Annotated in this window: 69 protein-coding genes (1 of these 69 running past the window's edge); 41 read left to right on the top strand and 28 right to left on the bottom strand. The window is 43.9% G+C overall.

The window, feature by feature from the left end:
• The first annotated feature begins 61 nt into the window (after positions 1–61).
• From R7E47_RS18025 to R7E47_RS17980, 10 genes are all read left to right on the top strand, one after another.
• Positions 62–7966: an Ig-like domain-containing protein gene (locus tag R7E47_RS18025; RefSeq protein ID WP_318084846.1), complete on the top strand. Its 7905-nt coding sequence runs from the start codon at positions 62–64 to the stop codon at positions 7964–7966.
• Positions 7963–10134, top strand: coding sequence for a type I secretion system permease/ATPase (locus tag R7E47_RS18020; RefSeq protein ID WP_318084844.1), 2172 nt, complete (start codon positions 7963–7965; stop codon positions 10132–10134). Before R7E47_RS18025 ends, R7E47_RS18020 begins: the two co-directional genes overlap by 4 nt.
• Positions 10131–11444, top strand: a complete 1314-nt coding sequence (locus R7E47_RS18015) for an HlyD family type I secretion periplasmic adaptor subunit (RefSeq protein ID WP_021033865.1) — start codon at positions 10131–10133, stop codon at positions 11442–11444. The genes R7E47_RS18020 and R7E47_RS18015 overlap by 4 nt, the downstream gene beginning before the upstream one ends.
• Before the next feature lie 15 nt (positions 11445–11459).
• Positions 11460–12773: a TolC family outer membrane protein gene (locus R7E47_RS18010; RefSeq protein WP_213899330.1), complete on the top strand. Its 1314-nt coding sequence runs from the start codon at positions 11460–11462 to the stop codon at positions 12771–12773.
• A complete protein-coding gene (locus R7E47_RS18005; protein ID WP_053306488.1) occupies positions 12766–13386 on the top strand; it encodes an OmpA family protein in 621 nt (206 codons plus the stop codon). The genes R7E47_RS18010 and R7E47_RS18005 overlap by 8 nt, the downstream gene beginning before the upstream one ends.
• Positions 13376–14218 (top strand): phosphate ABC transporter substrate-binding protein, encoded by an 843-nt coding sequence (locus tag R7E47_RS18000; RefSeq protein WP_258660539.1) that lies wholly within the window; start codon positions 13376–13378, stop codon positions 14216–14218. Before R7E47_RS18005 ends, R7E47_RS18000 begins: the two co-directional genes overlap by 11 nt.
• A 178-nt stretch (positions 14219–14396) precedes the next feature.
• Positions 14397–15170: a DeoR/GlpR family DNA-binding transcription regulator gene (locus R7E47_RS17995; protein WP_025766712.1), complete on the top strand. Its 774-nt coding sequence runs from the start codon at positions 14397–14399 to the stop codon at positions 15168–15170.
• 11 nt (positions 15171–15181) lie between these two features.
• Positions 15182–16222, top strand: coding sequence for an oxidoreductase (locus R7E47_RS17990; protein ID WP_258660543.1), 1041 nt, complete (start codon positions 15182–15184; stop codon positions 16220–16222).
• Complete coding sequence (locus R7E47_RS17985; protein WP_318084839.1) at positions 16219–16689, top strand: heme-degrading domain-containing protein; 471 nt, start codon at positions 16219–16221, stop codon at positions 16687–16689. Before R7E47_RS17990 ends, R7E47_RS17985 begins: the two co-directional genes overlap by 4 nt.
• A gap of 185 nt (positions 16690–16874) precedes the next feature.
• Entirely contained in the window at positions 16875–18452 is a 1578-nt protein-coding gene (locus R7E47_RS17980) for a sensor domain-containing diguanylate cyclase (protein ID WP_053306492.1), read from the top strand.
• Positions 18453–18503: 51 nt separating this feature from the next.
• Here R7E47_RS17980 and R7E47_RS17975 read toward each other — a convergent pair whose 3' ends face one another.
• On the bottom strand, positions 18504–19061 hold the full coding sequence (locus R7E47_RS17975; protein WP_042522865.1) for a DUF3750 domain-containing protein: 558 nt from the start codon (positions 19059–19061) through the stop codon (positions 18504–18506).
• Between the two features lie 479 nt (positions 19062–19540).
• Here R7E47_RS17975 and R7E47_RS17970 point away from each other — a divergent pair, with 479 nt between their 5' ends.
• The 5 genes from R7E47_RS17970 (at position 19541) to R7E47_RS17950 (ending at position 23871) form a co-directional block, all read left to right on the top strand.
• Positions 19541–19903: a hypothetical protein gene (locus R7E47_RS17970; RefSeq protein ID WP_005377748.1), complete on the top strand. Its 363-nt coding sequence runs from the start codon at positions 19541–19543 to the stop codon at positions 19901–19903.
• A gap of 35 nt (positions 19904–19938) precedes the next feature.
• On the top strand, positions 19939–20403 hold the full coding sequence (locus R7E47_RS17965) for a GNAT family N-acetyltransferase (RefSeq protein WP_053306493.1): 465 nt from the start codon (positions 19939–19941) through the stop codon (positions 20401–20403).
• A gap of 248 nt (positions 20404–20651) precedes the next feature.
• Positions 20652–22070 carry an SLC13 family permease gene (locus R7E47_RS17960; RefSeq protein ID WP_318084837.1) on the top strand — a complete coding sequence of 473 codons (1419 nt, stop codon included), beginning with the start codon at positions 20652–20654 and terminating at the stop codon, positions 22068–22070.
• Between the two features lie 3 nt (positions 22071–22073).
• Positions 22074–23411 carry an ATP-binding protein gene (locus tag R7E47_RS17955; protein ID WP_005389108.1) on the top strand — a complete coding sequence of 446 codons (1338 nt, stop codon included), beginning with the start codon at positions 22074–22076 and terminating at the stop codon, positions 23409–23411.
• Positions 23398–23871 carry a response regulator gene (locus R7E47_RS17950; protein WP_053303110.1) on the top strand — a complete coding sequence of 158 codons (474 nt, stop codon included), beginning with the start codon at positions 23398–23400 and terminating at the stop codon, positions 23869–23871. The genes R7E47_RS17955 and R7E47_RS17950 overlap by 14 nt, the downstream gene beginning before the upstream one ends.
• 107 nt (positions 23872–23978) lie before the next feature.
• Here the strand turns inward: R7E47_RS17950 and R7E47_RS17945 are convergent, their stop codons facing one another.
• Entirely contained in the window at positions 23979–25682 is a 1704-nt protein-coding gene (locus tag R7E47_RS17945) for a putative bifunctional diguanylate cyclase/phosphodiesterase (RefSeq protein WP_213901119.1), read from the bottom strand.
• A gap of 487 nt (positions 25683–26169) precedes the next feature.
• Between R7E47_RS17945 and R7E47_RS17940 the strand changes: the two genes are divergently transcribed.
• The 4 genes from R7E47_RS17940 to R7E47_RS17925 all read left to right on the top strand — a co-directional run bounded on the left by R7E47_RS17940 (position 26170) and on the right by R7E47_RS17925 (position 30871).
• Positions 26170–27387, top strand: a complete 1218-nt coding sequence (locus R7E47_RS17940) for an HD-GYP domain-containing protein (protein ID WP_025766705.1) — start codon at positions 26170–26172, stop codon at positions 27385–27387.
• 202 nt (positions 27388–27589) lie between these two features.
• Positions 27590–28213, top strand: a complete 624-nt coding sequence (locus tag R7E47_RS17935; RefSeq protein ID WP_318084835.1) for a LysE family translocator — start codon at positions 27590–27592, stop codon at positions 28211–28213.
• A gap of 212 nt (positions 28214–28425) precedes the next feature.
• Complete coding sequence (locus R7E47_RS17930) at positions 28426–29967, top strand: YjjI family glycine radical enzyme (RefSeq protein ID WP_151514746.1); 1542 nt, start codon at positions 28426–28428, stop codon at positions 29965–29967.
• 22 nt (positions 29968–29989) lie between these two features.
• The gene (locus R7E47_RS17925; protein WP_225472886.1) at positions 29990–30871 is read left to right on the top strand and encodes a YjjW family glycine radical enzyme activase; all 882 of its coding nucleotides are present in this window, start codon (positions 29990–29992) and stop codon (positions 30869–30871) included.
• Between the two features lie 19 nt (positions 30872–30890).
• Here the strand turns inward: R7E47_RS17925 and R7E47_RS17920 are convergent, their stop codons facing one another.
• On the bottom strand, positions 30891–31829 hold the full coding sequence (locus R7E47_RS17920) for a LysR family transcriptional regulator (RefSeq protein ID WP_005377737.1): 939 nt from the start codon (positions 31827–31829) through the stop codon (positions 30891–30893).
• A gap of 411 nt (positions 31830–32240) precedes the next feature.
• Between R7E47_RS17920 and R7E47_RS17915 the strand changes: the two genes are divergently transcribed.
• Together R7E47_RS17915 and R7E47_RS17910 are read left to right on the top strand one after the other, a co-directional pair.
• Positions 32241–33011: a TerC family protein gene (locus R7E47_RS17915; RefSeq protein WP_104979134.1), complete on the top strand. Its 771-nt coding sequence runs from the start codon at positions 32241–32243 to the stop codon at positions 33009–33011.
• A 160-nt stretch (positions 33012–33171) separates the two neighbouring features.
• A complete protein-coding gene (locus tag R7E47_RS17910) occupies positions 33172–33774 on the top strand; it encodes a 2OG-Fe(II) oxygenase (protein WP_005377733.1) in 603 nt (200 codons plus the stop codon).
• 54 nt (positions 33775–33828) lie between these two features.
• Here the strand turns inward: R7E47_RS17910 and R7E47_RS17905 are convergent, their stop codons facing one another.
• The gene (locus R7E47_RS17905; RefSeq protein WP_025766702.1) at positions 33829–35094 is read right to left on the bottom strand and encodes an HD domain-containing phosphohydrolase; all 1266 of its coding nucleotides are present in this window, start codon (positions 35092–35094) and stop codon (positions 33829–33831) included.
• Between the two features lie 629 nt (positions 35095–35723).
• Between R7E47_RS17905 and R7E47_RS17900 the strand changes: the two genes are divergently transcribed.
• The 8 genes from R7E47_RS17900 (at position 35724) to R7E47_RS17865 (ending at position 46370) form a co-directional block, all read left to right on the top strand.
• Positions 35724–36917, top strand: coding sequence for an iron-containing alcohol dehydrogenase (locus R7E47_RS17900; RefSeq protein ID WP_258658989.1), 1194 nt, complete (start codon positions 35724–35726; stop codon positions 36915–36917).
• Positions 36918–37078: 161 nt separating this feature from the next.
• The gene (locus tag R7E47_RS17895; RefSeq protein ID WP_158156337.1) at positions 37079–38284 is read left to right on the top strand and encodes an aromatic amino acid transport family protein; all 1206 of its coding nucleotides are present in this window, start codon (positions 37079–37081) and stop codon (positions 38282–38284) included.
• 274 nt (positions 38285–38558) lie between these two features.
• Positions 38559–39683, top strand: coding sequence for an HD-GYP domain-containing protein (locus R7E47_RS17890; protein WP_115385952.1), 1125 nt, complete (start codon positions 38559–38561; stop codon positions 39681–39683).
• Positions 39684–39770: 87 nt separating this feature from the next.
• Positions 39771–39989: a hypothetical protein gene (locus R7E47_RS17885; RefSeq protein WP_005377723.1), complete on the top strand. Its 219-nt coding sequence runs from the start codon at positions 39771–39773 to the stop codon at positions 39987–39989.
• A 324-nt stretch (positions 39990–40313) separates the two neighbouring features.
• Entirely contained in the window at positions 40314–41078 is a 765-nt protein-coding gene (locus R7E47_RS17880; RefSeq protein WP_005389081.1) for an ABC transporter ATP-binding protein, read from the top strand.
• Positions 41079–41089: 11 nt separating this feature from the next.
• Complete coding sequence (locus tag R7E47_RS17875; RefSeq protein WP_005377718.1) at positions 41090–41974, top strand: iron-siderophore ABC transporter substrate-binding protein; 885 nt, start codon at positions 41090–41092, stop codon at positions 41972–41974.
• Positions 41971–43947, top strand: a complete 1977-nt coding sequence (fhuB, locus tag R7E47_RS17870) for a Fe(3+)-hydroxamate ABC transporter permease FhuB (protein ID WP_213877527.1) — start codon at positions 41971–41973, stop codon at positions 43945–43947. The genes R7E47_RS17875 and fhuB overlap by 4 nt, the downstream gene beginning before the upstream one ends.
• A gap of 200 nt (positions 43948–44147) precedes the next feature.
• A complete protein-coding gene (locus R7E47_RS17865; RefSeq protein WP_258639178.1) occupies positions 44148–46370 on the top strand; it encodes a TonB-dependent siderophore receptor in 2223 nt (740 codons plus the stop codon).
• A gap of 42 nt (positions 46371–46412) precedes the next feature.
• On the opposite strand, the gene R7E47_RS17860 is transcribed toward R7E47_RS17865, so the two are convergent.
• From R7E47_RS17860 to R7E47_RS17835, 6 genes are all read right to left on the bottom strand, one after another.
• The gene (locus R7E47_RS17860) at positions 46413–46961 is read right to left on the bottom strand and encodes a hypothetical protein (RefSeq protein ID WP_005377712.1); all 549 of its coding nucleotides are present in this window, start codon (positions 46959–46961) and stop codon (positions 46413–46415) included.
• 251 nt (positions 46962–47212) lie between these two features.
• Positions 47213–48988, bottom strand: a complete 1776-nt coding sequence (locus R7E47_RS17855) for an ABC transporter transmembrane domain-containing protein (protein WP_042522895.1) — start codon at positions 48986–48988, stop codon at positions 47213–47215.
• A 3-nt stretch (positions 48989–48991) separates the two neighbouring features.
• Complete coding sequence (locus tag R7E47_RS17850) at positions 48992–50731, bottom strand: ABC transporter transmembrane domain-containing protein (RefSeq protein WP_318084828.1); 1740 nt, start codon at positions 50729–50731, stop codon at positions 48992–48994.
• Positions 50732–51002: 271 nt separating this feature from the next.
• Positions 51003–51494: a type II secretion system protein gene (locus R7E47_RS17845; protein WP_258483785.1), complete on the bottom strand. Its 492-nt coding sequence runs from the start codon at positions 51492–51494 to the stop codon at positions 51003–51005.
• 204 nt (positions 51495–51698) lie between these two features.
• The gene (locus R7E47_RS17840) at positions 51699–53042 is read right to left on the bottom strand and encodes a sodium/glutamate symporter (protein WP_258483784.1); all 1344 of its coding nucleotides are present in this window, start codon (positions 53040–53042) and stop codon (positions 51699–51701) included.
• A 427-nt stretch (positions 53043–53469) separates the two neighbouring features.
• Positions 53470–54348, bottom strand: coding sequence for a LysR family transcriptional regulator (locus R7E47_RS17835; protein ID WP_318084825.1), 879 nt, complete (start codon positions 54346–54348; stop codon positions 53470–53472).
• A gap of 103 nt (positions 54349–54451) precedes the next feature.
• Here R7E47_RS17835 and R7E47_RS17830 point away from each other — a divergent pair, with 103 nt between their 5' ends.
• Positions 54452–54739, top strand: coding sequence for a putative quinol monooxygenase (locus R7E47_RS17830; protein WP_025766691.1), 288 nt, complete (start codon positions 54452–54454; stop codon positions 54737–54739).
• An 11-nt stretch (positions 54740–54750) separates the two neighbouring features.
• Positions 54751–55728: a Gfo/Idh/MocA family oxidoreductase gene (locus R7E47_RS17825; protein ID WP_318084823.1), complete on the top strand. Its 978-nt coding sequence runs from the start codon at positions 54751–54753 to the stop codon at positions 55726–55728.
• Between the two features lie 84 nt (positions 55729–55812).
• On the opposite strand, the gene R7E47_RS17820 is transcribed toward R7E47_RS17825, so the two are convergent.
• Entirely contained in the window at positions 55813–56499 is a 687-nt protein-coding gene (locus R7E47_RS17820; protein WP_005377694.1) for a DNA-3-methyladenine glycosylase I, read from the bottom strand.
• Between the two features lie 86 nt (positions 56500–56585).
• On the opposite strand from R7E47_RS17820, the gene R7E47_RS17815 reads away from it, so the two are divergent.
• Positions 56586–56780: a hypothetical protein gene (locus R7E47_RS17815; RefSeq protein WP_005377692.1), complete on the top strand. Its 195-nt coding sequence runs from the start codon at positions 56586–56588 to the stop codon at positions 56778–56780.
• Between the two features lie 85 nt (positions 56781–56865).
• Here R7E47_RS17815 and R7E47_RS17810 read toward each other — a convergent pair whose 3' ends face one another.
• From R7E47_RS17810 to R7E47_RS17800, 3 genes are read right to left on the bottom strand one after another with little or no spacing between them, the layout of a single operon-like run.
• Positions 56866–59691 carry an Hsp70 family protein gene (locus R7E47_RS17810; RefSeq protein WP_318084821.1) on the bottom strand — a complete coding sequence of 942 codons (2826 nt, stop codon included), beginning with the start codon at positions 59689–59691 and terminating at the stop codon, positions 56866–56868.
• Between the two features lie 55 nt (positions 59692–59746).
• Positions 59747–61711: an Hsp70 family protein gene (locus tag R7E47_RS17805; RefSeq protein WP_258483780.1), complete on the bottom strand. Its 1965-nt coding sequence runs from the start codon at positions 61709–61711 to the stop codon at positions 59747–59749.
• Positions 61711–62343, bottom strand: coding sequence for a DUF2760 domain-containing protein (locus R7E47_RS17800; RefSeq protein ID WP_017634945.1), 633 nt, complete (start codon positions 62341–62343; stop codon positions 61711–61713). The genes R7E47_RS17805 and R7E47_RS17800 overlap by 1 nt, the downstream gene beginning before the upstream one ends.
• Positions 62344–62634: 291 nt before the next feature.
• Here R7E47_RS17800 and R7E47_RS17795 point away from each other — a divergent pair, with 291 nt between their 5' ends.
• Together R7E47_RS17795 and R7E47_RS17790 are read left to right on the top strand one after the other, a co-directional pair.
• Positions 62635–64176, top strand: a complete 1542-nt coding sequence (locus R7E47_RS17795) for a sensor domain-containing diguanylate cyclase (RefSeq protein WP_005377686.1) — start codon at positions 62635–62637, stop codon at positions 64174–64176.
• An 83-nt stretch (positions 64177–64259) separates the two neighbouring features.
• On the top strand, positions 64260–64790 hold the full coding sequence (locus tag R7E47_RS17790; protein WP_213891665.1) for a 3'-5' exonuclease: 531 nt from the start codon (positions 64260–64262) through the stop codon (positions 64788–64790).
• 241 nt (positions 64791–65031) lie between these two features.
• Here the strand turns inward: R7E47_RS17790 and R7E47_RS17785 are convergent, their stop codons facing one another.
• The 3 genes from R7E47_RS17785 to R7E47_RS17775 form a co-directional block, all read right to left on the bottom strand.
• A complete protein-coding gene (locus R7E47_RS17785; RefSeq protein WP_017820644.1) occupies positions 65032–65472 on the bottom strand; it encodes a TerB family tellurite resistance protein in 441 nt (146 codons plus the stop codon).
• A 189-nt stretch (positions 65473–65661) separates the two neighbouring features.
• Positions 65662–67602: an alkaline phosphatase D family protein gene (locus R7E47_RS17780; protein ID WP_171345390.1), complete on the bottom strand. Its 1941-nt coding sequence runs from the start codon at positions 67600–67602 to the stop codon at positions 65662–65664.
• Between the two features lie 9 nt (positions 67603–67611).
• On the bottom strand, positions 67612–67962 hold the full coding sequence (locus R7E47_RS17775) for a hypothetical protein (RefSeq protein WP_005377676.1): 351 nt from the start codon (positions 67960–67962) through the stop codon (positions 67612–67614).
• 235 nt (positions 67963–68197) lie between these two features.
• On the opposite strand from R7E47_RS17775, the gene R7E47_RS17770 reads away from it, so the two are divergent.
• Together R7E47_RS17770 and R7E47_RS17765 are read left to right on the top strand one after the other, a co-directional pair.
• On the top strand, positions 68198–69502 hold the full coding sequence (locus tag R7E47_RS17770) for a MipA/OmpV family protein (RefSeq protein WP_104980013.1): 1305 nt from the start codon (positions 68198–68200) through the stop codon (positions 69500–69502).
• Positions 69503–69564: 62 nt separating this feature from the next.
• Complete coding sequence (locus R7E47_RS17765) at positions 69565–69954, top strand: hypothetical protein (RefSeq protein WP_318084815.1); 390 nt, start codon at positions 69565–69567, stop codon at positions 69952–69954.
• 94 nt (positions 69955–70048) lie between these two features.
• Here R7E47_RS17765 and R7E47_RS17760 read toward each other — a convergent pair whose 3' ends face one another.
• Entirely contained in the window at positions 70049–70633 is a 585-nt protein-coding gene (locus tag R7E47_RS17760; protein ID WP_005377667.1) for an FMN-dependent NADH-azoreductase, read from the bottom strand.
• A 185-nt stretch (positions 70634–70818) separates the two neighbouring features.
• Between R7E47_RS17760 and hrpA the strand changes: the two genes are divergently transcribed.
• The 5 genes from hrpA to R7E47_RS17735 all read left to right on the top strand — a co-directional run bounded on the left by hrpA (position 70819) and on the right by R7E47_RS17735 (position 78641).
• Positions 70819–74805, top strand: coding sequence for an ATP-dependent RNA helicase HrpA (hrpA, locus tag R7E47_RS17755; RefSeq protein WP_258483778.1), 3987 nt, complete (start codon positions 70819–70821; stop codon positions 74803–74805).
• Between the two features lie 182 nt (positions 74806–74987).
• Positions 74988–75467 (top strand): outer membrane beta-barrel protein, encoded by a 480-nt coding sequence (locus R7E47_RS17750; protein ID WP_021033871.1) that lies wholly within the window; start codon positions 74988–74990, stop codon positions 75465–75467.
• A 199-nt stretch (positions 75468–75666) separates the two neighbouring features.
• On the top strand, positions 75667–76182 hold the full coding sequence (locus R7E47_RS17745; RefSeq protein ID WP_005377661.1) for an outer membrane beta-barrel protein: 516 nt from the start codon (positions 75667–75669) through the stop codon (positions 76180–76182).
• A 362-nt stretch (positions 76183–76544) separates the two neighbouring features.
• Positions 76545–78125, top strand: coding sequence for a BCCT family transporter (locus tag R7E47_RS17740; RefSeq protein WP_005377659.1), 1581 nt, complete (start codon positions 76545–76547; stop codon positions 78123–78125).
• A gap of 126 nt (positions 78126–78251) precedes the next feature.
• Entirely contained in the window at positions 78252–78641 is a 390-nt protein-coding gene (locus tag R7E47_RS17735) for an ATP-binding protein (protein ID WP_005377656.1), read from the top strand.
• A 19-nt stretch (positions 78642–78660) separates the two neighbouring features.
• On the opposite strand, the gene R7E47_RS17730 is transcribed toward R7E47_RS17735, so the two are convergent.
• The 10 genes from R7E47_RS17730 to R7E47_RS17685 all read right to left on the bottom strand — a co-directional run.
• Complete coding sequence (locus R7E47_RS17730) at positions 78661–79299, bottom strand: sugar transferase (RefSeq protein WP_054576904.1); 639 nt, start codon at positions 79297–79299, stop codon at positions 78661–78663.
• A gap of 10 nt (positions 79300–79309) precedes the next feature.
• Positions 79310–80500 (bottom strand): glycosyltransferase family 2 protein, encoded by a 1191-nt coding sequence (locus R7E47_RS17725; RefSeq protein WP_064353899.1) that lies wholly within the window; start codon positions 80498–80500, stop codon positions 79310–79312.
• Positions 80493–81611: a glycosyltransferase gene (locus R7E47_RS17720; RefSeq protein ID WP_054730656.1), complete on the bottom strand. Its 1119-nt coding sequence runs from the start codon at positions 81609–81611 to the stop codon at positions 80493–80495. Before R7E47_RS17720 ends, R7E47_RS17725 begins: the two co-directional genes overlap by 8 nt.
• A gap of 221 nt (positions 81612–81832) precedes the next feature.
• Positions 81833–83266: a chain-length determining protein gene (locus R7E47_RS17715; RefSeq protein ID WP_318084812.1), complete on the bottom strand. Its 1434-nt coding sequence runs from the start codon at positions 83264–83266 to the stop codon at positions 81833–81835.
• Positions 83263–84387, bottom strand: a complete 1125-nt coding sequence (locus R7E47_RS17710) for a glycosyltransferase (RefSeq protein WP_054730653.1) — start codon at positions 84385–84387, stop codon at positions 83263–83265. Before R7E47_RS17710 ends, R7E47_RS17715 begins: the two co-directional genes overlap by 4 nt.
• Before the next feature lie 115 nt (positions 84388–84502).
• Positions 84503–85867 carry an O-antigen ligase family protein gene (locus R7E47_RS17705; protein WP_192947917.1) on the bottom strand — a complete coding sequence of 455 codons (1365 nt, stop codon included), beginning with the start codon at positions 85865–85867 and terminating at the stop codon, positions 84503–84505.
• On the bottom strand, positions 85864–87294 hold the full coding sequence (locus R7E47_RS17700) for a lipopolysaccharide biosynthesis protein (RefSeq protein ID WP_017820656.1): 1431 nt from the start codon (positions 87292–87294) through the stop codon (positions 85864–85866). The genes R7E47_RS17705 and R7E47_RS17700 overlap by 4 nt, the downstream gene beginning before the upstream one ends.
• Positions 87287–88459 carry a glycosyltransferase gene (locus tag R7E47_RS17695; RefSeq protein WP_104979163.1) on the bottom strand — a complete coding sequence of 391 codons (1173 nt, stop codon included), beginning with the start codon at positions 88457–88459 and terminating at the stop codon, positions 87287–87289. Before R7E47_RS17695 ends, R7E47_RS17700 begins: the two co-directional genes overlap by 8 nt.
• 11 nt (positions 88460–88470) lie before the next feature.
• Positions 88471–89655, bottom strand: a complete 1185-nt coding sequence (locus R7E47_RS17690; protein WP_086046751.1) for a glycosyltransferase — start codon at positions 89653–89655, stop codon at positions 88471–88473.
• 144 nt (positions 89656–89799) lie between these two features.
• Positions 89800–90463, bottom strand: the 3' portion of a protein-coding gene (locus tag R7E47_RS17685) for a glycosyltransferase family 4 protein (RefSeq protein ID WP_213891671.1). It continues 407 nt past the right edge of the window; only the last 664 of its 1071 coding nucleotides appear in the window; the start codon falls outside the window, past its right edge; its stop codon occupies positions 89800–89802.

Genomic DNA, 90463 nt, shown 5'->3' with positions numbered 1-90463 from the left:
GGATTTTTATATTAGCGGTGGTCTTGCCATTGATGATTTCCGTGAGGGTATAGTCACGGAAATGAGAGGGACAACCAATGGTGTAGAGCAAGGTCTGGCGGTGACGATTCGGGTAAGTGACGGAGACAGCACGCTGAATTTTACTGGCCTTGTTGATGCATCAGGTTCGTGGACAGTAACCGGAATTGACGTAAACACTCTCAATCTAAACAGCACGTGGACCATTGAAGCTGAAGTGTTGGATGCCGCCGGCAACCATGCGGTCGATACCATGCCAACAATAGTGCTACCCGGTTCAACGGTATTTTCTGAAAACATCGTTGGATTTTTTGGTGAGCAAAGCAGCTCGGCAGCCATCAACATAGAAAATGGTGTGCCAGCACTGCATGCAGAGCAGCCAAGTTTGAGCGCGCTTACATCGGTCGGTCAATCTATTAATGTTGTTGTTGCAGAAGATGGGTTGAGCTTACAAGGAACATCGACCGACGACCGATTAGTTTTCTCAGCAGAAGTCAATGATGATGGTACGGTTCAAATTACTTTTTATGAAGCGATTGATCATGGTGTAGGTCAAGATGAGCTGGTGACTAACGTATTGGTTGAAAGCATTCAAAGTGATGCTGACGGTACACAAGAGACGGTTGTGGCACCGTTAACGATTACTATTTATGACTCTGATCCGGTGATTAGAGATGACACATACTCAGTCGTAGAAGATCAAACAATTACGGGCAATGTACTTGAAAATGATATTGATCTTGATGGAACACTTTATGTGAAATTTGTAGAGGCTGGCGGGGAGCAGAAGTCAATTCTAGAGGGGGGATCCGTAAGTTTTAGTTTAGAAAAAGGCGAATTAACCGTATTTTCTGATGGCTCTTGGCAGTTTGATGCAGGTCGAAACCTAGATCATTCGGTCGAGCAAAGTGTTTCTTTCAGCTATTTAGCTGCAGATGACTCCCAAGACTATGGCTTGGCTAACGCGACCATTGACATTACTGATGGACAAGCAGGTTACGTAGGCAATGCGACTATAGACGTAACAGAAGTCCCTTTGGATGGCCCGATATTGAACTTTGAAGGAACTGTCAATATTGTCGCGGGATCTGACAATCCGGATCCGAGTAGTTTGTATTTCGGTGGGTCATCTATTACTAAGTTAGAAGCATTAGGGCTTACAAGCTCAGTCTCTGATAATGAGCTTAGCTACACGTTAAGTTCCAGTGGAAAGCAAATTACAGCATTTGCGAATGGTGTCACTGTATTTACGTTAACATTGAGTGGCGTTGAGTCGGGTAACGATGTATTAGCTTCAATTTCACTTACTCTTGAGCACCCTATCGATCAATTCAATAGCAGTGATACGGTAACCTTCCCGTTGACCATTGGCGGCGTAGATTTAGATGCCACACCGCTTGTAGAGAATGAAATTGATTATGTTCTAAAGGATGGTGCAGACCCAACTTTAAATAATTTGAATGGGGTAGAAGTAAAAGAATCTGATCTCGCAAATGGAAGTGTGTTGAGCTCAGGGAATTTTCAAGTTGAGGTTGGCAGTGATTACCTCGAATCTTTGTCGTTCATCGTCTTTGAACAACCCTTGTTGACGAGTGGTGAACAAGTTGTGCTTTATCAAGTCTCTGCGGATGGCAAAACACTTGATGGTTATATTCTTGACGAAGATGGGCAAACTCAGATTCCCATCTTTCAAGCTACCCTCAATGCTTCATTACCTATTGATGCAAATAGCGACATTACCTACTCCTTTGAGCTTTTTCAGGCTCTCGACCAACAAGAAAATACTGATCCAAACGTACCTCTCGTTGTTACTGCAATCGACTCAGACCAAGATAACACGTCGGTCGTTTTAGACATTAATGTTATAGATAACGACAATGGACAAGCGCTAATCAATAGTGGCAATGTCGAGTTAACCGAAACACCTGTCGATACAAACATTGCTCCTGATGGGGTTTCAGCCATAGCGAATACGGATGTGATAGTTACGTCATCATTCGATCCGATTGTGTATCTGGGTGTTGACATAAATGATGGAGATACTGTCAAAACTACACTTGGTGATGCTGTTACTTATAACGGAGAGGCTGTCACTTGGTACGATAACAATGATGGAAGCTTTGACGCAATTTCAGACACTGGAGACGTTGTATTTAGGGTCACGTTACCTAGTGACTTCTCTTTGCCATCAAATGATACGTCTACCGTTAATGTAACTGTAGAGCTTTATCACTCGCTTGACCATGTTTTAGGTGATGGGACGCAATTGTCGATCTCTATGCCCATCGTGGCGAGAGATTCTGATGGAAGCGAGATCTCTACGGAGTCCAACATACTGGTCTATGATGGCTTGTTTCCGGAACTAGTAATTACAGAGGGAATCACAGTCAATGAAAGTGGGTTGAATGATGATTCGCTTGATTCTGGCATCGAGGGCTCGTCACCATCCATTACGCTATTACAAGGTTCAGACTCTATCGCCAGTGTGAGCGTGAATATCGATATGTTCAATGTGCTCGGCTATAAAACAAGTAGTGGTAGCTTGGTTTCGCTTGATTCACCGGACTCGAATGGTTGGTTATATGCAAGAGATGAAAGCGAGCAAGACGTCTTTAGAATTAGATTTAATACCGATGGGACTGTCGAGTTTGATCTATACCGTGCACTTGAACACGATGAACCTGACGGTGTTCCAGCGGACGAGAACACATTAGAACTCAGTTTTTCAATTTATGCCGTTGATAAGGATGGCGACCAGTCTGAAGCTGAGACATATACCGTTAGTGTAGTAGATGATATCCCTGAAGACACAAGCTCACCAATAGAAATTGAACTTACCGAGGGGGATGAGTTTTCGGGAAACTGGTTTAGCAATAATGCCGACTTAATCAGTTCAGATGGCACGTTGATTTCAAGTTTGACCTATGCAGGTGAAACATACGATACGGCGAGTTCGGTATTTAGCAATGATGCTTGGACCATCGATTTAATCAATAGTAGTGATGGTAACTTAAAATATGGAACGCTGACTATTGCTCAAGATGGGACATTTACGCTAACTACCGAGCTTATTGTTAATACGCCTGTAGGTGGTTTGCTTGATGATCTAACGATAACTGTGACGGATGCAGACGGTGACCAAGCAAGCAGTGAAGCTCAATTAATTCTTGATGATGCCAGGGGCTTTATTCGAACCGTTAATGTAGATACGTTAGAAGATAATGGCGCGAATAATAGTGGAGACCCCACGCCAGTCGCGTTACCGATTAGAGTTTCTCCTGGGGATACGGAGAATAATGAGCGTGTTGAAGCGATAAGGATCTCTGTTGAATCTCTACAAGGAGGGGCTCTGTTTTTAGACGGAGTGCGCCTTGAAGATGATGATAATGACGGATTTATTAGTCTTTCTGGTACAGAGCTAATGGGGGTGGGTATATTCACCGTTCCAAATGGTGATCTCACTTATCAACCAGCGCTAAACCTGTCGGGCAACACTATCAAAGTTTCGTTAGCAGTGTCTGCATTAATCGTATCTGATGTCGAACCAGATGGTTTTGTATTACAAGGCAATAACACGTTAAATGTTAACGTCTTACCGGTTGCAGATTTGCCAGAGTGGTCTAATGATTCGGACTTTTCTTATCAAAGTGTTGAAGATTCCGCTGAATCACTTTCGCTCAATATTGTCGCTGAAAAGTTTGACCAAGACGGTTCTGAAACGCTCCACTACCAAGTTTCGAATATTCCAGATGGACTTATATTAACACTTAACGGAAGTGCTATTGAGGAAGGGAAATCGTATAGCCAATCCGAGTTAGATCAAATTGAAATCACATCTAACGAAAACTTAGCCGGAAGATTTACTTTTGATGTAACGGCAGTAACGACTGAGTCGGGTAGTGTGTTTGCCGATGAGCAAGATAAAACAGCGGAGATCACTGAGCAAGTTGTTATCGATATATCTCCAGATGCCGATGTGCCTGCGCTGACCGTTAAAAACATTCAGGGGCTTGAAGACCAAGCGATTGACTTAAAAGAGTACATCTTAGGGCGGCTCACTGACACAGATGGCTCGGAGTCTCTGTCTTATCGCATAGAAGTTCAAGATGGTTGGACATTGCCTGTCGGAGCTGGGATTACGCTTATCGGTATTAATACCTACCTAGTGACCTCCAATGCTCTAGCCAATTCGGAGGCGTTACTTCAACCAAAATCGGATATCAGCTCATTTACTGAATCTCTATCCCTTCAAGTAACCGCCATTTCAACAGAGTCGACTATTGATGACTTAGCACCTCTTAATGAAACCGCCGAGAGCCAATCTGCAACCATTGACATTAAGCTAAAAGGCGTGGTCGATGAACCAATTGTTCTAGATGGTGGACAGGGGAATTGGCAATATGATCAAGCGACTAAAGTAATTAGTAATCTCTCTACGTTAGACGAAGATAACCTGATACAACTGGATTTTATCATCCAGACATCAGACGACGATCTATCAGAAGAAATTAATATCTTGCTTCAGAACATCCCTGTGGGAACACAACTGACAGATGTAAATGGTGACCCTATTGTTCTTCCAATTGCTTACGTGGACCCAATAACGGGGCCAGTTTATCAGGTCTCAAACGCTGTTCTTGAAAACACTTACCTCAAAACAGAGCAAGATTTTAGTGGAACACTGAGCATGGATGTTATCGTCGTTTCAACAGAGCCGGATGGTGATTCTGCTGAAACCCCTCTTAAAGTGGAAATGGAAATCTCACCTATTGTTGATCAAACTGACGGTCAAGAATTACAAAGCAATGGTATTGAGGACAATTTCATCACACTAAATCTTGAGCCTGTCGTTAATCAAGATATAGATTCTAGTGAGTCCTTGACAGGATACACCATTGTATCCATTCCAGATGGCTTAACACTTTACTTTGATGGTAATGCAGTAGAGGAAAGTAATTTACCGTTAGAACTCAATGAACTACTCGATGGTAGCTCGGCAACATTATCTGAGTTGTTAAACAGTGGACGAATCACTGTAAAAGCTAATGAAGACCTAAGTGGGACGTTTAGCCTGGAAGTTCAGTACGAAGTGACAGACACGTCTCCTACGCTGGAGACTGATGTAAAGGCAATCAACGGTTCTTTGAGCGTCGTGGTTTCTGGAAAAGTGGATATTGGTAATGAAGATATTGACAAAACACGTTTAGAAGGCGCGACTGAAGTATTCACAAGTACGGATGGGTCTGCTGTTGACGTGAGTGGAGGCATTACATTTACAGAAGCGGATATTGATGGTTCAGAGTATCTCGATTACATCGTTTTACAGATACCGCAGGGCCAAGACCTCATTGTTACTCATCCGAATGGTGCTTCTCAAGATGCCGATGGGAACTGGCTGATTCCAATGGAAGGAATCACAAGTGATAGCGTGTTGGAAACCGCTCAAGATTTGCTTGCTGGCGCATCGATTTATAGCCCATCTAATACAGAGATACTTGATGTGAATGTGTTAGCGTATGTTCGAGATGGAACGGATGCTCAATACATCACAGGTCAGTTCCAAATTCAAATTACTGGCCATGAAGGAGATGGAGACCAGTGTGCTGATCCTGGTGAACCAGGAAGCGTTCAAAGTGGGGATATTGTAGGTAAAGAAGGTGAAGATGTCTCAATTGGGGCGTTTTTAAACCCTGATGTAGCGAGTAGTGATGGTAACTTAGTTTCCTTCTTTGTCGCCGCAGATTCTTTACCTGAAGGAGTCGAGCTTACTGGCGAAGGTGTGATACCTGCTTATGATAATGCGGGCAATCTGTTGGGTTATTCAATTTCTAGCGCTGGATTGTCTTCCTTGACGCTTACTGGCGTGGATGAGGACTTTGCTGGTTGCATTACTTTCAATTTAGAAGTGACAGAAACGGCCCCATGCGATGGTGACTCGAAAACAACCTCTCAGACCATTACGGTACAAATCTCTCCTGCTGTCGATGATATCGCGATAGCACCAAGCCAAGTTACGGTTCAAGAAGATACTATAACCAACCTGAATCTTGCTCTTGTATTGGGCGATAGTGAAGGGCCAATGCAGTCCATTACTGGAGAAGGTGACGCAGCGACTGGCCTTGAAAGTGTCAATTGGGTTTCTTTATCTGTGTCTGACGAGAATGCGCGGTTTACTGCCGTGGACCCGAGCCTACTCATTGACAACGGTGATGGAACATGGGTAGTGACAGATGTTACGCGTCTAAACGAAATTCAGCTAATCCCACCTGAAAACTACAGTGGAGAGCTTGTTATTTCCGTTGACGTAAACATTACTGATGAAGTCACGGGAAGTTGTTTAAGTACTGACAGTGCGAAAGATACTCAAACTAAATCAACAGAAGTTACCGTTACCATTGCCCCAGTGGTTGATAAAGCGGTTCTGGAAACAGAAGACGTAGTTGGTAATGAAGATAATTATATTTATTTAGGAAACTTATCTGCATCATTAATCGATCAAGATGGTTCTGAGTCGATGTCTTTGGTCATGACAGGAGTGCCAGACGGAGCCGTGTTGGTTTGGGACAATAATGGGACGTTCGAATTACTCCCTGATAACGGTTCAACGGATGGTGAGAGCAAGGAGTGGCAGCTAACTCAAGCACAACTTGATAAGGTTTACTTTCTACCGCCACTAGATTTTAGTGGGGATATTTCACTAACACTGCAAGCTATTACCCAAGAGTCTGGATCAAACGACTATAACTATACCACTTCTCAGTTCAACGTCGGCGTAAAACCGATTGGCGATGATGTATCGTTGAATACAACCTCTAACACGTTCACTGGAGATGAAGGTGATTCCATTTCGATTGACTTTTTAGCGAGCGGTTTTGAAACAAATAGCAACGAATATATAGAAGTGTCGATGTTGATCAAAGCAAGCTCTGAACCCTCTGCATTGGAAGGCTTAGGTAGGATTCGTATTGGAACTCAATTCTCATCCTTTACTTTCGATGACGCGGGCAATGCCGTGGCGACGGTATTAGTGCGAGCAAATGAAGTGTCAGGTTTGGAGTTCGTTCCGAAGGATGCATTTGGAACGATGGATGTTGCTCTCAATGTTAGAACGTTTGATCAAGCGATAGTGTCAGGGACACTCGAAACCGATTTTGGAGATGTGCAAACCACCGATCTAACCATTGTTGTTACCCCTGAAGCTGATGAGCCAACACTAACGGCCGATTATCAGTCTATTGTGTCTGAAGCGTCTGGGAGTATTCCTTTAGGGTTGAGCATGAATTTAGTCAACCCTGCACCCGAAGAGTTTGGAAGTGTGGAGATTCGCGGATTACCAACAGATCTAGAGTTGAGTCATGGTGAAAGATTGAACGGCATTTATACTGTTGATCAAGAGGATGTCGCTGATCTTTCCATCGTTGGCGGGTTTAGCGGTGCAAGTGATTTTACGTTGTCGATAAAACCGATTGCAACACTGGGCGCCACTGTCGCAGAAGGTGCTGCTCAGGTAGTCAATGTTGCCTTAGTGGAAGAGGGGGGCCAAACATTACTTGCGACAGATGCTAATGATTTGCTTATTGGAGGAAGTGGCAGCGATGTATTCCAGTTTGATAGTTCAGGGCTCGGTAACGAGTTAAAGCCCTCGTACGATGTGATCAACGATTTCCAAATATCCGCTATTGGTGATGATAATGACACAATTGACATTGCCTCTATAATCACCGCTACCTCGATAACAGAAGTCGATAATAAGCTCGATTTAACAGAGAATGATGATGGCGTAACGCTTCACATAAAACCAGAAGAGGCGGGGGCAAAACAACAGATTCTTATGCAGGGCGTCACTCTCGATCAGCTTTACAAAGGTGATTCGACTGGCGTAGCCGAAGAAAATGTCTTACAGAAGATGATTGATGACAACAACTTGCTAGTAGGTGGTATGTCATGAAGCATCACTCATCCTCATCAAGTGAGCTGACTAACGATCCTTGGGGGCAATCGTTAACTTGGTTGATGCGTTATTTTGAGGTTAGACACCATACAAAAAAGGTGCTTTCTGGATTACCTCTTGTTGAGGGTAGATTGGATAGTGACTTATTCATCAGAGCCGCTGAGCGAGCCGATCTTGAACTCACATTAATCGATTTAAAATCCACCGCAATGTTGAGCTTTCCATTGGTGGTAATCAATAGGAAGACGTTACAACCCGCTATTATATCTGAGCGACATAACAGCGATTATCAAATCACGTTATTTAGTGAAGATCAAGGTGAAACGCAATACGTCACGAGCGAGGAACTGCATAATCAATTCCAGCCTCAAGCATGGCAAGTTTCTATGCGTCCAGAGCTGGACAAACGGATAAGTTCTATTCAAGCGGATTATAATGAACATTGGCTTTTCGCCGTAGTGAAAGAAATGTCTCCGTGGTATCGAGATCTTTTGATTGCCTCTTTCCTTATCAATACGCTAGCGCTAGTTATTCCGCTTTTCACTATGAACGTTTACGATCGTGTAGTGCCTAATCAAGCTTTCAGTACATTATGGGTTTTGGTCGCTGGTGTCTCCGTCATCATTATTTTTGATTGGCTATTGCGTAAAGCAAGGGGAGTTGTCACTGATACCGCGGGTAAGTACATCGATAACAAGCTTTCTTCGATACTTTTTTCTAAAGTTATGGGGATGAAACTTGAACACCGTCCTGCATCAGTCGGTGCATTCGCTCGACAACTACAAGATTTTGATAGTGTTCGCGATTTTTTTACTTCTGCATCTCTTGTGACCTTAGTTGATCTCCCATTTACGTTGTTATTTTTAGTCTTAATAGGTTGGCTAGGTGGGGCAATGATGTTCATACCTATTGCCGTCATGTTTACCCTGCTGATCCTTGGCTTTGCGGTAAAAGCAAAAATAGAACAATCACATACGGAAAGTGCTGCACTATCCATGAAGCGACAAGCTCACTTGTTTGATTCATTGTCCTCTTTAAAAGAGATTAAGCAAAATAACGCTACGGGAGAAGCACAAAAGCGTTGGGAGCAAACGGTATCCATGCTTTCTGATTGGCAAAATCAATCGCGAAACTGTTCGAATATCGTTGCTTACTCCATTCAATCTAGCCAGCAGATAATTACCGTAATGTTACTTGTAACAGGCGTGTACAGAATTTCTGAGGGATTGCTAAGCATGGGGGGGCTCATTGCTATTGTCATGCTTAGCGGTCGTGCTGCAGGGGCGATTAACCAGTTAGCTATGCTGTTACTTCGCTATCAACAGACAAAAACAGCGGTTGAAGGCTTAAATTCTATCATGTCTTTACCTCAGGAGGCGCAACGCAGTCAGGTCATTACGTCTGCCGAATTTACAGGGAATATACGTTTAGAAAACGTGAGCTTCCAATACCCAGATGTTGATATGCCATGTTTGAGAGATATTAATCTTACTATCAAGCAAGGCGAACGCGTTGGCGTTATTGGTAGTGCAGGAGCAGGAAAGTCTACACTCCTTTCTATTATTACCAATCAACTCAGTGCCTTACAGGGTAGCGTTTATTTTGATGACATTGACAGTCAGCTTTGGCCCGCCGAATTGATAAGAGAGAAAACGGGTTGGGTTGGCCAAGATTCGCATCTTATATACGGCAGCATTATGGAAAACATAGTATTAGGACATCATGTTATTGATCAAGAACGTTTACGCCGTGCGATAGAATTATCGGGTTTGAACCAGTACATGAGTCGCCTTCCTCATGGTCTAGAAACGCAAGTCGGAGAAGGAGGGCGTTATTTGTCGGGGGGGCAAAGGCAAGCTGTGGCGATTTCAAGAGCTTTTTATCGAAACCCAGCAGCATTAATTTTAGACGAGCCAACCAGTTCCTTAGACCAGCCTGCTGAGAATGCATTGTTTAATGCTCTCAAATCGTTGCCGCACTCGACGACGATGATTATTAGCTCTCATAAACATTCCTTATTATCGCTTTGTGATCGAATTGTTGTGCTTGATAAAGGCACAATTTTGAGGGAAGGAGCGCCCCAAGAAATTTTTGCTAAACAACAGTCTAACGCGAAAACGAACAGAGTACGCGCAGTATCAATTGTACGCGAAGGAGGTCAATGATGAGCACAGTTCGTTGGAGTAATGCTCATTTAGCAAACCGTTCGAGAACGTTGATTTGGTTGTCTGCCGCGTTAGTGCTGAGTGTGATTATTTGGGCCTCGTGGGCGAGGTTAGACGAAGTGGTTGTCGGCGAAGGAAAAGTTGTTCCTACTTTGTCTGTTCAGACGATTCAGAGCTTAGAGGGAGGCATTCTAAAGGAGTTACTTGTCATGCCTGGTGAAAGCGTCACTAAGGGGCAAACCATCGCCATTCTGGATGATACAAGGTTTAAGTCGACCTATTCGGAGACCTCTGAACAAGTTGAATCTTTGCTCGCCAGAAAGCAGAGGCTTCAAATTGAATTAGAAACGGTAAAAGTGAATAGCCTCCAACTGGATTGGAAACAACAAGTGAGTATCGAGCCTCAGCCATTTGATATTTCGATGACCGGCCACTCTGCCTATCTGAATGCCAAAGCAAACTATCTTGAGCGGTTGAGCCAACTGGAGTCTGAGCTGGAGGAGGCTAAATTGCGAATTGAGCAACAATCGCAAGCTTATCTAGATACCTTGAATACCATTCAAACACTAAAAAGCAGTCTGGTTATTGTCTCGAAAGAGCGAGATATGTTGAGAGAGGTGGTTTCTAGTGGCGCGGTGGCTGAAGTGGAATTATTAAAACTGAATAGAGACGTTATAAAGCTCAAAGGAGACATCGCGAGTTCACAAGCTGCTGCCCAAAAGCAAAGGGCTGTGTATTCTGAATCCATCGCAGATTATCGTGGTACTGCGCTTGCTTTTAGGGCAGAGGCACAAGGGCAGCTCAATGAAGTTGTGACGCAACTAGCGCAGCTCAATGAAAGTCGTCAGGCGATTGCGGATCAGTTGAATCGAACGCAGTTACTTTCTCCGGTCGATGGAACCATCAAAGATGTTTTTGTCAGAACCATCGGAGGTGTGGTTAAGCCGGGTGAGCCTATTTTAGAAATAGTCCCTCGTAATAGCACGTTAATCGTTGAAGCGAGAATTTCTCCTCAGAATATCGCCTTCATAAGGCCTGGCCTGCCAGCAACGGTAAAGTTGTCTGCCTATGACTTTGTCATTTACGGAGGCCTAGAAGGAGAAGTGACCTACGTAAGCGCCGATGCACTTCAAAATGAAGAGGGCAATGCCTACTACCGTGCCAACGTTACTTTCAAGGTTGATGATAAGTTTACGATCATCCCGGGAATGCAGGTTGTGGTAGACATTCTTACAGGAGAAAAAACAGTACTGAATTATTGGTTAAAACCTATATTACGTGCGAAAGAGAATTCGCTCAGAGAAAGATAGACATAAGGATATAAGATGCGGCTTAAATCAACGTTATTGGTCTTGTTTGCAGTATCATCGTCGCCAAACGCTTTGACTTTAGAAGAGTCAGTTACGTTATCTCTCGATAGCTCCCCCAGTTTGCTTGCTCGCTATTCTCGCTATGAGTCGATGGTACGAGACCGAAATGCCATAAATGGTTCATTTCTTCCTCAGGTTAATTTGTATGCAGCAGCAGGGTACGAAGGTACTCGATATAACAACGGAAACTACATCGACAGTGAAGATAGAACATTAGAAAGAACGGAGATGGGCGTAAGAATCTCCCAACTGTTATTTGATGGATTTAAAACAAGTGCTGATGTTGATCGCCTATCTTACGAGGCTGAAGCTGAACGCTTGGACTTATTGGCATCTGCGGAAAATGTTGCATTAGATACTGTCAGAGCGTATGTGGACGTTTTACATGCCCGAGAGTTGATGAAACTGACAGAAAGAAACCTAAGTGAACACCAAGAGATCTACCGTTTCATTCTAGATAAAAAAGAAAAAGGTTTAACCAGCAACTCCGATTTAGCACAGGTTTCTTCGCGTGTCGCGACAACACAGTCCTCATTGATTGCCGCCCAAAACAATCTTTCCGATGCTAGAACAAGATTTGTACGTTTAGTTGGTCGAGCGCCGCAAAACTTAGTTGAGCCTGTTTACCCGCAGGAATTGCTTCCGAATAAGCTTGACGAAGCACTTAAACAAGCGGTTAGGTTGCACCCATCCATACAGTCGGCGATGAAAGATTTAGAGGCGGCTCGACATGAAGTAAAAAGAGAAAAGGGGGATTACTACCCAGAGCTCAAGCTTGAGCTGTCAGCCAACAAAACAGACAACGTGGATAATATTGAAGGCATTAACGAAGATGCAAAGGTTATGCTGACGGTCAACTACGATCTTTTTAACGGCTTTTCTACAGACTCCCGAGTGGAGTCATCCGCCTGGAGAGTAGAGGAGGCGAGGGCTATTCGAGCAAATGCAGAACTAGATGCGAATGAAGGTGTAAGGCTGGCATGGGACGCACATACATTGCTTCAACAGCAAATGGAGTTTTTAAAAGTCAACGTTGATGCGGCGAAAGTAACTGAATTAGGGTACATCCAGCAGTTCAATGTAGGGCGACGCAGTTTGTTAGATGTATTAGATGCCAAAGTTGAAACGTTTGTTGCGAGACGGAACTACACCCGAACAAAGTACGATCATTTGGTTGCCACTTACCGTTTATTCAACTCGATGGGGATTCTGACTTATGCGTTGCGAGTTGAGTATCCAGAGAACTGGAAGGAGAACAATAATGGATAAATTCGCAGTGACGAGTCTTCTAGTTTTTATGTTAGCAGGCTGTGCTGAATCACCGAATACGACGTTGACCACTTACCAGTACAACGACCTTAAAGACAATGATAGTGATGGCGTGATAAACCAACGAGATAACTGCGCAGATACGCCAAAAGGTGTCGTTGTTGACAGTGAAGGCTGTGCGAATTGGGTCAACGACTCGCAGACACACCTGATCAGTTTTTTCTTTGCGATGGATGAGCATCAGGTAACGTCATCTCATGATATGCCGCTAAGCGAGTTGAAAGCATTGCTTCAGAGTAACCCAAATGCGCAAGTCATACTGATAGGAGACACAAGCCCTGAAGCGTCACTCGAATACAACAAAGCGTTGGCAAAGAAAAGAACGGCAGCTATACGAAAATTGCTAGTGAGAAACGGCATTCAAGATAATCGAATTGAAGAGCAAGAGTTTTATCAGAATACGGCATTGACGGTACAACTAAAAAAACGGGAAAGGCGCACAATTGCTGTTGTAAACACGAAAGCTGAAAGTACTGAACAAGCGTGGACTATATTTAGTTCGGACAGCGAGTTGACACCTAATTCGAAGTTGGAGTTGAATTATGAAAATTAAAGTCTTGCCTTTCCTTGCTCTAACTTCATGTTTGATTTCACCGCTGGCATTTTCTGACTCTGAGGCTCGAACATCGATTTTTGTCGAGCCAGAGATACTAGAAACGATAGAAACATTGATAGATGAGCCAAATGTAAATGTAGCGCTTGCATCTCAGTCTGGTGGTTTTAACGACATGCTAAATGACGGAACCTCTATTGCGATCACATCTAAGAAATGGTCAGATGAAAACATCTCCCGATTTCAACGAGAAAGAGGCCACAGGCCTACACGTTTGTTTTTAATGGCAAACGCTATTGTCGTAATCAATAGTCAAAAGAGTACGGTAGATAGTGTTTCCGTTAGTGAATTGAAACGCTGTGATGCAAATACGTATGCTTTCGGGGAGATGCGTTTAAGTAACCCAGATGTGAGCTCTAATGGTTGTCAATCATCGATTCAAATGCTTGATGAAGACCGATTGAAACGGGCTTTAAGTGACGACTTGTCAGCCAAAGCTTATATGCGATACTCCGATTTTAAATACTCAGAACAGTGGTCGAGCTACAAGGCTCTCTCTGTTCATCATAATGATGACTCATGCTCTTTGAGCACAGATTGCATCTATTCTCTTCGCTATCCATTTTCCGTGGTCTATTACGTTTATATAAATAAACAATTCGACACTAATCAGAAGATCAAAAAATCAAAGCTATTTGAACTCCTTACAACCGACCACAATACACAACAGGTACGAAATGCTGGGTTTATTCCACTACCAAAAGCGCTTATTAAAAGAAATAGAGTGAAGTTAGGGCTAGATGAGCCAGTTGTTTTAAATGGGTATAAATAAACTTCATACGCCTAACTATGTGGGCTTGAGTGAACGTACCGTCCTAGGAAGTTTTGCCTTGCTGCTCATTTATCTTTGGTTAACCTTTGGTCAATTGAGTTGGTTGTAAGTGGTTTTGTTGGTAATTTTTCTATTATTGTGGCAAGTTTACTTAAAACCACTTAAGTGAATTTAAGTTATGACACAAGAAGAAAGACTCGTAGCACTCAGAGCGAAGCTGGAGCAGCAAAACAAAGTAACGTTGTCTGAAGTTTGTGAGTACTTTGGTATCTCGCGAGATTCAGCTCGTCGAGACTTAGTTAAGTTGAGTCAGCAACCTGGGTTACAAAGAATACGAGGTGGTGTCATGCTTGCGCCGATCTCTTCCCATACCGAGGCATACGCGAGTCGACCCGTGAGTGACGTTAAACATCGACTAGCTCAAGCTGCCGCAGCGTTGTTGGATGAGCGCGACCATCTTGTTATTGATACCAGCACCATTTTGTCTCTGCTCCCACTCTATGCAGGAAAAGCACATTGTGGAGAAAACAAGCTCAACGTCGTCACTAACAGCATTGATGTACTGACCGCTGCTGAAACAAACGACACAATGGACGTTTATTTCTTAGGCGGACACTTTGACCCTTATGCCAGAGCAGTTTTAGGGGCGCAAGCAGAGCAGCAAATGCAGCAGTATCACGTGAACAAAGCGTTCATTGGCGTGTGTGCATTGACATCCCGAGGGCTGACAACAAATAGTTTGTTAGAAGCAACAATGAAACAAGCGATGATTGCTCAAGCTCAGCAGGTCATCGTCGTTTGTGAATCCCGAAAAATTGGTAGCGACAATTTCCACCACGTATGTGATTTGTCAAAGATCGACATCATTATTACCGATCATCCCCCTCAATCAGATTTTCAACAACTCCTCGATCACAATGATATTGAATGTATTGTTGTGTCACCGAAATAAGGAATCTTAGAATGGCTTACGATCCCGTAAAAACCGCTGTGATTGGTTACGGATATTCAGCAAAAACGTTTCATTTCCCCTTCATTAAAGCGCTACCAAATTTAACGCTGAGCGCGATAAGCTCTCGTCAACAGGAGGCGGTTCAAAATGATTGGCCAGATGCTAAGTGGTTTTCTGATGCGAATACTTTACTCGATGATAGTGATGCAGAGCTCGTAATCATTACTGCGCCAAATGACGTACATTACGAACTTGCAAAGCGTGCGTTGAACAATGGGAAACACGTCATCGTCGAGAAACCGTTTGTTACTCGTATAGAAGACGGTAATGAACTTATCGCCTTGGCGGAAGAGAAAGGTCTAGTGCTGAGCGTTTTTCACAATAGACGTTGGGATGGAGATTTTCTCACGGTTAAATCTCTTATCGAACAAGGTAAGTTAGGTGATATAAAGCTGTTTGAGTCACACTTTGACCGTTACCGCCCTGAAGTTCGTCAACGATGGCGAGAGCAGGCTCAAGATGGCGGTGGTATTCTATTCGACCTTGCTCCTCATCTTCTCGATCAAGCATTGGTGTTGTTTGGCTTGCCAGATGCGATAGACGCACAATGTCGAATGATGCGCCCGGGTGCGACAACGATTGATTATTACAACTTGATACTTCATTACCCTGAGCATATTGTGCACTTGCATTCAAACTTGTATAGCCCAGAGCCGAATCTCCGCTACAAAGTATTGGGTACGGAAGCTAAATATGAAAAGTTCGGATTAGATCCTCAAGAGGGCTACTTAAAAGAAGGCCGTTTGCCGGAAAACGATGCTTGGTCGGAAGAAGATGAGGCGTTATACGGCGTCCGTTACGACGAAGACGGTGCGCAAACTATCAAAACGGAGAGAGGCGCGTACCAAGCTTACTTTGTTGGTGTGGCAGACGCCATTCGTTTGGGCACTGATAACCCGGTTCCTGCCGCTCAAGCAGTACAGAATATCGCTCTGATTGAGATGGCATTGGAAAGCAGTAAAACGGGTAAAACGATTCAGGTGAAACCATGAGTTTGACGCTTGAACTCGTGGCCCTGCAAGAGCATGAACTTCAGTTGGCGGAATTTAATCACCATATTGCGTGGTCTATCGGCCTCGCTCTAAAAGAAGAGGCTGAAGCTCGCGGCGCGGCTGTTGCTATTGAGGTTTACGGCTTTGGACAAACGCTATTTCAATACGCGATGGCAGGAACCTGCGCTGATCATGTAGATTGGGTCCGTAGGAAGCGAAACTCAGTATTAAGGTATGACCACAGCTCTTACTATCTTTCTCTGTACAACAAGCAAAAGCAACGTGATTTCGAAAATCAGCCTCATCTCGATGCTCGTGAGTACTGTGCTCATGGTGGCGCGTTCCCAATTCGGCTTTCTGGGTCTGGTTTGGTTGGGGTTGTGACGGTATCGGGTTTACCGCAGTTAGATGATCATCAGCTAGTTGTGGATATATTAAAAACGATGACAGAGACAAAACCCTCTTAAACGCCAAATATGAAAGTAGCACGGTTTCTTTATCGTGCTACTGAATTCTCTTTTTAGCTCATAAAGTGTTCTTTAATGTGAGCAAATATTAACATTGATCCCAACTTACTACCTGAAAATCAAATCAATTTCATATAACCTATACGCTCATTCATATAGAAAGCCTTCAAAGTTGGCCATTGGCAATGTCTTTTAGAAGAAAAGAAAAACTCAATCTTAGAAATCTTATTGTCACCCTATGTGTGTTCAGTGTGCTTGTCACTTTGATCAACGCATTCTACTCGATTTATCGTGTTCAAAGGGATCTCATCATCAATAACACGTTAGAATCAAACCGTGTTTACGCCCAAAAAATGTCTGAAATGACAGACTCTTTCATAGAAAGCTCAATGTCGCAGCTAAAATACAGTGCGAACGTGCTAAAAGACAAGATGCATGACGCTCAGCTTCTTGATAAAGAGGCTGAGAGATTAAGAACGCAAACCAAATCATTTAACTCTGTGGTTGTCGTTAATGCAAAAGGGGTTATTATTTCTGTATCCCCTGAAACACTTCAGGTGAAAGGTGTAAGGTTAGTGGGTGAAAGAAAACGCCAGTCTTTAAACGCTCAAGCACCGGTTGTTACTGAACCATTTATATCGCCAGCTGGAAATTACTTGTTAACCATCTCATACCCTATATTTTCTCACTCTAATGAATATTTAGGTTATATCGGCGGCACTATTTATCTAGAAAAAGAAAATATTCTTGCAGAGTTACTCAGCCAGCACGCATACAAAGATGGTTCTTTCCTTTACGTTGTCGATGAGAGTAACACTCTGATTTATCACCCAGATCAATCGAGAGTTGGTGAAGTAATCGACGATAATGAGGCAATCAAAGCGGTGACGATGGGGCAGAGCGGTAACAAAGAAATTGTTAACTCTCGCGGCGTCGAAATGCTTGCTGGTTATGCACCAGTAAAGTCATCAGGATGGGGAATTGTTGCTCAGCGCCCGAAATCGATGACGTTATCTGTGCTAGATGAACAGATGTGGAATGTTTTCCTTAAGTCGATTCCAATTGGTTTATTAACTTTGTTGCTAATTTGGTTCTTGTCCCTTCTTATTTCTAGACCACTTTGGCAGTTAGCGGGTGCTGTGCGAGGTGTCGAAGAACATTCATCCTCTATCGATGATCTCAAACTGGTTAAGTCTTGGTATTTTGAGGTCTCACATTTGAAGCTTAGCTTTCTTAAAGCATTTGGTATCGTGTCAAAAACCATTGATAAGCTGCAACTGGATACATTAACAGATTCGATGACTGGATTATTGAATCGACGTGGATTAGATAAAGTTCTTGGTTTGTTTAAGCAGGAAAATACCGCGTTCTCTGTTTTGGCGCTAGATATTGACCACTTTAAGAGCGTAAACGATAACTATGGCCATGACGTGGGTGACAACTTACTTAGAGAGTTTGCGCAGTTAATGAAAGACCAAGCTCGCTCTAATGATCACCTGTGTCGTTCTGGCGGTGAAGAGTTTATGATGTTTTTGGAAAAAACAGACGTAAACCACGCTATGGATGTTGCAGAGCGTATTAGACACAACGTGGAACAACATGACTTTCAGGTGGTTGGTAAGGTCACGGTTTCGTTGGGCGTTTCTCACTGGAAAGGCAATGACACACCAATTGAAGCGGTAATGAAAGACGCCGATAATGCACTGTATAAAGCGAAACATAATGGAAGAAATAGAACGGAGTTGGGTGACGACGCACAATAGATATTGCGCTTTAGGCTGAACATAAAACGAGCCAGTGACTAACCTTTGCTGTTAATCGCTGGCGTAACCGCTACCAATTGCGCGAAACGGCAAGTTCAGCTCTAATTCTGGAATTTGTTTACCCACCCAAGCCGGAAATGTATTGCTATTTGGCCCTGGAAACAGCGTATATTCTTCAGCCCAAGGGTATTGGTTAATCACACTTTGTATTTTAGGGATAAGCTGGCGGGCCTTTTCACCTTGTATGGAGAGGATCTTTTCTGGTTTTGCACCATACCAATATCGATCTGGCGTCCCAGTTTGGTACTGATATAGAGCGGGTTGTCCGCGATTCACTCTCCAGCCGACTACTTCATACACTGTATATTCGTTCGCATTTTCAGGCTTTATTGCAAACCATGTATGAACGGCAAACCAGCCTCGCCAACCAAACGCATCTGCGGCATAAAACTCAATCACAGCATGCTTAACATTAGAAGGATCGGGTGCGATACCCGCAGGTTCTCTGCTTGCGGTACGCCAATCTCCTTGAGTGCATCCACCCAGCATAACCGCGATTGACATGAACCCAATTTTTACAAGGTGAGTAAAGTTGAGAGGGTCTTTCATTTATTGCTCCTAGACCAACCGATGCTGGTAACGCTCTATTGATTTTAGCTATAAAAACGTGGCAAGTCTGATTGTTGAAATCCTCTCCTTATTAAAAGAGAGAGGGAAGTTAGTGCCATAATTCCAGTTCATACGTAATAATAAGGTAAGCCGATTTGTAACATGTGGCATAGACGATGCCGTATTTCTCGAACGATTCGTCTAGTTGCGTATGAAAAAGTAAGAGGTTGTATGTGTTCCTTACACGGTCACATGAATTAAAAGCATTAAAAAACAGAGGTTTACAGTGGATTTTGACTGGTTGAGTGAGTTTGGGACCCTCACATTGTCTCACATTTGCTTGTTTTGGGCGGAATTTTCATCGCTCATCTTTTTGCGCGTTTAGAGTCAGCGTTCAGCTATGGCACAATAGGCGCTCACAGAACAAGTGCTGTTTGGTCATGCAAATAGCAGAAAAATAACTAGAAATAGAATAATTAATGTTTAAATCAAAAAGTATACTCGCATTAAGCATGTTCGCATTTGGCTGTTTTGCCAATCAAGATAGCGAACCAACGTCCGTTGTGCTGAGCTATGGCGACTCCTCCATCAGTACTGATATTCAAGCCAATCGAAAATTTCATGTTGTCCGAGACAATGAAAGTGAGCACGTAGAATTTTCCGGCGGAATCACAAAGGAGTATTCCGATTATATTGTGAATATTCATATCATAAGAAAAAGCAATATACGCAGATCAAGCCGTGAGCTGAATACTACCGTATTGATGAACAGTGATCAGATTGGGAAGCCTTTAGTGATTGGCATTGAAAATGATGAGTTCACTAGTATCACTTTGCGTTAATGCTTAGTATTTATTGAATAGGAATGAGGAAATTGATGCTCTCAATACGCTGCTATCGCACCGAGGATGCCCCAACACTGTGGGCACTCTTTTACCATACTGTGCGAGTCATTAATCGTCGCGATTACACTGAATCACAAGTTTCCGCTTGGGCACCATCAGATTTTGACCTCGATGTGTGGCAACGCAAAATGGACGATATTCAACCCTACGTCGCGGAGATAGAAGGGCAGGTCGTTGGCTATTGTGATTTGCAAGGTGACGGCTTGATTGATCATTTCTTTTGCCATCATGAATACCAAGGACAAGGTGTTGGTCGTGATTTGATGTCTTTTCTTTTTTCACAGGCGAAAGTACAGGGGATAAAACGACTGTATTCTGAAGTGAGTATTACCGCCCGACCTTTTTACGAGAAAATGGGTTTCACAGTTAAGTCTCGACAACGTGTTGAGGTTAGGGGAGAAACCTTAACTAACTTTATGATGGAAAAGTATATTTAACTTAAATAGTGAGCATTTAGTGAGCTTGAACACAGATATAAAATGTTTTCCAATGTGAAAACGAGTTCATTGATCTCGCACCAACGTTTTGTTTGAAAACAGTGTACATAATCTTCTCTGGAACGCCATTACCGCATTTCGTCTCTGAAGGCTTAAAAACAGTCTGAAAGTTTTGGTTTTGCGGCGGGTAGTAGCGTTCCAAACGCCAAATGTGTCTGGCTAACCATCTCAGGAAGAGAAGTAGTACTATGCGCCCTTATCTCAAATACGTTGTTCCAACATTGATACCATTGCTTGTTTGGTTAATGCCTCTCTCTGCGTTCCCATTTGATGGCATTACTATCGTCCAGCAAAGAATGATTGCAATCTTCTTGCTTGCCGCACTTTGCTGGGTATTCGAGCCAATTCCAATCTATGCCACTTCGGTTGTGATCATTGTCCTAGAGCTATTGCTTGTATCAAATAAAGGTATTGTGCTCTTTCGTTTGCAAGAAGGGCAGCCACATTTTGGTGAGCTATTACAATATAACGAGATAATGGCGACCTTCGCTAGTCCGATTATCATGCTCTTCCTCGGCGGTTTCTTTTTGGCTATGGCGGCGACAAAGTACAGGTTAGATGTCAACTTAGCCCGAGTGTTACTCAAACCATTTGGACAAAAACCAAAGTTCGTTATGCTGGGGTTGATGCTGATCACCGCTGTTTTTTCCATGTTTATGTCAAACACCGCAACAACAGCGATGATGTTGTCCATTTTAACCCCTGTGATAGCGGTTTTCGGGCCTAAAGACCCAGGTCGAATTGCATTCGCTTTGTGTATTCCTGTTGCGGCCAACATTGGTGGCATTGGTACTCCAATCGGCACGCCACCGAATGCCATCGCCCTAAAATATTTGGTTGGTGACAACTTAATTACGTTTGGTGAATGGATGGTATTTGGTGTGCCATTCGTTATTGTGATGATGGCGTTAGCCTGGTTTCTGATTGGCTTTTTGTATAAAGCCGAACAAACCACCATCGATCTGAACATTAAAAGCAAGTTTTTGAAAACACCCAAAGCAATAATGGTTTACGTCACCTTTGCCGGCACGATTATTCTTTGGTTGATGGGTTCTGCACATGGAATGAATTCTTACACAGTAGCATTAATTCCGGTCGCAGTGTTCTCACTGACGGGCATCATCAACAAAGAAGACTTGAAGAAAATCTCTTGGGATGTGCTTTGGTTGGTGTCAGGCGGTATTGCTCTGGGCCTTGCTCTAGATAAAACCGGGCTTGCGAAGCTGGTGGTACACAGCATTCCGTTTGATCAGTTCTCGCCATATGTTGTCTTGTTTGGTGCGGCTTTCTTGTGCTTGTTAATGGCAAACTTTATGTCGCATACAGCCACAGCAAACTTGCTGATGCCGATTATGGCTGCGCTGGGTACTTCTATGGCTTCGCTAACGCCTCTCGGCGGTGAAGTTACTCTGATCTTGGTCGTGACATTTGCCGCTTCACTCGGTATGTCGTTACCAATTAGTACGCCACCAAACGCGTTAGCTCATGCAACAGGGCATGTCGAGAGCGGCCAAATGGCTCGTATCGGTGCCGTGCTAGGCGTGATTGGCGTATTACTCAGCTTTGTGATGGTGTGGATTTTACATACTGTTGGGCATATTGGATAACCCATGTACGAAACGAAGTTAGACGCGTTAGTACAACGCTACTTTAATCACCTTGAACGCCGATTAACGGTTTTATCCGGGTCGGTGCTTATTGAGCAAGCTGGCTACAATGATCGCTTGTACTATGTGCTGTCGGGAGAACTGGCGGGCTATTACGCGGAAGATGACAAGAAACCGATTCAGGTATTTTCTGCGTCTCAAGGTGCGTTTATTGGCGTACATAGTTTCTTTTCTGGTACGTGGACTGCCTCTTCGACAGTGATTGCTCAAACCGATGTTGAATTGGCTTGGATACAGCGCGATACGCCCGCCGTGGAAGAGGCGACATACGGACCATTGACGACACAATTTATGCCTGTGATGGTTAACGAATTATCTCGTCGTCAACGGCGCGCAATGCAAGAGGCATTGGCTAAAGAAAAAGCACTACAAAAGCTTCATACCGCAGAGCAAATGACAACGTTGGGGCAGCTTGCAGCGGGTATTGCTCATGAGTTGAACAATGCGATAGGCGTTGTAAGCAGTAAATCAGAACGGCTAGAGACAGTTATCATGGAACTGCTTGAAGAAGTTCATCCGGAAGCGAGTCAATTTTTTGATTTTGGTTTAATGCAAGGGCAGAAAGTCTCTTCTAGCGAAGCGAGAAAGCGGGGGCGCCACTTCGAAAAATACTACGGTTTAACCAAGGAGGTTGCTCGTGATCTTGCGCGAGCCGTTCCAAATAATTTCCTTTCGGAACATTGGCTAAAAAGACCAGAAGAAGCGATACGTTTCTGGCAAATGGGGCGAGATCTCCATGACTTACGCATCGCCTCTAAACATACCGTTGGCATTGTGCGATCCGTAAAACAATTGGGGCGCACGGATATCGACTTGGATGAAGCGATTAACATCAATGATTCAATCAATCGCGCATTGGCTCTATTGCAAAGTGACTTAAGACGAGTGAGTGTTCGTTTTAGCCCTGCGGATTTACCTGCTTTTATTGGTTCTCAAACCGAACTCGTCCAAGTTTGGGTAAATATATTAAAGAATGCGTGCGATGCACTTGGTGAAACGGAGAAACCCGGTATCGAAATACATACTCGGGAGAGTAAGGGTAAAATTTTGGTCACGATTGCTAACAACGGACCAGAAATTGATGAAGCGACACGTAGAAAAATTTTCCGGCCAAACTTCACCACTAAAAAGGGGGGATTGTCGTTTGGTTTAGGGTTAGGTCTGTCGATTGTGAAGCGCATTATCGCCGGATATAACGGCTCTATTGTAGTAAAGAGCGACAGTGAAAAAACGATTTTTAGAATCAAGTTACCAGTAGAGGGTGAACATGGAGAAGCTTAATGTAATTTGCGTTGATGACCAACGAGAGGTACTAAGCGCGGTTCTACAAGATTTAGAGCCGTTAAATCAGTGGTTGAATATCGAAGACTGCGAATCAGCAGGTGAGGCTCTAGAACTGATGGATGAATTTGATGCAGAAGGCGAGATGATCGCATTGATTATTTCCGATCATGTGATGCCAGGTAAAACGGGAGTAGAGCTGCTGACCGATGTATCAAAAGACGGTCGTTTTGGCTTTACGAGGAAAGTGCTTCTTACCGGGCAAGCGACGCACACCGATACGATTAATGCGATCAACTCCGCAGGCATTGACCGCTACTTTGAAAAACCATGGCAAGCAAGCCAATTAATAGAGTGCGTTAGAAACCTGGTGACCCAATATATCTTTGATGTGGGCTTAGATTACACTCAGTATCACGAACATTTAGATCAGAGTGTGGTGTTTGAACGCCTACGTTAATAGGGGGCATTAAGCTTTGTTTTCGTCACGGCCAGTTAGTGTCTGAAATCTATAGTGAATAGTTCAGCATGTTTAACGTGGCCGTGCGGAATATTGCTCTAGTATGCTTAACTCAACGAATAGCGGCTTGCACTGGCAACAGAAAGTGGCTTAGAGAACCAATAACCTTGCAGATAATCGACGCCCATTTCGGTAAAAAATTCACACATTTTGGCGTCTTCAATTCCCTCAATCACTACTTCAATATTATTTTCCTGGCACATAGTGATAAGAAACTTCAGATATTCTTGTGAAGAGCGGTTGGTTAGTGTTTTCCACGCCATCGACCTATCAATTTTGATTTGTGTCATCGGAAGGTCGAAGAAGCTATTTAATGAACTGTAACCAGATCCAAAGTCATCCAGAGAGAGTGCAAATCCTAGTTCCCTGAGGGTATTCAGAGGGGCAATGGCTGTCTGATTATTATCCAAAATAAATGTTTCTGTTAGTTCCAACACAATAGACTCAGGAACGACACCAACCTCATCCGCCATGGCTTTAATTCGCGCAGGGAATTCACTATTCATTAACTGAAGTACAGAAACATTCACGTTGACACGAACTTGGTTTTGGTAACGCTCACGGTAGTTTTTGATAAATTCACACGCTTTGGCAAAGACTTGATATCCGAGTTCGACAATCAAACCTTTGTTCTCTGCGACGGGGATGAATTCGTCTGGATAAATTTCGCCAAACTCTTTGCTACGCCAGCGAACCAGAGATTCGAAGCTCACCACTTTTGAGCTTTTGGCGTCAATAATTGGCTGAAACTTAACGCTTAATGTCTGTTTTTCTAGTGCACTTTTTAGACCTTGTTCAATAAAGAAATAACGGTCTACGGCATGCTGAGTTTTCTCACTGTAAACCGCAACACGGTCTTTATTCTGCTCGCTTGCGTACTGACAAGTTCGTGCTGCTTTACGTAATATTTCCTCTGCTGAGTGACTTGGATCTATGCAAGGATACAAACCAATACTAATGTTACTTCCTAAGTATTGGCCCTCTTCAATCACTGCCTCGTGGTAGGTTTCCTTTAAACTTTCGGCATAACTTTGCAGCGTTTCTACCGAGCATTCATCGTGAATCAAAATCGCAAAGTCATCATCATGTACGCGATATACAGAACTATTTGGAGAAGGTAGGTGACTGAGAGTTTGTAGCAATTTTTCCACTAACCCATCGACCAACTCGCTGCCATATTGATTTAAGTAAGATTTAATCTCTTCTATCTGAATGTAACAGATAGATGCACAAGAATCGGTGGCTCGCACACTATCTTCAATATCCAGCAAGAGATGGGCGCGATTAGCCATACCTGACGCATTGTCATGAAATGCGACTTGATGAATGTAGCTTTCCATCAGCTTGCGTTCAGAAATATCACGGTGGCTACCAACCATATAATGACCATGTTCTGTTTCTTTGGTCATGGCTACGCCTTCAATCCAGACGTACTGTCCATTGGGTTTACGCACGCGGTAGGTCGTTGTGACCCTCGTGTTGTTGGTAATGATGTGAGCATCGACCCGAGTGGAGAGTCTTTCTCGATCGAGAGGGTGAACAAGGTCTAACCATTGCTCTAAGCTGATTCGACCAGCGTTGATACCAAGCTGCTCATAAAAGCCCTTGTTATAAAATACCATGGTTCCAAACTCATCCATGTAAAAGAGGCCTTCGTTAAACACATCGAAGATATGAATGAATCGTTCTTCGACGATTTTTAGGAACTCTCGGTCACTATCTGAGACTTGTTGGTCAAATATGGTGGTCAAGATATTTCCTCCTCGAGCCTTTTAGCATCAGAGATGAGTGTTGGGGTTGATAACATAGAGTTGATCTGCTGGCGTACATTACAATCACAAAAGTGTCAGTTCAAATTGTTTGGCTATCATTTTATGCGCTACTAGGTTAATAACATACTAAGATTAGGCGGCTAATCATCGACATTTATAAAAAATAGTCAACAGTAAAAATCATTTATAAAATACAGTTATTGATGCCGTCCGCAATCTATAAATATTTATGAATAATTATCCTAAAGTTATTTTCAGTTGTGTCGGTATCAATGTGCTGTTTTCTAACGTCATTTGTATATATGTTATCTTGGATAAAACCATAATAACAAAAAGGACTTAATGAGCGCGACCGATTATTAATTGACAGGATGCTCATTAATTGTAATCAATTCAAATTTATTATCACGCCAAGTAATCAAATCTCTTATAATGCGGACGTTAATATCGAGTAAGCCTTCTTTATATGCAGTACGATCCGAAAAATTCAATCAAAATTGCGCTCGCTGATATCGGCGTTGGTATGTTTGTTACCGCGATAGAGCACAACAAGCGCGTCAATTTAGCCAATGCAGGGCGGATATCTAGCCCTGAAGGCATTAAGAAGCTTGCTACAAGTGGCGTAAAGTATGTTTGGGTAGATCAAACATTATCTTCGCAGCAGTGTGTCTTCAAGCCTGTAGATGAATCAACTGATGCCACTAAAGAGACGAGAGAGCAGAAACACTCAGATTTTAAGAGGGGTCAACGAACTTATCGTTCGAGAGACATCCAACACAAGCGAGCCAAAAAGCTGATCGCCGAAGCAAAAGATTTGGCGCAGAAACTATTGAATCAAACTTTTGAAGGAAAAATCATTGAAGTTGATGAAGTAGAAGCTTGGGCTGACGATGTCATTGAAAGTGTTTTGATTGACTCAGATGCGTTGCAGTGTGTCTCTGCACTCCGAAAAAAAGACTCTTACTTATTGGAACATTCCGTCAATGTCGCTTGTCTTTTAGTGTCATTCGGTAAGTACTTGGGCTTGGATAAGCCAACGCTAAAACAGCTTGCTGTAGGTGGCATTATTCATGATGTAGGTAAAATTAAAGTCGATGATAAGATCTTGCACAAGCCAGCGAAGCTAACGCCTGAAGAATTTGAACATATGAAGCTACATCAAGTGTTCGCAGGTGAGATTATCCTTCACGTAAAAGGACTTAGTGACGTAAGCCGTGATGTTTGTTTGATGCACCACGAGAAGTTAGATGGCAATGGTTATCCTAGAGGCTTGAAGGGGGAGGAGATTCCAATTCACGGCCGTATGAGCTGTATTGTAGATATCTACGATGCGCTAACGGCTGATCGCTGTTACAAAAAAGGCATGAGTTCTGCCGAAGCGTTTAAAATCTTGTTGAGTCTAACGCCATTTCATTTAGACGCCGACTTAGTTTACAAATTCATTAATTGCATTGGGATGTACCCCGTAGGCTCTATTGTCGAGTTGAACGATGGGCGTGTTGGTATTGTTTGGTCTTCAAATGAATCTCAAGCATTAAAGCCAGAAGTGAAATGTTTCTACTCCCGCAAGTATAAACGATACATTGATGTCACGATGGTGGATTTAAAAACGAGTGCGTACAAAATTGAAAGAGCGATAGCGCCTTCATCGTTAGAGATCGATCCTAAGCCTTTTTATGATTAAGAGAAATGGATAAGCTTATACAACAGGCTTTACATCCTTGCATGTAGATCGTATTTTATTTGCATAACTATCTATTAATTTTTTCTAAGTTATTTAGATGCAAGATGGTTCTTAAGACCTCGGCTTCATGGATAGAAACCGGGCGATAAAATAGTTCTATACACAATGGGCTATAAACCTCTTTTTTCTGGAAGGGATGCCAATGCAAATAGATACATGGATTTTTTACACTCTTGCCATTCTCGTGCTCACTGCTTCACCAGGACCAAGCTCACTGTTGTGTTTGAGTAAAGGAGTGAGTAGTGGGTTTCGTATTGCTTTCATGACTGCACTTGGCAGTTTGTCTGCGATTACGATCATCCTTACGCTCTCATTTACCGGGCTGGGAGTTGTCATTGTTTCATCTGAGTTAGTTTTTAATATTATCAAATGGTGTGGTGCCGCTTATTTAATCTGGTTAGGTATTCAAGCGTTGCGCTCATCTCAGACAGATTTTAATAAAACGGCAACGACTCAAAGTTCCGCGACAGCGTTCAGCGCGTTCACTAGTGGTTTCATTGTTGGCGCTAGTAACCCCAAAGCGATAGTCTTTTTCACCGCTTTGTTTCCTCAATTCATTGAACCTTCCGCACCGCTACTGGCTCAATACGCGATTTTCGCGTCTACATTTGTGGTTTTTGAGCTTAGCTGGCTAACATTTTATGCATTGTTAGGGGTAAAAGCCTCTGATTGGTTGTTTGTCGCTGGAAGAGCGAAGTTGTTCAATCGTTTGACTGGTGGAGTATTTATTGGTGCTGGCGTGATGTTGTCGACGGCAAACCGATAAATAAGACAGACTTCGGTACGCAGTTAGGTTTTCCCATATAGTAAGTTGGAATGCGCTAATTTAGCTTTGTCTTATTTCCAGAATGGAAATAGACGTTTTGTTTATTTTCATTAGTGGCAACAGCCAAGCAGGAGTAAAATCACGTTACTCTTTAGGGGTAGAGCTCGTATTTTGTCTTGTGGGCTTGTGGTTACTTTGTAGGAATATCTTAGATGACAAGCCTTTCTAAACTACAACAACGTTTTCTAGATATCGCGACCGACGTCCGTCTTTCTCCAAAACAGAAGTCGAGTTTTTTAGCTTTAGAGGCGGAAGCGTGCATTCCTTACATGACCGTATCTCCATCACTGAGACAAGCAATGGATGAAGGCATCATCTGCGATATGTTTGAAGGTCATGCACCGTTTAAACCTCGCTATGTGTTGCCTGATTACGCTAAATTTCTATCGCAAGGCTCAGACTATTTAGAGTTGTCTCCGGCTGATGATTTCGATGATGCGTTGAACATGCTGACCATCATTTACCATCATGTTCCTTCGGTAACGAACATTCCGGTTTACTTAGGCCAGTTAGATGATGTCTTGTTGCCTTACATAGGCGACCTAACAGAGAGCCAGATTTACAAAAAGTTAAAACATTTTTGGATCATGCTGGATCGCACATTGCCAGATGCGTTTATGCATGTGAATGTCGGACCGACAGACAACATTATTTGTCGCACTGTTTTAAAAGTAGATGCGGAGCTCAAGCAGATCGCACCGAATCTCACCTTTATGTACGACGAGACAGTTACACCTGATGATTTACTTCGTCAAGCGACACAGAACATTTGTGAATGCAGTAAACCGCATATCGCCAATTACCCAATGCACGCGAAAGCCTACAACGGCTCACGCTTTGGTATTGTAAGTTGCTACAACTCGCTTCCATTAGCAGGTGGCTCGAACACATTGGTGCGAATGAATTTAAAAGAAGTTGCAAAACGAGCATCAGACTGTAACGACTTCTTAAATGCGTTGCCTTCTTACCATCGATTAATGGTCGAGCTCATAAACGCAAGAAGCACGCACTTGCATGAAAAATCGAACTTCTTTCAAGGCTTTTTGACGCAAGAAGGGTTGATAAAAGAGTCCTATTTCGCGCCAATGTATGGCGTTTACGGAATGGCCGAAGCGGTAAACCTTCTATTTGAAAAAGAAGGGCAAATAGGGCGATACGGAAAAAATGATCGAGCAAATACTTTTGCTCATGATGTTTCAGCAACACTGGCTAAACTGGTGGACTCAACCCCGGTGAAATATGGTTTAGATGGCAAAGCGCTCTTACATGCACAAGGCGGCATTAGCTTAGATCATGATGTTACGCCAGGTGTACGTCTGCCTTATGGTGCAGAGCCAGACCCTGTCACTTATGTACAAGCAACGGCGAAGCATCATCAGTATTATCGTGCGGGTATCAGCGATATTTTGACGATTGATGAAACGGTGAAATCTAACCCAGAAGCGATGTTCAATTTATGTAAAGGGGCACTAAATGCTGGTTATCGTGAGTTTACCGCGAATGTCACTTCAAATGACTTAATTCGCGTGACAGGCTACATGATCAAACTTTCAGATGTCGCGAAATATGATAAAGAAGGTTCGAGAACCAACACGACGTTTCTAGGTGCAGAAGCAGCAAAAAATACCAAAATTTTAGAACGCTCGCCACGTGTGGTGAGTCATGAAGTAACACCGACTTACACGCAGGCATAAGTTCGGTTTAGGAAAGAACAAGATGTCTAGACGAAGTGGAAGCCTTTTGGCAAAAGTCACTCGTATCCTTCCTTTCTCTTGTGTTGATGGGCCAGGAAATCGTCTAGTCATCTTTCTACAGGGTTGTAACTATCAGTGTTTGAACTGCCACAATCCTCACACGATAAACCATTGTAATCATTGTGGTGAGTGTGTGAGTGAATGTTCAGCAGGCGCATTGAAGTTCGACGAAAACAACAACGTTGTTTGGCTTAAAGAGGAGTGCACCCACTGCGATCATTGTATAGAGATATGTCAGAACCAATCTACTCCAAAAATTACTGACTACTCTGTAGTAACAATGCTCGATTTGATACGCAAACATCGCTTTTTCATCAGTGGTGTTACTGTATCCGGTGGGGAATCTACCTTACAACTTCCTTTCATTATTGAGCTGTTTAAAGGGATAAAACAAGATCCTGAATTACGGCACCTCTCTTGTTTCATCGACAGTAACGGTTCTTTAGCGGTTGCTGGTTGGCAGCGTATTCTACCTTTTCTGGATGGCGCAATGATCGATTTGAAAGCGTGGCAGACGGAGACGCATCAGTGGCTAACTGGGCGTGATAATCATCGTGTATTTAAAACCCTTCAGTACCTTGTTGAGCACGAAAAATTGTACGAGGTCCGCTTACTGCATATTCCCCAAAAAAGTGATTTAGATATAGAAATCGTAGCAATTGGACGTTACTTGAGTACTCTTCCTGAATCGGTGCTTATCCGTTTAAATGCCTTTCAGCATCACGGAGTAGTGGGGGAGGCGTTAACTTGGGATATGTGCTCTCATCATGATATCGAACGCTTAAAATCAGAGCTTCGATGCTACGTGAGTAACCCTATCACAGTGCCGACAGTACTCACGTAGTACCGTTGTTTATCTATGCTTACGCATCACAGGCATCTAACATGGCGCAGGCGTCGAGTAATTGTTGCTGTAACCATTTTAAAGCGGGATCGTTTAAGCTCGCTTTGTTCCAAACGAGGCTGTAGGCTACTTGCCCGTAATCGAATGGAAGAGCTTGCTCTACCAAACCTTTTGCTTGCATTGCCGCTCTTGCCCAAAGCTTGGAGCATGTGAACAAGTAATCCGAGTGCTGACACATCACCGCAGCTGAACCAAAGTCGGCTACACGCATGGCCAAGTTTCGTTTTGAATGCCTTTGGGTGAGATTTTGCTCAAAATAAGGTTGTGACAGATCTTTATCATGAATACCGATGTGTCTTGCACAAAGGTAACTTTCAACAGATAAGGGTTGCTCAGCGAGTGGGTTCGATGCTCTCATTAAGCAAACCATTTCGTCTTTCAAAATGGTTTTCCAGACCAAGTCTTTATTTTGTGTGGGTGGTTGGCTGAGATCGTGAGGAAGCAACAAAAAATCTACTTGACCTCTTGCTAATGCATCGAAGCTCATTTCCTCTTTCGCATGGACATTCAAGTGCGCGTGATTGCTCAGTTGCTGGGACAAGTGCTGTAGAACTGGCGCAAAGAGCTCAAATGAACTTTCACGCATTGCTAATGAAAAACTACCTTGATAGTAAGCCGGATTAAAAGAGCCTTGATGTAATAACCCATTCATACTGGAGAGTATGCCATGGATTGACGGGCCTATATGTAGCGCAAATGCTGTCGGCACTAAGCGAGTGCCATCACGGTAAAAAAGGTCATCCTTTAGCGTTTCGCGCAACTGTCCGAGCGTTTTACTGACGCTCGATGGTGTTACACACAAGCGTTCTGCCGCAAGTGTGACGCTGTGAGTGGTTAACAACATATGTAAAACAGTTAGATGTTTAAGGCTTATACGCGAAAGAGCAATGTAGTCCATAAATAGCATGGTTTCTTATGATTTTTGGCAGTATATCAGCATGAAACAAATTTTTACTATTGTTTATCTCGGAAACACGCCTGTTTCTCTTTGAGCTCAATGCATTTAATGGGTTGCATAAGGATTGATGGTGCTTATAAGTCTAGAAATTTATCTTAGTTTTGTTGGACTTTAATGCTTTCATTTATTCAATTCTAAAGCTTCTATGTAATTTTAATCAATTTGGAGGAGTTGATTGATTTGTACACGAATTAAACTTGTTCCTTGTTAATTAAAATAGATATTGTTTTGTTGATTGTTTGGTGATTTACTCATGATCCCTCAGTAACAAAGGTATAAATAATTAATGGACGACCCCTTTAGTCGACAAAACCCTTCACCATATGTCTTCTTATTATTGGAGACATGCTCATGCTAGAACTTTTTATGCAACCAGAAGCTTGGGCTATTTTCGCCACTTTGTTTGCGCTTGAAGTTGTCTTAGGCGTTGATAACGTCGTTTTTATCTCTGTCTTATGTGAAAGACTGCCGCTGCACCAACGTAAGCTGGCAAGAAACCTTGGTATTGGTCTTGCTGTTATTGCTCGTATTGGTTTAGTGTTTTCAATCTCTTGGATCATGCAACTGACTCAACCGCTATTTTCTTTGGCGAACCATGCGCTTACCGGAAGAGACGTCATCATGATTGCGGGTGGTGCATTCCTCTTGGCTAAAAGCCTGAAAGAGTTGTGGAGTTGGTTAAATCACAACGAGTCGGCTCACTCAACTCACGCCCGTACTGGTTTAACGGTAGTTCTGTTGCAGATTGTTGCCGTGGATGCTGTATTCTCGATGGACTCGGTGATAACCGCCGTTGGTTTGACAAGTGATGTCCCACTTATGGTCGCAGCGATTGTTTCGTCTGCTATCGTGATGGTCATGACAGCCGAAAAAATCAATAACCTGGTGTCGTGTTACCCTGGTTTTAAGACACTTGCTTTGTTATTCCTCGTTTTGTTAGGTGGTTTATTGATGGCAGAAGGCTTCGAAATTCATATCAACAAAGGTTATGTGTACTTTGCGATGGCATTCGGCTTAATTCTGGAACTTTGTCATATCCAGTTAAAAAACAAACAACGCCCGACTATTAAACGTCTTAGTCCGTTGCGAGTTCATCCAACGAGATTAGAAGCTCGTCAATAATAAAAGATATTGCCGCTTATATGAGCGGCATTTTTATATTCGTCATCACCTATTTTTACTCTCTTTTTATTTTGTTGTCGTTTCGACAAAAAATCGCATTTGTTGTGGGGTTGAAGATTTTTTATATAGACCGCCCAACTAATATGAGTGAACGGCAATAATGGATAAAATGATCGATGCGTTAGCAACCCATGGCTACTACATCTGGGATGATTTTCTTTCTGAACAAGAAGTGGCTCAATTACGAGACTGCATTCCAAGTAACTGGAAAAAAGCGCGTATTGGTCGTAATGACGATGTGACTCGTATTGAGTCAATTCGAAGTGACAAAATTCAATGGTTATCGCCCAATATGGGGCACGCGGTTACTTCTTACTTAGATAAGATGGAAGAAATACGCCAAGAAGTGAACCGTCACTTGTTTCTGGGACTTTTTGAGTATGAAGCTCACTTTGCCAAGTACGAGGAAGGGGATTTCTACCAAAAGCATCTAGATTGTTTTAAGGGCAATGAAAACCGTCGATTGACAACCGTTTTTTACATGAACGAATCTTGGACGGAAAAGGATGCAGGTGAATTGGTGGTTTACGATCTAAATGATAATAAGATAGCTACCATCCCTCCTCAATCAGGACGCTTACTTTTATTCTTATCTGAGCAATTCCCGCATGAGGTTTTACCGACCAATGCTGAGCGTTTCAGTATTGCAGGTTGGTTCAGAATCAATGGTGTGCGAGACAATGTACTTGATATTGCAAAATGATTGGTTTGCAACCTGCACAAAATCAGCATAGGGCGTAGATACGCCCTTTATCGATTAAACATTAGTTGATAGCTCGTAACACTCGGTCATGTTTCGCTCTAGCACTGCATAGACGTCAGAACAAAGTTCTTGTTTAGCGACTTGCTCGCCCATAATCGCGGCGATTTGTGCTTGAGCCATTCGTCCTCGGTAGGGACGGTCCTGAGACAGAGCTTGAAAAACATCGGCAACCGCGACAATACGTGATGGTACATCGAGTTCGTCTCCTGTTTTATGATAAGGATAGCCAGAACCGTCCAAACGCTCGTGATGATTAGAGGCCCACTCCGCTATTTTAGCGTTGGGAAACACTTTGTGTAATGCGAGCTGAGTATCAATTGTATGGCGTTTAATACGCGTATACTCTTGTTTATTAAGAGAGCCTTCTTTATGAAGAATCTCATCTGGTGTTTTTAACTTTCCGATATCATGCACCAACCCAGCAATAAATAACATCTCTTGGTCGTGCTCACAGAACCCAAGCTTGATGGCTAGATACCGAGATAACTCCGCCACTTTTTGCGAATGTTGATAAGTAAATGGGCTTTTTGCGTCAACAATTCGAGCGATAAACATGCCCAAACTATTCATATCTTGGATGGTGAGCTGTTTTTGAAGCCAATCAATGCTTTTAAAGTTTAATCCGATGGTTTCTATATTTTCAGACTCCATCGCGAACCAAAATGCGTCGGTCATAACGAGCTTAACCATTGCCTTAGCCATGTCTGGATTAAACAAAGTTCCAGCGTTTGCCATGATGCATTCTGCAATTAGTTCTTCATGAAGTGTGACAATGTCACAGTGGCAGTTCATGACGTATTTGGAACGCATAAAATCGAGACGATCGGCTAAATAGAGTAGGGCAGCGACCTCTTTTTCAAAAGGCGGTAAATCAAGATATTTTAGTTCACTCCAATGTGTATGGTGGTAAAGAACAGGTGTCGCAAACTGACGCAACAAACGACACTGCTTGAGGCTTCGGTATCCTCTTAAGCAATGTGTTTTTACATCTTGTGGCACCAACTCCTCAAGTAACATTTTATGTTCTTGTGTTTCGGAGACCCCACAATCGTGGATCATCCCTGCGAAGTAGCAAAACTCCGCTTTTTCTGGTTCCCAGTTCATGACCCGAGCACATTGGTAAGCGATGTAAGCGACACGGTGGCTATGGTGCGTATCATCAACACCTACATAGTCGAGTGCTCGAGCAACCCAGATAAGTGCTTGTTTCAGATCGACTTCAAAGCCCATGTCCGTATGGGAATGGCAAGAATGATTCATGGTTTATACCGACATTGCTAATTAGCCCACGCTAAACCCAAATCAGAAGGTGATAGGAAAAATTGGGTACGACAGCGAATAGACCCCAAAAAGGTGGGCGTTTAGACATAGTTTTGATTATGGGCGGGATAATAATCCTAGTTGCATAATAATATCACCTGAAGCTCATGGTTAAGAGTCAGATATTTGAACTAAGTATAAGTTTTGAAAGATTATTGTTGCTCTTGTTGACTTATTTGAAAACGACAATAAATCATGATGTAACGCATTCTTATTTTTATTTTTGTAAATCGTGCTCGGGCTCAACCAGAGACACACGGTATTGATGTGTGATTAACAGAATTCATATTGTTGCTTTTGAAGGCAAAAAATAAGAAGACTTCTTCGAGGCTCGTTCTGTAACTAACAGAGTAATAGGGAAAGAAGCTTGTTAACTACATGACAATAGAGCGTCGTTGAAAACATTTTCTCTGTAGCTCATGTCGTTGAGGAAAGATAATAAAATGGTACGGTTTCCCAGTGATGCTAGCCCTTTTAGTGAGATAAGTTTATTGAAAATGTGTGATTGCAAAGTAAGCATAGGTAGTAAAAGTAGCTAGAATGATAGCTCTAAATGAAAAGGATTTCGTATGTTGAAGCATCGTTTATACCGGAGTTACACCGCTGGGTTAAAAATTGCAGCCCATATCCTTCCTATGCCGAGACCAACCTTGTTTTCCGGCCCTGGTTCGATGAATGAGCTATTAGAATCGATGACCGAGCTGGGATTTAAACGCGTTTTGTTAGTTACCGACGAAGGGTTAGTCCAAGTCGGTATTGTAGATAAGGTGCTTGAGGCAGCAGCACAACTCGATTTACAGTTAGATGTTTTCTCGCAAGTTAAGCCCGATCCTACCTATGATCAGGTTGAGAGCGGTCTAGAGGCTTATCATCGTTTTCATTGTGAGGGCATATTAGCTTTGGGTGGCGGCTCTGCAATGGATTGTGCAAAAGTCATCGCTGCGAAAGTTACCAATAAACGGCCAATAAAAAAATTAGCTGGACTATTGAAGGTATGGCGAATGCCAGCGCCGCTTTTTGCTATTCCAACAACGGCTGGAACCGGAAGTGAAGTTACTATCGCTGCGGTCGTGTCAGATCCCTCCTCACACATTAAAACCCCTTTAATGGATCCAAAGTTGGTGCCACTAATGGCAGCTTTAGATGCGAATTTAATGATTGGTTTACCTCCTAAGATCACGGCTGATACTGGCGTTGATGCATTAACCCACGCTATTGAGGCCTATGTATCGAAAAACGCTACTCAAGAAACGATGGCTTATTCGGTTGCCGCTATTAAACTCATTTTTAAATATCTTCCTAGGGCTGTGATGCAAGGGGATGATGTCGAAGCTCGTCATAAAATGGCTATGGCATCCTATTACGCGGGTTTAGCATTTACCAAAGCGAGTTTGGGTTATGTTCATGCCTTTGCTCACACATTCGGTGCGAGATATGGAATACCTCATGGTATGGCAAACGGATTAGCCTTGTTGCCTGTGCTGCGCTTTTCATTATCAGAGATTGAGCCTCAACTAAGAAAGCTCGATAAGTTGACGGCCGAGGGGCAGTTAGGTAACGCAAGTGCTCAGCATTTTTTGGCGAATCTGGAGTCCTTGTTTTCAACTATTGATATTGAGCAAACCAGTGCGCTCATTCAACGTGAAGATGCTGATGCGCTTGTTGATTTAATTCTGAAAGAGGCGCACTGGAATTACCCTGTTCCCAAGTTCATGAACAGGGAAGAATGCACACAGTTATTGTTAAATATCAGTAAGGTGTAAGTTATAGTTTACATGTGTGGTTTTTTATCCTTACACTTTGCTTGATCTTCTGCTAAAGATCCTACAATATCGACGGCAATACAAATATGGTGTTGGTTTCGGTCCGCCGTTGCCCGATCTAATACTGATAATTTCTAATAAATTGTAAAGATTAATATACAATGAGTCGTTCTAAAGTATTCGGTAGTACGCTAATTATTGCGGGCACTACAATAGGCGCTGGTATGCTAGCGCTTCCACTTGCCTCTGCCGGCATTGGTTTTTCAACTTCTATTATCATCATGCTAGGTTTATGGGCTCTGATGGCTTTCACTGCCTTGCTTATGCTTGAGCTTCATCAACATGCGGAGAGTAGTGCTACACTTCATACTTTGGCGAAACAGATCCTAGGTCAAAAAGGCAAGTGGGTGGCAAGTTTTGCGATGTTGTTTCTTTTCTACTCATTATGTGCAGCGTATATCGCTGGCGGTGGTGCTCAGTTCGGAGACCGCCTTGCACAATGGTTTGACCTCGATATTTCAGGGCCTACATCAACGATAATCTTTACCTTGATTGTGACTTTAGTTGTGACAGTGGGTACCGGTACGGTCGATAAAGTAAACCGAGTTCTGTTCGCGATGAAGCTCATTGCGATGGTTGCGGTGCTTTCTTTTCTTGCTCCAAACGTTACGGAATCTTACTTGTTAAGTATGCCAATCGAACAAGGCCTTGTTGTAGCGGCGATTCCGGTGATCTTTACTTCGTTTGGTTTCCACGGAAGTATACCTGCAATTGTGAATTACTTAGACGGTGACACTTCTTCTTTACGCAAAGCCGTTATTATTGGTTCGACGATTCCACTCGTTATTTATATCTTTTGGCAAATCGTGACGTTGGGTGTGGTTAGCCAAAGTACGCTTGTTGAGAACGGAGGGTTGAGCGCACTGATTGGTCAACTATCTCAGACAGTACACCAATCAAATTTGGGTAGCATTGTTGGTGTGTTTGCTGACTTGGCATTGTTGACATCGTTCCTTGGCGTGAGTTTGGGTCTATTCGAATTTTTGGGTGATACCATCAAAGGAAGTAACGATAAGCCTAATCGTTTGATTGCGGCACTAGTGACGTTTACTCCACCGCTAGGCTTCGCACTTTTCTATCCTCAAGGCTTTATTATGGCTTTGGGCTATGCAGCGATTGCCTTAGCGATTTTAGCCATCTTTTTGCCTTTGGTTATGGTGATCAAGGTTCGTAAATCGGATGATTTTACTGGGGAGTACCGCGTCGCAGGTGGTCATGGTGCGCTAGTGATAACGGGCATCGCTGGCACTGGCATCGTATTCGCTCAGGTGTTAATTACGCTGGGTGTGCTTCCTGCTCTAGGCTAGTTGTTCAGAACGTTCTTTGAATAACCTCTAGTTACTGAATCCATCGTAATCAATCAGTATTGTTAAGCCAACGAGTTTTGCTCGTTGGCTTTTTTAATCTGGATCAAATTACCGTAAGATATCCGGTGAAAAAATTGGTAGAAATGTGCTTTTATTTCGTACACTTAAGTTGTGGTATATCGATAGTTTAAGTGGAGAAAACCGCTCAAAATACCATTGAATTTGCAACACAATGAGCTTTTCTTGTTTCTCTGCTTTGGTGTGGAGGTGAAGCATGGCGCACCGGAGTTTTTACCCGTTTGCAAAACCGCTTAACGAGCAACTGCAAACGCTAAAAGGCAGGATGCAGGCGCACTTGCCATGTATTGATAGGGTGTCATTTGCAAAATATCACCCAGACCAAGATGTGCTCAAATCATTTGCAGAAAGTGAGTTCGACACTTGGTGTCTAGCCCATCACGAATCAGCATTCCGTAAACTCCACCACCTCAATATTGCCTCTAAAAACGCGGTTCCTCGTATCGTCGAAGACCTTCATGATATTAATCACTGTCCTCGGGTTCAAATTTTACTCAAACACGGATATCAGTCGTCGGCTGCTATTCCTTGTTATGACAATAAAGCTTTTACTGGTTTTGTATTTTTGAACTCCACTCAACGTGATGCGTTTAGTTTAGAAGCGCTGAATGGTCTTAAACCTTATTTCGAAATGATTCGATTTGCGGTTGAATCAGAAACTCAAGTAGTCAATGCGATAGAAACGCTAGCGAACCGAATGCAATGTATGATGCCAGGCTATTCACCTGAGTATTACGCGCATACCAAACGCATGAAGTACTACAGTCAAATTATCGCAACGCAGTTAGCGGATCGTTATCACCTGAATGACGAAATGGTCGAAGATATTGGTATTTTTGCTCAGTTCCATGCGCTCGGTGATAGTCAGCTGCCAGTTGAAATTGCTAGCCGCCGAACAAATTACTCTCAAGAACAAGAGGCGATATTGATTCAACATATTGAGCGTTGTATCGATTCAGCGGATGACATAGTTGCCCGTATCGGAAATCCGGTTCACCCGAGTGTGACTTTGTTTTTGCAGATGATTATTTATCAGTACGAAAATTTAAATGGCACTGGTTATCCGTATGGTTTAACCAATGATGATATACCAATAGTCGCCCAAATTACGGCTGCCGCGAATGCCTTTGATTTTATGACAACGCACCATCCGTATAGACAAGCGTGGTCCATCCCATACGCATTGTTAGAACTTGAAAAATGGGTATATCAGGGGTGGTTATCTCGAGAATGTGTTGATGCTCTGCGAGAGCATCAAGGTTATATAAAGCAAATCATCCACAAATATCCCGAGCACTATACAGGCTTGGGGTTAATGTGAAGAGCAGTAACAAAGTTGAAATGTTGACGAGGAGGAATATTTAAACAATACTGTTTTTATATACAGTAACAAGTTTGGAGGTGAAGTATGTTGTGGGAAACCCTTGAAAGAGTAAACCGCTTACGCCAACAAGCACTTGCAAATCCTGAGTTTGTTGAGTCAGCAAAAGAGCACGAACAAGCACTTCAGGAGCAAGAATACCATTATCAAACTAAGAAAAAGCGTTCAGCCAAAGATAAACAAGGTAAAAAGTCGCTGGCCGATATCTATAAAGAAGTAGAGTTTGGCGCTGACGCTCGTCATTAATGTATTCACTGCGGCATTTTTCATTTCTTCATACGCTGCAGTATTCGTTCAAATTTATGCGAGAGCAGTGGGAGACCGCTGCTCTCGTTGACCTGCCTATAATTTACTAATGAAGTTCAGCAGAGCAAATTATCACTAACACTTAGCAATTCTCTCAATGATCTTGTTTATGTAATGATAATGACAACGGTTTGCATTTGTATCTTTGTTGTTATATAAAACCTCCCTTATTAATCGTTCTGTTGAATAAGAACGGCAAACGTGATCAACGAATGAGAGCTTTGAATAACTGTTATTCGTAAATGGCTATTAGGTGAAGTAGGGATGTTGGAAGCTAAAGCACTCCAGTTTGAGATTGAAGGCAAGTCATTGCTAAAAGCGTTTGATGTGACATTTGAACCCGGAAAAACATACGCCCTTGTTGGACACAATGGTTCAGGAAAATCCACATTGTTAAAGTTGCTGGCACAGCAACAGCAATACACAGCTGGTGACGTGGTTCTGCATGGAACGAGCATTAACGATCTCTCAGCGAAAAAATTCGCCCAACATATTGCCTACTTGCCTCAGCATCTTCCGGTGACCGACAGTATTTTAGGTCGAGATTTAGTCGGTTTTGGTCGTTATCCATGGCATGGTTTACTTGGACGTTTGAGTAAGAAAGATCACGACATTGTTGAAGAAGCAATGGCGATGACAGGCACACTAAAATACGCAGATCGCTTAGTGGACACGTTATCTGGAGGAGAGCGTCAACGTGTGTGGCTAGCTATGCTGTTAGCCCAAAAAACCGAGTATTTGCTTCTTGATGAGCCTTTGTCTGCGCTAGATATCAGCCATCAAGTAGATATGTTGAAGCTTATCTCTAAACTCAGTCAAGAACTGGGTTTGGGCGTTATTATCGTATTACACGATATCAACTTGGCTGCACGATTTTGCGACTACATCGTTGCATTACATCAAGGTGATTTGATTGCACAAGGCAATGTTGAACAGGTGTTTACTGAACCTAAGTTGAGGGACATATATGGGATAGAGATGATGATCTCTGACCACCCTGCGGGTTATCCGGTGGCGATGCCAAGCTAAAGGTTGGAATAATGAGCAGTACAAACACTCGACTTAAACATTTCTCTTTCGCTCTCTCACTTAGTGCGCTTTTGGTCAGTTCTTTTCAAGCACTAGCTGACGCATCACCTCGGGTGATGTCGGTTGATTGGACACAAACTGAAACGATGTTGGCGTTAGGGGTCGTACCTGTAGGCGTTGCTCAAGGGCAAGATTACGATGCTTGGGTAAAATCGCCACCGTTACCACCTCAAACGAAGGATGTAGGGTTAAGAACTCAACCCAATATAGAGCGCATTTACGAGCTCAGACCTGATCGTATTTTTATTGCCCCGTACTTCTCCTCAATGAAGCATCGCTTAGTTGATATCGCCCCGGTTACCACCATTGACTTATATGAAAGCGGGATTACGGATTGGTCGGTACTTACCAGTTTCACTCGGAGGTTTGGTGAAGAGCTGGGAAGAGAGGCGGAAGCAGAGGCGCTTATCCAACAATATGAAAAACGTTTGTCTTTATTAAAACAGCGTATAAATAAAGGCCAGCCGCCACTTCTAATGATTCAGTTTATGGATACAAAGCACGTACGTGTTTTTGGTCAAAATAGTCTTTACTCCCAGGCTATCGAAAAGATTGGGCTGAGTAATGCATGGAATGAAAAGACGAATAGCTGGGGCTTCAGCCTAGTTGGCATCGACAAGTTAGCTGGCATAAAAGCTCAAATCGTTATCGTAGAGCCATTACCTTATGGTGGAGCGGAGCAGCTCTCTCAAGACCCATTTTGGCAATATGTTGTTCAACAATCTGGTGAAAAGGTCATGCAAGTCGCGCCCGTTTGGAGTTTTGGTTCTATGCCTTCAGCCCTCCGTTTCGCAGAGTTAGTTACGGCGAGTAAGGTCGAGGAGTTAACACAATGAAAACGATGCCTTTAAGCTTTGTGGTGTTACTTTCGGCATTTACCTTTTCTATTGGTGCTTTCCAATTGTACCAAGTAAGCTCATTTTCGTTAGCTCTAAGCAGTTTATGGGAGCCTAACTTTCAATCTATCGATTCTGTTTTACTTCACTTTAGCTGGTGGCCTCGAGTCTTCACCACGATTATATCTGGTGCTGGATTAGCGGTTGCTGGGGTATTGATGCAGCAAGTGCTGCGTAACCCTCTCGCTTCACCCACGACACTTGGTGTAGCGAGCGGTTCAAGTTTTGCTTTGATGTTAGCAACGCTATTCGCACCTTGGATGTTGGATATCGCGCCTAATTTGGTTGCTCTCATCGGCGGTGTGATATCGATGGGGTTGGTGATGCTGTTGTCATGGCGACGAGCGTTATCTCCAACGGTTGTCGTCGTTTCTGGGTTAGTGATAAACCTGTACTTTGCATCATTAAGTACGGTTATTCTGATGATGAATACCGAAAAGCTGAATGGGTTAATGATATGGGGAGCCGGTTCGCTTGTTCAGAGTGGATGGGGAGATTTCTCGTATCTTGCCCCTCGAATCGCACTTGCTACGGTCGTTGCATTTGTGATTGCAAAGCCGTTAAGTCTGTTGGAACTCTCCGAGCAAGGTGCCAAGAGTTTAGGTGTCTCGCTAGCTAAGTTGCGTTTTGTCTGTCTTGGGCTTGCGGTGTTAATCACTTCTTGGGTGGTTTCTGCCGTAGGAATCATCGGTTTCATCGGGTTAGCGGCGCCAGCGATTACTCGATTGATAGGTATCAATAAAGTCCAGCATAAGCTTTGGGTATCAATGCTGATTGGTGCCATGTTATTGACTTTAACCGATTTGGTTATTCAGCAACTGCCAGGGCTAATGGCGAGTTTTATACCAACGGGAGCAGCAACGGCTGCATTGGGCGCTCCGTTACTGTTATGGCTGTTACCTCGTTTATCACAAAAGACGCAGGGCCATACTCAAACAGTGTTAACTCGACACCGTCAACATGTTTACAAGCTAAACCCTAAAGCGATCTCATTGGCGTTGATCGGTACGTTAATTTCTGTTGTTCTTTTTGCCACGGTTGCTGTGCAAAATGAAGGGTGGACAAACTTATTTGCTAGCCAAAATTGGATTTTTTTGGAATGGCGCGCACCTAGGTTATTTGCAGCAGCAATTGCGGGGGCAATGTTGGCGATTGCTGGAACCATGATTCAACGCCTAAGTGGAAACCCAATGGCAAGTCCTGAAGTGATCGGTATCAGTTCAGGGACAGCGATGGGATTGATCATCGCGATGTTTACTGGGTTTGGTTCGTCAATTTTCACTCTTTCTCTAGGCGGGCTCGTAGGCGCATTAGCGACGGTATCAGTCATTGTGCTGCTAAACCGTAAGTCAGGCTTTCAGCCGGAGCGTATTTTGTTGACTGGTATTGCGATTACCGCACTGATGAATGCAATACAGAGCTTTATTCTAGCCACTGGTGACCCAAGAAGTTATCAAGCATTAGCTTGGTTGTCTGGGTCTACCTACTATGTCTCGGTTGAAACGTTACTCCCATTGTCTTTATCTGCGCTTGTCTTTATAGGGTTGAGTTTTCTCTGCGTAAGATGGCTAGATATTCTTCCTGTCGGTGCCGCTTCCTCTAAAGCACTTGGAGTTCGAGTTGATCGCTCACGCGCAATACTGCTTCTTTTAGTTGCTTGTCTCACGGTCAGTGCGACATTGGTTGTTGGTCCGATTAGCTTTGTTGGGTTGTTGGCTCCGCATTTAGCTCGCTTATTTGGTTTTAACAAAGCGTCACAACACATGTTATGCGCCGCGATACTGGGGGCAGGGGTGATGTTGTTGGCTGATTGGTTGGGACGACAGGTCCTTTACCCGCAAGAAATACCAACAGGGCTTATGGCGTCTCTCATTGGCGGTTTGTATTTAATGTGGGGTTTACGCCGCTTATAGAGATGAGCTAAGCCTCAACCAAGAAAGTACTTATACAAATAAGCACTCGTAGTGGCATTCGTAACCTATGCGAGTGCTTTATGCAAAACCTCTGGTTTGTCTTTTACGGAAACAACTGGCGATGCCGTAACTCGCTTTTCTTTCAGCGGTCGCTGAAGTCATGAAGGGTTGGTTTGGCTGCCGACAAAAAGGAGAAGAATATGACTCGGCAGTTTATGCTGACACCAACGTCGATGGCGGTTGTATTAGCTTTATCAACGCCAAATGTCTTGGCTCAGGAAGATGAAAATATAGTTGTGATTGGACAGCAGCAAGACAGTGCAGTTGGTCCTGATTTTAGTTATCTTGGAGCGAAGAGTCGGGCAGCGACGAAAACTGATATTGCCATCAATGAGACTCCAAGAGCGGTGTCTGTTGTTACGCGAGAGCAAATGGATGATCGTGCCTCTATTAGCATTTCTGACGCGCTACAGTACACACCAAGCATTCAAACTAACTATTTTGGCGAAGATAACAAGCAAGATTGGTTTATTATTCGTGGTTTTAAACAGGCGAACAGCGGGTTGTATCAAGATGGTACCCGTTTATATTCTTCTGGCTTCTATAGTTGGCAAATAGATCCGTTTGCGTTAGAGAGGGTTGAGGTTTTACGTGGTGCAGCGTCTGTTCTTTATGGGCAAAACCCTCCAGGTGGGGTTATCAATGTTGTCAGTAAGCGACCTCAATTTGATGGGGGGTCAGGACTTGTATCTTTGGAGTACGGTTCTGAAGACCGTAAACAACTTTCTCTTGACGTAAACTCTGAGGTGAGTGAGCAGCTAGCTTTCCGCTTTCAAGGGTTAGCGAGAAAAAATGGGACGAGAATTAGTGGGGTAGAAGCAGAGCGCATTCTTCTCTCTCCATCGATGACGTACAAATTTAATGAGACGTCTGAAATTACCTTTCTAACGAGCTATCAAAAAGACGACTCAGATCCTTATCTGCAATTTTTGCCAGTTGAAGGAACGTTAACGCCAAACAAAAATGGAAAGATCAGTGATAGTTTAGCGATAGGCAATCCTAACTGGGAGACGTTTGAGCGTGAGCAGGTGTCTTTAGGCTATGAGTTTTCTCATGCATTTAATGATACCACTTCATTTGTTCAAGCAGCTCGTTACAGCGAAATGGATGTTAAGCTAAGACAAATGTATTCGTACGTTTACTCGGCTGACGTGCCTGCGTTGGGGCCGGCTTTGGACCCATCAAATGAACGCAAAACCATACTTCGGGGTGCTTCAACAGAAGATGGGTCATCTGATGCTTTTAATATCGATAATCGTTTGATGCACCAAGTAAATTGGGGAAGTGTTGAGCATAACTTGATGTTGGGCATAGATTTTCAAATGATCAGTATCGATGGTAAAGATTTTGCCAATGACCCTATCGTTGCTAATGGTAATGCATTATTAAACACACCAATGGGAGCTTTGCCCGATCCTAGGTTTAATGTATTTAATCCTACTTATTCGGATAACATAATGTTACTCGATCCGAATACGCTACAACCATTGAGCGAAACCGATAAGCAAAGAACGAAAATCGATAATCAGCAGCTCGGCGTCTACTTTCAAGATCATATGCTGATCAACGATAAATGGGCGATGTTATTGGGCGCACGTTACGACGATACAAGTAATGAAGTACATAATGTTACCACGGGTGCTCGCACGAAAGTCGATAATGGAGAGTGGACGTTTAGCGTGGGAACGGCTTATATTTCTGATTCTGGCTTCACGCCATACTTTAGTTACTCTCAGTACTTTGATCCAATTATTCAAGAAGACAGCAATGGTAAGCCAGCGAAGCCTGAAAGCGGTGATCAATTTGAAATCGGTATGAAATACCAACCGGATTCATTTGATGGTTATTTCAATATTGCAACGTATCGGGCAACAAAAGAAAACTTGGCTCGTATCTACTTGAGTGAATTAACGCAAATAGGAAAAATAGAAAATAACGGCGTTGAGTTTGAAGCTGTAGCTAATGTGACACCATCCTTAACATTGATCGGGAACATTGCGTACGTTGATGCAGAGATAAAAGAAGACATCAATAAGGCATGGGTTGGCAAAACACCTTCCCAAGTGGCGAATACCGTATCATCAGCTTGGGCACATTATCGTTTCTTTGATGGACCTCTTGATGGCTTTGCTGTTGGCTTAGGCGCGCGCTATACAGGTGAGTCATACGGAGACAATGAAGAGGGACTAAAAGTACCAAGTTATTTCTTAATGGATGCGACGGTCAGTTATCGAATCGGCGATTACAAGTTACAAGTCGCAGCTAAAAACATCGCGGATAAAAAGTACATAGCGACATGTGATGGCTTTTGTTGGTATGGCGACCGACAAAATGTTATTGCAAGTTTAACTTACGACTGGTGAGTTAACGTATAAATAAACACCCCTAACTTTAGGGGTGTTTATTTAGAAATCGGCTTTACGGACAAAGTGCGGGTTTTTGTACTTTTTCTGCGGACCAAACGATGATACGACAAGTTTGTTCCATAATGTTTTGTCAAACTCACCCTTTGGAATCGAAGGGTAGAGGGTTTCCTCTTCTTCTCTTGCAAAGTTCATATATTGTTTCTTTTTAATTTGATTGTACTTTTTGGCGATCTGGTTATGTTTTCTTACCCACTCCAGCTTGTAATTGTGGAGCACTTTTTCACCATCTTCGAGACTCATCCGAGATAGGAACAGTCGCTTGTATGAGACCTTTCTGTCCAGCATTGTGCGCATAACGGTTTGGATATATTTACCGTGATGCGTAATGGTAATGTCGTTTTCATCAATAGGAGTGACACACCAGCCTTTAGGTAAAAAGTCTGGCTTCTTAAATTGCTTATTACGCTCCATTAGCGCCTGATGTAAAACTAAATCAGAGGTGCCGCGGAACGTCTTTTGCCATTTACCGATACGAATTTGAATCGAACCAGGCAAGCGATAGATGTTAGTAAACTTATCTTTGTCCATGGACTTGTGTCATGAGATTAATGTGCATAATTAGAAAGCGGAATTCAGCCCAATGCCACAGGCAGTAGACTTAAGTACCGTACGATTTTACAACGACCTTGCGTGATATAGCGAGGGGTTATGTCAATAATAGGTAAGAAATAGAAAATTAGTTCACATTATGAAGAAATTGGAAGCTAACAAGGCTAAATTTTGAAGTTACACCAATTATGCCCATACCAACTAAATAAAAAGAAGGCACGGGCATAAAATCACACCGCTTCTTCGAGTTGCTTGGTGTCTTCTTCAATCTGTTGTAGATGTCGGTTTGCTTGCTGTAACTGATACATTTGAGCATAACGACCATTTTGCGTTAAGAGTGCTTTGTGTGTGCCTTTCTCAACTAACTCCCCATGATGAAGAACAATGATTTGGTCTGCATCTAGGATAGTTGAAAGCCGATGAGCAATAACAACGAGCGTCATGTCTTGTCTGAGTACCGCCAAGCTCTTTTGGATTAAAGCCTCTGTTCCTGAGTCAATATTTGCGGTTGCTTCATCTAATATCAATATCTTAGGTTTTACCACAAGCACACGTGCTAACGCCAAAAGCTGTTTCTGACCCGCAGATAAATTAGTTTCGCCTTGACCTAACTGCGTGTCTAGCCCGTTAGGGTAACGATGAATTTGTTCTGCCAAACCTACCTTGTCTAACGCATCCCATATTTGATTGTCATCAACCGCCCGACTGAGAGAGATGTTTTCTCTGACTGAAGCAGGGAGAATATGTGGATCTTGTTGGACCATTGCCACATCTTTGCGAAGTACGTCTTTCCCTAATGTTTTAAGTGGACGACCATCTATGAGCAGTTCGCCACATTGCGTTGGATAAAAGCCCATTAACAGTGACGCTAATGTGCTTTTACCGCTTCCTGTATGCCCGACAAGCGCGATAAAGTCTTGGTGGTTGGCCTTCAACGAAATGTCTTTTAGGACGTCCTGTTTACCATCGTAGCTAAATGTGAGATCTCTAAGTTCGATAGCACCTGACCTTAATGGTTGATGATTGTCCCCGTAAGTTTGTTCTTTCGCGTCAATTAATTCAAAAACACGTTCGCTTGATACTAACGCCTGCTGAAGTAGAGCAAGTTGCTGAGTCATCTCAATTAGTGGTTCAGTAACTCGCGCAAGATAACTGATAAATGCATACAGTACCCCCACACCAATCAACTCAATACCATTAAAACCAAAGATCGCAACCAAGCAAAGCAACGCAAGACCAGCGAGTAAGTCCATTAATGGTCTTAGCAGATAGCCGTTTAGCCGAATCACTCGTTTAGATGCCACCAGATGCTCTGCGGTTAGCTCGTTGAACTGTTTATTAAAACGCTCTTCTTGTTGCATTAATTGAATGACACTCATCCCTTGAATGGATTCACTCAGATTCGCATTTATATCGGTCAATAGGTCACGCATCTTTCGGTAGCTTTCTGTACTTAGCTGCTTAAACAAGTACATAAAGCCGATGACGATCGGCAGCAATACAAGCACAACGAGTGTGAGCTTCCAACTCATGAAAAACATAACGCCAAGCATTACGACAATCATGACCACGTTTTTCACCACGGTCGCGATCAAAAGCTCATAAAATTGCTGTAAAGATTCCGTATCGTTGGTGATTCGCGACACCAATTTTCCAGCAGGAGTGTAATCAAACGCAGATAACGGCTGCTTAATCACGCCAGAAAATACTTGCTTACGAATCGCTTTGATCGTGTTAGCCGCGACAATGCTAAATTGCAATGACTGAAAATACTGGAATGTTGCCGATACGATCTGAAGAGCGATATAACCTACTGCTAGCGAAATCAGAACATTTTGTGAATAGTCACCTTTAGCGATGTGCTCATCAATGAAATATTGAATCAACCAAGGGCCGCCGGCGCTAGCTAACGCTGCAATAAACAGCAAGGCGAGTCCTTTAATCATTGGCTTTGGTTGAGATAATGGGTAAGACATTAACCGTTTAAACGTGCTGGTCTGGTTCATTCATTATTCCTCCATCGCCTGTTCTAGTTTTTGGTACTCGAACATTTCGGCGTACCATCCCTGATGCGCTAATAAAGCGCTATGTTGCCCACGTTCAGTAATGTGGCCGTGATTCAAGACAATGATCTCGTCTGCTGCTTCCAATGCGGTGAGGCGGTGCGCAATAACGATTAGGGCTTGATCACGGTAGTGTGTTTCCAAATTCTTAAGGATTTGATGTTCGGTCCGTCCATCAACAGCGGAAAGTGCATCGTCCAAAACCAACACTTGGGCATTCAGCAGCATAGCGCGTGCTATCGCAATACGTTGTTTTTGCCCGCCGGAGAGTGTAATGCCTTTTTCACCAACTTCTGTTTGGTAGCCTTCAGGAAACTTTTCAATATCGTCATGTATACAGGCTAACTTTGCTGCTCTATAGACTTCTTCTTTCTCTGCATTAGGGTTGCCTAAGGCAATATTGTCGAAGATAGATTTGGAGAATAGAAACGGACTTTGATTAACTACAGCAAAACGGTTGCGCCATTGTGGAAGTAGGGCATCCTTGATCTTGACATCACCGAATTTAATTGAGCCGTTTTCTAAATCATGTTGACGCAAAAGTAGTGTTAACAGGGTCGATTTTCCGCTTCCTACCGGCCCTGCAACTCCCAACATTTTTCCGGGTTCCAGTTCGATGTTTACTTCCGTCAAAGCGGGCGGTAAATCACTAGACCAATGGAAATCGTCGATATCAATTTTTAACGGAAGTGGTTTATTTTCTATTGGCTTATTGCCACTGATAATTTCTGGCTTTTCATCAAAGATCTCTTGTAATCGGTTCCATGCAGCAGAGCCTCTTTCTAAAATGTTAAATAGGAATGCGAATGCCAACATCGGCCATATCATCAACCCTAAATACATCGTAAATGCGGTCAGATCACCAAGCGTGATCTCACCTTTATCAACAAGGTAAGCACCAGCAGCGACACTAAGAAGGAAAGAAAGACCGATGGTTAACTGAATTGCCGGGTCAAATCTAGCATCGACTCTTGCGACAGCGATGTTCTTTTCGCCAGTATCATCCACAACCTCTTCAAAACGTTGCTGCTCTTGGTTTTCTAATCCGAAAGCACGCAGCATTCGCACGCCATTAAGTGACTCTTGTGTTATGTCTGACATGGTAGAAAAGGCTTCCTGAGCGACACGAAAGCGTTGATGTAGGATACGCACAATAAAGAAGATGATGATGGCAAGAAATGGCATTGGAAGAAGTGCCATTACGGTGAGCTTCCAGCTTACTTGCGTTACCATAATGATTAAAACCGCAATACCAGTGATCAAAGAGTCTGCGGCGGTTAAAACCCCTTCGCCGGCAGTCATAACGATATTACGCACATCATTAGTGCCACGAGCCATCAGATCCCCCGTCTTGTAACGTTCAAAAAAACGAGGTGGCTGTGTCGATAAATGCCTATATAGACGGTTACGTAGAATGGTCCCGAGCTCCCAGCTTGCGCCGAAAAGCCAAATTCGCCATAAGATGCGACACCCATAAATAGTAAAGATCAGTACAGTTAACCCTGAGAGCCATAGAATCAGCGTATTTGTATCTAAAGTGTTGTCTACGACGCCATCAACTATGATGCCAACTGCTTTGGGCGGAACAAGCTGTAGTGCTGATATCACAGCGAAAAGCAGAATGGATCCGACATAGTGCCTCCACTTTTGTTGGAAATACCAACGTAGCTGCCAGAATATTCTCATTACGCCTCCCGCTTTAAATTATTGAATTTGTTATAGAACTATTATTGAGCGAAATGATGAGTTTACAAGCACAAGTTATAGGCGGGTTTAAAAACGATAGATTGTTTCAATTATAGCCATGTGTCGGCGCAAATTACTGGTTTTATCTCTATGAGCTAACTGTGCGACGACATTATGTGAAATAGTTGTTAATGGTGGTTTTGGAGCCATTACCTCGCAATAACGATGAAGACACCAAAAGTAAAAGTGTTACTGCTACTCTATATGGGAATTAGCAATCGTCAGTTTGTATTTTGTATTTCACTTGGCCACCAGGAGTTTCTGGGTAGTAAACTTCGACATAACACATATGTTCTGGACCAACAGGCTTGTTTGCAAAACCAATAAGGAAGTAGGGCTCGTCTGGGCTGGCTACCCCATACCAAGTGTTGATAGTGAGTTGCGGATCAAAGCCTGCTAGCTCTTTTGCTGGAATAACATTTTTGATAAATCCAAAGTAACCAATTAGGTCGTTATGGCCGTCATTATCTAGATCAATGTTATATTGTATGCCGCCATCTACTGTCTCTTGAGATTGAATCACTGCTTTGGTGTAGACAAAGTTGTTGGCGGTCATGAGTGCTTCTCTGGCTCCATATAGAACCGCCACTCTGGCATCTTTTTGTAAGCCAAGAAATTTAGGAAATGCAACGACGCTTACAATACCAAGAATGATGATGCACACAATGAGTTCAATAAGAGTAAATCCTTGAGAGCGACGCACAGCCTTTCTCCATGTTTTAGAAACGAATAGGCGGCTATTCTGATATAGAAACTTTCAGGTCAAGTATTAAAAAAGAATGATAGTAAGAGATCGGGATTGCAAATCTCAAATATAAAACAAGTTGCTTATTTTCGAGATGAGGAGTGATTTTGATAAAAACCAAGGAATGAACTCGAGAGGATAAAATCCTCCCGAGTAAAGCGACTAAGATTCGTGTGTCAGAGCACTGCTGTTACGTTTAAAAATGAATCGCCAAATAAATAAGACAATTGCGATGTAACCTAATCCTACACCAAGCGCTTGCCAGTGCATGCCGTTATACATCGCGATTGGCATCAAAGAGATGATGAAGATGTCAGTGATTGAGCCAGGGACATAAGCGATGGCGTAATCATCAAGCACCTTGCTACGCATTTTTGGATCAACAATGCGAAGCAACGCAATACCCATGGCAACTGTACCGGTTAACCAACCCCAAGAGAAAATGCCTTTCTCGAACCAATCTTCTCCCATGATACGTGGGGCAACCCAGAAGATTAGCCATAGTGTGAAGGCGATACCGCCGATTGCAAGCACTACCATCGGCATTAAATACTGGGCTAAGACGGTAATCTTGATGGCTGAGATACCAAAGATAATCAAATAATCGGTACTGATGCCCGCAGCGTGTTTGAATGCACCGTCACAAAGATAGCGTGAAGCCTTCGTTTGTTTCGCGATGATTCGCACAAGCATGCCGCCAAGGAAGCCAGTTACGAACGTAGGAATTTGTACCTTATCGTGGAAAGAAGATAAGTAGTTAGCCGCTACATACGAGAAAGCCGTTACCACTACAACCAACGCCGCGTGAATCGCGAAAGAATCGACTGACAGGGAAGACATGGTGTCTTTCATTACCGGTTCTTGATCAACAGGCTTAACAAGGCCTTTGCGTTCGTGTTCGTCCATGCTGTCGAAGGTCGTAAAGCTACGAATCCAACCCATCTTCAATGCGAATTGCAGCATGAGCATGCCGACAGAAATTGAAATGAAAATACCCACGGTTGCGAACGTTAAGCCAAGTGTGAAGCCATCTTCCCAGCCAAGCCCCGTGAAGATTTCACCAACAACAGAGGCTGAACCATGTCCGCCCATAAAGCCTGCTGACATTGTCACACCAAAGCCGGGATTAATCTCTGGCCAGAAGAAGGTAGTGATCGCGAGACCAAACATTGCTGCAAATAACCACTGAGAAACAGAAGCGATTTGGTTGAATGCCCACAATGAGCCAGCGCGCTGTGCGACGGTTTTAGGTGATGGAACATCCGTTGCCAGACCTAACGCAGAAAAAAGTGCAGCAGTTAACAGGCTTGCGTTAGCGGTAAAGGTGTCGGTCCAAGGCAGTACGTCTAGCAGGGCTGGTCCAAAAATTAGACCGAATAATCCCGCGAGAACCGCCGATGGAATGTACATACGTTGCAGTAATGGCGTGTGAACGCGAATGACTTTTGCCAAAATCAATAGTAAGCCAGCAATGGCTAAGTCAGTCAGCATTAGACCTTTAGGCATCTTATCCTCCAGTAAATGCAGTCAAGGGGTAGCGTCCTTGTGACCAACCTTGATTGAAAAATCACTCCCAACGAAAAAAGTCACATACGTGACCAAAAGTGTTGAGAAATCAATGTCGTTTTCATAAGCAAAGGAATGTGCTTATGCAGTTTGAAATGAGTGCAAATGTCGTGATTGCGCACGAACTTGAAGAGAAATTAGATTAAATTTCTCGATGTTATTTTGATAGTTCACTCAGGAAAGGCGGCAATCCTAGTCACTTTGTCAGAGCAATGCAATTGATGGGAATCAACAAATGATGTTCACTAAATGAGCGTTCTTTACTAACGACCTGAAAAATAAAGATAATTATCAAGAAATAATATTTGTTGTATCGACAACAAAAGTTGATTGAGTGGTTAAATTGTCGCCGATTTATGGTGTGGCGTTACGGATTCACATGCGAAAGAACAAAATCAACCAAGGTGCGGTTTTTAAGGGAAAGCTGTTTTGAACGGTAAAGCAGATGTATCGGTTTTGGCTTGGGGGCATGTTGCTGGAGAATTTCTACCAAGGCACCAGATTGGACTTCCTGCTCAACTAAGATCTTTGGTTGTAGAAGAACGCCAGAGCCTTTTAACGCGGCAAACTTAAGCACATCACCATTGTTAGACGTTAATCGAGTGTTGCTGTTTCCAAAGGTATTAGATGGCATGTTCACCACTTGTTGGCTTTCTCCTTGGTGATACTGAAACCCCAAACAATGATGGTGTTCAAGGTCATCAAGCGATTGGATAGGGGCATGTTGCTCAAGGTAAGAGGGTGAGGCGCAGTAAGTCATGTCGTATTGCCCGAGTTTTCTTGCAACTAACGATGAATCGACCAACTCACCAATACGAATAATCACGTCTGCTTCGCTTCGATATGGGTCAATCAAACTGTTATCCAACATTAACTCAACGTTCAGTTCGGGAAATTCTGCTAAGAAGTCAGCCACGATGGGCGCAATCACCTTTTTACCATAGGTAACTGGGCAGTTAACTTTTACTGTTCCAGTTGGGCGGTTGATCAGCGTCTGGATTAGGTTCTCTGCGTTGGTGATGTCTTCAATAATGCGGTGGCACTCTTGATAGTAGAGTCTGCCAGCTTCGGTCAAGGACTGTTTGCGCGTGGTGCGATGAATCAGCTGCGTACCTAAGCTTTGCTCAAGAAAGCTCATGTGCTTGCCAACCATGGTCGGTGAAATATCAAAGTGGTGTGCTGCATTACGAAAGCTGCCGTGTTCGACCACGTAAGCGAAAACTTTCATGCTTGTTAATTTATCCATTGCACACCCAGAGTTGATAAAGAAATAACTAAAGCAGAGTTTATCAATCAAATGAGGTTAATTACAGTGGGCGTATGATTAAGAATGGAGAAAGAGAGCCATCATGAGCGAGACGATTTTTGTTACCGCCGAACTGAAAATGAATGCCGATAAGCCAAGACAACAAGTGGTTGAAGCCATTGAACAATTTTGCCTTGATATGCAAAGCGAAGCGGGGTGCTTGCAAGCGAATGCGACCTACGATTCTAAAGCTCCACAACGTGTGATTCTTTGGGAGCGATATGAAAACCGCGCCGCGATTGAAGCGCATTTTGCTATGCCGCATACACAAGCGTTTATTGCGGCTGAAATGGCAGAGTTAGTTCAAGCATTCGAAACCCAAGCTCAATAGGAGACGTGAACATGAAATGGGGCATTTTAGGCACAAGCTTTATCTCAGGAGTCATGGCTGAGGCAATCCAAGGCGATGACAAGAGTGAACTGTACGCGGTTGCTGGGCGTTCGGAGCAGAACTTACAGGCATTCGCTGAGCAATATGGCATCGAGAATACGTTCAACGATTACGATGAGTTGATTGCTGATGAGCAAGTCGACATTATTTATATCGCATTGCCAAATCACCTTCATCATGACTTTATCGTCAAAGCGGCTGAGCAGGGCAAAGCGATCCTGTGTGAAAAGTCACTTTCGGTAGATATGGAAAAAACCGAGCTGGCACTTCAAGCCGTAGAAGCGCACAAGGTATTCTTTGCTGAAGGCTTAATGTACTTGCATCACCCATTTATCAGTGAGTTGGTTTCGGTGCTTAAATCGGGAGAGATTGGTGAACTTCGCTCCATCCATACGTCTTATATTGCGTCGATTGCGCAGTTTGTTAATCCAGACAGCAAAGGTGCTTTGTATAACTTAGGTTGCTATCCAATGTCATTAGTGTATTTGGTGGTTAAAACCATGTTGGGTGAACAAACCTTTGAGAACCGTTCAATGAAAGCGATTGGCCGACGAGGTAATGATGGGAATATCTGCGAGTCGAGCTTGATGATGCAATTTGGTGAGCAACAAACGGTGAGCGTACATACTGCCGAAGATCATGGATTGAAACACCAGTTCACCATTCTGGGTAGCAAAGGCTGTATTACCTTAGATTCAAACCCATGGCTACCAACGCAAGATAACCAGTTTAGTGTGGAAATTTACGAGACGTCGAAGCGCGAGGTGTCTGTACCGGCAACTGGGGACGCTTTCTTCTATCAAGTGCGCAATATTCGCCAAGCGGTTGAAGAGGGGCGTACCTCGTTAGAAAACCCTTGTGCAACATGGGAAGACTCTCACCGTATTATGCAGCTACTGACTGAGTGGGAATCACTGGCTTCAAAGTAAGTGTGTACTTGAACCAATGAACATAAAAACGGCGCACTAAATCCAATGATCAGTGCGCCGTTTGTATTTTGGGTTCAGTCTGGATTAAATGCGATTATCGCCGGTACTGAACGCAATGATTTGGCTGATCTCAGACAGGCTTCTACCACTTTCTTGCTGCCATTGAACAAACGCTTTGTTGGTTGCATCGAGCGATTTTTTCGTATCTTTGCCACCTTCAATGATCTTGCAATTACGCAGGTAAGCTTCCACGTCGCTAGACAAGATAAAGGTATCAACGCCCATTTGACGAAGTGTGTAAGGGCCAGTATTTCCGCCTAGGCGATTGCCGCGTTTCTTCAAATACGCCCATAGGTCGGTGATTTTCTCTTGCGGCCAATCGGCAACCATTTTGCCAAACGAGCCATATTCGATTTTTGCTTCGTGGATCATACGAGCGTTGGCAGGAATCGACATGACTTTAGTGAGGTGGCGAATGATGCGTTTGTCGGTTGCTTTGGTTTCCCATTGCTCATCTGACAGCATCAATAGCGGCTCAATCTTAAACCCAAAGAACACTTCTTCGAAGTTCGGCCACTTGTTGCGAACCACGCTCCACGAAATCCCACTTTGGAATACCTTCATCGAAAAAGCGGCTAGCCAACGGTCGTCGGGAATCGCTGCCAATTCTTCTTTGCTTAGTGGATGAGACAAAAGCGCTTCAAGTTGATCTTCACCACCTTTACGCTCGGCAGCGCGCTGATAAATCGCGTCAAATTTTTCGATACTCATAAAAGAAGTTAGTCCTAGTTTATGTCGATATTTGTGAAACATACTACGCTTAAGTGGCTGAATCGTAAATTGATGGAGTTTCACAAATGAAGAAGGTCACATTAACGTTTGTCGGGGAAGGTTCGGATCGTATTGCAGAAAAATTCTATGCGTGGATGACGGACGGTGGGTTAGAAGACAGCATGATTGAGAATTTATCTGACCGTGAAATCTCAGTTGTCGGCATTAGTGATATGGATAATGAAACGCGTGATGTGGTGATCAATACGGAAATGAACTAACGAGTCGTCTTTCGTCAGCTATTAGAATCAGATAAAACAAAGCCCTTCACGAGAAGGGCTTTGTTGCGTTTATAAGCGTGAGAGCCTAGTTATTTACCAGTGTCAGACCGCTTGGGAGTGCATCACCGAAGATACGTTTCGATTCGCTCTCAGATAGCTCTTTGACTTCTTCAACCAGTGATACCCAAGATTCAGGTACCTTGCTTTGCTTCAACTTAGCCAGTACCTGCTCACGGTAGTCGTCTGAGATATCGAATAGGCGGTCGCCCGTCTTACGACAAATCATTACGGCTGCGAAAGCGATCATTGGCTCTTTCTGCCAGTTCTGCTCTAGCAGCTTAGGCAACCACTGTTCCGCTTGTTCACGAGGAACGACGTTATGCTGACTGCCATATAAAGGCGTACGTGATGCCAAGCGACCCATTGCCCACCAGTGTGCTTGTTCGAACTGGTTATGGTTGATGGCTTTGCTCAAGAACCACGTTGCCAATAGAACTTTGTCTTCGACTTCTAAATGCTCCAGAGAGGCAGACAAGCGCACCATCGACTCGTAACCCATATCTTGTGCCGCTTTGGCGGATTGTGGGTTTTTCATCGCACCAGGATGTAGGTATTTCGCGATGTCCGCCAAGATGGTCTCTTGTTGCTCTTGGCTTAAACCACCGGCAATACGACGCCAGAACACCCACCAGTCGGTCCAACCTTGATGGTTCTTAAACTGAATGTTTTGTTGGTAGAGACCCCAAACTTGCTCAATACGCCATGAGTCGGTTGGATCGCCAAAGCCCGGACGCAGTGCAAAGCCAGCCAAACGAAGCCAGTTTTTCTCGTGTTGTTCTGAACGGCGGCGACGCTTACGACCTTGTGCAAAGGTATCGAACAGTTGACGTAGGGTCGTGAAATCCCATTCATCGCGTTTGCCAAGTTTCTTCTCAAGATCTTTGGCTAAGGTTTTGATCTCTTTGCTTTCCGCGCTTTTCTTATTACCGCTGTAAAGGCGAGCGATCAGCTCCTTACATTCGTTCAGTTTAGGGTGAAGCTTAACTTGCTCGCTGTCATCGGTTTGCTTGTTACGAACTTCGAATTCTAGCTCCCAACGTTTGTTGTCGTCTTCTGCGCTGACACATTCCATCTTAAGCGTGCCGACTTCAGTCAACTGACACGCCAGTTGCACTTCTACGCGCTCTTTCTGGTTGGCTTGCAGTTCGGCACCTTCACCTTCAAGGGTGGTGATATAAGGCGGCAGGGGAGCAAACAAGTCCGGATCAACGTCAACCATTACACCGTTTTGAATGGCGGTGTTATTGGTTAAGGTGTCGTGGGTAGAAGTCAGCAGGTTAAAGCGAACGGGCTCACCTAGGGTAAGTGAGAAGCGACGACCACTTAATCGGATCTCGTGTCCTTCTTCTGTGCCTTTTGCAAGCAAACAGAGCGCTTTGCCCATCTTGTTCTTTTCTTGAAGATGCAAGAAGTAAGAACGCGCTGCGCCACCACCAATTTTAAGTTGTGCGCCACGACGCGCTTTACCAAATGCAACAGCACCCAGTGCAACCGACCAATCTGGATGTGGGTTGTCTAATACCGTAACTGGTGCGCCGCGCCAATCGGAAAGTAGGGTAGTGACTCGCTCAGTCACAAGTTCACTATTGAACACACCACCGTTAAGTAGCAAACCGATTGGAATGGCATTTTGTTTGTCGTCTTCAAGGCCAAGAGCGGCACGAGCGACTTGCTGATGCTGAGTTAAGAACTCGGCAACGTGCTTGCTCACCGCTGGGTCAGCAACGTATGGAAGGCCAAACTCGACAACCGCGCTACGACGTTTGTCTGGTACGTCACTGAAATCAGAAAGCGGGAAGAAGCCATCTAATGCGATTTGGTGCATTTCTTGTTTGCTTAGAGCAATACTCTTTGTGCCCCCAAGTAGCTTAGAGCCGCTACCTAACATGGTGATCTTCACTTCGTCAGGTGCGCTCGCTGAAAGCAGGTTCTCTTTCGCTTTACGCGTTTGCTGAATCAGCTTAGTCAGGCTTGCTGCAGTGAGTTTCTTACTTTGTTCCCCTTTATTTTGAGAAAGGCGGCTCTCCGCAAGGTGCGCTAATGCTAAGTCGAGGTTATCACCACCCAGCATCAAGTGTTCGCCAACACCAATACGATCAAGGGCTAGTTCATCTTGAGAAGAGAAACTTGCTTCAATCAAGCTCAAGTCGGTAGTACCACCGCCCACATCACACACCAGAATCAGCGGTAACTCTTTGAGCTCATCAGCTGCGGTTTGCTGGTGGCGTGCGTACCAGTCGTAACATACGGCTTGTGGCTCTTCGAGCAGGACGATTTTCTTTAAACCTGCCAACTCCGCGGCTTCAAGCGTAAGCTTACGAGCGGTTTCATCGAACGACGCTGGAACGGTCACAACCACATCTTGGTCTTCTAGCTTATTGCTAGGGTGACGGTAGTTCCATGCTTGACGAATGTGGTTGAGGTAGCTTGCGCTGGCAATAACGGGTGAGACTTTATCTACGTCTTGCGCACCAGCCCAAGGAAGAATATCAGAGCTACGATCCACTGCTTGGTGTGATAGCCAGCTTTTAGCACTGGATACCTGACGTCCTTCCACCTTTGCGCCTAATTCACGAGCCCATTCCCCCACGATCACATTACTAATGTCGCCAGATACAGGTTCGTTTTCCCAAGGGAGTGTTAGGTCAGAAGGGGAGATTTGACCAACCGCAGGGTGATAGCGGAAAGAGGGCAGCAATGGTTTACGAACCACTTCACCCGGACCAATCAATTGGTCGATGTCGAATAGGGATACTTCGGATTGTTCAAGGTTGTCGGTGATTTCACAATACGCCACCACAGTGTTTGTGGTGCCAAGGTCAATACCAACAAGAAAACGAGGAGATGCCATACAAACCTTCGTGTATTTAAAAACGGCACCCGATTGGATGCCGTTTGATTTCTATTTATTCTTCTTCGTTTGAGTTGCTTTGCGCGTCTTCGCGCACATCGAACTCAACATGCCATATTTGACCGTTATCAGCGGCAATGGCTTCTAAGTAAAGCGTACCAAGCTCTGTCACGCGAGAAGCTAGGGTTACTGGAACCACTTCACCTTCACGGCGACCTTCAGATACAGGCAGCGTTACTTGGATTTCTGGAAGCTCTTCAAGCTCTTCTGGTGCCCAGTAGTCTAGGTGAGTACCTGCTAGGTCATCACGACGAACCGTTGAGCCGAAGAATTGGAAGTTAACCGGCTGACCGATGATCAAACCAAACTCTTGGCTTGGTACGTCAACGCTTGAACCTTCTTCCATACCAAATGGTGCAACACACAGTGCTTCCATTGGAGGCGCCATGCCAGGAATCGCTGGCATCGCACTTTCGATACCCACGTAGTACGCCGAAGCAATACCACCACGGATACGAACGCCTTGACCACGACGTACAGAGCCGTAGTAAGCCGCACCGCTAGCAACCGCAAGGTCTAGGTCTACACCTGTTAGGCGTTTTGCCATTTCCGCATCTGCTTCAATTAGCCATTCGTTGATCGTGTCTTCTAGACGAGTTGCTAGAAGTTTCGATTTCAGAACACCACCGTTGAATAGGATTGCCGTTGGCTTGATGAAGTCAGCCGATTGCGCTGCATCCGAACCTGGCATACCAGGCATGTTAGCGAATGGGTTGAAATCTTGAGTGGCTGCTTCTGCGCCATTTCCTGAAGCAGAAAGAGCATTGGCTTGCTTAGACAAGAACGCTGCAATGTGACGAGTAATGCCTGCATCTTGTGCGTAAGGCAGACCCATTTGCGTTAGTGCACCACGGTTACGTTGAACAGGGTGGTCAGTAATTGCAACTTGAGGGAAGAAGCCATCAACCAGTGTTTGTTGTACTTCTTCTTGAGTCAGTTCTGTTTTCAGCGTTGCGCCAAGCAGTTTAGAACCACGGCTTGGTACTACGATTGGCACTGACTGAAGTTCGCTGTCGTTCAATAACGCTTCTTTCGCGTCACGACATGCGTGTGTCATTGCCTGAACTTGCCATGGCTGTAGCTCTTTGCCTTCTTGCGCTAGCTTCATTTTCAAGCGGTACGCAAGTGCAAGATCCATGTTGTCACCGCCAAGTAGGATGTGTTCACCTACCGCGATGCGGTTCAGAGTTAGGTTGCCGTCGTCTTCAGTTACTTCAACCAAAGAAAGGTCGGTTGTACCACCACCGATATCGACCACAAGCACGATGTCGCCAACTTCAACTTCGTCGCGCCATTTGTCGTTGCTGTTATCAATCCAGTTGTAAAGCGCAGCTTGTGGCTCTTCTAGAAGCGTTAGGTGCACAAAACCAACGTTGCGTGCAGCTTCTGCAGTTAGATCGCGAGCAGCAGGATCAAAAGAAGCAGGAACCGTAATAGTTACGTCTTGATCGGCAAGGTTGTGATTTGGATTCGCGTGATTCCAAGCGTCTTTTAGATGCTCTAGGTAAAGCTCTGTCGCGCGAAGAGGGGATACTTTTTCCACTTCTTCTGGGCTACCTGCTGGCAGGAAAGCATCACGACGGTTTACACCAGCGTGGCAAAGCCAAGATTTCGCACTTGCAACAAGACGAATTGGCGTTTTCGAACCTAGGTTACGTGCAATCGCACCAACCAGAGCTTTTGGCTCGCTCGACCACGGAAGAACGCGTGATTGCGGGTTCATTTCGTGTTCGTGTGGTTGGTAAAGGAAAGAGCCTAATTGGCTACGAGTCTCTACCGTACCCGGCGCAGTTAACTGCGGGATTGGCATCACTTCAACGCGAGCGTCTTCGTTGTGTGTATCAACAAAAGACATGACACAGTGTGTTGTACCTAAGTCGATACCAACACTGAATTTAGGTGTCTGTTGAGTTTCAACAGACGCTTCTTGAGAATGGTTTTCTTGGTTCATGTGTTCCATTACAGCTCAACCTCAGCTGGAGCGATCACAGATGCATCGTAGTTCTCAGCCAGTTTAGGCAACGTCATTGATGTTGCTTTCCAACCTTTGTGAACTAGCGTGCCGTTGAATGGCGCGCTGCCTGTTACGTTGCCAGTTAGGCGGATTTCTTGTGGGTTGAAGCCTTCTTCAACCGTAATGCGAGTTTCTTCGTCTTCGTTACGAACGTGCGCTAGCGTCACGTAGTCGTTCAGTACTTTCTGACCGCCAGTGTGGATTACGCGAGCGGCTGCGCCTACTTCTTCATCAGAGAATGACGTTAGGTCTTCTTTTAGGAAGTCAATCAGACGTGCTTCTTGTTGCATGATAGAAAGCAGCTGCATTGCAGAGTCCGTTGATGCGGTTGCAAGTTTTGATTCAACTTCTACAACACGCTCTACGACTTTCTCTACTTCCACTACTTTTTCTACTTCAACGATCTTCTCAACTGGTTTCTCAACCTCGACGATTTTCTCGACTGGTTTTTCTACCACTTTCTCGACCACTTTTGATTTGCGCGACACTGCAACTAGAAGAAGCAAAACGCTCGATGCGGTTAGGCCTGCGTGAAGCATATCGAACGTTTGAGGAATTAGGTTCAAATCAATGTTCATGACGTTTTTTCTCTTTCTATTGATTTATTGGTGCTCAGTATTGGCTCATATTTGTTCACTAAAACGATCGTCTTTGCGATCTTGCACCAAGTTTAGACATTAAAATGATGACGGATGGTAGCATATTCAAGGCTTAAGGCTGTAATAATTCGTGACTATACCGTACGAACAGAGTGAAAAATCGACGATCAGACTCCCCAATATAGGTTGTTGCTTGATGTTTGTGCATTGCTAACGCAGTATTTCAATAGATCCCGAAGTTTAACTTACGGAAGTATCAAAAATTACGATATGACACAAAGCACCGCTCATAAGAGCTTTATAAAACGACATTCAGACTCTATTTTAGCTTTTTTGGCGACTTTATGTGTCACTGCTGGTGTAGTCGGTGCTGCTTATACAATGCAGCAACGGTATACACAGACGACGTTTGATACTTTAGCCGACCGACAAGCAGAATCACTTAAAGCAAACGTCGAGAATGATCTAAAGTTCATTGGTGCGGGCGCAAACTTTTTCCATTCGATTGAGCGAAGCTATTGGCCATCGTTTCCCATGTATGCGGAACAAGTGATTAATAGCTCGCGAAGTCTCATTGGACTTCAATGGATGCAAAAGGTCGAATTTGAAGATCTTGATGAACATATTTTAAAGACCCGTCAAAAATTTCCAAACTTCCAACCGTTTACCGTTCCTAAAGATGGTCCCAAAACCTACGGGTACATTTTTGAACACAATGAGCCAATTTTCATCGCGTCGGATATCTACCCAAGAACACCGGAAAACCTTTCTCTATTGGGTTTCTATTTTTCGCGCAAACGCTTCGATTTAATCTTGGATGATATTTCCGAAAATGGGCGAGCGAATGTCTCGGATAAAGTTCGCTTACTGCAAGATGGTTATGACAAGTCCATACCTAAGACTGGGTTGCTGGTGTTCCATCCAGTGTTCGACTTCGAGAACAAATATTTATTAGGAGTAGTGACCGGTGTTATCCGAAGTACGGTTTACTTTGAGGATTTGATTACGAAAACCGCGACGGAGCTCGATATGTCGGTGCGCGTAGAAGATTTGGGATTCGACGCAGCAGATGACCCTGTTCTCTTTCAAAGTGCGAGCTGGGACAACATTCGAGGAACGGTTATAAGCCGGACCATTCAACTGCCTAACCGTGAATGGCGTATTGACTTTAAGCTTTCTGACGCAGTCTCAGCTTGGGAGCGTTCTATTTTAGCGGGCACGACACTAGCCGGATTGGTAATCGCCTTTTTGATCAGTTGGATTGTGAATTTACAGTCTCGAGAAAAAGAGCGCTTAGCGGTCATGTTGGAGCTCAAAACCGTTGAATTAAAAAGAATGGCAGAGCGAGACCCTCTAACTCAACTACTGAATCGCCGAGCATTCAACGATCATTTGCTTAATCAGATAAACAAAGGTGTTAACTTCGCCTTGGTTGGTTTTGATATCGACCACTTCAAAGTGATTAATGACAAACACGGCCATTTAGGTGGAGATGAAGCGTTACAACATGTCACTAAGCTGGTCAGTGCTAATTTAAAACCGGGAGATAAGTTTTACCGAGCTGGTGGTGACGAGTTTTGTATTATTTCTAAAGTCATTGATAGAGCAGTGCTAGAAGCTTACCTAGAAAAATTACGGAGTGTTGTGGCAAGTACGGCTTTTGATTATGGTGATGCGTCAATTATCTGTACGTTGAGTATCGGTGCGGTTATCCATAAAGAAGAAGATCCTGAGAGCTTGTATCACAAAATGGATAGTCAACTCTATTTGAGTAAAAAAAACGGCCGTAATAATGTGTCGATCGGCGATTAAATGGGCGCACAAATTCGAGTTTTACGCCGTGTTACGATAGAATCGCACGCTTTAAATTTTTATGTTAGGAACCAAGGCAAACTATGAACCATAACCGTATTGTATGCTTCGATTTAGAAATGTGTTGCTGGAACGAAAATGGCGTCGGCAGCACGGGTGAAATTATCGAAGTGGGGTTAGCTGAAATAGATTTGTCTAAAGGTGAGATAGTCAAGCGTGCTCAATACTACGTGAAACCAGAACACGATGAAGTCTCTCTATTTTGCGCTGAGTTAACGGGCATCACACCACGTAAGATTGAAAAACAAGGACGCCCACTAGAAGAAGTGCTTAAATCCATGGTTAAGAACTTCGGTGGTCGCAACAAAATCTTTGCATCTTGGGGGCGAGATGACGTCATTCTTCTAGAAGAGTGTAAGCAAAAAGGTATTGAAGCACCGTTCACAGAGTTCATCAACTTAGCGACACTCTACCGTATTCAAAATCGTCTTAAAGATAAACGTATAGGCCATCGAGCCGCTCAAGAAGCAAAAGGAATAGACTGGGAAGGGCGTCAACACTCTGGCTATGTAGATGCATATAACTTAGCTAAGCTTGCTTTGACCATGTTTTAGTTATTCGAACCTAGCTAGCTTGTAATTAAATAATCATCCAACCATTGTTGTTTTGTCATGCAGTCTGTTTAGTGTGGAAAGAGCTAAACACATACCTTGACCAGTATTTTAATAACAATGTCGTTGGCTTATTGAAAAACGCGCAGAGTGCGCGTTTTTTTATGGCTACAGAAGCGATATCTGTTGTCATTATAGGGGGAGCTTAGAGTTAGCCAGCGACTTATATACTCATCTCGTCACTTTACTGAGACTGTAACTTCGCTCGAATGAACTCGCTGTGATCAACATAGAGTAGCTCTGCTGTTTTACGGATCACCGCGTCTTCTAGCGGGTCAATTTCGCCGTCTGCGTAAGCGACTTCCCACATGCTTTTGATTAAGTTGTAACGAGTTTCTTGAGTCAGTTCTCTTAGTTGAGAGGTAAAGTCGTACAGCGAAGCGGAATCTTTTATTTTCTGTTGCGCTTGCTCTAACAAAGTATTTGATTCTTCTTCATTTAACGAAAGCAGTTTCATCAATAAAGAGCGCTTTGTTTCTTGTTCTCTATCATCGACACTATGGTCTGCGCCAGAAACTTCACAAAGCAAACACGCGATAGCCATGTTAGGGGAAAGTGTGTTGGTTTGGCTTAAATCAGAGCCATCAATGAGTTGTTTAAATAATGATGTGAGAGAATTAAACATAATGAACACCGAGCTATTGTTTATTTGGTTAACATGGTAATAAATACGGAAGATCTCAAGGTGCGATACCAAATTTAGCACGCCGTTGACATTTAAGAACGGCCACTTTCTCCCCAAAAAACCTAAACTCCTGAGTTAGTTCACGGTGACTTGCCTCTTACAAAGGGCAAGTCATTTTGGGATTGATACTCAGCTTTCAGCACGTGTCGGTGGAAAATGAACTTCGTCACCATCACTCGTCAGAATACTAATTTGACTTGGTTTGCCTTCATCATCAAGGCGTAGCTCACCAATGGCACTATGGTTAACCAAGCGATAAAAGTTGTGCGTACTTGGTGCGCGTTTGTAAATCTTGAGTCGTTTACGTTTTGTGAACCAGTTTAAAGGTGAGCGAGGGCTGTATAGCAGTCTATCTAGGCCATCACAAATATTGAGCAGTTGTGTAGGGAACTGATTTTTAATTCCACTACAGGTGATTTGATAGATATTCGGACTGTTTTTTCGATAGCGGAGCTTAATATCGTATGCAAAAGAGTAGTGTACGTCGCCAGAGAGAATAACAAAGTTAGTTGGTGTCTTTGTGTGTGTGAAAATACTAATAAGAGTATTCGCACTTCCGGGGTGAGCCATCCAGTTTTCAGCATCAACCATCAATGGTTTACCAAGCATGGTCACCACACGTTGTAGTGCTTCGATAAATTTCACACCAAACATTGGCGCGGCAGAAACAATAACAACCTTGTCTTGATGCACGAGCTCCTGATGGAACTCAATCATCGCTTCCCAGTCCATTAAGCCAGAAGGTTTGTTCATTTTAGACTCAGAACGCCAGCGTCTGGTTCGTGTATCTAGCACGACAACTTTTGGTGTCGTAGGAATGGTGTAGTGCCAATTCTCAAAGCGATACAAATATTGAATAAATGCATCTTGGGTTTGCGAGGTTCGCTCATCGATAAAGCGTTGAGCGAGGCTCATAAATTCATCATTGAATTTTTCTGGCGCATTTCCCCAACCTTGGCAAAGCCAGTAAGCAATCAAGCTATTACCGATAATGCATTTTGCAAACGTGTTGCTGTATGCGGCTTGTTCCCAGCCTATGGTGAGATTCCAATCGTCGGTGACATCGTGATCATCAAAAATCATATAGGTTGGAATGTGAGCGAGTAAGCGTTGAACCTTGTCCAGACCTGCGACGAATTTATCAATTTGTTTTTTTTCTTCGCGCCATTGCTGCTGCCATTTGGGTTCAAGAACTTCTCCGCCGACAGTAAATTCGTTTTCTAACAAACGATCCGTTCGAACAAGCTTCCACAAGGTCGGAGACCAAACCAATAAGTACATTGCAAAGCACTCAGCAAAGCTTATTAGGTGATTCTCACACTCTTTGGCGCTGAATATTGGTGTCCCTCGGTGTGGAAAAAACTTACTTAGTAAACTGTCATCACTCACATAATGAGGCAACAATTTATCTCGACCATAATAGCAAGCAGGGTGTTGGTAGAGCTCATTGGTATTTTTTATCGGAGCTTGATCGAATTCTTCGCCTGGCAAACCCAATAAAGCTATGACTTGCTCAATGGCATCGAGAGTGGGGCCTGCAACATGGTCTGCATAGATTTGATCACCACTCATGATGAGCATATCTGGTCTCTCTTCAATGGATTGAGACGCGATTTTATGATCCGCAGCGACCAATGTATCATCACTGAAGTGATGGGGATTACGGCAAGAGCCATGTAAGAGATAATCCGCTTTTTCACTAACGAGGAACTCAATACCCAAGTTTGGCGTATTATCTCGCTCATAAGTTAGGTGAGGGAGCAGTTCCGTCACTAAGCCATATTGCGTTTTTATTTGATAGCGTAACGCTTGATGGGTTGGAAACTCGCCTTCTAATTTAAGTAAGCAACACCACGCATTGAGGCCGATTTGAAGCTGTTCTTTTTGTTCACTTAAAGGGGCTTGATAAAGGATGGAGGCATTTTCATCCGTAATTTGCACCATACCCTCCAAGCGTTGGGTGGTGACTAGCCAAATATTGATTTCAGTTGCGGTCACTTTACGTAGGATCGGACCTGCAACGACAAGAGGAAGTGAAGAAATTTCAGTCGTGTTCATCAATGCTGGCAAAACGGCTCCTTATGTGTCAGCTTCTTCTTCTAATATTTCGATAACTTGCGAGCTACTAAGTTCATGTCCCATAAGGAACAAACCAAGCATCGCATCGGCTTTTGACGCGTTATCACTGTCTTCATCCAAAATTTGCTGAAGCCGAGTTCTAATTAGGTCGATTTCGTGTTCGACGAAGCCACGCCCTTCTTCGTCACCTTGACCATCTTCTGGTGCATTATCAAAGTGCAAAAACAACATGTCACCATCGAGTTGAGTCCCTATCAACCTCTCTGGCAGCCATGCTTCTCCCATCACAATGTCTGGGTCTGTGTCTGCGGGTAAATGATTCAAGGTAGAGATGAGTTCTGATGCTTTCACTTTTTACTTCATTATGTTTGATTTAGAACTAAGCTAGAGTTTAAGCGCTTGTTGTAATGGTAAAATATTCGCAAACAAGCTCACCTAGTCGTGCAATATTAATATGATCTTGGGACTCAAACTGTCACGAGGATGACAACATTTGCCATTGTAACGGCTATCATCAGCAGAACATAAGCTTTTAATGGCAAATCATTGATGTTTGCCTGCTTCTCAACCAACATTTTTCGAACTCATGAAGAGATTAATTCTAACAACACTCGCTTTACCTTTAGCTGCGGCAGTTTCTTCTGCGCATGGTGCAGAAGAACAAACGTGGGGGATTGCTGCGATGTATCGCACAGCATCGATTCCGTTTTATACCGCCGATAATGACTCTACGGTGAGTACATTTGTACCAATGATGTTCTTTGAAAACCAACATGTGTATATCAATGGCATTGAAGGTGGCGCTTTTTTGTATAACGAGAGTGATTCCGACTGGCGCGCGAGCGCACTCATGCGATTGAGATTTGTCGATATTCCCATGTCGCTACAAAATGCTAATGAAGGGGACAGAGTCGATTTCGGTGGGCAAGTGCGTTATAGCATTAACGACAATTGGCGCGCAGAAGTAGAGTTGATGACGGACGACGAACTCCAGTTTCACTCTAATTACCGCCTTGCTGCCAATTATGTATTTGGGGATTGGGAATTAGAGCCATCGATTACGATTCGATACAAAGACGCTGATTTCAATAGTGAATATTATTCCTTTAAGGATATTACTGGCGAGAGAATTGGAGCTGGGCTTGACACCAATCTTGGTATTAAAGCGCGTTACCATGTAACTTCAAATTTGTATTTATTGGGTGAGACGAGTGTTACTCGCTTAGATGATAACGCCTACAACAGTCAGCTTGTAGAAGATCGATATCAGGGAGAAGTGTTTGTCGGTTTTGGCTTTTTCAACGATAAAAGCAAAGTTCCGAAACCGACACTGAGCAATAAAGCATATCTACGTATTGCGCATGGTTGGGCGACGCCTTCGAACATCGGTGAAATATTTAGCTTTGAGAGAGAAAAAGACCCATACGACAATCAACTTACTTCATTGTTTTATGGGCATCCATTAACGGATGAGCTGTTTGGTTTTCCTCTTGATATTTATTTAACGCCAGGGTTGGTTCATCACTGGTCGTCCAGTGTTCAGTCTGCGAGCACAGAATACGTCATGGCGATTAAGGCTTATTATACGGTTAATTGGCCTACGACTTGGCGATTTGGTGTAGCGGAAGGTGTGTCATATATTGATAGCATTACCTATATTGAAGGCACAGAAATGGAAGACAAGGGTTATACACCAAGCAAGTTGCTCAACTACCTAGATTTCTCGTTTGATGTCAATGTAGGCGATCTCTTCAACCAAAAGAGCTGGAACAATATGTGGGTGGGCTATTCATTGCATCACCGCTCGGCGATTTTTGAAAGCGCTTCCCAGTTTGGGCGAATTAAAGGTGGGAGCAACTACAATACTATTTATTTCCAGTTCGAGTTTTAGCGCATCGCGAGATGCATATAGGTCGGATTTGCAACTGACTTATTTATCGCCCATTATGAGTAATGATGAATAATACTATGCTGCTTTCAACGAGAAATTTCGTATATCGTGCCAGAGTTAAGGCTGTTTGTGATGCATCTGATGAATCGGATGGCATAAGCACCATGAGTATCGACTCCTCATTCAATCTTCAAATTGAAGCGATAAATTGTACCAACGCTGAATTTGCCAAACGCTTTTTTGCCATTCACGGAGAAGGGCACTTGGAGGGCGATGAATGGTTGGTGTTGTACGTCAACTCTCTTGACATTAAGGCGGGAGACAATATAGAAATCCGTAGCGATGTCGCGCTTAATGCGATGATCGAGAATATGATAAGCGAAGCTGAGCGGTCTTTAGAAAAAGTCTACCTCGATGCAATACGCAACTTGGAGAAAGTGAATCGTCTTTGACGATGTAAGAGACCCTATAAATACGATCAAGGCATCAGGATCCAAAAAGGGATTGGCGCGAACCAATCCCTTTTGTATTCTGGTTTATTCTAACTTACGCCATTGTTGCAAGTTGGCTTTGCGCTTCTGAAATGCCTTTTGCAGCTGCATCTTCACCCATGTTTAGCGCTTCTGCGTAAACAAATTCTACATCAGTGATTCCTACAAAACCCAGTACAGTGCGTAGGTATGGCGTAACGTTGTCAGTTGGTGAATCTTTATGAATACCACCACGAGTCGTTACTACAATCGCCTTTTTACCTTCAATCAAACCTTGAACGCCGTTTTCTGTGTATTTGAATGTCACGCCTGCACGAGCAATCAAATCAATCCAGTTTTTAAGCTGAGTCGGGATGGTAAAGTTGTACATTGGAGCGGCAATAACCAAAGTGTCTGCGGCCTTTACTTCTTCAATAAGGGTGTCAGACAAGTCGACCACCGCTTGCTGTTCTTGTGAAAGATCTTCCGTAGCGCGCAGTGCAGTCGCAACGGCGAAGTCCAAAACAGGTAGCGGGTTTGCAGCCAAATCACGAACAGTAAGCTTGTCTTGGTCTACATTTTTGATGAAGTCTTCAACCAGTTTGTTTGATTGAGAGTAATCGCCAAGGATGCTTGATTTTAGAGCTAGTACACGAGACATAATGGTTATTCCTTAAATAAGTGCTTTCGACTATGGGAGCCATTATAAGCAACGTAAGTGAGTTCAAAAGCCTAGCGATTCGCTGAACATGTTCGAAAAAATTGAATGAGCTTTCGGTTATCTTGTTACAGATCTTGTGTGATACAATCCGCGCAGTTTTTGTAATGAAAAGAATAGGAAACGCTTTGACTTCGTCACAGCCCCCAAAAAAGAATCTAGCTGAAGAGCAAGCGACACCGTCAAATGGTGCGCAAAAAGCGACAGCGAAACAAGCTCAAACACCTCAGGCTCAAGTGAATAGCGTGGCATCTCTGCGTAAAGCGCTGAATCAGTGTATGATGCGCGACCGTTTCCGCTTGAGTAAACGTATTTCTGGTGCAAGCAAAATTAAGAAGGACGCAGCGCGTAATGCTGTGTTCGACGAAATCGCATTAGACATCGCAAAATCCATGATGGTTGCAGAGCAGCGCAGCAACTACAAACCAACGATTGAATACCCAGAAATCCTGCCTGTAAGCCAAAAACGCGACGATATTGCGAAAGCGATCGAAGAAAACCAAGTGGTTATCGTCGCGGGTGAAACCGGTTCTGGTAAAACCACTCAGCTACCAAAAATCTGTGCTGAGCTTGGTCGCGGTAAATTTGGTCTGATTGGCCATACTCAGCCTCGTCGTCTTGCAGCGCGTTCGGTTGCTAACCGTATTGCCGAAGAGATGGAAACCAAGCTTGGTGAGTTTGTTGGTTACAAGGTTCGATTCAACGATCAGATCTCTGAAAATACACAAATCAAATTGATGACGGACGGTATCTTGTTGGCTGAAATTCAGCATGACCGTTTCTTGAATCAATACGACACCATCATTATCGATGAAGCGCACGAGCGCAGCCTCAACATCGATTTCATCTTGGGTTACTTGAAAGAGTTGCTGCCACGTCGTCCTGATTTGAAAGTGATCATCACGTCGGCAACCATCGACCCAGAACGCTTCTCAAAACACTTCAACAATGCACCAATCATAGAAGTATCGGGTCGTACTTACCCAGTAGAAACACGTTACCGCCCACTAAGCGGTGATGACGACAATGATCGTGACCAGCTTGAAGGCATCTTCGAAGCGGTAGATGAACTGTGCGATGAAGGTTTAGGTGACATCCTGATTTTCATGAACGGTGAACGTGAAATCCGTGATACCGCAGATGCATTGTCCAAGCGTAATCTGAAGAGCACGGAAATTGTGCCGCTTTACGCGCGTTTGTCGGCAGGTGAGCAGAATAAGATTTTCCAACCTCACACTGGTCGCCGAATTGTACTGGCAACCAACGTGGCAGAAACCTCGCTAACTGTTCCGGGCATTAAGTACGTTATCGACCCGGGTACGGCGCGTATCAGTCGATACAGTTACCGTACTAAGGTTCAGCGTCTTCCAATCGAGCCAGTTTCTCAGGCGAGTGCGAACCAGCGTAAAGGTCGTTGTGGTCGTGTGGAAGAGGGTATCTGTATTCGTCTGTACTCAGAGGAAGATTTTGAGTCACGCCCAGAGTTTACTGATCCTGAAATCCTACGTACCAATCTAGCGTCGGTTATCTTGCAAATGACGGCACTTGGTTTGGGTGATATTCAAGCGTTTCCGTTTGTGGAAGCACCGGATAAACGTAACATCCAAGACGGCGTGCGTTTGCTGGAAGAGCTTGGTGCGATTAACTCTGAGGTAAAAGATCCGAAAAAACGCCTGACTTCCATTGGTCGCCAATTAGCGCGTTTGCCAATCGATCCGCGCTTGGCGCGTATGGTATTGGAAGCGCCAAAATATGGTGCGCTTAAAGAAGTGATGATCATCGCAGCTGCCTTGTCGATTCAAGATCCACGCGAGCGTCCTTCCGACAAACAACAATCTTCAGACGATAAACATCGTCGCTTCTTCCATGAAGAGTCGGACTTCCTGACATTTGTGAATTTGTGGGAATACATCCAAAAGCAGCAAAAAGCCTTGTCTAGCAATCAGTTCCGCAAACAGTGTAAGCAAGACTATTTGAACTACTTACGTGTTCGCGAGTGGCAAGACGTGTACTTCCAAATTCATCAGTCGATGCGTGAGATGGAGTTCAAGCTTAACGACGAGCCCGCTTCTTACCATGGCGTACACAGTGCCATTTTGGTTGGTTTGCTGTCGCACATCGGCATGAAAGACCAAGAAAAGAATGAATATCAAGGCGCGCGTAATGCTCGTTTCCATATCTTCCCTGCATCAGGTCTATTCAAGAAACAGCCTAAGTGGATCATGTCTGCTGAGTTGGTGGAAACCTCAAAACTTTGGGGTCGTATCATCGCAAAGATTCAGCCAGAATGGATTGAGCCGTTAGCTAAACACCTTATTAAGCGCAGTTACAGCGAACCACATTGGTCGAAGAAACGCGCTGCGGTGATGGCGCACGAAAAAGTGATGCTTTACGGCGTACCAATCGTACCGAAACGCTTGGTCAACTACGGCAGTATCGATTCGACCGTAAGTCGCGAAATCTTCATTCGTAGTGCATTGGTTGAGGGTGAATGGGAAACCAAACACGCGTTCTTTAAGCAAAACCGTAAGCTTTTACAAGAAGTGGAAGAGCTTGAGCATAAATCTCGTCGTCGAGACATCTTGGTGGATGATGATGAGCTGTTTGATTTCTATGACCAACGCGTTGGCACCGAAGTGGTGTCTGGTAAGCATTTCGATACGTGGTGGAAAAAAGCATCTAAAGAAAACCCGGAACTGCTGAACTTTGAAAAAGAGATGCTGTTCAAGGGTGATGCTAGCCATGTGACCGATTTGGATTACCCGAACTTCTGGCATCAAAATGGTTTGAAGCTCAAATTGAGTTACCAATTTGAACCAGGCGATGATAGTGACGGTGTCACAGTGCATTTGCCGTTGCCGATTTTAAACCAAGTTGAACCAGCGGGCTTTGATTGGCAGATCCCAGGTTTACGCCATGAGCTTGTGGTTAGCTTGATTAAATCGTTGCCAAAGACAATTCGTAAGAACTTTGTACCTGCGCCGAACTATGCCGATGCATTCTTAGCACGCGTTACGCCAATGGAAGCGCCGCTGTTAGATTCATTGGAGAAAGAGTTGCGACGCATGACGGGCGTAGAAGTGCTGCGTGAAGACTGGAACTTGGAACAAGTACCTGAGCACTTGAAAGTCACGTTTCGTGCGGTTGATCACCGAAATCGTAAACTGAAGGAAAACAAAGACCTTCATGAACTGAAAGAAAGTTTGAAAGACAAAGTTCAAGAAACGCTTTCCAAAGTTGCGGATGACGATATCGAACAGCAAGGTCTGCATACGTGGAGTTTTGGAGAATTGCCGAAAGTGTATCAACAAAAACGTGGCGGCTACGATGTAAAAGCGTATCCGGCGCTTGTTGATACCAAAGACAGCGTTGAAATCAAACTCTACGAAACGGAGTACGAGCAGATAACGGCAATGCGTGCTGGTCAGCGTCGCCTAATTTTATTGAACGTACCGTCGCCAATTAAATATTTGCACGCCAACTTACCGAACAAATCGAAGCTGGGTCTGTACTTTAATCCATACGGCAAAGTGCTTGATCTGATAGATGACTGCATTGCCTGTGGTGTCGATAAGCTTATTGAAGAGCAGGGTGGTTTAGTTTGGGAGCCAGAGAAGTTCGAAGCGTTGAAAGAACACGTTCGTGCTGAATTGGGTGACACCGTTGTAGAGATTGCTCAACAGGTTGAGACTATTCTGACCACGGCGTTTAGCATCAATAAGAAGCTAAAAGGCAAGATCGACTTCACAATGGCGTTTGCTCTGTCCGATATCAAAGCACAAATTGAAGGCTTGATCTTCAAAGGCTTTGCAACGGAATGTGGCTGGAAACGCTTGCCGGATATTCTTCGCTACATGCGCGCGATAGAGCGTCGTATGGAGAAGTTGCCAATCGATCCAAACAAAGATCGTTTACATATGCTGAAGATTGAATCTGTGACTCAAGACTATAAAGAGTTGCTGAACAAGATCCCGAAAGGTGTGGCCATTCCTGAAAATGTAAAAGAAGTGCGTTGGATGATTGAAGAGCTTCGCGTGAGTTACTTTGCTCAACAATTAGGCACTCCTTATCCTGTTTCTGATAAACGAGTCAAAAACGCGATTGATGCTTGCTAATCAACCAGTAAAATAGTGTCAGATTTGTAATTATCGCTTAAGAAGTTGCTGGTACACTAATTGCTAGTAACTCAATAAGCATTATTTTTTAGTTCTGGGAGGCAATAGTTCGCCTCCCTTTATTTGTAGTACCAACGACTGAGTTATGCAGACGTGGGAATAATAAAGAGTAAAGGTAGATGATGAAAAAAACTCTATTAGCAGTGGCGCTACTTGGCGCATCTTCTGCGGCAATGGCGGATTCTTGGATTTACGGTGGTGCAACAGTAGGTCAGTCTGACTACAAAGGTGAGACGGACACATCATACTCTGTTCACGTTGGTACAGGCATTCTACCTATCATTGGTGTTGAAGCTGGTGTAACACAGCACGGTGAGTTCAACGTAAATGGTCAAGACACTAAGCTAACTTCTTACTACGCAGCACTTAAGCCAAGTATCGACTTCGGTCCGCTACACGTGTACGCAAAAGGTGGTTTCCATCAGTGGGACAAAAAAGTGAAAGGCGGCAAAGACGATGACGATTTGGACCTAATGTACGGTGTGGGTGCTGAGTACTTCATTTTTGGCCCAATGTCTGTTGGTGCTAGCTACATGAACTACACTGCTGGTAAAGACGATATCAGCACGTTCTCTGTTAACGCAACACTACATTTCCTATAAGCGTCAAGCTTTCTAACACCATATGAAACACACCGGCTTTATGCCGGTGTTTTTTTGTCTGGAAGTCACAAAACAAAAGTTGAACATAAATTATTCACTTTTAGAGTCTTAAAATGCCTATGCTTTCCAATATATAGTGGCGATTAAATGCGCATATTTGCGTAATGTTTCGCTTAGGAATCGATCAGGAAGGGATAGTATGAAAAAAACACTCTCGTTATTCGCTCTAACGTTGTGCTCAACATCAGCTATGGCTGACTCTTGGATTTACGCTGGTGGCCAAATTGGTCAGTCCGATATCGACAGCGAAAATGATACAACCTACGGTATTCATGTTGGTACTGGTATTTTGCCGTTCATTGGCATTGAAGCAGGCTACTTTAATCACGGCAAAGTGGATTTATCTTTGAGTGGCAGCAGGGGTAGTGCTGATTTTGATTCATTCTATTTAGCGGCGAAACCTAGTATCGACTTCGGCCCGTTACACGTTTACGCAAAAGGCGGCATCAATGCATTCAACGTTGATTATGACGGCGGACTGAGAAACTTAGACAAAGATGATGGCGTCTCTTACATGTATGGTGTTGGTGCCGAATACTTCTTGCTTGACAATGTGTCTGTGGGCGCGAGTTATCAAGCGTTTGGCGTGGATATTGAAGGCGATAGCGATACCGTTAGCAGCGTAACAGGGAACATCACCTTCCATTTCTTATAACGCTCGCTGGATGAAAGGTTTGCTGATTTGGTTTCGTCGTTAATTGTGAAACCAAATCAGCGCAGGTCTTCTCTATTTGCGCAGTGACTGGCTATGAACTTAAGTATTTCTTGTGTCTTTTCTAGTCTACAACCTACGACAAAATCAATCGTTAGACCTCATAATTTTTGTGTTGATATTATTTCCCCTTCATCTGTCTTGAATTGAGCTTAAAATGCAATAAATCACGACTTTTTGCAAAAATATGTGATTGCTGCTAAAATTCGTCCCGCTTTAAAACTTTAGAGTTCAAATTAATGGAGGGCGGTATTGGAGTTCTTCTCACCTGAGGGGCGTTTCAAATTCACGTTAAATTTGTATTTATGGATAATGCATTTAAAAAATATAGTATTGATACAACCGATTATCAGGTTGGACAGGATAACGTTCAAAAGTGGGGATTCGATATACATAACCCGGTTTTTGGCATTAGTGCGGGGCTCGTTGTTTTCTGCCTGATTTCACTTCTTCTTGTTGAGCCAACCACTGCTCGTGACGTATTAAACGGTCTAAAAAACGGAATTATCGAACAGTTTGATGCGTTCTTTATGTGGTCGACAAACTTCTTCTTATTGTTCGCCGTTGCTCTTCTTTTTTCTCCGCTAGGTAAAATCCGCTTAGGAGGCAAAGAAGCAACGCCGGATCACTCAACCGTTTCTTGGTTGTCGATGCTTTTCGCCGCGGGTATGGGTATTGGTCTTCTGTTCTGGAGTGTGGCTGAGCCGACCGCGTATTTCACTGATTGGTGGGGAATGCCACTGAACGCAGTACCATACACCGAAGAAGCAAAATCCCTCGCGATGGGTGCCACTATGTTCCACTGGGGTGTGCATGGTTGGAGTATTTACGCACTCGTTGCACTAGCATTAGCGTTTTTTGCATTTAACAAAGGTTTACCACTTTCATTGCGCGCGGCGTTCTATCCAATTTTTGGTGACCGTGCATGGGGCTGGTTAGGTCACGTTATTGATATCCTTGCCGTTTTGTCGACGCTATTTGGTCTTGCAACGTCGCTAGGTCTGGGTGCTCAGCAGGCGACCAGTGGTATTAATCATGTCTTTGGTCTAGAAGGTGGCATTGGTACACAAATGATTGTGATCACCTTCGTTACCTTTATCGCGGTGCTATCAGTGATTCGTGGTATTGATGGTGGTGTTAAGCTACTGAGTAACGTCAATATGGTGGTTGCGTTTGCGCTGCTTATTTTCATTACCTTCATCACGTTTGATACGGCGTGGAGCTCGCTACGCGACACAACAATGGCTTACATTGAAAATATTATTCCATTGAGTAACCCTCACGGTCGTGAAGATGAAACTTGGATGCACGGCTGGACGGTATTCTACTGGGCTTGGTGGGTATCTTGGTCACCGTTTGTTGGTATGTTTATCGCGCGTGTGTCTAAAGGTCGTACGGTTCGAGAATTCTTATTCGCAGTCATCGTTATTCCTACAGTTGTTACTTTGATTTGGATGTCTGTGTTTGGTGGTATCGCGCTTGACCAAGTGGTGAATAAAGTTGGTGAGCTAGGTGCAAATGGCCTAACTGATATTTCATTGACTCTGTTCCATGTTTACGATGCGCTTCCGTATAGCTCAGTGATTTCAATGCTTTCTATCGTGCTGATTCTGGTATTCTTTATTACATCGTCAGACTCTGGCTCGCTGGTTATCGATAGTATTACCGCCGGTGGTAAGATTGATGCACCAGTACCGCAACGCATTTTCTGGGCGTGTATTGAAGGTGCAATTGCAGCCGTAATGCTTTGGGTTGGTGGTAAAGAAGCCCTGCAAGCATTGCAATCAGGCGTTGTTGCAACAGGATTACCGTTTACTTTTGTTCTGCTGTTGATGTGTGTCAGTTTGGTGAAAGGGTTAAGAACTGAACTGCCAGCTTACAAATAAATACAACGCGATCCATGATTGAGTTTAAATGCCGAGCCTAATGTGCTCGGCATTTTTTATTTCTACTTTTCTTTTCCAATAATTTCGTTACAGTTTAGGCTTATTCCCACCTCATTAAACTGCATTATGTCACTGGCTAAACTCATTCTTATTCGTGGACTTCCGGGTTCAGGTAAAACAACCTTAGCAAAACAACTAGCGATAGAGCTTGGTGCTAAGCATTTTGAAGCTGACATGTATTTTGAAAATGATGAAGGTGATTATCACTTTGAACCAGTTCAATTACCTCAAGCGCATGAGTGGTGTTTTCAGCAAACTAGAAAGTGGTTGAACAAAGGGAGAGTCGTGATTGTCAGCAATACGTTTGTTCGACATTGGGAGATGAAGCGTTACATGGACTACTGCATGAAGAAGCGCATCGAGGTGGAAATTAAAGTGTGCCACGGAGCGTATCAAAGCATTCATGATGTGCCACCAGCGACGATAGAAAAGATGCGACGCCAGTGGCAAGAGTGACCGTTACCAGAACCGGAAGTTATTGACCTCGTCCGTCAATCATCACAACGAATGTTTTGCTCATGATTGAAAGGTCCATTGAAATCCAAGAGTAAAACGAACCTAAGCTTAGTGCGTAACTGTGGTCAAACCCAACTTTGCGTCTTACATCTTCAATGCATGCATCATAGCCTTGGTTAACCTGAGCTAAGCCTGTGATACCCGGTAACACGCCATATGTGCGCTCTACAAAATAGGGGATTTCATCTTCTAATTTCTGGTAGAAAGCTGGGCGTTCTGGGCGCGGCCCAATCATCGACATTTCACCTCTCAACACATTAAACAGTTGAGGTAGTTCATCTAAACGCGTTTTGCGTAAAAAGCGTCCTACTGGCGTGATGCGGGGATCATTTTCAGTTGCCCATACTGCGCCAGAGCGTTGCTCTGCATCAATATACATGGTGCGAAACTTCATGATTTGAAAAAGATCCATTTTTTCTGGTGTACAGCGCCCAACACGCAGTTGACGATAGATCACTGGGCCTTTCGATGTGATTTTTATAGCTAGCGCGATAAATGGGAATAGCGGTGCAGTGACGACCAAAATAAGCATTGCAACCAGTACATCAAACGTTCTTTTCGCGTGGCATACATTTGAATCGTAGCGTGAGTTTTTCATGATGCTTTCCTTATTGGTTGACGCGTTTCCAACGTCCATTTTCCATTCCGAGTAAATACTTCATACCGCCGATAAAGTTGGCGAGATGACCAATGACGATGTAGCTAATCAGCTTAAAAGGTTTAATTGTGTTAAGTGCTGGCATCAAGTAAGTGATAAGCGCGATGCTATAAATACCAACTTGTGCGGACAGCATTACTTGAAACAGCGGATTGTGTGCCAGTAGTAGTGAGCAAATAAAGCAAACAATCATCAAATAGGGTGTTGCTAAGCGCAGAACCTTTCCCGATAGAAATGCAAAGGCAGTGCCACGATAACGAGGTAGCAGTAATTTCTTTAATTGCATGAGCTGCTGCATGTTACCCGCTGAAATTCTTAGGCGCCGCTTGAAATCTGCGTTGTCTGAGCTCTGTTCTAGTTCAAGAGCCAGCATGTTTGGCTCGTAAATAGCGCTATAGCCTCGCAAAACGATTCTCATAGGGAGAATAAAGTCGTCATTAATGGTGCTAACTTCCAGTGGTTCAAATAAGTGAGTTCTGAAAGTGTAAAACGCACCGTGGGAACCAATCGTTGAACCTAACAAAGATTCTTGGTGCTTTACTCGAGACTGGTATTGCCAATACGCCGCTTCACCTTGGTTATCAGTGCTCATTATTTGATATGTTGCGTTAACCACTCCAACGTTCTCATTTTGATAATGCTGACTAGCTAGCAATAGAGAATCGCAAGAAATCAATGCCGACGTGTCACTCAGTGCGGTAATGTCCGAGCTAACATGACGCATTTCTTCGTTGAGTAGGGCAACTTTACCACGATTGACTTGGTGATCATTAATAATGAACAGAGTATCAGAGCAGATTGCTTCTTGAATTGTCGCTTGAGCAATCTCGGCTGTGTTATCTGTGCAGCCATCACATGCGATCACTACTCTTAATTTATCCCTCGGGTAGTCTAGGCTCGCAAGGTTACGGATCTTCTCTGCTATCCATTGTTCTTCATTGTAGGCGGGCACGATGACAGTAATAGAGGGTAGCTGGCTGTCTGTTTTGGAGGCTTTGTAAGCTCGCTCTACAAATGGTGCTTTGGCTTCGTCTTGCTGTTTTAAAGGAAGCCACTTAAGGAGCAGTGGGTACCCAACGTGATGATAGACAATCAAAAACGCGGATAAACCAAACCCTATAATCCAAAGTAAATCATTCATAACTAGCCTCCTTGGCCAAACGTGAGTAGCGACTCACCATGTCTCTGATATCAAAGTGTTTGAGAATAAAAGTTCGAGGAGAATGGTGTGATGATTCCAGTTGCTGTGATAACGCTTCGGCCAACGAAAACACGCGATTTGCTTCAACCAGTGTGCTGTTGTTCGGACAGAGCGTCTCTTTCACGCCGCCAACATCCGTCGCGACGCAAGGAATGTCACATGCTTGAGCCTCGAGGGTTGAGAGAGGAAATCCCTCTTGAAGTGATGGTAAGCAAAACAAGTCTAGGCTTTGGTAAAAGCTGGGCATATCGTCGACCAAGCCTAAAAAGGTTACTCGATCTTCAAGTTTTAACGTTCTAACTTGTGCTTCCAATTGAACTCGCTGAGAACCATCTCCAGCAATGGCTAGGTGTGTGTTTGGCGTAAGATGAGAGAATGCTTCGATAAGCACTTTATGGCCTTTAACTGCTTCTAGACGCCCGGCAACGCCAATCACGATTTTGTCGGTTGGAAGTTCAAACAAGTGTCTTGTTGCCGTTTGGTCACCGCTTTTAAACTTCTGACAGTCAATCCCGTTATGGATAGTACAAATTTTGCGATACTTTAACTTAGTCTGTATTTGATGGGCGACAAAGTTAGCATCCGCAACTACTTGCGGGCGAATCATCGTTAGCAAAAGGGACTGTAGTCGAGCTGATTTTTTGTTATTAAGGTGCCATGCGTCGTGCTCGGTATGAATCACTACAGGTACGTGCGCTAAACGTGCAGCAATACCACCATACAGAAGTGGGCCGATATGATGGGTGTGGACCACGTCAGGCTTAAGTCCTTTGAGCATGGAAGTCAGCGTACTGATGGTTTTTCCGCTGAATCCAGGTTTCTTATTAAGAAAGTGCAGTTGGCCTTGGTAGGGCAATAGTTTTTGCCAGCCTTGTAGTGCATGTTCTTTGCTTCCTTCTAAGCTCACGACAAAAACGGAATGGTTTGGCTGCGCAAAACGAAGCATTTCTAGTACGAGCGTTTCTAAACCACCAGGAGCTAAGTGTTGCACGACGTGTAATATCACTTTTTTGCTGTGCTTAGTGTTATTGTGTTTTTGTCTGAATTCCATTTTCAAACCCTCGTTGAGTTCTTTGTTTATTTAGGAGTTGCAGACTGCGTGCCAAAAAATTAATCATTTAAAAACAATAGGTTAATATTGATGTTTATGAGACTTTATGTTTATTCTCAATTTGAGATTCATATTAGTGGACATGCTATGAGGCTGTATAAGGCAGTAGTAAAAGAAAAGCACTCGCCGACCGAGTGCTTGTAAATGAGTTCTTATGGCGGTTAGTTTCCGTACACTACGTTAGGTAAAGTGGTGATGACAGGAACACCAAGGTGTTTTTCTAATGCTCTTTTAGAGCGGATAGAGTTATCGGCTAACTCTAGTATCGTCGCTAATCCAATGCCTAAACCAGCGCCACCAATAAATCCTAAAATGACAAATACAAAACTAGGTAAGTTAGTTGGGATCGTTGGCGTGAACGGTTCATCAATGATTTTTACGCGCTTATTCTCTTCAAATTCTCCCAAAGAACCCGTTAGTTGGGCCATCTCATAGCGTTCGACGAGTTCATCATACATTTCTCTCTTCACTGCGACGTCACGAGCTAAGCGGTTGATTTCTGTCGCTGTGCTCCCAAATTGGTGCGTATTTCGCTCTAATTCTTGGATCATGTCTCGCAAGCTGTTGGTTTCTTCCGTAAGTGCTTCAAAACGTCCGCGCATCATTTGTAATTGATGTAGTTGGGAGACAAGTAGAGGCTGTGCTTCGCCAAGACTGTTTACTGTGGTATTGCTCGCGATATCCCATAGTTGAGCACTGTTTAGTTCTGGTTGTTTAGAGTTCAAGAGTACCGAGCGTTCCTGCTCCAACCGGTTTAATTCTCGCAACTTACCTTGCACTAAACTATGCGCCTCTGTGTATTTAGCGCGAAGCAGGGTAAGTTCACTACGAATGTCGATGATTTGCTCTTCCAGTTTACCGATAACCGGGTTCGTTTTGGATAGTTGTTGATCCAAACTGCCTAGACTTCGTGAAACACCAGCAAGCTCCGCCTCCTTTTCGGCTAACGTTTGTTTGAGGCTAGCAAGGCGAGTAAGGCTTTGAGCTTGCATTTCGGGCGTCGCGTCTGAGTAAGTATTTTTATATTCTGCAAAGGCTTGTTCAGCCTTGTCTAGTTCTTCCCTGCGTTTGTTGATATGGATAGTCAAAAAATGGCTCGAATCTTTAATCGAAGAACGCTCAGGAGCCAAAAGCTGTTCGACAAAATGCTCTCTGACAGACAGCAGCATCGACTCCATTCCTTCTGATTTACCACTTTGCAATTGAATTTGAATGAAGTCTTTACCGAGTGGCTGAACAGACAGGCGCGACGCGAGATCTTTTATGATGAACTCTTGCTCTTTTGCACTCATCTCGTCATTGATCAACGATTGTTCTTTTGCGACTGAATACAAAACGTGTCGGCTTTTTAGCAGAGTACTGAGTGCGCTCAATCGGTCTTTCAGCATTGTTGAGACGGCAAGGTCTTGAAGGAACGGGTTCATTTTCGCTGTCTCTTGAATAAGCATGCTGGTATGAGCAACATAAGTCGTCGGAACCAGTTTACTTACGATGAAACCCAGCACCGGCAAGACAAGCATAGGAATAACGAGCATGTAGCGACGTCTCCAAGCTCCATGTAACAGTACGCTGAGGTTTTCTCTTAAATCGTTCATAGCGCCCTCACTAATTTATCAACTTGGTTGGCTCTTGCTTCCCAGCTTTGCTGTTGAACATATTGCTTTGAGTTTGCCGGGGGTGGGATCAGGTGATCGAGACTGGCGCATACATCTTCGACATTTTGAACTATGTGGAGCATATGCTTGTACGGCATTAATGCAGGAAACGACGTGCTAATAACGGGGGTTCCTGTTGCCAAGTACTCAAGAAGTTTAAGCGGATTACACGCTTTGATTTGAGCGTTATCAACAAAGGGCAACCAACTGGCATCCCAGTGTTGAGAGTAACGTGGCAGAGTGTGATGCGCTCTCGGGCCCAGGTAGTATATGTTGCTTCTTTGTGGAAGTGGATTGTCACTGAACTCGTTGGGGCCGATGAACACGAGATCCCAGTCAGGCGCTTGGTCTGCGACTTGGGCAATTAAGTCGTAGTCTAACCATTCAGACAAACTACCATAAAAGCCCAGCACTTTGCGGCCGTTGTCAGGCAAGTCTTTGGCCTTCGGTGCTGGCTCAGAAAACAGACTAACGTTGACACCATGAGGCAAAGTGACGGTTTTATGTGATGGAAACTTGGTGGAGAGTGTTTCGCTTGCCGTAAAGATAACGTTGGCCGCATTAACAAGAGTACGTTCGTGCTTTGTTACCGTGTCGTGGTCAACACCAGCTAAAGCGCTAAAGTCATCGCCACAATAGTAAATCAGTCCACGTGGGTTCATTTCTGCACAAACATCGGCAGCAGTCGGGAGCGACGTCCAAAATACAGGCTTATCAAAACCAAGAGCTTGTAATTGTTTGTTGAGTTGGTGTTTCATCATCTTAGCGGCCACTTTTCTTGCTAATGCAGAATTAGGGGCAGGAATGGTGAGCAAGTTGATGATGTGAATGTTTGGGTTTGTTTCAGAGTCCAATGTTGGCTTGTGTGAGCCTACGTTATGAAATACACGAGTGAGTTTGTTTAACGCACGCTGTATGTCTTTAGAATCCAGCTTAGGTTGACGAAGGCCAATGGAGTTAACCCAAAGGATTCGATGGTTCGCTGCTAGTCGCTTGACAATATGCTGAGTGGAAGAGGGTAACCCACCAAAATCTTCTCCAAATACTACGATGTCCGTCATGTGGCTCTCCTTGAGTCTTGGTTATTTGATTACTAATTAAGTGAGTAATCACAATGCGTGCCAAGGAATTAGCCATTTTAAAACAGTGATTTATGGGTTTTGTTTATGTTTGAAACTAGGATTTCTCATTTTGACAGTCACTTTGAACAATTCGGCTAACGACAACTGTTAATGCCGCTAGAATGTAAATTGGCCAAGTGAAACCTTGAGTCAGAAACGTGCCTGATACGATGGTACCGATAAGCCCACTTAACACGGCGTTTGCTCCTACAGAGAGGGTGTAATCTGATTTTGGTGTCAGCAATGAGATGGAATGCAAAGAGGTGCGGATCAATGACACAATTAAAGTAATGAACACCGCGAGCCCGACAAAACCCGTTTCTGCTAACACGCCAAACCAAGTACTATGGACGGCGTGGTTGATACCATCCCAGTGTGGGCTGTAGAAATAGTAATTAAAGTAGAAGTTATCTAGACCTACGCCAGTCAACGGGTGATGCAGTGCCATTTTAAATGCCGCTTCCCACGCATAAAGTCGCCCCATCGCAGAGGCATCTATACCATCCTCAGCGGCTCCCCCCGATTCTCGTCCTGAAATACCAGCGAATGCGTAGAGTACGATCGCTGCGATGGCGCCTAGTACCAAGACTAATGTTTTGCTTTTGATGTGTTTAAAAGCAAAGTAGGCAAATACAGACAGTGAACCTAGTAACCCACCGCGGCTCTGCGTCTCAATGATCGCAAAGAACAAAACCAAACAGGTGATAAGGGCAAAGAGCCTGAGATGCTTGGGGGAATGCTTCTCCATCAATTGACTAACGGTAAAGGCAAGGGGAAACATCAGCACTAGTGCCAAATCGTTAGGATCGCCAAGTACGGAACCTATGGATCGTCCTATCGACACGCGCGTTCCTTCGACTAAATCAATGCCATTCGCTGCGTTTTGTAATGCCACTAGACCAATCAATAATCCGGCGAAAATAATTGCTTTTGACATCTGAGCGAGCTGTGAAGGTTTAGTAATAAGCCAGGTGATGGCCAACGTCATAATGATGATTTTCCAATAGGTGTTTTTGAACACCGTTATTGCGATATCACGACTGGAAGCGAATATGATTCCGATGATCACCAGACCCCAAAATATACACAGCCACTTTAATGAAGGGTGCCAAAAAGCTGTAATCTGGCGGCTTATAAGAAGGTGAAAAGAGAGTGCGGCGAGTGCCCCCAGTGATAAGAGTAATGGGATCTTGAAGTTATAGATAACAGGAAAGGCTTCGTGAATACGAAAGAATGAAAAAATAACGAACAGTGTGACAAGCCAAAACGTTTGATTGAGAACAAACAGTAACGCGAGTGGTGCGAAACACAACGCAACAATCAAAATGGGATGAGGCATAACAATCCAAAGCAGGCCGATACAGACTGTAATCGTCAGTGCTGCGATGGACTGTTTTGTTCTCACCTTGGTTTCATTCATAACGAGTATCTCTTCACCTGTCCACGCCGTTTCACTATGTATCGAGTGAGAGCATTGAGCGTCTCTTTACTCATGTAGCGAGTGGCTATCCCTGCCAGCAAACTGCATGTCAAAATGCAAATTGCGATGGCGATTCCTATTGATTGTGAAGAGTGAAGCAGGAACAGTGCCACACCGGATATAATCTGTAATAAAACCATCAGACTGAGGTGAAAAGGCAACGTCATACATTGTTGGCCTACTACATAAGTCAGGCCCAACTTACACAGTTGTGCGTAATAAAGCGCAATGAACACCCCATAAATACCCAGAGAAGATAAGCCAAACAGCAAAGCAATCGCAACGCACGCAGAGACGACATTTATACCCAGTAGCCAGCGAGTACGACGCTTGTACAAAATGGAGATGTTAATCAACTCACTCCATTCTTTTAACATGGCGATAGGTAGCAAGAATAAGCTGAATAGTACCGCCTCATGATAGGTTTCTGGCAGTAAGTAGGTGATCATCACCATTGCTAATGTGCCGACCACTACACTCAAACCTGTAATGTAAATCATACCTAAGTGTGTGATGCGCACTGCTTCAGTGCTCTTGCGCCCTTCTAAGTAGTTAAATCGACGTGGCATCCACCACATGCCAAACGGCTGCACTAAAATACACATGCCCACTGCAAATTTTACCGCTATCGCGTAAATCCCTAACGTCGCAAGAGAAGTGTTGGCACCAATGAACCAGCGTTCAGCGCCATTGAGACAAAATGCTACTAAACCGGCCATCATCATTGGTAGGCAGTAGTTTAGGTATTGTTTTGCCAATGTCAGCTTAGGAAGGGTGACATTGTAACGGTTAACGATGTGCAGCCAAACAAATTGAGTAATAGCAGCCAACAAGCCCCCCCACAAAACAGAAATAACATGGGGATGAACAGACAGCGCCGCGACGATAAAAATGACCTGAAAAATGGTGGTAGTGACCATGACGTTAAGCAGTGTTCTTGCTTTGTCGTCTTGTGTTCTTAACCAGGCAGTGCCGATTGCAATACTGCCTTCTAGAACGATGGCAAACATAACAATAGCAAATTCGACTCGCGTAAAAGGCGCGGGAATGGGGGCGATTAAAATGATAGTGAGCAAGCTAAGAGCGACGACGCCAGCGATGAGTAAAGCAAGTGAGTACAGCTGGTTTAGTAGGCTTGTGCGCGTATTTTGATCCTTTTCAACGCCGACGAATCGATAAAGCGCTTCATGCAAAGCGAAACTGACAAACAAGGTCGTAACAACACCAAAGGTTGTTAGAAGCTCAAGCTTGCCCATTTGTTCTGGTGAGAGAAAGTGGGGCAATACAGGCAGCATGATTAGGCTGATGCTTTTATTGATCACTAAGGCGATAGCAAATAGCGTCATGTTGGTCATTGCTTTAGACATGATCATATCCTTTGATGTCTCGCGGTGTCTTGAGTGTGCAATCATTGTTGGTAGCAATTTCGGCAGCAAGGTGCTGGGCGATTGGCAAATAACAACGTTCGGCTGTGTATAGTTGAGAAACATTGAGTGCTTCGATACCCATCGTTACTTTCATCCACGGCGATTCATTCAAAAGGCGAATTGCGTTGTGTAGCGAAGCCACATTGTTAGGCGTGTATTTAATACAATTTCGGCCGTGAGTTAACACGCGGTCCCAATAACTATCATCATGTGGAATGACGACACACATACCTGCAGCGAGAGCCTCCAAAATAGATAACCCAAAAGGTTCGTTGAGACTGGTGGAAACAAACACACCACACTGTGAACGCAATTCATCTAAGTTGTTTGGGCATTCATGCCATTCAACACCTTGTGTGTTGAAGTCCGGTGTTGAATATTCCACACCTGCCACGTTAGGTTTGATGTAACACACGGTGGATTTGATCTTTTTCGACTCATCAAGTGTTAAAGCATCAAGCAAAAGATCGATGTTCTTCCATTTTAGTAAGCTAGCTGCCCAGAAAACGCGGCTTGAAATCGGATTCGCTTGTTTTGGCCAGCGATCTTTCGATAATCCATTAACAAACGTAGATGTATTCAAACCACACCAATAGCGTTCGGTGGCTGGCTTCTCTGTTTTGAGGTAGGCCTGTAATGCTTCTACCATTGATTCGCGGGTGTTTGCCAAGTAGTAAATTGCCGATGCTTTTACTAAGCAGTAGCCAGCAGATCTCGATCGTCCAATAGGGCCATGAACCATCTGTACCACAGGCTTTTTGCTAATTAATCGTAGTAAGTACAAAGGCATATCATTACTTGGGCAAGATAGGCCCAAAAAGCTATCTATCTTTGGAAGCTTCATGCACGCGTAGAGAAGTTGGAGAAAGTAGTAAGCGTTCATCAACCAGTAGGTCAGGCCATGAGTCGAGTTAAATGGTGACGGTTTTATTTTTATAACTTGCACACGCGGTGTATCACTAAGCAGTGACGCCCAATGCTCTGGATTTGTAGTGAGTAGGTAACCAATCACGCTCAGCTTATCGCACTGCTTAAGGAGCTCTGCATTCGCGATTTTGGATCCACCTTGCATTGGGATGGCGTCGAACATCAATACACGTTTCATGACCGGGCTCCTCAATTGATGCTCAACCAGCGTGAAAGAGGCTTCATGCAGTGAGTCATTGGCATTGGTGTAATGGCGTTGTTATTAAGTTCACCTTCGTAAATACGTTCAATAGCGTTGATAGATGCAGTCGTCGTTAAGTGCTGGCTAGCATGTAGGTAAGCGTTTTCCGCCAGCTTGTTTCTTAATGCCGCGTCTTGCATGACTTGTTGAATCGCGTTTAACAGGCTCGCCATTCCACTGTTCTGGTACAGCAATGCAGAGTGATTATGCTCGAACAACTCAGGAATGCCTCCCGTTTTAGGAGCCACGATAGGCAGTTGAGCTAAAGCCGCTTCCCCGAGCACGAGACCAAAAGCCTCTTCATAGGCGCCGCTAATAAAAGCGTCTGCATTACCACACATCCACGCTCCGGCATTGTGTTGCTCTCCGACAAAGTGCACTCGTTCTTGGATACCAAGATCTGCGGCAAGCTGTTGCAGTGCTTCTCTTTCTTCGCCGTCACCAACAATAACAAGGTGAGGGTTGTGGTGGTGGTAGTTGTGCATGCGCATTGCCCGAATAAGGCGGTCAAACCCTTTGCGCTTAATCAGCGAACCCACCGACAGAAAGGTAAAGGCCTGTGATGGGATTCCGAGGCGATCTTTAATGTCTATGGGTGTATCCACGCCTTGAAGTGACACGCCGTTGTGTACGACATGAAGTTGGTTTTGTGGGTAGCCGTCCTGAAGAATTTCGCGTCCAACATCTTTGCTAACGCAAATCAATTTTGGAGAGAGGTGAAGTCCGAGAGAGAAGCGATCGCGCAATGTATAATGGCAATGAAGTTGCGTGACAAGTGGTATATGATTCATGCGAGCAGCCAAACACATCCATTGACAAGGGCCGCCGCTATTGACGTGTACCAAGTCGATGTTGTGCTTTTCGATCAAATCTGAGCCTTGTTTGATAAGGCTATTCCAACCGCTAATATCCCAGCGCGGAGCGCTCCAACCACCCACCAAATTGAAGGCTGAATGTTCCGCTTCAATTCCGAGCGATTGGCACTTATCGATTAATGGTTGGCAGTTGGACCATACGAATGGCTCAAACTTATCGCGGTCGATTCCTGAAATGAGATCCAGAAGCACCACTTCACTGCCGCGAATCCAATTATCACCATAATGAACATATAGAATGCGTTTTGGCGTAGTCATAAGTCACCTCTGTCTCATCATTAATCTGCGTTAACTGCTGAGCTGCAATAGAGATGCCAAAATATGCCATTAGTTTATGTGATTGAATCTTATATGATATTTATGTTTGGAACTCATCATTCTCATATTGAGAACCAATATGGATTAGTGATCCGTTTCAATTTGATATTTTTGTAGCAATACGGGAATCACACTTTGCGCTGAGAAATCATCAATGATGGTTTGTCGAGCATTCTGGCGAATGAGTGATTGTTGCGCTTCACCAATCGACATCCAGTCATGAAGACATTTAGCAAGAGAGGGAATGTCTTCGACGATAAAACCATTTTTACCCGTTTGGATAATATCTGGAAGACGACCTACACGTAAGCTCATGACGGCAATGCCTCTCGACATGGCTTCAAGCGCCGCCATTGGAAGACCCTCATAACGAGAAGAGATGATAAGTACGCTGATATTTTCCCAAACACCTTCCATATCGGTTTGATGGCCGAAGAAAGTCACATTTGGAGGGGCAGTTTGATTAAGCGATTCTTTTTCTGGGCCATCACCGTACACACTAAACTGTAATGTTGGACAGAGCCTCGCTACCTCAATAAATTGATCGGCGCCTTTTTCCTGACTCAATCGGCCGACAAAAGCGATCTCCTGATAGTTGAGTTGACTGTTGGGAATCGAAACAAAGTTATTCAGCAGTTCTGAAGAACAAAAAACTTTGCGCTGAATACTTGGACTGACAGCAAAGCAATAGTCAGATAGGCTGCCTGAGCTTCTATCAAGCCAATCGTATAGCCATAGCTTCCCTGAG

This window comes from Vibrio sp. Vb1026, from assembly GCF_033338745.1.
GTDB lineage: Bacteria > Pseudomonadota > Gammaproteobacteria > Enterobacterales > Vibrionaceae > Vibrio > Vibrio alginolyticus.
Note: the sequence above shows the minus strand (reverse complement) of the source record. Positions and strands in the feature narration are given on the sequence as shown.

Bases quoted from the DNA above. Each gene is read 5' to 3' on its own strand.
- R7E47_RS17715 (WP_318084812.1), bottom strand. From the start codon at position 83,266: ATGAACGATTTAAGAGAAAACCTCAGCGTACTGTTACATGGAGCTTGG.
- R7E47_RS18005 (WP_053306488.1), top strand. From the start codon at position 12,766: ATGGATAAATTCGCAGTGACGAGTCTTCTAGTTTTTATGTTAGCAGGC.
- R7E47_RS17955 (WP_005389108.1), top strand. From the start codon at position 22,074: ATGTACGAAACGAAGTTAGACGCGTTAGTACAACGCTACTTTAATCAC.
- R7E47_RS17700 (WP_017820656.1), bottom strand. From the start codon at position 87,294: ATGTCTAAAGCAATGACCAACATGACGCTATTTGCTATCGCCTTAGTG.
- R7E47_RS17960 (WP_318084837.1), top strand. From the start codon at position 20,652: ATGCGCCCTTATCTCAAATACGTTGTTCCAACATTGATACCATTGCTT.
- R7E47_RS17915 (WP_104979134.1), top strand. From the start codon at position 32,241: ATGCTAGAACTTTTTATGCAACCAGAAGCTTGGGCTATTTTCGCCACT.
- R7E47_RS17770 (WP_104980013.1), top strand. From the start codon at position 68,198: ATGAAGAGATTAATTCTAACAACACTCGCTTTACCTTTAGCTGCGGCA.
- R7E47_RS17805 (WP_258483780.1), bottom strand. From the start codon at position 61,711: ATGGAACACATGAACCAAGAAAACCATTCTCAAGAAGCGTCTGTTGAA.
- R7E47_RS17850 (WP_318084828.1), bottom strand. From the start codon at position 50,731: ATGAGAATATTCTGGCAGCTACGTTGGTATTTCCAACAAAAGTGGAGG.
- R7E47_RS17910 (WP_005377733.1), top strand. From the start codon at position 33,172: ATGGATAAAATGATCGATGCGTTAGCAACCCATGGCTACTACATCTGG.
- R7E47_RS17695 (WP_104979163.1), bottom strand. From the start codon at position 88,459: ATGAAACGTGTATTGATGTTCGACGCCATCCCAATGCAAGGTGGATCC.
- R7E47_RS17725 (WP_064353899.1), bottom strand. From the start codon at position 80,500: ATGAATGATTTACTTTGGATTATAGGGTTTGGTTTATCCGCGTTTTTG.
- R7E47_RS17740 (WP_005377659.1), top strand. From the start codon at position 76,545: ATGGATAATGCATTTAAAAAATATAGTATTGATACAACCGATTATCAG.
- R7E47_RS17820 (WP_005377694.1), bottom strand. From the start codon at position 56,499: ATGAGTATCGAAAAATTTGACGCGATTTATCAGCGCGCTGCCGAGCGT.
- R7E47_RS17865 (WP_258639178.1), top strand. From the start codon at position 44,148: ATGACTCGGCAGTTTATGCTGACACCAACGTCGATGGCGGTTGTATTA.
- R7E47_RS17965 (WP_053306493.1), top strand. From the start codon at position 19,939: ATGCTCTCAATACGCTGCTATCGCACCGAGGATGCCCCAACACTGTGG.
- R7E47_RS17815 (WP_005377692.1), top strand. From the start codon at position 56,586: ATGAAGAAGGTCACATTAACGTTTGTCGGGGAAGGTTCGGATCGTATT.
- R7E47_RS17920 (WP_005377737.1), bottom strand. From the start codon at position 31,829: ATGGACTACATTGCTCTTTCGCGTATAAGCCTTAAACATCTAACTGTT.
- R7E47_RS17885 (WP_005377723.1), top strand. From the start codon at position 39,771: ATGTTGTGGGAAACCCTTGAAAGAGTAAACCGCTTACGCCAACAAGCA.
- R7E47_RS17690 (WP_086046751.1), bottom strand. From the start codon at position 89,655: ATGACTACGCCAAAACGCATTCTATATGTTCATTATGGTGATAATTGG.
- R7E47_RS17900 (WP_258658989.1), top strand. From the start codon at position 35,724: ATGTTGAAGCATCGTTTATACCGGAGTTACACCGCTGGGTTAAAAATT.
- R7E47_RS17765 (WP_318084815.1), top strand. From the start codon at position 69,565: ATGATGAATAATACTATGCTGCTTTCAACGAGAAATTTCGTATATCGT.
- R7E47_RS17860 (WP_005377712.1), bottom strand. From the start codon at position 46,961: ATGGACAAAGATAAGTTTACTAACATCTATCGCTTGCCTGGTTCGATT.
- R7E47_RS17795 (WP_005377686.1), top strand. From the start codon at position 62,635: ATGACACAAAGCACCGCTCATAAGAGCTTTATAAAACGACATTCAGAC.
- R7E47_RS17935 (WP_318084835.1), top strand. From the start codon at position 27,590: ATGCAAATAGATACATGGATTTTTTACACTCTTGCCATTCTCGTGCTC.
- R7E47_RS17800 (WP_017634945.1), bottom strand. From the start codon at position 62,343: ATGAACATTGATTTGAACCTAATTCCTCAAACGTTCGATATGCTTCAC.
- R7E47_RS17990 (WP_258660543.1), top strand. From the start codon at position 15,182: ATGGCTTACGATCCCGTAAAAACCGCTGTGATTGGTTACGGATATTCA.
- R7E47_RS17925 (WP_225472886.1), top strand. From the start codon at position 29,990: ATGTCTAGACGAAGTGGAAGCCTTTTGGCAAAAGTCACTCGTATCCTT.
- R7E47_RS17710 (WP_054730653.1), bottom strand. From the start codon at position 84,387: ATGACGGACATCGTAGTATTTGGAGAAGATTTTGGTGGGTTACCCTCT.
- R7E47_RS17730 (WP_054576904.1), bottom strand. From the start codon at position 79,299: ATGAAAAACTCACGCTACGATTCAAATGTATGCCACGCGAAAAGAACG.
- R7E47_RS17835 (WP_318084825.1), bottom strand. From the start codon at position 54,348: ATGGATAAATTAACAAGCATGAAAGTTTTCGCTTACGTGGTCGAACAC.
- R7E47_RS17875 (WP_005377718.1), top strand. From the start codon at position 41,090: ATGAGCAGTACAAACACTCGACTTAAACATTTCTCTTTCGCTCTCTCA.
- R7E47_RS17785 (WP_017820644.1), bottom strand. From the start codon at position 65,472: ATGTTTAATTCTCTCACATCATTATTTAAACAACTCATTGATGGCTCT.
- R7E47_RS18015 (WP_021033865.1), top strand. From the start codon at position 10,131: ATGATGAGCACAGTTCGTTGGAGTAATGCTCATTTAGCAAACCGTTCG.
- R7E47_RS17995 (WP_025766712.1), top strand. From the start codon at position 14,397: ATGACACAAGAAGAAAGACTCGTAGCACTCAGAGCGAAGCTGGAGCAG.
- R7E47_RS17970 (WP_005377748.1), top strand. From the start codon at position 19,541: ATGTTTAAATCAAAAAGTATACTCGCATTAAGCATGTTCGCATTTGGC.
- R7E47_RS17890 (WP_115385952.1), top strand. From the start codon at position 38,559: ATGGCGCACCGGAGTTTTTACCCGTTTGCAAAACCGCTTAACGAGCAA.
- R7E47_RS17745 (WP_005377661.1), top strand. From the start codon at position 75,667: ATGAAAAAAACACTCTCGTTATTCGCTCTAACGTTGTGCTCAACATCA.
- R7E47_RS17825 (WP_318084823.1), top strand. From the start codon at position 54,751: ATGAAATGGGGCATTTTAGGCACAAGCTTTATCTCAGGAGTCATGGCT.
- R7E47_RS17735 (WP_005377656.1), top strand. From the start codon at position 78,252: ATGTCACTGGCTAAACTCATTCTTATTCGTGGACTTCCGGGTTCAGGT.
- R7E47_RS17750 (WP_021033871.1), top strand. From the start codon at position 74,988: ATGAAAAAAACTCTATTAGCAGTGGCGCTACTTGGCGCATCTTCTGCG.
- R7E47_RS17790 (WP_213891665.1), top strand. From the start codon at position 64,260: ATGAACCATAACCGTATTGTATGCTTCGATTTAGAAATGTGTTGCTGG.
- R7E47_RS17705 (WP_192947917.1), bottom strand. From the start codon at position 85,867: ATGAATGAAACCAAGGTGAGAACAAAACAGTCCATCGCAGCACTGACG.
- R7E47_RS17950 (WP_053303110.1), top strand. From the start codon at position 23,398: ATGGAGAAGCTTAATGTAATTTGCGTTGATGACCAACGAGAGGTACTA.
- R7E47_RS17720 (WP_054730656.1), bottom strand. From the start codon at position 81,611: ATGGAATTCAGACAAAAACACAATAACACTAAGCACAGCAAAAAAGTG.
- R7E47_RS17830 (WP_025766691.1), top strand. From the start codon at position 54,452: ATGAGCGAGACGATTTTTGTTACCGCCGAACTGAAAATGAATGCCGAT.
- R7E47_RS17905 (WP_025766702.1), bottom strand. From the start codon at position 35,094: ATGAATCATTCTTGCCATTCCCATACGGACATGGGCTTTGAAGTCGAT.
- R7E47_RS17760 (WP_005377667.1), bottom strand. From the start codon at position 70,633: ATGTCTCGTGTACTAGCTCTAAAATCAAGCATCCTTGGCGATTACTCT.
- R7E47_RS18025 (WP_318084846.1), top strand. From the start codon at position 62: ATGAGAGGGACAACCAATGGTGTAGAGCAAGGTCTGGCGGTGACGATT.
- R7E47_RS17940 (WP_025766705.1), top strand. From the start codon at position 26,170: ATGCAGTACGATCCGAAAAATTCAATCAAAATTGCGCTCGCTGATATC.
- R7E47_RS17895 (WP_158156337.1), top strand. From the start codon at position 37,079: ATGAGTCGTTCTAAAGTATTCGGTAGTACGCTAATTATTGCGGGCACT.
- R7E47_RS17930 (WP_151514746.1), top strand. From the start codon at position 28,426: ATGACAAGCCTTTCTAAACTACAACAACGTTTTCTAGATATCGCGACC.
- R7E47_RS17975 (WP_042522865.1), bottom strand. From the start codon at position 19,061: ATGAAAGACCCTCTCAACTTTACTCACCTTGTAAAAATTGGGTTCATG.
- R7E47_RS17840 (WP_258483784.1), bottom strand. From the start codon at position 53,042: ATGCCTAAAGGTCTAATGCTGACTGACTTAGCCATTGCTGGCTTACTA.
- R7E47_RS17810 (WP_318084821.1), bottom strand. From the start codon at position 59,691: ATGGCATCTCCTCGTTTTCTTGTTGGTATTGACCTTGGCACCACAAAC.
- R7E47_RS18010 (WP_213899330.1), top strand. From the start codon at position 11,460: ATGCGGCTTAAATCAACGTTATTGGTCTTGTTTGCAGTATCATCGTCG.
- R7E47_RS17855 (WP_042522895.1), bottom strand. From the start codon at position 48,988: ATGAACCAGACCAGCACGTTTAAACGGTTAATGTCTTACCCATTATCT.
- fhuB (WP_213877527.1), top strand. From the start codon at position 41,971: ATGAAAACGATGCCTTTAAGCTTTGTGGTGTTACTTTCGGCATTTACC.
- R7E47_RS17985 (WP_318084839.1), top strand. From the start codon at position 16,219: ATGAGTTTGACGCTTGAACTCGTGGCCCTGCAAGAGCATGAACTTCAG.
- R7E47_RS17880 (WP_005389081.1), top strand. From the start codon at position 40,314: ATGTTGGAAGCTAAAGCACTCCAGTTTGAGATTGAAGGCAAGTCATTG.
- R7E47_RS18000 (WP_258660539.1), top strand. From the start codon at position 13,376: ATGAAAATTAAAGTCTTGCCTTTCCTTGCTCTAACTTCATGTTTGATT.
- R7E47_RS17980 (WP_053306492.1), top strand. From the start codon at position 16,875: ATGTCTTTTAGAAGAAAAGAAAAACTCAATCTTAGAAATCTTATTGTC.
- R7E47_RS18020 (WP_318084844.1), top strand. From the start codon at position 7,963: ATGAAGCATCACTCATCCTCATCAAGTGAGCTGACTAACGATCCTTGG.